The sequence below is a fragment of the Pseudomonas fluorescens genome (genome assembly GCF_002837185.1).
Classification (GTDB): domain Bacteria; phylum Pseudomonadota; class Gammaproteobacteria; order Pseudomonadales; family Pseudomonadaceae; genus Aquipseudomonas; species Aquipseudomonas fluorescens_AM.
Genome location: NZ_KZ477992.1, coordinates 105,536 through 211,013, shown reverse-complemented (window position 1 = coordinate 211,013; position 105,478 = coordinate 105,536). Strand labels below are relative to the sequence as shown.

Annotated in this window: 90 protein-coding genes, 2 tRNA genes and 1 pseudogene (1 of these 93 only partly in view); 43 read left to right on the top strand and 50 right to left on the bottom strand. The window is 61.0% G+C overall.

The genetic code is table 11. The annotated features are described in order from the left end of the window. Positions 1-229: 229 nt before the first annotated feature. Entirely contained in the window at positions 230-1,162 is a 933-nt protein-coding gene (locus tag CIB54_RS10620) for an iron-sulfur-binding ferredoxin reductase (RefSeq protein WP_101219745.1), read from the bottom strand. Between the two features lie 214 nt (positions 1,163-1,376). Here CIB54_RS10620 and CIB54_RS10615 point away from each other — a divergent pair, with 214 nt between their 5' ends. From CIB54_RS10615 to CIB54_RS10595, 5 genes are all read left to right on the top strand, one after another. Then, on the top strand, positions 1,377-2,900 hold the full coding sequence (locus CIB54_RS10615; protein ID WP_065951345.1) for a fumarate hydratase: 1,524 nt from the start codon (positions 1,377-1,379) through the stop codon (positions 2,898-2,900). A gap of 236 nt (positions 2,901-3,136) precedes the next feature. Then, complete coding sequence (locus tag CIB54_RS10610; protein WP_065951344.1) at positions 3,137-4,903, top strand: ATP-binding protein; 1,767 nt, start codon at positions 3,137-3,139, stop codon at positions 4,901-4,903. Beyond that, entirely contained in the window at positions 4,897-6,222 is a 1,326-nt protein-coding gene (locus tag CIB54_RS10605) for a sigma-54-dependent transcriptional regulator (protein WP_065951343.1), read from the top strand. Before CIB54_RS10610 ends, CIB54_RS10605 begins: the two co-directional genes overlap by 7 nt. A 272-nt stretch (positions 6,223-6,494) precedes the next feature. Beyond that, the gene (locus CIB54_RS10600; RefSeq protein ID WP_065951342.1) at positions 6,495-7,814 is read left to right on the top strand and encodes an MFS transporter; all 1,320 of its coding nucleotides are present in this window, start codon (positions 6,495-6,497) and stop codon (positions 7,812-7,814) included. 132 nt (positions 7,815-7,946) lie between these two features. Then, a complete protein-coding gene (locus CIB54_RS10595; RefSeq protein WP_101219744.1) occupies positions 7,947-8,579 on the top strand; it encodes a flavin reductase family protein in 633 nt (210 codons plus the stop codon). A gap of 108 nt (positions 8,580-8,687) precedes the next feature. Here the strand turns inward: CIB54_RS10595 and CIB54_RS10590 are convergent, their stop codons facing one another. Next, complete coding sequence (locus CIB54_RS10590; protein ID WP_065951340.1) at positions 8,688-8,933, bottom strand: hypothetical protein; 246 nt, start codon at positions 8,931-8,933, stop codon at positions 8,688-8,690. Positions 8,934-8,974: 41 nt separating this feature from the next. Beyond that, positions 8,975-9,316, bottom strand: a complete 342-nt coding sequence (locus CIB54_RS10585) for an antibiotic biosynthesis monooxygenase family protein (protein WP_065951339.1) — start codon at positions 9,314-9,316, stop codon at positions 8,975-8,977. Between the two features lie 328 nt (positions 9,317-9,644). Between CIB54_RS10585 and CIB54_RS10580 the strand changes: the two genes are divergently transcribed. After that, positions 9,645-10,574 (top strand): AraC family transcriptional regulator, encoded by a 930-nt coding sequence (locus tag CIB54_RS10580; protein WP_065951338.1) that lies wholly within the window; start codon positions 9,645-9,647, stop codon positions 10,572-10,574. A gap of 121 nt (positions 10,575-10,695) precedes the next feature. Here CIB54_RS10580 and CIB54_RS10575 read toward each other — a convergent pair whose 3' ends face one another. From CIB54_RS10575 to edd, 4 genes are all read right to left on the bottom strand, one after another. Beyond that, positions 10,696-12,165, bottom strand: a complete 1,470-nt coding sequence (locus CIB54_RS10575; RefSeq protein WP_065951337.1) for an ATP-binding protein — start codon at positions 12,163-12,165, stop codon at positions 10,696-10,698. Continuing rightward, a complete protein-coding gene (locus CIB54_RS10570; RefSeq protein ID WP_101219743.1) occupies positions 12,155-12,889 on the bottom strand; it encodes a response regulator in 735 nt (244 codons plus the stop codon). Before CIB54_RS10570 ends, CIB54_RS10575 begins: the two co-directional genes overlap by 11 nt. A 123-nt stretch (positions 12,890-13,012) precedes the next feature. After that, on the bottom strand, positions 13,013-13,969 hold the full coding sequence (locus tag CIB54_RS10565; protein WP_101219742.1) for a glucokinase: 957 nt from the start codon (positions 13,967-13,969) through the stop codon (positions 13,013-13,015). Next, a complete protein-coding gene (gene edd / locus CIB54_RS10560) occupies positions 13,966-15,792 on the bottom strand; it encodes a phosphogluconate dehydratase (protein ID WP_101219741.1) in 1,827 nt (608 codons plus the stop codon). Before edd ends, CIB54_RS10565 begins: the two co-directional genes overlap by 4 nt. A 221-nt stretch (positions 15,793-16,013) precedes the next feature. Here edd and gap point away from each other — a divergent pair, with 221 nt between their 5' ends. From gap to CIB54_RS27945, 8 genes and pseudogenes are all read left to right on the top strand, one after another. Beyond that, entirely contained in the window at positions 16,014-17,015 is a 1,002-nt protein-coding gene (gene gap, locus CIB54_RS10555) for a type I glyceraldehyde-3-phosphate dehydrogenase (RefSeq protein ID WP_057704386.1), read from the top strand. A gap of 192 nt (positions 17,016-17,207) precedes the next feature. Continuing rightward, entirely contained in the window at positions 17,208-17,726 is a 519-nt protein-coding gene (locus CIB54_RS10545) for an RNA polymerase sigma factor (RefSeq protein WP_065951333.1), read from the top strand. A 76-nt stretch (positions 17,727-17,802) separates the two neighbouring features. Then, on the top strand, positions 17,803-18,771 hold the full coding sequence (locus CIB54_RS10540; RefSeq protein WP_065951332.1) for a FecR family protein: 969 nt from the start codon (positions 17,803-17,805) through the stop codon (positions 18,769-18,771). A 117-nt stretch (positions 18,772-18,888) separates the two neighbouring features. Continuing rightward, a complete protein-coding gene (locus tag CIB54_RS10535; protein WP_101219740.1) occupies positions 18,889-21,456 on the top strand; it encodes a TonB-dependent receptor in 2,568 nt (855 codons plus the stop codon). A gap of 135 nt (positions 21,457-21,591) precedes the next feature. Next, the gene (locus CIB54_RS10530; protein WP_101219739.1) at positions 21,592-22,200 is read left to right on the top strand and encodes a biliverdin-producing heme oxygenase; all 609 of its coding nucleotides are present in this window, start codon (positions 21,592-21,594) and stop codon (positions 22,198-22,200) included. Positions 22,201-22,357: 157 nt separating this feature from the next. Continuing rightward, on the top strand, positions 22,358-22,759 hold the full coding sequence (locus CIB54_RS10525) for a YbaN family protein (RefSeq protein WP_101219738.1): 402 nt from the start codon (positions 22,358-22,360) through the stop codon (positions 22,757-22,759). A gap of 75 nt (positions 22,760-22,834) precedes the next feature. After that, positions 22,835-24,178 (top strand): annotated as a pseudogene (locus tag CIB54_RS27950) (HAMP domain-containing protein); the annotation flags it as partial. Between the two features lie 102 nt (positions 24,179-24,280). Further along, positions 24,281-25,036, top strand: a complete 756-nt coding sequence (locus CIB54_RS27945) for a methyl-accepting chemotaxis protein (protein ID WP_371914504.1) — start codon at positions 24,281-24,283, stop codon at positions 25,034-25,036. 124 nt (positions 25,037-25,160) lie between these two features. On the opposite strand, the gene CIB54_RS10515 is transcribed toward CIB54_RS27945, so the two are convergent. Then, a complete protein-coding gene (locus CIB54_RS10515) occupies positions 25,161-25,724 on the bottom strand; it encodes an NAD(P)H nitroreductase (RefSeq protein ID WP_065951327.1) in 564 nt (187 codons plus the stop codon). Between the two features lie 139 nt (positions 25,725-25,863). On the opposite strand from CIB54_RS10515, the gene CIB54_RS10510 reads away from it, so the two are divergent. The 5 genes from CIB54_RS10510 (at position 25,864) to CIB54_RS10490 (ending at position 33,964) form a co-directional block, all read left to right on the top strand. After that, positions 25,864-27,303, top strand: a complete 1,440-nt coding sequence (locus tag CIB54_RS10510; protein ID WP_101219737.1) for a di-heme oxidoreductase family protein — start codon at positions 25,864-25,866, stop codon at positions 27,301-27,303. 31 nt (positions 27,304-27,334) lie between these two features. Beyond that, positions 27,335-28,399: an imelysin family protein gene (locus tag CIB54_RS10505; RefSeq protein ID WP_065951325.1), complete on the top strand. Its 1,065-nt coding sequence runs from the start codon at positions 27,335-27,337 to the stop codon at positions 28,397-28,399. Between the two features lie 2 nt (positions 28,400-28,401). Then, positions 28,402-29,502 carry a DUF1513 domain-containing protein gene (locus tag CIB54_RS10500; RefSeq protein ID WP_101219736.1) on the top strand — a complete coding sequence of 367 codons (1,101 nt, stop codon included), beginning with the start codon at positions 28,402-28,404 and terminating at the stop codon, positions 29,500-29,502. A gap of 260 nt (positions 29,503-29,762) precedes the next feature. Continuing rightward, positions 29,763-30,920 carry an efflux RND transporter periplasmic adaptor subunit gene (locus CIB54_RS10495; RefSeq protein WP_101219750.1) on the top strand — a complete coding sequence of 386 codons (1,158 nt, stop codon included), beginning with the start codon at positions 29,763-29,765 and terminating at the stop codon, positions 30,918-30,920. Next, positions 30,917-33,964: a multidrug efflux RND transporter permease subunit gene (locus CIB54_RS10490; RefSeq protein WP_101219735.1), complete on the top strand. Its 3,048-nt coding sequence runs from the start codon at positions 30,917-30,919 to the stop codon at positions 33,962-33,964. Before CIB54_RS10495 ends, CIB54_RS10490 begins: the two co-directional genes overlap by 4 nt. Positions 33,965-34,016: 52 nt before the next feature. Here CIB54_RS10490 and CIB54_RS10485 read toward each other — a convergent pair whose 3' ends face one another. The 10 genes from CIB54_RS10485 to CIB54_RS10440 all read right to left on the bottom strand — a co-directional run bounded on the left by CIB54_RS10485 (position 34,017) and on the right by CIB54_RS10440 (position 42,806). Then, the gene (locus CIB54_RS10485; protein WP_101219734.1) at positions 34,017-34,244 is read right to left on the bottom strand and encodes a hypothetical protein; all 228 of its coding nucleotides are present in this window, start codon (positions 34,242-34,244) and stop codon (positions 34,017-34,019) included. After that, positions 34,241-34,960 (bottom strand): lipopolysaccharide kinase InaA family protein, encoded by a 720-nt coding sequence (locus tag CIB54_RS10480; RefSeq protein ID WP_065951322.1) that lies wholly within the window; start codon positions 34,958-34,960, stop codon positions 34,241-34,243. The genes CIB54_RS10485 and CIB54_RS10480 overlap by 4 nt, the downstream gene beginning before the upstream one ends. Before the next feature lie 4 nt (positions 34,961-34,964). Continuing rightward, on the bottom strand, positions 34,965-35,645 hold the full coding sequence (locus CIB54_RS10475) for a class I SAM-dependent methyltransferase (RefSeq protein ID WP_065951321.1): 681 nt from the start codon (positions 35,643-35,645) through the stop codon (positions 34,965-34,967). A gap of 188 nt (positions 35,646-35,833) precedes the next feature. Further along, positions 35,834-37,114 (bottom strand): sensor histidine kinase, encoded by a 1,281-nt coding sequence (locus tag CIB54_RS10470; protein ID WP_065951320.1) that lies wholly within the window; start codon positions 37,112-37,114, stop codon positions 35,834-35,836. Continuing rightward, entirely contained in the window at positions 37,104-37,787 is a 684-nt protein-coding gene (colR, locus tag CIB54_RS10465; RefSeq protein ID WP_003208587.1) for a two-component system response regulator ColR, read from the bottom strand. Before colR ends, CIB54_RS10470 begins: the two co-directional genes overlap by 11 nt. Positions 37,788-38,185: 398 nt before the next feature. Further along, the gene (groL, locus tag CIB54_RS10460) at positions 38,186-39,832 is read right to left on the bottom strand and encodes a chaperonin GroEL (RefSeq protein WP_065951319.1); all 1,647 of its coding nucleotides are present in this window, start codon (positions 39,830-39,832) and stop codon (positions 38,186-38,188) included. A gap of 50 nt (positions 39,833-39,882) precedes the next feature. Next, positions 39,883-40,179 carry a co-chaperone GroES gene (locus CIB54_RS10455; protein WP_017846112.1) on the bottom strand — a complete coding sequence of 99 codons (297 nt, stop codon included), beginning with the start codon at positions 40,177-40,179 and terminating at the stop codon, positions 39,883-39,885. A 249-nt stretch (positions 40,180-40,428) separates the two neighbouring features. After that, a complete protein-coding gene (locus CIB54_RS10450; RefSeq protein WP_065951318.1) occupies positions 40,429-40,905 on the bottom strand; it encodes an FxsA family protein in 477 nt (158 codons plus the stop codon). Between the two features lie 66 nt (positions 40,906-40,971). Continuing rightward, positions 40,972-41,703: a HugZ family pyridoxamine 5'-phosphate oxidase gene (locus CIB54_RS10445; RefSeq protein WP_101219733.1), complete on the bottom strand. Its 732-nt coding sequence runs from the start codon at positions 41,701-41,703 to the stop codon at positions 40,972-40,974. Between the two features lie 95 nt (positions 41,704-41,798). Next, a complete protein-coding gene (locus CIB54_RS10440; RefSeq protein WP_065951316.1) occupies positions 41,799-42,806 on the bottom strand; it encodes a DUF481 domain-containing protein in 1,008 nt (335 codons plus the stop codon). Between the two features lie 130 nt (positions 42,807-42,936). On the opposite strand from CIB54_RS10440, the gene CIB54_RS10435 reads away from it, so the two are divergent. The 4 genes from CIB54_RS10435 (at position 42,937) to CIB54_RS10420 (ending at position 47,785) form a co-directional block, all read left to right on the top strand. Beyond that, positions 42,937-43,314 (top strand): MGMT family protein, encoded by a 378-nt coding sequence (locus CIB54_RS10435; protein ID WP_065951315.1) that lies wholly within the window; start codon positions 42,937-42,939, stop codon positions 43,312-43,314. 43 nt (positions 43,315-43,357) lie between these two features. Continuing rightward, positions 43,358-44,890: an AmpG family muropeptide MFS transporter gene (locus tag CIB54_RS10430; protein WP_065951314.1), complete on the top strand. Its 1,533-nt coding sequence runs from the start codon at positions 43,358-43,360 to the stop codon at positions 44,888-44,890. A 205-nt stretch (positions 44,891-45,095) separates the two neighbouring features. Next, the gene (locus CIB54_RS10425; RefSeq protein WP_101219731.1) at positions 45,096-46,811 is read left to right on the top strand and encodes a proline--tRNA ligase; all 1,716 of its coding nucleotides are present in this window, start codon (positions 45,096-45,098) and stop codon (positions 46,809-46,811) included. 20 nt (positions 46,812-46,831) lie between these two features. After that, positions 46,832-47,785, top strand: a complete 954-nt coding sequence (locus CIB54_RS10420; RefSeq protein WP_065951312.1) for a hypothetical protein — start codon at positions 46,832-46,834, stop codon at positions 47,783-47,785. Positions 47,786-47,956: 171 nt separating this feature from the next. Here CIB54_RS10420 and dinB read toward each other — a convergent pair whose 3' ends face one another. Then, complete coding sequence (gene dinB / locus CIB54_RS10415) at positions 47,957-49,015, bottom strand: DNA polymerase IV (protein ID WP_065951311.1); 1,059 nt, start codon at positions 49,013-49,015, stop codon at positions 47,957-47,959. 278 nt (positions 49,016-49,293) lie between these two features. Between dinB and CIB54_RS10410 the strand changes: the two genes are divergently transcribed. From CIB54_RS10410 to CIB54_RS10395, 4 genes are all read left to right on the top strand, one after another. After that, positions 49,294-49,370, top strand: a tRNA-Met gene (locus CIB54_RS10410). A 174-nt stretch (positions 49,371-49,544) separates the two neighbouring features. Beyond that, a tRNA-Met gene (locus CIB54_RS10405) sits at positions 49,545-49,621 on the top strand. Positions 49,622-49,900: 279 nt separating this feature from the next. Next, positions 49,901-52,543: a bifunctional lysylphosphatidylglycerol flippase/synthetase MprF gene (mprF, locus tag CIB54_RS10400; RefSeq protein ID WP_065951310.1), complete on the top strand. Its 2,643-nt coding sequence runs from the start codon at positions 49,901-49,903 to the stop codon at positions 52,541-52,543. Continuing rightward, on the top strand, positions 52,543-53,823 hold the full coding sequence (locus CIB54_RS10395; protein WP_101219730.1) for a virulence factor family protein: 1,281 nt from the start codon (positions 52,543-52,545) through the stop codon (positions 53,821-53,823). Before mprF ends, CIB54_RS10395 begins: the two co-directional genes overlap by 1 nt. A 137-nt stretch (positions 53,824-53,960) precedes the next feature. On the opposite strand, the gene recJ is transcribed toward CIB54_RS10395, so the two are convergent. After that, on the bottom strand, positions 53,961-55,670 hold the full coding sequence (gene recJ / locus CIB54_RS10390; protein ID WP_065951308.1) for a single-stranded-DNA-specific exonuclease RecJ: 1,710 nt from the start codon (positions 55,668-55,670) through the stop codon (positions 53,961-53,963). A 112-nt stretch (positions 55,671-55,782) separates the two neighbouring features. Beyond that, positions 55,783-56,325 carry a YaeQ family protein gene (locus tag CIB54_RS10385; protein WP_065951307.1) on the bottom strand — a complete coding sequence of 181 codons (543 nt, stop codon included), beginning with the start codon at positions 56,323-56,325 and terminating at the stop codon, positions 55,783-55,785. A 136-nt stretch (positions 56,326-56,461) separates the two neighbouring features. Between CIB54_RS10385 and CIB54_RS10380 the strand changes: the two genes are divergently transcribed. Further along, on the top strand, positions 56,462-57,661 hold the full coding sequence (locus tag CIB54_RS10380; RefSeq protein WP_101219729.1) for a CaiB/BaiF CoA transferase family protein: 1,200 nt from the start codon (positions 56,462-56,464) through the stop codon (positions 57,659-57,661). Between the two features lie 183 nt (positions 57,662-57,844). Here the strand turns inward: CIB54_RS10380 and CIB54_RS10375 are convergent, their stop codons facing one another. After that, on the bottom strand, positions 57,845-58,129 hold the full coding sequence (locus CIB54_RS10375; protein ID WP_101219728.1) for a DUF3509 domain-containing protein: 285 nt from the start codon (positions 58,127-58,129) through the stop codon (positions 57,845-57,847). A 310-nt stretch (positions 58,130-58,439) separates the two neighbouring features. Here CIB54_RS10375 and CIB54_RS10370 point away from each other — a divergent pair, with 310 nt between their 5' ends. Further along, positions 58,440-58,661, top strand: coding sequence for a hypothetical protein (locus tag CIB54_RS10370; protein ID WP_065895132.1), 222 nt, complete (start codon positions 58,440-58,442; stop codon positions 58,659-58,661). An 85-nt stretch (positions 58,662-58,746) separates the two neighbouring features. Here CIB54_RS10370 and thrC read toward each other — a convergent pair whose 3' ends face one another. The 4 genes from thrC to xerD all read right to left on the bottom strand — a co-directional run bounded on the left by thrC (position 58,747) and on the right by xerD (position 63,464). After that, the gene (gene thrC / locus CIB54_RS10365) at positions 58,747-60,156 is read right to left on the bottom strand and encodes a threonine synthase (protein ID WP_101219727.1); all 1,410 of its coding nucleotides are present in this window, start codon (positions 60,154-60,156) and stop codon (positions 58,747-58,749) included. Positions 60,157-60,259: 103 nt separating this feature from the next. After that, on the bottom strand, positions 60,260-61,564 hold the full coding sequence (locus CIB54_RS10360) for a homoserine dehydrogenase (protein ID WP_101219726.1): 1,305 nt from the start codon (positions 61,562-61,564) through the stop codon (positions 60,260-60,262). Between the two features lie 129 nt (positions 61,565-61,693). Next, on the bottom strand, positions 61,694-62,425 hold the full coding sequence (locus tag CIB54_RS10355) for a thioredoxin fold domain-containing protein (protein WP_057723916.1): 732 nt from the start codon (positions 62,423-62,425) through the stop codon (positions 61,694-61,696). A gap of 142 nt (positions 62,426-62,567) precedes the next feature. Continuing rightward, complete coding sequence (gene xerD / locus CIB54_RS10350) at positions 62,568-63,464, bottom strand: site-specific tyrosine recombinase XerD (RefSeq protein WP_065951302.1); 897 nt, start codon at positions 63,462-63,464, stop codon at positions 62,568-62,570. Between the two features lie 108 nt (positions 63,465-63,572). On the opposite strand from xerD, the gene CIB54_RS10345 reads away from it, so the two are divergent. Next, positions 63,573-65,372, top strand: coding sequence for a cation:proton antiporter (locus CIB54_RS10345; RefSeq protein ID WP_065951301.1), 1,800 nt, complete (start codon positions 63,573-63,575; stop codon positions 65,370-65,372). Between the two features lie 73 nt (positions 65,373-65,445). Here the strand turns inward: CIB54_RS10345 and rplS are convergent, their stop codons facing one another. From rplS to ffh, 5 genes are all read right to left on the bottom strand, one after another. Next, a complete protein-coding gene (gene rplS / locus CIB54_RS10340) occupies positions 65,446-65,796 on the bottom strand; it encodes a 50S ribosomal protein L19 (protein WP_003175895.1) in 351 nt (116 codons plus the stop codon). A gap of 45 nt (positions 65,797-65,841) precedes the next feature. Further along, entirely contained in the window at positions 65,842-66,615 is a 774-nt protein-coding gene (gene trmD, locus CIB54_RS10335; RefSeq protein WP_198557190.1) for a tRNA (guanosine(37)-N1)-methyltransferase TrmD, read from the bottom strand. Continuing rightward, entirely contained in the window at positions 66,597-67,133 is a 537-nt protein-coding gene (gene rimM, locus CIB54_RS10330; protein WP_056858695.1) for a ribosome maturation factor RimM, read from the bottom strand. The genes trmD and rimM overlap by 19 nt, the downstream gene beginning before the upstream one ends. A 5-nt stretch (positions 67,134-67,138) precedes the next feature. After that, positions 67,139-67,390 (bottom strand): 30S ribosomal protein S16, encoded by a 252-nt coding sequence (rpsP, locus tag CIB54_RS10325; RefSeq protein ID WP_003238923.1) that lies wholly within the window; start codon positions 67,388-67,390, stop codon positions 67,139-67,141. A 251-nt stretch (positions 67,391-67,641) separates the two neighbouring features. After that, complete coding sequence (gene ffh / locus CIB54_RS10320; protein ID WP_003193965.1) at positions 67,642-69,018, bottom strand: signal recognition particle protein; 1,377 nt, start codon at positions 69,016-69,018, stop codon at positions 67,642-67,644. 234 nt (positions 69,019-69,252) lie between these two features. Here ffh and CIB54_RS10315 point away from each other — a divergent pair, with 234 nt between their 5' ends. The 3 genes from CIB54_RS10315 to CIB54_RS10305 all read left to right on the top strand — a co-directional run bounded on the left by CIB54_RS10315 (position 69,253) and on the right by CIB54_RS10305 (position 72,982). Continuing rightward, positions 69,253-70,065, top strand: a complete 813-nt coding sequence (locus tag CIB54_RS10315; RefSeq protein WP_065951299.1) for a cytochrome C assembly family protein — start codon at positions 69,253-69,255, stop codon at positions 70,063-70,065. 12 nt (positions 70,066-70,077) lie between these two features. After that, positions 70,078-71,316, top strand: coding sequence for a transporter associated domain-containing protein (locus CIB54_RS10310; RefSeq protein WP_101219725.1), 1,239 nt, complete (start codon positions 70,078-70,080; stop codon positions 71,314-71,316). A 355-nt stretch (positions 71,317-71,671) separates the two neighbouring features. Continuing rightward, positions 71,672-72,982, top strand: coding sequence for an MFS transporter (locus CIB54_RS10305; RefSeq protein WP_065951297.1), 1,311 nt, complete (start codon positions 71,672-71,674; stop codon positions 72,980-72,982). 85 nt (positions 72,983-73,067) lie between these two features. On the opposite strand, the gene purT is transcribed toward CIB54_RS10305, so the two are convergent. The 5 genes from purT to CIB54_RS10280 form a co-directional block, all read right to left on the bottom strand. Then, positions 73,068-74,249, bottom strand: a complete 1,182-nt coding sequence (gene purT / locus CIB54_RS10300) for a formate-dependent phosphoribosylglycinamide formyltransferase (RefSeq protein WP_065951296.1) — start codon at positions 74,247-74,249, stop codon at positions 73,068-73,070. A gap of 70 nt (positions 74,250-74,319) precedes the next feature. Continuing rightward, positions 74,320-74,787 carry a VUT family protein gene (locus CIB54_RS10295; RefSeq protein ID WP_101219724.1) on the bottom strand — a complete coding sequence of 156 codons (468 nt, stop codon included), beginning with the start codon at positions 74,785-74,787 and terminating at the stop codon, positions 74,320-74,322. A 149-nt stretch (positions 74,788-74,936) separates the two neighbouring features. Continuing rightward, on the bottom strand, positions 74,937-75,152 hold the full coding sequence (locus CIB54_RS10290; protein WP_065951295.1) for a DUF1289 domain-containing protein: 216 nt from the start codon (positions 75,150-75,152) through the stop codon (positions 74,937-74,939). Next, complete coding sequence (locus CIB54_RS10285) at positions 75,149-75,673, bottom strand: gamma carbonic anhydrase family protein (RefSeq protein ID WP_101219723.1); 525 nt, start codon at positions 75,671-75,673, stop codon at positions 75,149-75,151. The genes CIB54_RS10290 and CIB54_RS10285 overlap by 4 nt, the downstream gene beginning before the upstream one ends. Positions 75,674-75,708: 35 nt before the next feature. After that, the gene (locus tag CIB54_RS10280) at positions 75,709-76,311 is read right to left on the bottom strand and encodes a CoA pyrophosphatase (protein ID WP_017736785.1); all 603 of its coding nucleotides are present in this window, start codon (positions 76,309-76,311) and stop codon (positions 75,709-75,711) included. 146 nt (positions 76,312-76,457) lie between these two features. On the opposite strand from CIB54_RS10280, the gene CIB54_RS10275 reads away from it, so the two are divergent. The 7 genes from CIB54_RS10275 (at position 76,458) to nagE (ending at position 84,989) form a co-directional block, all read left to right on the top strand. Continuing rightward, positions 76,458-77,006, top strand: a complete 549-nt coding sequence (locus CIB54_RS10275; RefSeq protein WP_065951293.1) for an NUDIX hydrolase — start codon at positions 76,458-76,460, stop codon at positions 77,004-77,006. A 37-nt stretch (positions 77,007-77,043) separates the two neighbouring features. Then, complete coding sequence (locus CIB54_RS10270; RefSeq protein ID WP_101219722.1) at positions 77,044-77,547, top strand: L,D-transpeptidase family protein; 504 nt, start codon at positions 77,044-77,046, stop codon at positions 77,545-77,547. Between the two features lie 262 nt (positions 77,548-77,809). Next, the gene (locus CIB54_RS10265; protein ID WP_065951291.1) at positions 77,810-78,568 is read left to right on the top strand and encodes a GntR family transcriptional regulator; all 759 of its coding nucleotides are present in this window, start codon (positions 77,810-77,812) and stop codon (positions 78,566-78,568) included. Positions 78,569-78,578: 10 nt separating this feature from the next. After that, complete coding sequence (nagA, locus tag CIB54_RS10260; RefSeq protein WP_101219721.1) at positions 78,579-79,685, top strand: N-acetylglucosamine-6-phosphate deacetylase; 1,107 nt, start codon at positions 78,579-78,581, stop codon at positions 79,683-79,685. Further along, complete coding sequence (locus CIB54_RS10255; protein WP_101219720.1) at positions 79,666-80,688, top strand: SIS domain-containing protein; 1,023 nt, start codon at positions 79,666-79,668, stop codon at positions 80,686-80,688. The genes nagA and CIB54_RS10255 overlap by 20 nt, the downstream gene beginning before the upstream one ends. A 30-nt stretch (positions 80,689-80,718) precedes the next feature. Continuing rightward, entirely contained in the window at positions 80,719-83,256 is a 2,538-nt protein-coding gene (ptsP, locus tag CIB54_RS10250; protein WP_101219719.1) for a phosphoenolpyruvate--protein phosphotransferase, read from the top strand. A 26-nt stretch (positions 83,257-83,282) separates the two neighbouring features. Beyond that, the gene (nagE, locus tag CIB54_RS10245) at positions 83,283-84,989 is read left to right on the top strand and encodes an N-acetylglucosamine-specific PTS transporter subunit IIBC (RefSeq protein WP_101219718.1); all 1,707 of its coding nucleotides are present in this window, start codon (positions 83,283-83,285) and stop codon (positions 84,987-84,989) included. A 195-nt stretch (positions 84,990-85,184) separates the two neighbouring features. On the opposite strand, the gene CIB54_RS27285 is transcribed toward nagE, so the two are convergent. The 7 genes from CIB54_RS27285 to purL all read right to left on the bottom strand — a co-directional run bounded on the left by CIB54_RS27285 (position 85,185) and on the right by purL (position 92,950). After that, complete coding sequence (locus CIB54_RS27285) at positions 85,185-85,706, bottom strand: hypothetical protein (protein ID WP_157829703.1); 522 nt, start codon at positions 85,704-85,706, stop codon at positions 85,185-85,187. A 246-nt stretch (positions 85,707-85,952) separates the two neighbouring features. Next, complete coding sequence (locus CIB54_RS10235; RefSeq protein ID WP_101219716.1) at positions 85,953-86,891, bottom strand: pectate lyase family protein; 939 nt, start codon at positions 86,889-86,891, stop codon at positions 85,953-85,955. A 334-nt stretch (positions 86,892-87,225) separates the two neighbouring features. Next, entirely contained in the window at positions 87,226-87,486 is a 261-nt protein-coding gene (locus CIB54_RS10230; RefSeq protein ID WP_101219715.1) for a DUF6124 family protein, read from the bottom strand. Positions 87,487-87,837: 351 nt separating this feature from the next. Continuing rightward, entirely contained in the window at positions 87,838-88,125 is a 288-nt protein-coding gene (locus tag CIB54_RS10225) for a HigA family addiction module antitoxin (protein ID WP_057013199.1), read from the bottom strand. 14 nt (positions 88,126-88,139) lie between these two features. After that, entirely contained in the window at positions 88,140-88,418 is a 279-nt protein-coding gene (locus CIB54_RS10220) for a type II toxin-antitoxin system RelE/ParE family toxin (RefSeq protein WP_065951283.1), read from the bottom strand. Positions 88,419-88,737: 319 nt separating this feature from the next. Beyond that, positions 88,738-89,049 (bottom strand): YqfO family protein, encoded by a 312-nt coding sequence (locus tag CIB54_RS10215; protein WP_003193986.1) that lies wholly within the window; start codon positions 89,047-89,049, stop codon positions 88,738-88,740. Positions 89,050-89,053: 4 nt separating this feature from the next. Continuing rightward, positions 89,054-92,950: a phosphoribosylformylglycinamidine synthase gene (gene purL, locus CIB54_RS10210; RefSeq protein ID WP_101219714.1), complete on the bottom strand. Its 3,897-nt coding sequence runs from the start codon at positions 92,948-92,950 to the stop codon at positions 89,054-89,056. Between the two features lie 287 nt (positions 92,951-93,237). Here purL and mltF point away from each other — a divergent pair, with 287 nt between their 5' ends. Continuing rightward, positions 93,238-94,698, top strand: a complete 1,461-nt coding sequence (mltF, locus tag CIB54_RS10205; RefSeq protein ID WP_101219713.1) for a membrane-bound lytic murein transglycosylase MltF — start codon at positions 93,238-93,240, stop codon at positions 94,696-94,698. Positions 94,699-94,818: 120 nt separating this feature from the next. Here mltF and CIB54_RS10200 read toward each other — a convergent pair whose 3' ends face one another. The 5 genes from CIB54_RS10200 to treP form a co-directional block, all read right to left on the bottom strand. Beyond that, positions 94,819-95,109, bottom strand: a complete 291-nt coding sequence (locus tag CIB54_RS10200) for a PTS sugar transporter subunit IIB (protein ID WP_101219712.1) — start codon at positions 95,107-95,109, stop codon at positions 94,819-94,821. 2 nt (positions 95,110-95,111) lie between these two features. Further along, complete coding sequence (gene ptsP, locus CIB54_RS10195; protein WP_101219711.1) at positions 95,112-97,643, bottom strand: phosphoenolpyruvate--protein phosphotransferase; 2,532 nt, start codon at positions 97,641-97,643, stop codon at positions 95,112-95,114. 86 nt (positions 97,644-97,729) lie between these two features. Next, positions 97,730-98,950, bottom strand: coding sequence for a maltoporin (locus tag CIB54_RS10190; RefSeq protein ID WP_101219710.1), 1,221 nt, complete (start codon positions 98,948-98,950; stop codon positions 97,730-97,732). A gap of 164 nt (positions 98,951-99,114) precedes the next feature. Further along, positions 99,115-100,761 (bottom strand): alpha,alpha-phosphotrehalase, encoded by a 1,647-nt coding sequence (treC, locus tag CIB54_RS10185; protein WP_101219709.1) that lies wholly within the window; start codon positions 100,759-100,761, stop codon positions 99,115-99,117. A 118-nt stretch (positions 100,762-100,879) separates the two neighbouring features. Then, a complete protein-coding gene (gene treP / locus CIB54_RS10180) occupies positions 100,880-102,322 on the bottom strand; it encodes a PTS system trehalose-specific EIIBC component (RefSeq protein WP_065951276.1) in 1,443 nt (480 codons plus the stop codon). Positions 102,323-102,576: 254 nt separating this feature from the next. Here treP and treR point away from each other — a divergent pair, with 254 nt between their 5' ends. Next, the gene (gene treR / locus CIB54_RS10175; RefSeq protein ID WP_065951275.1) at positions 102,577-103,281 is read left to right on the top strand and encodes a trehalose operon repressor; all 705 of its coding nucleotides are present in this window, start codon (positions 102,577-102,579) and stop codon (positions 103,279-103,281) included. Between the two features lie 16 nt (positions 103,282-103,297). On the opposite strand, the gene CIB54_RS10170 is transcribed toward treR, so the two are convergent. Then, positions 103,298-104,533, bottom strand: coding sequence for a type II toxin-antitoxin system HipA family toxin (locus CIB54_RS10170; RefSeq protein WP_101219708.1), 1,236 nt, complete (start codon positions 104,531-104,533; stop codon positions 103,298-103,300). Then, positions 104,526-104,771, bottom strand: coding sequence for a helix-turn-helix domain-containing protein (locus CIB54_RS10165; protein WP_065951273.1), 246 nt, complete (start codon positions 104,769-104,771; stop codon positions 104,526-104,528). Before CIB54_RS10165 ends, CIB54_RS10170 begins: the two co-directional genes overlap by 8 nt. Before the next feature lie 358 nt (positions 104,772-105,129). On the opposite strand from CIB54_RS10165, the gene CIB54_RS10160 reads away from it, so the two are divergent. Beyond that, positions 105,130-105,478 carry the start of a TerD family protein gene (locus CIB54_RS10160; RefSeq protein ID WP_101219707.1) on the top strand. 1,724 nt of this gene lie beyond the right edge of the window, so the window shows 349 of its 2,073 coding nt (coding positions 1-349); its start codon is at positions 105,130-105,132; its stop codon lies beyond the right edge, outside the window.

The window sequence follows — 105,478 nt, the reverse complement described above, 5'->3', positions numbered from 1 at the left end:
AAACTGTTACCTATGTGCGTGAACTGATTTGTAACCCATGTGGGTGAGTCATACCGGCAAGAGCGTTTTGCTTACTTTTGCGCTTTTCAAAAGTGAGCCGCCGTCAGGGCGGAACCCTAAGTGGCCGTTACCGCAGAAACGGATATGTACTCGGTCCAATCCAACATCCTGGTCGGCCCAGAGGCCGCCATCGGGAGCAAGCCCCCTCCCACAGTCAATCGCGCCCCCCTCAACCACGAGGCACAAACACATCAGCCAGCAGCTGATTACGCGGCAGCCCCGCCAAAAACAAACGCTTGGCGAACACCTCGACGCTGCCAGGGTGCCCGCACAGTAAAGCCAGCGTTTGCCGCGAAACAAGCCGCAGTTGTGCCAATGCCTGGTCCAACTGCGCCGCCGTCCACAGCTCCACCGTCAGGTTGGAATGCTGCGCGGCGAGCTCTGCCAAGGGCCCGGCCAGATAATGCCCGTCAGCATCATGGGCCAGGTGAATCACGCGAATGGCGCCTTGGTGATCCTGGCGCAACGCTTCACGCAATACCCCCCACAACGGCCCCAGCCCAGTGCCGGATGCGAGCAGCCACAGCGGTCGCATCTGCCAGTCCGGATCGTAATGCAGCGCCCCGCCCCGCAACTCGCCCAGGCGCAGACAATCACCCCTGTTCAACTGTCGCGCCGCATCGCTGAATTCGCCGGGTAAACGGCAATCCAGATGAAACTCCAGGTATGGCTCCTCCTGCGGCAAACTCGCCAGGGAATACGGCCGCGCCACCTGCCCCGCCCATAACACCAGGTGCTGCCCCGCCCTGTACCGCAGGCCGCGCTCCGGTTGCAGGCGCAGACGCAACACCGATGCCGTCAGCCAATCGGCCCCCACCACCTGCGCCGCCAAACCGTCGCGCACAGGATCAAAGGCTTCGACCTGCAGATCGCCAACCACCTGGCACTGGCACGCCAGGCGCCAACCGTGCTGGCGTTGCTCCGGGCTCAACGCTTCAGGTTGCTTGTCCTGAACCTCGCCCTGGCAACGTACCAGGCAGGCATGGCAACTGCCGGCGCGGCAACTGTAGGGCACGGCCACACCTGCCTGGTTCAAGGCATCCAGCAGGTTGCTGCCGGTGGCGACCGACCAGTGGCGTTCGCCGACGTGCAGTTCAGGCATATAAAGGCTCTATCAGAAGGGACGTGCACAGGGAATCATGCCTGCGACAGTTTGACCATAGTCGGGTGTATCGGCCACCGCCACGGGTTATACTGCCGCGCCTTTTTAGCGTCGCGCCTGCACCAATGGCGTGCCTGTGGAAGGTGGCTTCAGCCGACCGATGCAACACTGAAGCCACCTTTATTGAATGTTCCCTTATAGAGGAGCGCGACTCATGACCGTGATCAAGCAAGACGACCTGATTCAGAGCGTTGCCGACGCCCTGCAATTCATTTCCTACTACCACCCGGTTGATTTCATCCAGGCGATGCACGAAGCCTACCTGCGCGAAGAATCGCCGGCCGCCCGTGATTCCATCGCCCAGATCCTGATCAACTCGCGCATGTGCGCCACCGGCCATCGCCCGATCTGCCAGGACACCGGTATCGTCACCGTGTTCGTGCGCGTGGGTATGGATGTCCGTTGGGATGGCGCCACCATGGGCCTGGACGACATGATCAACGAAGGCGTGCGTCGCGCCTACAACCTGCCGGAAAACGTACTGCGCGCCTCCATCCTCGCCGATCCGGCAGGCGCGCGCAAAAACACCAAGGACAACACCCCGGCCGTGATCCACTACTCCATCGTGCCGGGTAACACCGTGGAAGTGGACGTCGCCGCCAAGGGCGGTGGTTCCGAAAACAAGTCGAAAATGGCCATGCTCAACCCGTCCGACTCGATCGTCGACTGGGTGCTCAAGACCGTTCCGACCATGGGTGCCGGCTGGTGCCCACCGGGCATGCTGGGTATCGGCATCGGCGGCACCGCCGAGAAGGCCGCGGTGATGGCCAAGGAAGTGTTGATGGAATCCATCGACATCCATGAGCTGAAGAAGCGCGGCCCGCAGAACCGTATCGAAGAGATGCGCCTGGAGCTGTTCGAGAAGGTCAACCAACTGGGCATCGGCGCCCAGGGCCTGGGTGGCCTGACCACCGTACTCGACGTGAAGATCATGGACTACCCGACTCACGCCGCTTCCCTGCCGGTGTGCATGATCCCCAACTGCGCCGCCACCCGCCATGCGCATTTCGTGCTCGACGGTTCGGGCCCGGCATCGCTGGAAGCGCCACCGCTGGACGCCTACCCGGAAATCGTCTGGGAAGCCGGCCCATCGGCCCGTCGCGTCAACCTCGACACCTTGACTCCGCAAGAAGTGCAGAGCTGGAAGCCGGGCGAAACCGTGTTGCTCAACGGCAAGATGCTCACCGGTCGCGACGCCGCGCACAAGCGCATGGTCGAGATGCTGAACAAGGGCGAAACCCTGCCGGTGGACCTCAAGGGTCGCTTCATCTACTACGTCGGCCCGGTTGATCCGGTGCGTGAAGAAGTGGTGGGCCCGGCAGGCCCGACCACCGCGACGCGGATGGACAAGTTCACCCGTCAGATCCTCGAACAAACCGGCCTGTTGGGCATGATCGGCAAATCCGAGCGCGGCCCCACCGCCATCGAAGCGATCAAGGACCACAAGGCCGTGTACCTGATGGCCGTGGGCGGCGCCGCGTACCTGGTGGCGCAAGCCATCAAGCAATCGCGCGTCGTCGCTTTCGCCGAACTGGGCATGGAAGCGATCTACGAGTTCGACGTGAAGGACATGCCGGTCACCGTTGCGGTGGACAGCAACGGCGAGTCGGTACACATCACCGGTCCTGCCATCTGGCAGAAGAAGATCAGTGAGAGCCTCGCGGTGGAAGTGCAGTAAGCACCTCCCTCCAAGGATAAAGGCGACTGCGGCCCCACGGCCCAGTCGCCTTTTTTCATGATGAGCGCAGCCAAATGTGGGAGGGGGCTTGCTCCCGATAGCGGTTAGTCAGTTCCAGATAGGCTGACTGGCATACCTCTATCGAGAGCAAGCCCCCTCCCACACCAGTCCTCTGACTGCACTACCCAATGGCTCATGGTATGGTGCTCGCCCCTTACCGGCCTGTTGATCATCGTATGATCGCGATCCCTCGCTCCCTGCGCCTGACCTTCTATTCGCTGCTGATCATCGCCGGTGCAGTACTGGCTGCCGCCCTGGCTACGCGCCATGCCGAACGCCAGGCTTTGGTGGACGATGCCGCCCGCGCCAACCAGCAGCTCGCGCTGTATGCCAACTCGCTGCACACCCTGATCGAACGCTACCGCGCCCTGCCCGCCGTGCTGGCCCTGGACTCGGAGATGATCAACGCCTTGAAAGGCCCGCTGGATGCCAGCACCCAGGACCTGCTCAACCGCAAGCTGGAACGCATCAACAGCGCCGCGCAGTCGTCCACCCTGGAACTGATGGACCGCACGGGCCTGGCCGTGGCCGCCAGCAACTGGAAGCTGCCCAGCAGTTACGTGGGGCACAACTACGCCTTTCGCCCCTATTTCAGCCAGACCTTGAGCCAGGGCACCGGGCGCTTTTATGCCGTGGGGGTGACCACCGGCATCCCCGGCTACTTCCTTTCCAGCGCGGTGGTCGATGAACACGAGCAGTTCCTCGGCGCCATGGTGGTCAAGCTGGAGTTTCCCGAACTGGAACGCGAATGGGCCCAGGGCAATGACTTGCTGCTGGTCAGCGATGCACGCGGCATTGTGTTCATCGCCAACCAGCCGGGCTGGCGCTATCGCAACCTGCGGCCGCTGTCAGGGAGCGACCTGGCTGAACTCAAGGCCACTCGTCAATACGACAAGAAGCAACTGCAGCCGCTGGAGACCAGCACCCTGCAACGCTTTGACGACAACAGCCACTTGATGCGCGTCAACGGCCCCGACGGCAGTGCCAACTACATCTGGGAGTCGCTGCCGCTCAAAGCCGAAGGCTGGACCCTGCACCTGCTGCGCAAACCCCAGTTCCCGTTTGAAGACCAGCGCAATGCCGGCCTGGCCGCCGCCGGGTCCTGGCTGGCCCTGGTGTTCCTTGTGCTGTTCCTGAGCCAACGCTGGCGCCTGGCGCGCCTGCGTCAACGCAGCCGCGAAGAGCTCGAACAATTGGTGGAGGAGCGCACCCGGGCCCTGCGCACCGCTCAGGATGGCCTGGTGCAGTCGGCCAAACTGGCGGCACTGGGGCAGATGTCCGCCGCCCTTGCCCACGAAATCAACCAACCACTGACCGCGCAACGCATGCAATTGGCGACGCTGCGACTGTTGCTCGACCACGGCCGCGTGGACGATGCCTACAAGGCACTCACACCGCTGGATGACATGCTCACGCGCATGGCGGCGCTGACGGGCCACCTCAAGACCTTCGCCCGAAAAAGCCCCAGCGGCCTGCGCGAACGCCTGGACCTGGCCACCGTGGTCGACCAGTCCCTGCATCTGCTCGATGCGCGCCTGCGCGATGAACACATCGGCGTAGCGCTGGACCTGACCCGCCCTGCCTGGGTACGGGGCGACGCGATTCGCCTCGAACAAGTGTTGATCAACCTGCTGCGTAACGCCCTGGATGCCATGGCCGACAAACCGCGCAAACGCCTGGAGATCCGTTTGCACGCCGACCAGCAGCTCTGGCAGTTAAGCGTCAGCGACAGCGGCGGCGGGATTGCCGAAGAACACTTGAACAACGTATTCGACCCCTTCTTCACCACCAAGCCAGTGGGTGACGGGCTCGGCTTGGGGTTGGCGGTGTCCTACGCTATCGTGCATGAACTGGGCGGACGCCTGATCGCCGGCAACCGGGGCGACGGCGCAGTGTTTACCTTGACCTTACCCGTCGCGCTGGAGACGCCCGACCTATGTTGAACGCGGTGATTGTGGTGGATGACGAAGCCAGCATTCGCACGGCCGTCGAACAATGGTTGAGCCTGTCGGGTTTCGCGGTGCAATTGTTCAGCCGTGCCGAAGAATGCCTGGCGCAGTTGCCCAGGGACTTCCCCGGCGTGATCCTGAGCGACGTGCGCATGCCCGGGCTCAGCGGCCTGGAGTTGCTGGCCGAAGTGCAGCGTCGTGATGCCGACTTGCCAGTGATTTTACTCACCGGCCATGGCGACGTGCCAATGGCCGTCGAAGCCATGCGCGACGGCGCCTACGACTTTCTGGAAAAACCTTTCAGCCCGGATACCCTGCTCAATAGCCTGCGTCGAGCGCTCGACAAACGCGGCCTGGTCCTGGAAAACCGCCGCCTGCATCAGCAGGCCGATCACCGCGCCCAACTGGAATCCAGCCTGCTGGGGGTGTCCCGCAGTTTGCAGCACCTGCGCCGCCAGGTGCTGGACCTGGCAGCGCTGCCGGTCAATGTGTTGATCCGTGGCGAGACCGGCAGCGGCAAGGAACTGGTGGCCCGCTGCCTGCATGATTTCGGCCTGCGGGCGAAGAAACCGTTTGTCGCGCTCAATTGCGCGGCCATTCCCGAACAGCTGTTCGAGGCCGAGTTGTTCGGCCATGAAAGCGGCGCGTTCACCGGCGCCCAGGGCAAGCGTATCGGCAAGCTGGAATATGCCCACGGCGGCACGCTGTTCCTTGATGAAATCGAAAGCATGCCCCTGGCCCAACAGGTGAAATTGTTGCGGGTGCTGCAGGAGCAGAAGCTTGAGCGGTTGGGCTCCAATCAAAGTATCCAGGTGGATTTACGCATCATTGCCGCCACCAAGCCGGACCTGCTGGAAGAGGCCCGTGCCGGGCGTTTTCGCGAAGACCTGGCGTATCGCCTGAACGTCGCGCAACTGCGCTTGCCACCGTTGCGCGAGCGGCGCGAAGACATCCCGTTGCTGTACGAGCATTTTGCGCAAAGCGCCGCCGAGCGTTTGGGCCGCCAGGTCGAACCCTTGAGCGGGCCGCAGTTGGGGCGCCTGCTCAGCCATGACTGGCCGGGCAATGTGCGTGAACTGGCCAACGTCGCTGAACGCCAGGTACTGGGGCTTGGAGAGCCTGAACCTGAGGGTGTCGAGGTCGGGCAATCGTTGGCGGCGCAACAGGAAGCCTTCGAGGCGCATTGCCTGAAAGCTGCGCTGACCCGACATAAAGGCGATATCAAGGCGGTGCTGGCGGAACTGCAACTGCCCCGCCGCACCTTCAATGAAAAGATGCAGCGGCATGGGTTGGCAAGGGAGATGTTTCTTTAGCGGCCTTCCGATCGCTATCGGGGGCAAGCCCCCTCCCACACTTGGATGTGTTCACAAATCAAAATGTGGGAGGGGGCTTGCCCCCGATGACGCCCGCAGCCATAAGCGGATTTCCGCTCATCACCCCAGAACCATCAGCAACTTTCCGCTCAAGAAAACCTTGAAACCCTTCTATCCCGGGCCTTCATCCACCTGGCACAGCTCCTGCTATAGCCCAAGTCAGGCAGTGCTCAAGCACGCTCCATAAAAACAACTAGATGAAGGATCCTTCAATGGATAACTCCAATACCTTGCCTCTGGGGTCGGCAGCTGCGCCGGCGAAAGAACGCACGACCTCCAGCCGGATCAAATCGATCTTCAGCGGCTCCGTCGGCAACATGGTCGAGTGGTATGACTGGTACGTCTATGCCGCATTCTCGCTGTACTTCGCCAAAACCTTCTTCCCCAAAGGCGACACCACCGCCCAATTGCTCAACACCGCCGCGATCTTCGCCGTGGGCTTTTTGATGCGTCCTATCGGCGGCTGGCTGATGGGCCTTTACGCCGACAAAGTCGGGCGTAAAAAAGCCCTGATGGCCTCGGTCTACCTGATGTGCTTCGGCTCACTGTTGATTGCCCTGAGCCCAAGCTATGAACTCATCGGTATCGGTGCACCCATCCTGCTGGTGTTTGCCCGGTTGCTGCAGGGGCTGTCGGTCGGTGGCGAATACGGCACCTCCGCCACGTACCTCAGCGAGATGGCGACCAAGGAACGTCGCGGTTTCTACTCCAGCTTCCAGTACGTGACCCTGATCTCCGGCCAGCTCATCGCGCTGGCAGTGCTGATCGTGCTGCAACAACTGCTGACCACCGAGCAACTGTACGCCTGGGGCTGGCGCATTCCGTTCGCCATCGGCGCCCTGTGCGCAGTGGTTGCGCTCTATCTGCGTCGCGGCATGGAAGAAACCGAGTCGTTCACCAAAAAGGAAAAAGCCAAGGAAAGCGCGATGCGCACCTTGATGCGCCACCCCAAGGAACTGCTCACCGTGGTGGGCCTGACCATGGGCGGCACCCTGGCCTTCTACACCTACACCACTTACATGCAGAAATACCTGGTGAACACCGTCGGCATGAGCATCTCCGACTCCACCACCATCTCGGCGGCGACGCTGTTTCTGTTCATGTGCCTGCAACCCCTGGTGGGCGGCCTGTCGGACAAGATTGGTCGGCGCCCGATCCTGATCGCCTTCGGCGTCCTCGGCACGCTGTTTACCGTGCCGATCCTCACCACCCTGCACACCATCCAGACCTGGTGGGGCGCGTTCTTCCTGATCATGGCCGCGCTGATCATCGTCAGCGGCTATACCTCGATCAATGCGGTGGTCAAAGCCGAGCTGTTCCCGACTGAAATCCGCGCCCTCGGCGTGGGCCTGCCGTATGCCCTGACCGTGTCGATCTTCGGCGGTACCGCTGAATACATTGCCCTGTGGTTCAAGAGCATCGGCATGGAGACCGGTTATTACTGGTACGTGACCGCGTGTATCGCGGTGTCGTTGCTGGTCTATGTGACCATGAAGGACACCCGCAAGCATTCGCGGATTACCACCGACTAAAAGTGTGGGAGGGGCTTGCCCCCGATAGCGGTGTATCCGTCATCTATACAGTGACTGAACCACCGATATCGGGGGCAAGCCCCCTCCCACATTGGATATGATGTGGGCTCCAGAATTGAGAGCAGACAGGCTATGTCCGACGATATCCACTTCTACGAACCCGCCAACGGCCACGGCCTGCCCCATGATCCGTTCAATGCCATCGTCGGCCCGCGCCCGATCGGCTGGATCTCGTCACAAGACCGCGAAGGTCGCCTGAACCTGGCGCCTTACAGTTTCTTCAACGCGTTCAACTACATTCCGCCGATCATTGGGTTTTCCAGCGTCGGGCGCAAAGACAGCCTGAACAATATCGAACAGACCGGCGAGTTCGTGTGGAACCTGGCGACCCGCCCGCTGGCCGAGCAGATGAACCAGAGTTGCGCGGCTGTTTCGCCGGACGTGAATGAATTCGAGTTGGCCGGCCTGACGCCGATGGCTTCGAAAATCGTCGGCGTCCCGCGGGTGGGCGAGAGCCCGGTGTCGTTCGAATGCAAGGTGACGCAGATTATCCAGCTGCAACGCGCCGACCAGCAGTTGGTCCCCAGCTGGCTGGTGCTGGGCGAAGTGGTCGCGGTGCACATCGCCAAATGGCTGCTCAAGGATGGGATCTACGACACGGCAGCCGCCGAGCCGATTCTGCGCGGTGGCGGCCCGGCGGATTATTTCCAGTTAGGCCCTGAAGCGCTGTTCAAGATGTACCGGCCAGGCGCCACAAAACCCTGACTGAAATGCAATCAAACATGTGGGAGGGGGCTTGCCCCCGATGACTGTGTATCAGCTGCAAATTTGCTGGCTGACCCACCGCTATCGGCGGCAAGCCCCCTCACCCATTTAGTCAGCGGCAGGCGCCCAAACCAGTTGGCCGTCTGCATCCACATCAACCAGGCACTCAAGCTGCACAGCCGCCGCATCATCGGCATCGGACGCGGTCTTGAACGTCTGACCGTCCAGGATCTTGTGAAATCGCGGAGCGCCCATGCCATCGAGTGCCTTGACGGCAACGGCGGCGCTGTAGCCACTCTCTCCCGGTACGACGGCGGAAACGGCTTCGTGGTGGGCAAATTGTTTACGTGCCATGTTGCAGGTCCTGGCCAATGAAAAGTCGGCCATTCTAACCCCTAACCGGCCAGTTGCAGGTACTCGCCGTAGGCGTTGACGGCGGATGCGTCGGTGAAGGTCTGGAAGTCCATGCTGCGCACGACCCTGTCGTTCAACAACTCGGTGAAGATCATCAGGGCCGGGGAATTGAAGTAGGCGCTCATCGCCTGCTCGCTGCTCCATACCCCCGTGACCAACCACACATCGGGGTCGACCTGGGAATGCTGCAACGAAAATTGCAGGCAACCCTGAGCCTGTCGGCCCGGTTCGATCAAACTGCTCAAGCGTGCACCCAGCTCGGTGCTGCACCCGGTACGGGCACGGATAAAGGCCATATGGCTCGCGGGAATGGGGGTGGACATGTTCGACTCTCCCGTTGAGAAGTGATGCTCGGCAACCACGGTGAGGGCGTGTTGCCACAGGATCAAAGATAGCGGCGCAGGGTTGGGCGCGGTTAGTCGATTCCTGCAGGCTTCTTGCACAATCCTGCCAGAAGCGTAGGCAGGACGTTCGCGCAGCCGTTTTATTCCACGCCCGAGCGGCGTGTTTCAGGGAGATGACAGCGGCTTTGCTTGCCTGATTCACGACAGGGCGCAGGATCAGGCAAGGATTGTGCAGAATTGACATAACACTGTTTGAAACTCCACCGCTAAGCTGAGCCCCATCAAACCTGCGTGTAGAGGACGCCTCATGTCGTCGCCTGACCTCAAGCCCACTCCCCTCGATGCCGAGATGGAAAAGCAGCGTGCCGAACTGGCCAGCATCGTGCACCGCCATACCTGGGAAGACGGTTCCTACGGTACGGCGATCACTTCGCTGTACCTGAACCGCCACAACACGCCGCGCGACTTCATGCCGGTGCTGGTGGAACCGGCATTGTGCATCCTCGCCAGTGGCAGCAAGGAAGTGCGCCTGGCCGACGAAATCTTCGCCTATGACCCGCTCAACTATTTAGTGTTCTCGGTGGCCATGCCGGTGGCCGGGCGGATTATCGACGCCACCCCGGAAGACCCCAACCTGTCGGTGCGCATCAATATCGACCCGGCCCAACTCACCGCACTGATTGCCGAAGCCGGCCCGATGGGCGTGCCGTCGCGTCCTACGTCCCGTGGCATGTACGTCGACCGCATCGACAATCAACTGCTCGACGCCGTGCTGCGCTTGAGCCGCCTGCTGGACACGCCCAAAGACATCGCGATGCTTGCGCCGCTGATCAACCGCGAAATTCTCTACCGCTTGTTGCGTGGCCCCCAAGGCTATCGCCTGTATGAAATCGCCGTCGCCAACAGCCAGAGTCACCGGGTGAGCCAAGCGATCAAGTGGTTGAACGGAAACTACGAACAGCCGCTGCGCATCGATGACCTGGCCCGGGAAGTGAACCTGAGCGTGTCGACCTTGCATCACCGCTTCAAGGCGATCACCGCCATGAGCCCGCTGCAGTACCAGAAACAACTGCGCCTGCAGGAAGCGCGGCGGCTGATGATTGCCGAAGGGCTGGAGGCCTCGGCGGCGGGGTATCGGGTGGGGTATGAAAGCCCGTCGCAGTTCAGCCGGGAGTACAGCCGGTTGTTTGGCGCGCCGCCTTTACGCGACTTGGCCCGCTTGCGCCAAAGCATCTGACTCAATGAGTTTCAAAATGTGGGAGGGGGCTTGCCCCCGATAGCGGTGGGTCAGTTGCAAATGAGCTGACTGATACACCGCTATCGGGGGCAAGCCCCCTCCCACATTGGTCCGTATCCGGTCAGTCCAATCCGCGCGGCAGCTGCAAGGTAACGCGCAGGCCGCCTTCGCGCAGGTTCTGCAAACTCACTTCGCCCCCATGGCTATGGGCGATATTGCGCGCAATGCCCAATCCCAAACCGTAGCCCTGCTGCTGCCCGGCCAGGCGAAAGTGTGGCTCGAACACCTGCTCCAGGCGCTGTTCCGGCACGCCGGGGCCTTCGTCGTCCACGTGCAGGATGAACTCGGCGCCATCGTCCTCGATGTGCAAATGCGCGTTCTGTCCGTATTTCAACGCATTGTCGATCAGGTTGCCGATGCAGCGCTTGAGCGCCAGCGGCTTGCCCGGATAGGTGGCAAGGGCCTGCCCATGCTGGGTCACTCGTCCGTTGCCGTTGGGCGCAAGGTAGGGTTCCACCAGGCATTCGAGCACGTGGTTGAGGTCCACCGGCTGGATGTTCTCGTGGATATCGGTGTCTTTCACGCACTGCAGCGCGCCCTTGACCAGCAATTCCAGCTCATCCAGGTCACGCCCGAATTTGTTTTGCAGGTTCTCATCGTCGAGCAATTCCACGCGCAGGCGCAGGCGCGTGATGGGCGTGCGCAGGTCGTGGGAGATCGCGCTGAACAGTTGGCTGCGCTCGGTCAGGTAGCGGCTGATGCGCTCACGCATGGCATTGAACGCACGCCCCACTTCCACCACTTCACTGCCGCCGCCTTCGGCAACCGGTTCCACGTCCGCCCCCAGGGACATGTCCCGCGCCGCCCGCGCCAGGCGCTTGAGCGGTCGGCTTTGCCAATGCACCAGCAGGCCGATAAACAGCAGCAGGAAGCCGCTGGTCAACACGATAAACCACACCTGCTGGGCCGGCAGGCCCTGCTCTTCAAGGCTGGTGTAGGGTTCGGGCAACAGCGAGGCGATGTACAGCCATTCACCCGGCGCCAGCTGAATCTGGGTGACCAGTACCGGTGGGTTGACCGGCTCCAGGGTCAACGCGTAGTGGGCCCAGGAGCGCGGCAGTTCGTCGAGCTTGAGGCCGGCGTTGAAGATGCGCAGGTCTTCGGCGCTGACAAACTCCACCGAGATATGCACATCGGCGCCGAGGGTCTGGCGCAACACGTCGTCCACAGCCACCAGCACCGCCTGCTTGCGCGGGGTTTCGGGCAATACCTGCATGTCCAGCGGACGATCATTGAGGGTCACCACAAAACGCGTGCCGCCCATGCTGCGCAACTGGTCGAGCACCAGTGGGCGATAGGCCACCGGCAATGAACGGAAGTAACTCACGCTGGCGGTCATCGAATGCGCCAGGCTACGGGCGCTGGTGACCAGGCCTTCCAACTGCGTGGCGCGCAGCTGCGAGACCCAGATCACGCTGGACAGCGCCTGGGCGAACAACACGGCGAGCAAGGTCAGCAGCAACATGCGCCCCAGCAGCGAGCGTGGCACGGGAAAACGGCGGCGGCGTTCGCTCAGGTGTTCAGTGGGCATTGCCGGCAACCACGCTGGCTGCCAGTTGATAGCCGCTGCCGCGCACGGTGCGGATCAGCCGCGGAGGTTTCTCGGTATCGCGCAGGCGTTGGCGCAGGCGGCTGACGGCCATGTCGACGATGCGGTCCAACGGCATCAGGTCGCGGCCACGGGTGGCATTGCCGATGGTGTCGCGGTCGAGGATCTGTTGCGGGTGGTCGAGAAACAGCTTGAGCAAGGCAAAGTCGGCACCGGAGAGGATCACCTCTTCGCCGTCCACATGAAACAGACGGTGGCTGACCGTATCCAGGCGCCATTCGTCGAACACCAGCACCTCGCCGGCACCGCTGCGCTCCTGGCCGAACTGACAACGACGCAACAGCGCCTTGATCCGCGCCTGCAATTCGCGGGGGCTGAACGGCTTGCCGATATAGTCATCGGCGCCCAGCTCCAGGCCGATCACGCGGTCGGCTTCATCGGAACTGGCGGTGAGCATGATGATCGGCACCTGCGCCTGGCGCGGGTGCTGGCGAACCCAGCGGCAGAGGCTGAAACCGTCTTCGTCCGGCAACATCACATCGAGGATCACCAGGTCGCACGGCGCCTCGCTCATCGCCTGGCGGAACCCCGCGCCATCGGCCACGCCACGCACCTGGAAGCCGGCGCGACTGAGGTAGGTCTGCAGCAATTCGCGGATTTCCTGGTCGTCGTCGACGAGGAGAATGGATTTACTGATTACGCTCACGGGGCCTCCTTGTTGTTGTGGGTGTTCTTGAGGGCCTCATCGGGGGCAAGCCCCCTCCCACATTTGAAGGTATTCACAAATCGATAGGTGGGAGGGGCTTGCCCCCGATGAGGCCATCACAGCCTAAGCAAATGCCTGCTCAAGCGCCACACCCGCCCCGGTCAAGCCGGAATACGGCGCGGTCACCAGCCACACCGGAATCCCTTTGAAATAGTCGCTCATGCAGCCTTTATCGGCAAAGCTCTTGGCAAAACCGCTGTTGATAAAGAAGTCGGCAAACCTCGGTATCACCCCGCCCACGATGTACACGCCACCACGCCCGCCGGTGGTCAGCACATTGTTGCCCGCCACCCGGCCCAGCCAGATGCTGAACTGGTCCAGGACTTCCATCGCCACCGGATCGCCCGCCAGCCCCGCTGCCGTGATGGCCTCGGGCGTGTCCAGCACCGGTGTGTGCCCGTCCACCGCGCAGATCGCCCGGTACAGGCGCGGCAAGCCGCCGCCGCTCAAGGCGGTTTCGGCGCTGACATGGCCGATCTCGCTGTGGATGTGCTGCCACAACTGGGTTTCGCGCGGGCTGCCCAGGGGCAGGTCAACATGGCCACCCTCCCCCGGCAATGCCGCAAAGCGCCCTGCGCCAAGGTCCAGCAGGGTACCGACGCCCAGGCCGGTGCCGGGGCCGATCACCACTGCCGGGCGCAACGGCTCCGGGGTGCCTTCGCAGACTACCCGGAATTCGTCGGGCTGCAGGCGGGTCATGCCCAGGGCCATGGCCGAAAAATCGTTGACCAGCAGCAGTTCGTCCACCTGCAGCGCCTGGCAAAACGCCGTCTTGCTCAGGCGCCAGTGATTATTGGTGAACTTGAATTCATCGCCGCTCACCGGCCCGGCCACCGACAGGCAAACTGCCCCGATATCGCCGATATTCAAGCCTTCTTCCGCCAGATAGAACCTGATCGCGTCTTCAGGGCTGGGGTAGTCCGCCGTGGCATGCACACGAATCGAGTGCAGTGCCTGATCCCGCCACAACGCAAAACGGGCGTTGGTACCCCCGATATCACCGACCAGCGCTAACTTCACTTAAGCGTCTCCAAGGCAGAGGTAAAGGCGCTGGCGCCCTGCTCTGCGGAGCTTGCGGCCAAGCGCATGAATGCAAACAACTCGCGACCAGCGCCCACGTTATTGCCCAACAGGCCAGTGGCAGGCGTGCGCGCTGCAAATACGTCGGCGTCCACCTTAAGCTCCAGGGTGCCGGTCACGCCATCGACGCGAATGATATCGCCATCCTGGACCCGTGCCAGCGGCCCGCCGCTCTGGGCTTCGGGGTTGACGTGGATCGCGGCGGGAATCTTACCCGAGGCGCCGGACATGCGCCCGTCTGTTACCAACGCCACTTTGAAACCACGGTCCTGCAATACGCCGAGAAACGGGGTCATCTTGTGCAATTCGGGCATGCCGTTGGAACGCGGGCCCTGGAAGCGCATCACCGCAACGAAGTCTTTTTCCAGCAGGCCCGCCTTGAAGGCATCGGCCAGGTCCTGTTGATCCTGGAACACCACCGCCGGCGCTTCGACCACCTGATGTTCCGGTGCGACCGCAGACACTTTCATCACGCCACGGCCAAGGTTGCCTTCCATCACACGCAAGCCGCCTTCCGGCGAAAACGCACGGGCCACGGGGCGCAGGATGGTTTCGTCGAGGCTTTCGATGGGGCCGTCGCGCCAGATCAGTTCGCCATCGACCAGGAACGGCTCCTGGGTGTAGCGGCTCAAGCCTTTGCCCGCCACGGTGTTGACGTCTTCGTGGAGCAGGCCGGCTTCGAGCAGTTCACGGATCAGGAACGACATGCCGCCCGCCGCCTGGAAGTGGTTGATGTCAGCCTTGCCGTTCGGATACACGTGAGACAGGGTCGGCACCACCTCGGAGAGGTCGGCCATGTCCTGCCAGGTCAGGATGATACCCGCCGACATGGCGATGGCCGGCATGTGCAGGGTGTGGTTGGTGGACCCGCCCGTGGCGTTGAGGGCGACGATGGAGTTGACGATGGATTTTTCGTCGACGATCTCGCCGATGGGCGTGAAGTTGCCGTTGGCCTTGGTCAGGCGCGTGACCTGGTGCGCGGCCTCGCGGGTCAATGCGTCACGCAGCGGCGTGTACGGGTTGACGAACGAAGCGCCCGGCAGGTGCAGGCCCATGACTTCCATCAACAGTTGGTTGGTGTTGGCGGTGCCGTAGAAGGTGCAGGTGCCGGGGCTGTGATAGGACTTCATCTCCGACTCCAGCAACTCTTCGCGGCTGGCCTTGCCTTCGGCGTAGCGCTGGCGCACATCGGCCTTCTGCTTGTTGGAGATACCCGACGGCATCGGCCCGCCGGGCACGAAGATCATTGGCAGGTGACCATAGCGCAGCGCGCCCATCATCAGGCCGGGAACAATTTTGTCGCAGATGCCCAGCATCAACGCGGCGTCGAACATGTTGTGGGACAGCGCTACCGCCGTGGACATGGCGATGACTTCACGGCTGAGCAGGCTCAGCTCCATGCCCGGCTCGCCCTGGGTGACGCCGTCGCACATGGCGGGCGTGCCGCCGGCGAACTGGCCGACCGAGCCGACTTCGCGCAGGGCTTTCTTGATTTGTTCAGGGAAATGTTCGTACGGCTGATGCGCCGAGAGCATGTCGTTATATGAAGAAACAATTGCCACGTTGGCGGCATTCATCATGCGCAGGCTGTTTTTGTCCTCGGTGCCGCAACCGGCCACGCCATGGGCGAAATTGGCGCATTGCAGCTTGCCGCGCATCGGACCGTCGCTGGCGGCGCCGCGAATGAGCGCAAGGTAGGCCTTGCGGGTGGCGCGGCTGCGGGCGATAAGCCGTTCGGTGACCTCAAGAACGCGGGGATGCATGTATAGAACTCCAGGCTAACGGATGTGGCGACCTGAGAGTCTATGCTGATCAAACGCCCACGGCTCATGGGATGGCAGGGGTCGTTTGAATCATCGGACCAGTTGATTCAGGTCACTCGTTGTAGATTGAACAAAATATTGCCACTAAAAAGGCTTGTTTTCTATTTTTATGCGAATAATCTTGTAATTCTTACAACAAATCGACGACAGGCACTTTTCCAATGACTCTACGTATCGCAATCAATGGTTTTGGCCGTATCGGCCGTAATGTCCTGCGCGCACTGTATACCCAAGGCTATCGCCAGGATCTGCAGATCGTCGCCATCAACGACTTGGGCGACAGTTCGATCAATGCCCACCTGCTCAAATACGACACCGTACATGGCACATTCGACGCAGAGGTCGCCCACGATCAGGAAAGCCTGACCGTCAACGGTGACCGGATTGCCGTGAGTGCCATTCGCAACCCGGCCGACCTGCCGTGGGCCGCGCACAAGATTGACGTGGTGTTCGAATGCACCGGCCTGTTCACCGACCGTGACAAGGCTGCCGCGCATATCAGCGCCGGCGCGCGCAAGGTGATCATCTCCGCACCGGCCAAGGGCGCGGACGCGACCGTGGTCTATGGCGTAAACCATGACATTCTGCGTCAATCGCACCAGATCATCTCCAACGCTTCGTGCACCACCAACTGCCTGGCACCCGTCGCCCAGGTGCTGCACCGGGAGCTGGGCATCGAAAGCGGCCTGATGACCACCATTCACGCCTATACCAACGACCAGAACCTGACCGACGTCTACCACACCGACCCGTACCGCGCGCGTTCGGCCACCCAGAACATGATCCCGAGCAAGACCGGCGCCGCCGAAGCCGTCGGCCTGGTATTGCCGGAGCTGGCGGGCAAGCTGACCGGCATGGCCGTGCGCGTGCCGGTGATCAACGTGTCGCTGGTGGACCTTACCGTACAGCTGAAAAAAGAAGCCACCGCCGACGAAGTCAACGCACTGTTGAAGCAGGCCAGCCAGCACTCGAAAATCCTCGGCTACAACACCCTGCCGCTGGTTTCCAGTGACTTCAACCATAACCCGCTGTCGTCGATCTTCGATGCCAACCACACCAAGGTCAGCGGTAAGCTGCTCAAGGTACTGGCGTGGTATGACAACGAGTGGGGCTTCTCGAACCGGATGCTGGATAACTGCCTGGCGCTGTGTAACGCCGAGTAATCCTCGGACTGTAGGAGCGAGCTTGCTCGCGAAGAACGCATAAACACCGCGTTCATTCAGGCTGCCAGCGTTATCGTTGACGACCTTCGCGAGCGAGCTCGCTCCTACAGGATTAACGCTTAGCAAAGTGCCACTTGCCATTTCAGTTGATGATAAGCATTATCATTAACTGCATGTCGGTCTGGTATCACTGTGAGCCTATCTCGCTTCAACCACGTCTTTCTCGCCCAACGGGTGATCCTGCTGCGCACGCTGCAGCGCATGGTGAATAACCACAGCACCGCCGAGGACCTGTTGCAGGAAACCTACCTGCGGGTGACTCGGGCCTTGAGTGAGCGGCCGATCGACCACCTTGAACCCTTCGTCTACCAGACCGCGCGCAACCTGGCGCTGGACCATTTGCGTTCGCGCAGGATCCAGGCCCGCACCCTGCAGGAAGATGTCCCGCTGGATATCCTGCAAAGCGTCGCCGCCCCCATCAGCACGCCCGAAGACGCCACCCAGGCCGAGCAATTGCTTGAGCACCTGAGCGTCAGCCTGGGCCAGTTGAGCGCGCGCCAGCAACGGATCTTCATCCTCAGCCGCCTGCACGGTTGCAGCTACCAGGAGATTGCCGATCAGTTGCAAGTGTCCTTGAGCACGGTGCAGAAGGAACTGAAATTGATCATGGCCATCTGTGTAGGTGTGGCCGAGCGGTTGGATCAGCCTTAAGCTCCATCAGACAGAGGTTATCGATCCAGCCTGTAGGAAATAATGAATAAAACGTGGCGAAGACCCGAGGAACACCGTGACGGACCCGAATAGACTGCGCCCCCATGAGCTGGCTCATGAGGTGCTGCAAGACACGGCCATGGACCAAGCGCTCGATTGGCTGATCGCCTTGCAGTGCCCGCAACCCGGCCAACAAGCCGCCTTCCAGGCCTGGCTGGCGCAGGACCCGGCGCATGCCCACGCGTTCAGCAAGGCTCAGTCCGCCTGGGGTGGCGCGCCGGTGCACAGCGCCGCCGTGGCGTTGGCCGCGCCGCGCAGACCGAGCGCCTGGCGCCGGGTCAAACCGCATTGGAAACCCCTGGCCACCGCTGCCGTGCTGCTGCTCGGTCTGTTCAGCTTCAGCGACCTGCCGGTACGCCTGCAGGCCGACCACCTCACTGTGGTCGGTGAGCGCCAGCGTCTGCAACTGGATGACGGCTCCCATGTCCTGCTGAACACCCATTCGGCGTTTTCCAGCCGCATCCAAGACCACCAGCGCATCGCCCGCCTCTACCAGGGCGAAGCGTTTTTCGACATCGCCCCCGCCCGTGGCCTGCCGCTGGAAATCGACGCCGGCCCGGTGCGCGCCAGCGTGCGCGACACTGCGTTTGCCGTGCGCTATCTCAACGGCGAAGCCCAGGTGCAAGTGCAACGCGGTGATGTCGACCTGAGCAATACCTTCGACGACGCCCGGGTGCGCCTGAGTGCCGGCGAAAGCATCCGCATCGGCCCCAGGGGCTTCGGCCAGCCGGCCAAGCTGGACGCCGGCAAGGACCTGGCCTGGGTCCAGGGCCGGCTGGTGTTCGAAAACTGCCCGATGAGCGAAGTGCTGGCGGAGTTGCGCCGCTATTATCCGGGCTGGATCGTCAACACCAACGACAAGCTCGCCAGCGTCGCCGTCACCGGTAACTACCGCCTCGACCAACCATTGGACGTGGTGCGTTCCCTGGCCCACATCACCTCGGCCAAGCTGTCGGAATACCCGGCGCTGGTGATTTTGAACTGAATGAGAAATATTTTTACTCGATATTAACCGGCGATACGTCTCGTTATAGCCAATGCAACTGATTCCTATTTGATTTCGGTTCGCAACTATAAGATTCGTATTTCCGGAGCGCTCTCGATGTCCTCTCGTTTCAACCGCCGGTCTTGTTCGCCCGTTCTGTCCTTGCTGACCGCTGCCATACTGATGGCCGGCGTGCCGGCGGCAATGGCCGCAACCGCCGCGGAACCTGCGCCGCGCAGCCACGGCAACTACAACTTCAGCATCGAACAGCAGCCGCTGGTGGCGGCGCTGAACGCGTTCACCGGCGTGACCGGCTGGCAAGTCGGCCTGCCGGCCGAGCTGGGCCAGGGTGTGTCGTCGCCGGGCGTGCGCGGGGCGTTGTCGCCGGAGAAGGCGCTGGAGCGGCTGTTGGTGGGGACCAACCTGAGCTACCGCAAACTGGGCAACAACACCATCGTCCTGGAGAAACGTGCCGCCGGCAGCGCCCTCAACCTGCAGCCAGTGACCATCAGCGCCACCCGCACCGAGCAGGCTGTCGACAGCGTACCGAGCATGGTCAGCGTGCACGACCGCCAGGAACTGGACCGCCAGAACGTCAACAACACCCGTGAGCTGGTGCGTTACGAACCGGGCGTGTCCGTGGGCGGCGCCGGCACCCGCTCGGGCAACGCGGGCTATAACATTCGCGGGATCGACGGCGACCGCATTCTTACCCAGGTCGATGGTGTGGAAGTGCCGGACAACTTCTTCAACGGCCCCTACGCCAAGACCCGGCGCAACTACGTCGACCCGGAAATCGTCAAGCGCGTGGAGATCCTGCGCGGCCCGGCCTCGGCCCTGTACGGCAGCAGCGCCATCGGTGGCGCGGTGAGTTACTTCACCCTCGACCCGGATGACATCATCAAGCCCGGCCAGGACGTTGGCGCACGCCTGAAAACCGGCTACAGCTCCGCCGACGAAAGCTGGCTGACCTCCGCCACCGTCGCCGGCCGCGTGCAGGATGTCGACGGCTTGCTGCACCTGAGCCAGCGCAACGGCCACGAAACCGAATCCTATGATGGCAACAACGCCACTGGCCTAGCCCGCACCGGCGCCAACCCGGAAGACGCCCGCACCACCAACGTGCTGGCCAAACTGGGTTGGAATTACGGGGACGACAACCGTCTGGGCCTGACCTACGAGAAGTACAAGGATGATCGCGACGTCAACCTCAAGAATGCGGTGGGCGGCCCGTTCATCGGTGGCCGTGGTTTCAACCTGTACCGTGACCGTCGCGGCAACGACACCATCACCCGTGAACGCTTCGGCCTGGAAAACAGCTTTGCCCTCGAGTCGCCGATCGCCGACCGCATCAAGACCAGCCTCAATTACCAGATCGCCAAGACCGACCAGACGACCGCCGAAATCTATCAGTCCGGCCGCCGTGTATTGCGCACCCGCGACACGCTGTACGAAGAAAAACAGTGGGTCTTCGATGCACAGCTGGACAAGGCCTTCAGCCTCGGTGCCACCGATCACCAGGTGACCTACGGCACCACCCTCAAGCAGCAGAAAGTCACCGGCTCGCGTGAAGGCGGCGCCACCTGCCTGGCGGTCGGCAGCGGCTGCACCGCCATCGGCGCGCCCAGCCCATCGGCCAGCGACAGCGTGAAGAAATCCAGCGACTTCCCCGACCCGACCATCAACACCTATTCGCTGTTCGCCCAGGACCAGATCACCTGGGACAACTGGACCTTCCTGCCCGCCGTGCGCTACGACTACACCCGGCTCAAGCCCAAGCTGACCGAGGAATTCCTCAGCACCGTGAACCCCACCGGAGAGTATGCGGTCGACGGCAAGGACAAAACCTGGCACCGCGTCACGCCCAAGTTCGGCCTGACCTATGCCCTGACCGATCAATACACCTGGTTCGGCCAGTACGCCGAGGGTTTCCGCACACCGTCCGCCAAAGCGCTGTATGGCCGCTTCGAAAACCTCAACCTGGGCTACACCGTGGAGCCCAACCCCGACCTCAAGCCGGAAACCAGCAAGGGCATCGAAACCGGGCTGCGCGGCAAGTTCGACGAAGGCTCGTTCGAAATCGCCGTGTTCTACAACAAATACCGCGACTTCATCGACGAGGACAACGCAGTGGTCGGTGGCACCGTCGAGCAGTTCCAGGCGGTGAATATCAAACGCGCCACCATCAAGGGCGCCGAGGCCAAGGGCCGGCTGAACCTGGATGCGTTCGGCGCGCCGCAAGGTCTCTATACCCAAGGCGCGGTCTCCTACGCCCATGGCCGTAACGACGACAACGGCGAGCCGCTCAACAGCGTCAACCCGCTCAAGGGCGTATTCGGCCTGGGCTACGACCAGGACAACTACGGGGGCCTGGTGAGCTGGACCCTGGTGAAGAAACAGAACCGCGTCGACAGCAGCACCTTCCACGCCCCCGACGGCGACACCCGCGGCCCGTTCAAGACGCCGGGCTTCGGCATTCTTGATCTGACCGCCTACTACAAGCTCACCCACGACGTGACCGTCAACGGCGGCCTCTACAACCTCACCGACAAAAAGTACTGGAACTGGGATGACGTGCGCAGCTACGACAGCGTTGGCGAAGCCGCAGTGACCGGCCCGGCCAACCTCGATCGACTGACACAGCCGGGGCGCAACTTCGCGATCAACCTGATCTGGGACATCTGACGCGCCCTGCCGCACCTCGCCGCAATGATCGTGCGGCGAGGTGAGGATTTTTTACTGTGCCGCGTCTTCCTGTTCGTCTAGTTGATAACGGCTCTCTTTAGAGCCACAAGGCGCTCCCCCCTCAAGGATTTTCTCATGACCGCTTCTCCTACTGCAGAACGTCCAGGCCTGCGCTCCCAGCGCCTGAACCAGATCACCAACGAGCCGCACACCAAGCTCGACGCACTGGTCAAGGCGCACGCCCCGTTTGAGACCCAGGCCAACTTCGCCCGCTTCGTGGTGGCGCAGTACCTGTTCCAATCGGAGTTGGTCGCGCTGTACAACGATGCCGAACTGAACCGGATCATCCCGGACCTGGCCGAGCGCTGCCGCGCAGAAGCAGCCAGGCTCGATCTGGGCGACCTCGACACCGACGTACCCGCGCCGGTCGCCGGTGCCGTGAGCAACCCGGGCCAGGCCGAAGCCCTGGGCTGGCTGTTCGTCTCGGAAGGCTCCAAACTGGGCGCTGCCTTCCTGATCAAACGGGCCGTGGGCCTGGGCCTGAGCGAGACCTTCGGCGCGCGCCACCTGGCCGAGCCGGTCGGTGGACGCGCCGAAGGCTGGAAGCGCTTCACCCGCATTCTCGACGGCCTGCCGTTCAGCGCCGAAGAAGAAGCCGCGGTAGAAAAAGGCGCAATCGATGCGTTTGTACGCTTCACCGTATTGCTGGAACAGGCGTACGCTACGGCCCCTGAACTGGCCTGACCTACTGATTGAAATGCAATCAAATGTGGGAGGCGGCTTGCCCCCGATGCGGTGTGTCAGCAAAGAATTTATTGACTGATACACCGCCATCGGGGGCAAGCCCCCCCCCCCACAGTTGGAACGCATTTCACATTGTTTTTCTGTGATAACCCTACCTATGACCGGCAAAACCCAATCCACCTCCAGAATCGCGCAGATCCTCTACGGCCTGCTGGCCTACGTCAGCCTGGGGATCGGCCTGGTGGCGATTGTCATACCGGGTTTACCCACCACCGAATTCATCCTGCTGGCCACCTGGGCCGCGACTAAAAGCTCGCCGCGCCTGAGCGCCTGGCTGGAAAACCACCGCCTGTTCGGGCCGATCCTGTTCAACTGGCGCAATGGCAAGATCATCGCGCGTCGGGCCAAAGTCAGCGCCACCGTCAGCATGCTGCTGTGCGCCGTCCTGATGCTGGTGATGCTCGATCACGGCTGGCCGATCTACCTGGCAATCGCCGGCATGGGCCTGGGCAATCTGTGGATCTGGTCTCGCCCCGAGCAGCTTGCACCGCCCGTATAACACTGCGCGTAGGCGTTTTCCTACCGCTCATCGTCTGTCACTCATGAATTGATTTGTTAAGCCGATGTTTCAGACATGGCGCCGAATGGACTTGGCTCTGCTGCGCGCATCTCAACAAGTCCATTCGTGAGTGAACCTATGTTCGACACCCTCTCCATCCGCCTGAAAATCGTGCTGCTGTCCGGCCTCTGCCTGGTAGGGGTCATTGCACTGGTGGTCGGCATCAACATCTACAACACCAACCAGAACGATCAACTGGTCAGTGACTCAAGCTCACGCATGCTGACTGCCGGCGTGGAACAGTTGCTGCAAGCCAAGGCGGCCGAACAGGCCGTGCAGTTGCAGAAAACCTTCAACGAAAACCTGCTGGCGGTCACCGCCCTCGCCGACCAGATCAAAGACCTGCGCAACCTCGGGGCCAAGCGTTCCCTGGAAGCCGGCGCCCTGCGCGAAGAACTCAACCAGAGCGTCAAAACCGCTTTCGACCGTAACACCAAGGTGCTGGGCATCTGGCTGTCGTTCGAACCCAACGCACTGGACGGCAAGGACAGCGAGTTCATCGACGACAAGGCCCGCGTCTCCAACGAAAAAGGCCGTTTTTCCAGTTACTGGAGCCGGGCCGGCGGCGAAGGCCTGAACACGGTCATGGTCGAGGCTGACCTGACCAAGACCACCCTCAACCTCAGCGGTACGCCCTACAACATTTGGTACACCTGCCCACGCGACACGCGCACCACGTGCCTGCTGGACCCGTACGAAGACACCGTGGCCGGCAAGCCCGTGCTGATGACCACCATCTCCCTGCCTTTGATCGTCGATAACAAGGTGATCGGCGTCGTCGGTGTCGATATCGCCCTCAACGCCCTGCAAGCCGACACCGATGCGGCGCAGAAGGGCGTGTTCAACGGCGCCGCACACGTGGAGGTTCTGTCCAGCACCGGGGTGATCGCCGCCTACAGCGGTGAGCCGGCCAAAGTGGGCAAGAACCTGATCGACACGCTTGGCGCCGAGGGCAAAGAGATCGTGCAACTGCTCGCCGATGATCGCCCGATGATCCGCGAACAGGGCGAGACCATTCGTGCCGTATACCCCGTCAAGCCGATTGCCGACGCCAAATCCTGGGGCGTGGTGATCAAGCTGCCCAAATCGGTGATGCTGGCCGATAACGTGAAACTGCAAGCTGTGCTTGACCAAGCCCAGGCGACAGGCACCCTCAAAGCCTTGCTGGTCGCCGCCGCCGCGGCCCTGCTGGGCCTGCTGCTGATCTGGCTGACCGCCACCGGCGTAACGCGTCCGATCAACAGTGTGGCCGCCATGCTCAAGGACATCGCCAGCGGCGACGGCGACCTCACCCAGCGCCTGGCCTATGCCAAAAAAGACGAACTGGGCGAGCTGGTGAACTGGTTCAACCGCTTCCTCGACAAACTGCAACCGACCATCGCGCAGATCAAGCAAAGCATCACCGAGGCGCGCGGCACGGCCGACCAGTCCTCGGCCATCGCGCGCCAGACCAGCGAAGGCATGCAGGTGCAATTTCGCGAGATCGACCAGGTGGCCACCGCGTCCAATGAAATGAGCGCCACCGCCCATGACGTCGCCAACAGCGCCTCCAATGCCGCCAGCGCGGCACGCGGCGCGGATCAGTCGGCGCGCGAAGGCATGTCGATCATCGAGCAAAGCACCCGCGATATCACCTCGCTTGCCCAGGAAGTCAGCAAGGCCGTCGGCGAAGTCGAGGCGTTGGCCGTCAATAGCGAACAGATCGGTTCAGTCCTGGAAGTGATTCGCAGCATTGCCGAACAGACCAACCTGCTGGCGTTGAACGCGGCGATCGAAGCGGCGCGTGCCGGGGAAAGCGGACGCGGTTTTGCGGTGGTGGCCGATGAGGTGCGCAACCTGGCCAAACGCACCCAGGATTCGGTAGAGGAAATTCGTCTGGTGATCGAACGGATCCAGAGCGGCACCCGGGACGTGGTGGCGACCATGCATTCCAGCCAACAACAGGCCCAAAGCAATGCCGGGCAGATCCATCAAGCGGTGCAGGCCCTGGGCAAGATCAGCGACGCCGTGACCGTGATCAGCGACATGAACCTGCAGATCGCCAGCGCCGCCGAAGAGCAGAGCGCGGTGGCCGAAGAGGTCAATCGCAACGTCTCGGCGATCCGCACCGTGACCGAAACCCTCACCGGCCAGGCCACCGAGTCGGCGGCCATCAGCAGCCAGCTCAATGCCCTGGCCAGCCAGCAGATGAAGTTGATGGATCAGTTCAGGGTTTAAGACACACTGCAGGTCCAATATGGGAGGGGGCCTGCCCCCGATGGCAGAGTGTCAGTCACTTATCTGTAGCTGACTTTACCGCTATCGGGGGCAAGCCCCCTCCCACATTTTGACCCTTTTTGTTTTACAGGCCGGTCCAGGCCTGGACGAACGCCGCAACATCTTCCTTGGGCGCCGTACGCGGCGGGTTCTGCGGCGTGCCCAGGTACAGGAAGCCGATCACTTCTTCATCTGCGGTCAGCCCCAGCCCTTTGGCCACATGAGCCGAGTAAGACAACTCGCCCGTGCGCCACACCGCGCCGATCCCTTGCGCATAAGCCGCCAAAAGAATGCCATGGGCCGCACAGGCGGCTGCCAGCAATTGTTCGGACTTCGGCACTTTGAAATGCTCCTGCAGGCGGGCGATCACCACCACCACCAGCGGCGCCCGCAACGGGCCGTTCTGGGCCTTGTCGATAGCGGCTTGCGGGGCATCCGCATCCTGCAAACGCGCCGCTTCGGCCAACAGCGTGCCCATGCGCTCACGGGCCGGGCCTTCCACGGTGAGGAAACGCCACGGGCGTAACTGGCCGTGGTCGGGCGCGCGCATGGCGGCGGCGAACAGCACGTCGCGCTGCTCCTGGGTCGGTGCCGGTTCCAGCAAGCGCGGCACGGAAACACGGTTGAGCAAAGCGTCGAGAGCCTGCATTGGCCACCTCCAGAAAAAAATGTGCGGTCATTCTAGCGGAATGCATCGGGATGCCACCAAACGATAATTGCTCTTATTCAAACTGCCCTGCCCTGTTAGACTTTGCCACCGGATTTTTCGCCTTCGTTCAGGAAACTCGATGTTCCGTTCGCTACTACGCCTGTGCGCAGCATTGATGGCCCTGGGCCTGACTGCCTGCGACGACGCCCCAAGGTTTACCCAGGCTGAGCCGGGGGAAGCGCGGGCCGGCGGCGCGGCGACCGTGAACAAGCGCGACCAGAACGCGTTTTCCCTACCCTCGGCCAACCTGGCGCCTACCCGCCGCCTGGACTTCAGCGTAGGCAACAGTTTCTTTCGCAGCCCCTGGGTGATCGCGCCCTCGACCACCACTGCGCGTGACGGCCTGGGCCCGCTGTTCAATACCAACGCCTGCCAGAACTGTCATATCAAGGACGGCCGGGGCCACCCACCGCTGGCCGATGCGCCCAATGCCGTGTCGATGCTGGTGCGCCTGTCCATCTCCCCCCCAGATGCAGAGCTGGCGCCTTACGCCAAACTCATCGAACAGCTTGGCGTGGTGCCCGAGCCGGTGTACGGCGGCCAACTGCAGGACATGGCCGTGCCGGGCGTGGCACCGGAGGGCAAGGTGCGCGTCGACTACACGCCGATCAACGTCAGGTTCACGGACGGCACGGTGGTCGAGTTGCGCAAGCCCGCGCTGCAGATCACCCAGCTTGGCTATGGCCCGATGCACCCCGACACCCGCTTTTCTGCGCGCGTCGCACCGCCGATGATTGGCCTGGGTTTGCTTGAAGCCATCAGCGACGCCGACATCCTGCGCAACACCGACCCGAAAACCGCCGACAGCGAAGCCATCATCGGCCGGGCGAACCAGGTATGGGATGACGCCGAGCAAAAGACCGTTTTAGGGCGCTTTGGCTGGAAATCCGGGCAACCCAACCTCAATCAACAAAATGTTCACGCATTTTCGGGTGATATGGGCCTCACCACTTCCCTGAGACCCTTCGATGACTGCACCGACGCCCAGGTGGCCTGCAAACAGGCACCCAACGGCAACGGCCCCGAGGGCGAGCCGGAAGTCAGCGACAACATTCTGCGCCTGGTGCTGTTCTATACGCGTAACCTCGCCGTGCCGCTGCGCCGCGACGTCAACGCGCCACAGGTGCTGGCCGGCAAGAACCTGTTTTACCAGGCAGGTTGCCAGGGCTGTCACAAGCCAACGTTCACCACGGCGGCCAACGCCTCCGAACCCGAACTGGCCAATCAGGTGATCCGCCCCTACAGCGACTTGCTGCTGCATGACATGGGCGAAGGCCTCGCCGACAACCGTACTGAATTCAAGGCCGGTGGCCGCGACTGGCGTACCCCGCCGTTGTGGGGCATCGGCCTGACGCAAACCGTGAGTGGTCACACCCAGTTTCTGCATGACGGCCGCGCCCGCAACCTGCTTGAAGCCGTGCTCTGGCATGGCGGGCAAGCGCAAGCGGCGCAGCAGCATGTGTTGTCGTTCAACGCCGAGCAGCGTGCCGCGTTGCTGGCATTCCTGAATTCTCTATAAGCTTTGCCCCAATTACAGAAGGGAGCTCGACATGTTCCGTCCCAAGTTGTTGTTCACCAGCCTGGCCGCCCTTGCCCTCGGTGCCTGCTCGCCCCAGGATCCGCAAGCGGTGACCTCGGCCGCCATCGCCAAGCAAGTCATCCTGCCGACCTACAGCCGGTGGGTCGAGGCCGACCGTCAGTTGGCCGTCAGCGCCCTCGCCTATTGCCAGGATAAAGAAAGCCTGGACACCGCCCGTGCCGACTTCCTCCACGCGCAAAAAGCCTGGGCCGAGTTGCAACCGCTGCTGATCGGCCCGCTGGCCGAAGGCAACCGCGCCTGGCAGATCCAGTTCTGGCCGGACAAGAAAAACCTGGTGGGTCGTCAGGTCGAGCAACTGGTCAGCGCCCAGCCGCAGATCGATGCGGCCGCCCTCGCCAAATCCAGCGTGGTGGTGCAAGGCCTGTCGGCCTACGAATATATCCTCTACGACGCCAAGCCCGACGTTGCCGACGCGGCCCAGAAAGCCCGTTACTGCCCGCTGTTGATGGCCATCGGCGAACGCCAGAAAGCCCTGGCCGAAGAGATCCTGGCGAGCTGGAACAGCACCGACGGCATGCTTGCGCAGATGACCAAGTTCCCGAACCAGCGTTACGCCGACTCCCACGAAGCCATCGCTGATCTGCTGCGCGTGCAAGTGACCGCCCTGGATACCCTGAAGAAAAAACTCGGCACGCCGATGGGTCGCCAGACCAAAGGCATCCCGCAGCCGTTCCAGGCCGATGCATGGCGCAGCCAGTCGTCCCTGCAAAGCCTGGAAGCCAGCCTCGCGGCGGCCCAGACCGTGTGGGTGGGCGTTGACAACAAAGGCCTGCGCGGGCTGTTGCCGGCCGATCAGAAAGCCCTGGCCGACAAGATCGACGCCGCCTATGCCGCGTCACTCAAACTGTTTGCCAGCAACCAGCGTACCCTCAACGAACTGTTGAACGACGACGCCGGGCGCCAGCAGCTCAACGACCTCTACGACAGCCTCAACGTGGTCCATCGCCTGCACGAAGGCGAGCTGGCCAAGGCGCTGGGCATCCAGCTGGGCTTCAACGCCAACGACGGTGACTGATAATGCTCAGGCGACAGGCTTTGGCGGTTGGCAGCGTACTGCTCAGCGCACTCACCTTGGGCGGCTGGACGCTGTTCAAGCACAAGGACAAGAGCCCGCTGCTGCTGTCGGCGCGCGATGACGCAGACGGCAGGCACTACGCCGTCGGTTATCGCCTGGACGGCAAGCAGGTGTTCGCCACCCAGGTCGGCCAGCGCTGCCACGACATCATCAACCACCCGACGCTGCCGATTGCGTTGTTCGTCGCCCGCCGCCCGGGCACCGAGAGCTACCTGATCGACCTGCGTGACGGCGCGCTCCTGCAAACCATCACCTCGAACGCCAATCGCCACTTCTATGGCCACGCGGTGATCCACAAGAGCGGCGACTGGCTGTATGCCACCGAGAACGACACCTCCGACCCCGGCCGTGGCCTGTTGGGTGTGTATAAGTTCGAAGGCGAGCGGCTGGTGCACAGCGGCGAGATCTCCACCCACGGCATCGGCCCGCACCAGGTGTCCTGGATGCCCGATGGCGAAACCCTGGTGGTGGCCAACGGCGGCATCCGCACCGAAGCCGAAAGCCGCGTGGAGATGAACCTCAACGCCATGGAGCCGAGCCTGGTGCTGATGCACCGCGACGGCAGCCTGATCAGCAAGGAAACCCTGGGCCAGCAGATGAACAGCGTGCGCCACATGGGGATCGCCAGCGATGGCACCATCCTCACCGGGCAACAGTTCATGGGACCGTCACAGGAGCGTTCCGAATTGCTCGCCATCAAGCGTCCGGGTCAGCCTTTCGTGGCGTTCCCGGTGGCCGATGAACAATGGCAGGCAATGGGGCACTACACCGCCAGTGTTGCGGTACACAGCGAGCTGCGGCTGGTGGCGCTGACGGCGCCGCGGGGTAATCGCTTCTTTATCTGGGACATGGACAATGGCGAGTTGCGCCTGGACGGCCCGCTGCCCGATTGCGCCGGAGTGGGCGCGGTGGCGGACGGGTTTGTCGTGACCTCGGGCCAGGGGCGCTGCCGCCTCTACGATTGCCGCCAGAAACAGCCAGTAGCGACGCCGCTGACCTTGCCCGCAGGATTGTGGGATAACCACCTGCATCTGATGACGTAACCTCCCGCTTCGATCTCAACGCTCCTGGGCTGACACTCAGGAGCCTACCCGCCGACAGCTGCTTGGCACATTCCCCTACACAATCTGTAGAACTCTCTCTCAATCGCCTTCCAGTATTCTCACAACAACTTGCGAAACGACTACTTATCCCCGTCCTTGTCCTGATCAAGACTGCGGCGCTCCGTGCCGCGCCGCTTGCTCTTGCGTGCTCGCGCGCCGTTCACAATCTGCACACGTCTCACAAGGACCCCACTATGACCATGCCGGCCCGCCGGATGATTATCATGCTCAGCCTCGTTCTTTCAGTCGTCCTGATGCTTGCCGGCTACAAGACGTACTGGATTTATCAGCAGTTGCAGCTTTTGCATGGGCCCAAACCACCGGTCAGCGTGGCGACGTCCAATGCCTTTGAAATACCCTGGCAGCGCCAAATGCCGGCGGCGGGCACGCTCAAGGCATTGCAAGGTATCGACCTGAGCACTGAGGTGCCCGGCGTTGTGACACAGCTGCACTTTGAGTCCGGGCAAATGGTCGAAGCTGGACAGCCCTTGCTGCAGCTTGAGCACCAGACCGAGCAGGCCGAGCTGGACGTGGCAAAGGCCGACCAACGCCTGGCCCGTCAGAACTTCGAGCGCGGCCAGAAACTGGTGGAGATCAGCGCCATCTCCAAAGGCGAATTCGATCGGCTCGGCGCTGAATTCAATCGAAACACTGCCGTCGTTGCACAGCGCACTACAGCGCTGGAAAAGAAGCACATCGTTGCCCCCTTCACCGGCACCATTGGCATCCGCCAGGTCAATGTGGGCGATTACCTGCAAAGTACCCAGGTCATCGCCAGCTTGCAGGACAGACGCCAGCTTTATGTTGACTTTTATGTGCCCGAGCAAGCCGTTCAGCTGATCAGGATCGGGCAGTCGGTTCAGGTTGAAGTCTCGGCACGCCCCGGCAACTTCAGCCTCGCCAAAGTGAGCGCCATCAACCCGATCGTCGATGACAGCACGCGAAACGTGCTGGTACGTGCGACGCTGCCCAACCCTCGCGACGATCTGCTACCGGGAATGTTCGCCAATCTACGGGTGCTGCTGGACGAACCGACGGCACAAACCGTCATCCAGGAAAGTGCGATCGCCTTCAGCCCCTATGGTCAGTACGTTTTCGTAATAACACCTGATAACAACGGTGAGCCGCAAGCCGCCGATGCCAGCGATGCGCCGCCACTGATCGCCGAGCAGCGCCTGATCGAAACGGGTGAGCGTCGCCATGGCCTGGTGGTGGTTTCCAAGGGACTGAACAAGGGCGAACAGGTGGTCACTGCCGGCCAGCTCAAACTGAAACACGGCACCCCTGTGCGCATCAGTATCGACCGAAGCCAGGCGGATGGGCCGCGGCCGATGCCCGATCGGGAGGGCACGCAATGACCTTCACCGACCTGTTCATTCGTCGCCCGGTACTGGCCGTGGTCGTCAGCCTGCTGATCGTGCTGCTTGGATGCCAGGCTTACAAGAAACTGCAACTGCGCCAGTTTCCACAAATGGAAAACGCGCTGATTACGGTCACCACGGTCGCCCCGGGCCTGAGTGCGCAAACCATCCAGAGTTACATCACCCAACCCTTGCAACAAAGCCTGGCCAGCGCGCAAGGCATCGACTATATGACGTCGTCCAGTCGTCAGAATATATCGATCATCTCCATCTATAGTCGGGTCGGCGCCGACAGCAACCGCTTGTTCACCGAACTGCTGGCCAAGTCCAATGAAGTCAGAAACCAGTTGCCCAGCGGCATCGAAGAACCGGTACTGAGCAAGGTTGCAGTGGATAGCACTGCGCTGATGTACCTGAGTTTTTCCAGCAACACCATGAACAATGCGCAGATCACCGACTATCTGCAGCGGGTCGTCCAGCCTCGGCTGGTGACACTGCCGGGCATGGCGCAAGCGCAGATTATCGGCAGTCAGAACTTCGCCATGCGCCTGTGGCTCGACCCGATAAAACTCGCGGGGTTTGGCCTGAGCGCCAGTGACGTAACCCAGGCCATCAGGCGCTACAACGTACAACCTGTCGCGGGGGACCTGACCGGCGAATATGTCGTCACCAGCGCGACCACCAACACCGAACTCCAATCGGCCGAGGGATTCAGTGCGATCCCGGTGAAAACCGACGGCGACAACCAGGTACGTCTGGGAGACGTGGCGCGCGTGGAATTGGGCTCGCGAAATTACGACAGTTTCAGCACGTTCAACGGTATCCCGGCGGTTTATATCAGCATTCAAGCCACGCCCGATGCCAACCCACTGGAGTTGGGCAAGCGCGTCCGCCAATTGATGCCCCAATTGCAGACGCAGGTGCCACCCGACCTGCACACGGATATTGCTTACGATTCGACGCTGTATATCAACGCTTCGATCGACCAGGTGCTGTCCAGCCTGCTCGAAGCCGTACTGATTGTGGTGTTGGTGGTGTTTTTGTTCCTGGGTTCCTTACGCTCAGTGATCATTCCAGTCATCACCATTCCACTGTCGCTGCTAGGCACATTGTTCCTCATGCAACTGCTGGGCTATTCCATCAACGTGCTGACGCTGCTGGCCATGGTCCTGGCTATCGGCCTGGTGGTCGACGACGCCATCGTGATGATGGAAAACATTCACCGGCACATCGAAAAAGGCAAATCCCCGCTTGAAGCCGCGATCAAGGGGGCAAGAGAGGTCTGCGTTCCGGTGGTGTCCATGACCATCACGCTGGCCGCGGTTTTTGCACCCATTGGCTTCATGCAGGGCTTGACCGGGGCGTTGTTCAAGGAGTTTGCCCTGACACTGGCTGGCGCTGTAGTGATTTCCGGGATCGTGGCGTTGACGCTGTCACCGATGATGTGCGCCATTTTGCTGCTGCCTGAAGAACAGCCAAAGGGCCTGTCGCAGGTTCTGGAGCGCTTCTTCAATGCCTTGAAAAAACGCTATCAGCGCCGCCTGCGCCAGATCATGCAAGCGCAGTCGGTGGTATTGGTTTTCGCCACGCTGGTGCTCTGCCTGATCCCGGCCATGCTCACGTTCACCCTCTCGGAATTGGCGCCCGACGAGGACAAAGGCCTGATTTTCATCCTGTCCAATGCCCCCCAGGCAACAAACCTGGCCTACCTGAACCGCTACACCCAGGACTTTATCGAACCGTTCAAAACCCTGCCCGAATACCAGGCATCCTTCCAGATCAATGGGCTGGATGGCGTACACTCAGGCGTCGGCGGCTTCCTGCTCAAAACCTGGGGGGAACGTGAGCGCACACAGATGCAAGTGCTGGAGCCACTGCGCGAAAAACTCGACAACAACCCCGGCCTGCAAGTTTTCGCATTCAACTTGCCCTCCCTGCCGGGTACCGGTGAAGGCCTGCCCTTTGGCTTTGTCATCAGTTCACAGCAGGACCACAGTTCGATGATGAGCGTAGCCGAGCGCATCAAACAACGCGCGATCGACTCGGGAAAGTTTGCCTACGTGGATATCGACCTGGCATTCGACCGCCCTGAAGTCATGGTCGAAATTGACCGGACCAAGGCCGCCCAGATGGGCGTATCCATGGAGGATCTGGACCTGACCCTGACTACCCTCCTGGCTGAAGCGGAAATCAATCGATTCAGTATCGACGGTCATCTCTACAAAGTGATTGCGCAAGTCGAGCGCGACTACCGAGACAACCCCGACTGGCTGAACCAGTACGCGGTAAAAAACGCCAAGGGCCAATTATTACCCTTGTCGACGCTGGTCACCGTGTCCAGCCCTCAGGTTCGGCCGCAGCGGTTGAATCAGTTCCAGCAGCTCAATTCAGTCACGGTATCGGCGTTTCCGATCGTCGGCATGAGCAACGCATTGCAGACCTTGCAAAACATCGCACAGGAGGAAGCGCCAGCGGATTACACCTTCGATTACCGCAACGCTACACGCCAGTTTGTGCAGGAGGGCAATGCGCTATGGGGCACGTTCGGCCTGGCACTTGCCATCATCGCGCTGGTGTTGGCGGCGCAGTTTGAAAGCCTGCGTGACTCCCTGGTGATACTGGTAACGGTGCCGCTGTCGATAGGCGGCGCATTGATCGCGCTGTTCCTGGGGTGGTCCACCCTGAATATCTACACGCAGATCGGCCTGGTCACGTTAATCGGTTTGATCAGCAAACACGGGATCCTGATCGTCGAGTTCGCCAATCAACTGCGCAAGCAACAAGGCCTGTCCGCGCGGGCTGCGGTCGAGCAAGCTGCCGCGATCCGTCTGCGGCCGATTCTGATGACCACGCTGGCCACCGTCATGGGTGTCGTGCCGTTGATTTTCTCCAGCGGCGCGGGCGCGGTCAGTCGGTTCGATATCGGCATGGTGATCGCCACCGGCATGTCGATCGGTACCTTGTTCACCCTATTCGTCCTGCCCACGGTGTACACGACACTGACCAAAGCGGACACCCCAGCCAGGGCACTGACCCGATAGCGCAAAAAAAAGGCCTCGCATCGCGAGGCCTTTTCCGGGGGTTTCAATCGTTTCAACTCTGCGGCCTCATCGCTTGAGACATCCCGAACATGAATAACAGCAACTCATGATCGGGTTTGGCCGCCACACTGACCTTGGCCACACGTGGCAGCAGGCATTGCCCACCGCCTTGGGTCGCACTGAGTACCTGTGTGCGAGGCTGTTCCCAGGCAGCCAGGGCCAGGGCTGTAACCCCTAGCGCCCCGACCAGGAACAAACCTCGTGCTATTTCTAGCTTCATCTGGTTAAACCCTTGATAGCGCTGCCAAACGCCGTCTCGTAAAAGTAGCTGAGTTTTTTCCAGTCGGTATCATTCCACGACGAATGGCGGCGCAATTGCAGCATGTCATGGGAGGCGGCTCGATAAGCGGTCAAACGCTGGCGACATTTTTCAAAGTCCAGCAGTGCCACTTCAACGTTCACCGCATCGCCCTCGCCGGTTACCCGGACGAAGATGTGCTTGATGTACAGGCAACCATGCTGCCAGCGGCCTTTGTGCATACGCGCCAGGGTAGCGGCCAATTCCTCGAGCAAGCGCTCGTGGACCGCCTCGCCATATTGCTCACGGCCACCGGCGGCGTACCAGTTTTCGATTTCATCGAAACCGTCCAGCGAAGCGGTGACCAGCAAGGCTTTCCACTGATGCTCGGGGTCGCGTCGCGCCTCGCAGAACACCAACTCCGGCACCCGTACATCCAGCAAGCGCAGGCCCTTGAGGGCATCACGCTCACGCAACACGGTCGGACGTCCAAACGGATGCAACCAACTGCGGTAGATATGACCCGTCTGGCGTTTGCAATAGAGCAATCGCCCGTTGGGACTGATCACCCGCTGTACGCCACTTTCACCGCCACGCCGACGGTTGGGCTCTTCCACCCACTCACCCTGCTGACGCCAGAAAAAATCAAATCGTTCTTCGGGAGCTATATGACTGCCGACTACGCACTCAACTGCCATCCTGTTACCTCTTACGCAATACATAGACTCGCCACATGGCGTAGAGCGGCATGAAGTCCAGGGATTCCTGAACTCGGAAACCGGCCTGCTCGAATTCTGCCTCGACAGTAGCAGCCGGTAACACAAACCGGTTTTGGTAACCTTCCTGCTCACCTTTCTTACGACGCCGCACCTCGGCGCGCCTGCGCTTCCAGGCCTTGAAATTGCCATCCACCCACAGCGAGATAATCACGCTGTCACGGCTAACCCGCTGAAACTCCCGAAGTATTGTCATCCTGTGCGCCGGGTCACCGATGTGGTGCATCAAGCGCATGCAGAAAATACTGTCGACCGAGTTGTCTGGCAAATCGATATCAAAGGCGGAAGTCTGCAAAGGGCGTACCCGTTTTACCACTTCCGCCGGCTGGGCCGCCGTGGCGACCTTCAGCATCGACGCCGAATTGTCGGCCCCGATGATCACACGATTGGGTTTCTCGGCCAGCAATGGCCAAAAGCGTCCGGCACCACACGGCAAGTCCAACACCAGGCCCGGCTCACCGGCCATGGCCAGCGCACCACGCGCCAGTTGCTCATCGCGCTTGTGGGACAACCGGCGAGCCAGATTGTCCCGATGCTTGAGCAGGTATTGCCGCGCGTGTTGATCGTCGTACTTTTCTGAAAATTCCAACTTGATCGGGGAAGGCATCTTGAGTCTCCGGTAACTGATGCCTACAACCCTAAGCAGCGAACTGTGATCAACAGGTCAACTCGTTGTGAAAAACTTGTCCTGTCCAATCCCATACATTTCAAGACTTTACAGAAACATTCAGTAGCATCGGGCCATCTTCGCCGAAAAGCAGGCGTCGTGCAGCAGCAAATTGACAGACTGAACGGTCAGGTTCTGACTTGACCCAGTTCCACATGAAAACGGCAGCCATTGGGCTCCATGGTACTCAGGGTGACGCTCCAGCCCTGGCTTTCACAGATACGCTGCACCAGTGACAAGCCCAACCCCAGACCCTCGCCGCGCTTCTCGCTGCCACGCACGAACGGCTCGAACATCGCTTCGCGCTTGTCTTCAGGAATGCCCACACCCGTGTCCTCCACCACAAAGCCGCTGGGCTCCAGGGTCAGGCGGATAAACCCTTGCTCGGTGTAATGCAGTGCATTGCGCAACAGATTGCCCATCACCGCATGCAGGAACGTCGTGTTGTAGCGTGTCTCCAGCGGGGTACCTGGGCAGTAGATCAACTCAAGGCCTTTTTGCTCGATGGGCCCGCGCCAGATTCCGAGCAGGTCCTCGGCAACCTGGGTCAGGTTGACCTGGGCCGACATGGCGGCATCGTCATGCTTGGCGCGGGCCAGCATCAGAAAAGTCTGCACCAGTTCGCGCATCTCTTCACAGGCCCGGGCGATGCGCTGGACCTGATTACGCCCGCGCTGATCGATCGCCGGATTCTCCAGCAGCAATTCGCAGGAACTGGCCAACACCATCAAGGGTGTACGCAGTTCATGGCTCACATCGCTGGTAAACAACTGTTCGCGAGACAGCGCCTGGCGCAAGCGACCCAGGGTGGCGTCGAACGCCACCGCCAATTCGCCCACTTCGTCGGCCGCATAATCCGGCGCCAACGGTGGCGCAAGTCCAAGCAACTGGTCGCGATGGCGCACCTGGCGGGCCAGGCGCACCACCGGCGCCATCACCTTGCGCGCCAGCACCCAACCCAGGAACACCGCCAGTGCCAGGCTGAGCACAAAGCCCACCAGCACCACGGCAAACAGCACACGCTCGCGCTCTTCGAAATCGCTTTGGTCCTGCAGCAGCACATAACGCCGGCCATCGATCACTTCGACCATGGCATGGTAGGACAGCGACTCGCGAAACACCTCATGAAAGCCCGGGTCCAGATGCCGCAAATCCTTGGGCAGCTCGAAATCGCCGGGGCCGCCGCTGAAATAGAACAACTGGTCAGGCTCGGGCCGATGTCGCCAGTCTTCCATGCTGTCCATCAACAGCAGACGTTGCAGGTCGCCGCCCAGGCCCGCCGAAATCAACTTCTCTTCCACCAGGTGCACGGTCGCGACAATGCCCATGGCGAAGGCCCCCGCCACCAACGCACTCATCAAGGCAAAGGCGATGATGATCCGCTGGGCAAGGCTTTGCTTAAACTCCATCACGGCCCTCGGCCAGGCGATAACCCACACCGTGTACCGTTTGCAGCAACGGCTTGGCGAAAGGTTTGTCGATCACTTGGCGCAGTTGGTGAACGTGACTGCGCAGGCTGTCGCTGTCCGGGCAATCGTCGCCCCACAAGGCTTCTTCGAGGATTTCCCGACGCAATACGTGCGGGCTTTTCTGCATCAGCACCGCCAGCAACTTCAGGCCGACCGGGTTGAGTTTCAGCAGGCGCCCTTCTCGGGTCACCTCCAGCGTATCCAGGTCATAATTCAGGTCGCCCACTTGCAGGGCACGACGCCCGCCACCTTGGGCACGGCGCAACACCGCTTCGATACGGGCGGCCAGCTCCGACAAGGCGAACGGCTTGAGCAGGTAGTCATCGGCGCCGGACTTGAAGCCCTGCAGCCGGTCGTCCAACTGGTCACGGGCAGTCAGCATGATCACCGGCGTGTCGCGGCGCGCATCTTCGCGCAGGCGTTTGCACAGGGTGTAGCCATCGATGCCAGGCAGCATGATGTCGAGCACGATCAAGTCGTAGTGCTCGGTGGCCGCCAGGTGCAGGCCCGACAGACCGTCCTGCGCACAATCCACTGTGTAGCCTTTGAGCCCCAGGTAATCGGCCAGGTTGGCCAGAATATCGCGGTTGTCTTCAACCAATAAAATTCGCATGGGCAGTGCTCCGTACGCGGTAACAGCCGTGTTGGCTCGCGCAGCTTAAGGCCAAGTGTCGCTCAGGGATAGACCTGCACAGGTCATCGATATAGGTTTTCAACCGATATTTATATTGAACGAGATTTTCACTATAACTTCACAGACTCGCTACGCTAGTGCGTGGAAAATCATCGCCCATTGAAATGAAGATCAACGTGGGAGGGGGCTTTCCCCCGATGAGGATGGGTCAGTTGATAAATGTTTAACTGACCCACCGCGATCGGGGGCAAGCCCCCTCCCACAATGTTTGACCGAGTACACCGGCCCCCTCACCGGTCGGCCAGAAGGCCGAAACAACAAAAAACCCCGCCTGCATCACTGCAGGCGGGGTTTTTCAGTAGCCGGGTGAGGCTGGCTTACATCATGCCGCCCATGCCACCCATGCCGCCCATGTCTGGCATACCGCCGCCGCCTGCGCCTTCAGCCTTTGGCTTCTCAGCGATGGCAGCTTCGGTGGTCAGGATCAGGCCGCCGATGGAAGCAGCTGCCTGCAGTGCGGAACGAGTCACCTTGGTTGGGTCCAGGATGCCCATTTCGATCATGTCGCCGTAGACGCCAGTCGCAGCGTTGTAACCGTAGTTACCTTTGCCGTTCTTGACTTCGTTGACCACAACGCTTGGCTCGTCGCCGGAGTTGGCAGCGATCTGGCGCAGCGGTGCTTCAACGGCACGGCGCAGTACAGCGATACCGACATTCTGGTCAGCGTTGTCGCCGGTCAGATTGGTCAGGGCTTCCAGAGCACGGATCAGCGCAACGCCACCGCCAGGTACCACGCCTTCTTCGACGGCTGCACGGGTAGCGTGCAGGGCGTCTTCAACGCGGGCCTTCTTCTCTTTCATTTCAACTTCGGAACCGGCGCCAACCTTGATCACTGCAACGCCGCCGGACAGTTTGGCCAGACGCTCTTGCAGTTTTTCACGGTCGTAGTCCGAGGAAGTCTCGGCAACCTGGGTACGGATCTGAGCGATACGCGATTCGATGTCACCTTCAACGCCAGCACCGTCAACGATGATGGTGTTTTCCTTGGAGATGGTCACGCGCTTGGCGCTACCCAGGTTTTCCAGGGTGGCGCTTTCCAGGCTCAGGCCGATCTCTTCGGAGATAACGGTACCGCCGGTCAATACGGCGATGTCCTGCAGCATGGCCTTGCGACGGTCGCCGAAGCCTGGAGCCTTGACGGCTGCGACTTTGACGATGCCACGCATGTTGTTCACAACCAGGGTCGCCAGGGCTTCGCCTTCAACGTCTTCGGAAACGATCAGCAGCGGACGGCCGGCTTTGGCAACGGCTTCCAGTACAGGCAGCATTTCGCGGATGTTGGAGATCTTTTTGTCGACCAGCAGGATCAGCGGGCTGTCCAGCTCGGCAACCATGGTGTCCGGCTTGTTGACGAAGTACGGGGACAGGTAGCCACGGTCGAACTGCATGCCTTCTACAACCGACAGTTCGTTTTCCAGGCCCGAGCCTTCTTCAACGGTGATCACGCCTTCCTTGCCGACTTTTTCCATGGCTTGGGCAATGATGTCGCCGATGGAGCTGTCGGAGTTGGCGGAGATGGTGCCTACCTGAGCGATAGCCTTGGTGTCAGCGCATGGCTTGGACAGGTTTTTCAGCTCGGCAACGATCGCGATGGTCGCTTTGTCGATACCGCGCTTGAGGTCCATCGGGTTCATGCCGGCAGCGACGGCTTTGTAGCCTTCGTTGACGATGGCCTGAGCCAGGACGGTAGCGGTGGTGGTGCCGTCGCCGGCGTCATCGTTGGCACGGGAGGCAACGTCTTTGACCAGCTGCGCGCCCATGTTCTCGAAACGGTCTTCCAGTTCGATTTCCTTGGCTACGGAAACGCCATCCTTGGTGATGGTCGGAGCGCCGAAGCTTTTCTCGATGATCACGTTACGGCCTTTCGGGCCCAGGGTCGCTTTTACTGCGTCAGCCAGGACGTTGACACCGGTGAGCATTTTCTTGCGGGCGGAATCGCCGAATTTAACTTCTTTAGCAGCCATGATCGATATTCCTTAAATACTTTGTAGTAACGGGAAAATGAGCGGGAAAATCAGCCTTCCAGTACAGCGAGAATTTCGTTCTCAGCCATTACCAGCAGGTCTTCGCCGTCGACTTTCACAGTGTTGCTGCCGGAGTAAGGGCCGAAAACAACCTTGTCACCCACTTTCACGGCCAGCGCACGTACTTCACCGTTTTCCAGGGTCTTGCCTGGGCCAGCAGCGACGATCACGCCGTGGTTGGCTTTCTCAGCAGCCGAACCTGGCAGGACGATCCCACCGGCGGTTTTCTTTTCTTCTTCGCTGCGACGGATGACGACGCGGTCGTGCAGAGGACGAAGCTTGCTCATTGTCGATCTCTCCTAATTGTGTTTTTCATCGGCCGGTATCAATTCCGGCGGGTTAAATTCCGGCGGTGCCGGTCGCGGCTCGCTGGGCGAACCGCGGAAGTCTGTCTAGTGTCACCACCAGAAACCTTGCGGTGACCGTTACATAAGGGCGCCCAGGCTTATTACAAGGGGCAGCGAACGAATTTTTTTTGTGTGTTGATCAGGAATGAATGCAACACGGCACCCGAAGGTGCCGTGCCGGTGAGGTCTTTATTTGCTGTCGCGGTGTTCGAACTCGCCTTCGATCACATCGCCTTCCCGCCCCAGGGGCTGGCGCGGGGCCGGACCGCCACGGGGTTGCAGGTCTTCGGCAAACGCGCGCTGGCGCATGGCCGCTTCTTCGGCACGCTGGCGCATCTTGCCGGCCAGCAGTTTGCGCGTGACCGGCAGCAGCATCACCAGACCGACCACATCGCTGATAAAGCCCGGCAGGATCAACAGGCCACCGGCCAGGGCCATCATCAGGCCTTCAAGCATGGTCTGGGCGGGCAGCTCACCGCGGTTCAGGCTCTCACGGGCGCGCAGGGCCGTCGCCAGGCCGGCGACGCGCAGCACCAGAACGCCGAGCATCGAGCCGAGAATGATCAGTAACAGTGCCGGGAAAAATCCGATCGCACCGCTGACTTGAACGAATACGAACAGCTCCAGCACCGGGAACAATAGAAAAAGCAACAAAAAAGGGCGCATCAAATGGTTCCTCAACGCAAGAATGCCTTGCTAGTTCACCTTAGATGACGTCGCCTTTTCGTGAATTCAAGCGCGAACGTCTGATTTTTTCGGCCAGGTCTGCGCGTGAGCCAATGAAACCAGGGCTTCGCGTACTTGTGTCGGTGTGTTGCAAGACTCGGCAAACGGCAACCAGTGCAGGGACTGGCCAATGCGCAGGTGCATGCCTTCGCTGTCGATGCCGGCCAGTTGCGCAGTCTCGGTCGCCGGTATACCGGCGAGGTCGACGTAATGGGCGATGGCCTTGGCGTGATCGCTGTTCATGTGTTCGATCATGCTGCGCTCGGCCTTGCCCGCGAACGGATTGGCCAGGGTCAGTTGATCGACCCAGTGGATCGCGCCAAACCCACCGATATAACGGTGGCGCACCGGTTTGAGCACCCAGAAATCGAAATCGTGGGCCTGGTGGTAATTGGCCGAGTCAGGGAAGTAGCGGTAGTAGCGCTCGGCAGCGGCTTCGATGCTGGCGGCGTCTTCCAGCTTTTCGGCTTGCGCCAGGTAGGTCAGGCGCCCGACGGCCTGCACATCGTCGGCTTCGCGCTCACCGACCAGCAACGAACACTTGGGGTCGTTCTGTAAATTGTGCGTGTGCTGGGCGATGCGACTGATCAGGATCAGCGGCTGGCCGTGCGCGTCGAGGCAGTACGGCACGACCGAACCGAAGGGGAAACCGGGCATGGCTTTGGACAGTGTGGCCAAGGCCCCACGGTATTCCTTGAGCAACAGCTCTCGGGCGTTCCTGGCAACGTGCGCGCTCACTGTATGACTCCTGGGTTGTTTCGCCGCCCATGGCATATGGGAATGGATCTCAACACAAGGTAATCAATATCCATGCAGGTTGCCAGCGTGTCGCTTTACCAGGCCACACCAAAACCTGCGGTGTAGCGGGTCTTGCTCAAGCTGCTGTCGGAGTCGCCGCTGATGACATCGCGTTCAGCCTTGAGATTGAGCGACGCCCACTCGGTGACTTTGTAGCGCAGGCCCATCTCGGCATCCAGGGAATAGTCGGCCGGACCGTCCAGCGGCTTGCCCAGCTCGCCGTTGGTGAAGAACTCAACGGTCTTGCCCACCAGGTAGCGGTTGTAGTTCCACTTCATGGCCAGGGAGTAGAAGTTGTCCTTGCCGCCATCGGCGTATTCGTAATCGGTGCGGTTGACCAGCGAGCCGAGGGAGAACGCGCCGAGTTCATCGTCCCAGAACTGATAGCCAGGGCCCGTACCGACGGTGCGTTGACGTGCCAGGTCTTCGACCTTGTCACGCTTGTAGGTCAGACGACCCTGCCAGAACCAGTGCTCGGTGATAAAGCGGTCCAGGTCGTATTCCAACGCCCAGTTGTCGGTGGTGGTGACGTCGTCCTGGAACTCGCGGTTGTATTCGCCCTTACCCGTGTGGCGCCACTGGCCGTGACGGGCTGAAGTCTTGAAGTCGATGTCGTAGTCGTTGGTGTCTTTGTCGGCGCGCTTGTAGTCCAGCGCCAGGTCGATGTTGCCCTTCCATACCAGATCTTCGATCACAGGCTTGGGCTTGAGGATCTGCTGGATGCTGGCCAAGTCCACAGTCTTGGGCGCTTCGCCATTGGCCAGCACGACTTTGCCATCCTCTGCAGGCTTGAGGGACTTGGCCTTTTCGCCGTCGTAGGCGTCCTGCTTGACCAGCAACTCCTGATCGCTCTCCAGGGTTTTCACCTGCTTCCAGTCCACCGGGATCGCCCCGCCGTAGCTGGTCTGGATCAGCAGCTTGCCGCCGTCGAAGACTTTTATCTTGCCGGTCAGGCGGTCACCGTTTTTCAACCAGACGGTATCGGCGAGCAGGGGCGTGGAAGCACTGAGGACAGCGAGGCACAGCAGGGTTCTGGACAACATAAGCGGATACGGGGCTCGGGGTTGGCGAAAAGAAGAGGCTATCGTGTTAGATAGCCTGAACTGACTCAACTATTTATATTGAGTTCCATGCTCGACGCCAAGCTTACAGACGTTTCTCACAAAAACACCGATGTTCTCAACGGACAGCCTCGCAGTGAATGAACCCGCCGACACCCCGCAAAACCCCGCCGAAATGCGCCGCACCGCACTTTACCTGACGTTGTCGCAGGTGCCTGAAGGCTGCGTGGTCAGTTACGGCGAGTTGGCGCACCTGGCAGGCTTGGGGCGCGCCGCGCGCTGGGTCGGACGCACCTTGAGCCAGCTCCCCGCAGATACCCGATTGCCCTGGCACCGTGTGCTGGGTGCCGGTGGTCGGATAAGCCTGCCGCTGGGCAGTGCATCCGGTGACGAGCAACGTGCGCGTTTACGCAGCGAAGGCGTCACTATCCTGAACAATCGTGTTGATATTCAGCGCCATGGCTGGCGTCCGGTAGAGCACAGCGGTTAGAGTGCGCGCTTTGTTTCCGCAAATCTGAGGCAGACTCCAGCCCATGCCCCGTAAAACCTGGCGCGCCGCGCTCGCCGCCTATGCCAGCCCCTCGACGTTAGTGCTGTTGTTGCTCGGTTTCGCTGCCGGCCTGCCTTATATGTTGGTGTTCTCGACGCTTTCCGTGTGGTTGCGCGAAGCAGGCGTTGCCCGCGAGACCATCGGTTATGCAAGCCTGATCGGGCTGGCCTACGCCTTCAAATGGGTCTGGTCGCCGCTGCTCGACCAATGGCGCCTGCCATTGCTCGGAAAACTCGGGCGCCGGCGTTCCTGGCTGGTGCTCTCCCAGTCGCTGGTGATCCTCGGATTGATCGGCATGGGCTTTTGTGACCCGCAAAAACACTTGTCCTGGTTGATCGCTATTGCCGTCGTCGTTGCATTCGCGTCGGCCACCCAGGACATCGCCGTCGATGCCTACCGCCTGGAAATCGCTGACGACAACCGCCAGGCCGCCCTGGCCGCCAGTTATATGTCCGGTTATCGCATCGCCGCCCTGCTGGCCACGGCCGGTGCGCTGTTCTTTGCAGAGGGCTTCGGTTCCACCGGTTTCAACTATAAACATTCGGCCTGGACCGGCACCTATGTGCTGTTCGGCGTGTTGATGGTCCCGGCGCTGCTCACCACCTTGTTCATGCGCGAACCCAACGTGCCGCTGCGCACCCAGTTGCAGGCCGGGCGCTACAGCTTCGCGCATCAGCTGGTGTCGGTGTTCGTGCTGATCGTGCTGCTGGTGTCCGTGCCGGCGATGTTTACCCAGCTGTACAACACTGACTTCGCCAGCGTGCTGTTCGAGGGCGTGAGCCTGTGGGAATTGTTGATGGAAGACCGCGCATTCCTGCGCGCCATCCTCTATATCCTGCTGACTGCGATGTGTCTCTCCGCCATGGGCCGGCGCGGCCTGGCGCCGGTGCTGACGCCGGTCAACGACTTTATCCTGCGCTACCGCTGGCAGGCGTTGCTGCTGCTCGGGTTGATCGCCTCCTATCGCATGTCCGACACCGTCATGGGCGTGATGGCCAACGTGTTCTATATCGACCAGGGTTTCACCAAGGACCAGATTGCCGGGGTCAGCAAGATCTTCGGCCTGATCATGACCCTGATCGGCGCCGGTATGGGTGGCCTGTTGATCGTGCGGTTCGGTATCCTGCCGATCCTGTTCATCGGCGGCGTGGCCTCGGCCGGCACCAATCTGTTGTTCGTGATGCTCGCCGACATGGGCCCCGACCTGCAGATGCTGATTGTCACCATTTCCCTGGATAACTTCAGCTCGGGCCTGGCCACATCGGCGTTTGTCGCCTACCTGTCGAGCCTGACCAACCTCAAGTTCTCCGCCACCCAATACGCCCTGCTCAGCTCGATCATGCTGTTGCTGCCGCGCCTGATCGGCGGGTATTCGGGGGTGATGGTGGAGAAGTTCGGCTATCACAACTTCTTCATGATCACCTGCCTGCTGGGGGTGCCGACGCTGTTCCTGATTGCGCTGCACTGGTTCCAGGAAAACCGGCGCGCCCGGTTGAATCCACCTGCAGAAGACTGAAATGTGGGAGGGGGCTTGCCCCCGATTGCGGTGGGACAGCTGAGTATCTCGTCGCTCAAACACCGCTATCGGGGGCAAGCCCCCTCCCACATTTGGATCTTCTACAGTCAGTCAGATCCCCCGCAATGTCACGCCTGTACTCCAGCAGCAACCGCCCGTACAATCCCAAGTCATTTCAAGTCCAAGCAACCGACAACGGCCTACCATGCGTACCAGTCAATATTTGCTCGCCACACAGAAAGAAACGCCTTCCGACGCGGTTGTGATCAGCCATCAGCTGATGCTGCGCGCCGGCATGATCCGCAAACTGGCCTCGGGCCTGTACACCTGGCTGCCCATGGGCTTGAAGGTGATGCGCAAGGTCGAAGCCATCGTTCGTGAAGAAATGAACGCCGCCGGCTCTCTGGAAGTGTTGATGCCGAGCACCCAACCGGCTGAACTGTGGCAGGAATCCGGACGCTGGGAAGAGTACGGCCCCGAGCTGCTGCGCTTCAAGGACCGTCATGGCCGCGATTTCTGCGCCGGCCCGACCCACGAAGAAGTCATTACCGACCTGATGCGCAATGAGTTGAGCAGCTATAAACAACTGCCGCTGAACCTGTATCAGATCCAGACCAAATTCCGTGATGAGATCCGCCCACGCTTCGGTTTGATGCGCGGCCGTGAATTCATCATGAAGGACGCCTATTCGTTCCACGCCGACCAGGCGTCGTTGCAGGCGACCTACGACCGCATGCACCAGGCCTACTGCAATATCTTCACGCGCCTGGGCCTGAAATTCCGCCCGGTTGAGGCGGACAACGGCTCCATCGGCGGTGCCGGCTCCCACGAGTTCCACGTGCTGGCCGAATCCGGCGAAGACGACATTGCGTTCAGCAATGGTTCGGACTACGCGGCGAACGTCGAAAAAGCCGAAGCCGTACCACGTGAAACCTCGCGCCCGGCGCCGGCTGAAGAGCTGCGCCTGGTCGATACCCCGGACACCAAGACCATCGCGGCCCTGGTGGAAAAATTCAATCTGCCGATTGAAAAGACCATCAAGACCCTGATCGTGCGTGCCGAAGAAGAAGGCAAGCTGATCGCCCTGGTGATCCGTGGCGACCACGAGCTCAACGAAATCAAGGCGGCCCAGCAGCCTGGCGTGGCAAGTCCGCTGGCCATGGCCACCGATGCCGAACTGCGCGACGCCATTGGCGCCGGCGCCGGCTCCCTCGGCCCGCTGAACCTGCCGCTGCCGATCATCATCGACCGTTCCGTCGAGCTGATGAGCGACTTCGGTATCGGCGCCAACATCGACGACAAGCACTACTTCGGCGTGAACTGGGAGCGCGACCTGCCGGTGCCGACCGTGGCCGACCTGCGCAACGTCGTGGCCGGCGACCCGAGCCCGGATGGCAAGGGCACCCTGGAGATCAAGCGCGGCATCGAAGTCGGGCACATCTTCCAGCTGGGCAACAAGTACAGCAAGGCGATGAAGTGCGAAGTACTGGGCGAGAACGGCAAGCCGATCACCCTGGACATGGGCTGCTACGGCATTGGCGTTTCCCGTGTGGTCGCCGCTGCCATCGAGCAGAACAACGACGAGAAAGGCATTATCTGGAGCGACGCGCTGGCGCCGTTCCAGGTTGCGCTGGTGCCGTTGCGCTATGAAACCGAGCAAGTACGCGAAGCCACCGACAAACTGTATGCCGAACTGACGGCCGCCGGTTTTGAAGTGCTGCTCGATGACCGGGACAAGAAAACCAGCCCGGGCATCAAGTTCGCCGACATGGAGCTGATTGGCATCCCGCACCGGATCGTGGTCAGTGACCGCGGCCTGGCCGATGGCAATCTGGAATACAAGAGCCGGACCGAAGCCGAGGCCCAACCGTTGCCGGTGGCTGACGTGCTGTCTTTCCTTCAGGCGCGTATTCGTCGCTGAAAACCAGATCAAGAGAAGTCATGTTCAAGCGAAACACCAGAGCCCTGGGGGGCGCCGCCTTGTGCGGCGCCCTGCTGGTCAGCGGCTGCGCCAACCAGATGTCGCAACGCAGTGAGCACGAGGAGCGGGTCGAGCGCAAGTTGCTCGACCACAGCCTGCAGATCGATGTGGGTGAGCCCAAAGTGCTGGAGCTGCCGCAACGTCGGGTTCGGATTCACGAGCAAAAGACTTTCGAGGTCACCGAATTCGAAGTCACAAGGCGTTACGACCGCTACACGCCCTACCAGCCCTGGCGCAAACTCTATGAGATGCCACTGGGTGCCGTTGCGTTGGTGGCCGGCGCGGGGGCCAATGTGGCGAATATCTTCGCCCTCGGCAACCTGCCTGCCAGCATGACGCACGATTGGCTGAGCTACGGCGTGGACGGCATCAACCCGTTCATGAACGTGCAATCCCACGGTCGTGCGCAGCAGAACCTCGCGGCTATCGATGAAGTGCAGCGTGACAAGCGCCTGGAATATTCGAGCCTGCCCTGGAGCGAACGCCCGGTACAGGTCACCGCCGGCAAACAGACCCATGAACTGACCACTGACCGCGACGGCGTCCTGCGCCTGAACCTGTTGGACAGTCCGTTTGCCGAGCAGGACCTGAACCGCGTCACCACCTTGAAGATCAGCGTGGAAGACGGCCAGGACGATGTGCACACGGATTCGACCCTGGCGATCAGCAACACCCTGCGCGGCAAATTGCTGGAAGCCCATGGCCTGATCTATGACGATTTGGAAGACGACGAAGTCAACCAGTGGGTGCACCGGGTCAAGCGCCTCTCGGAGCTGGGCCTGGAAGAAGAAGCCAGCGAGCTTGAGCAAAGCCTGATTGAACTGACGCGCAACGATCCGGAATTGCAGCAGGAGTTTTTGCAGGCACTGGCCAAGGATGCGGGGCGACTCGTCGCAGATCCTGGCCCACGCTGAGTTTTCAGACCGTTCCAAGATCCAAATGTGGGAGGGGGCTTGCCCCCGATTGCAGTGTGTCAGTCAGTACATCTGACACTGACACCCCGCTATCGGGGGCAAGCCCCCTCCCACATTTGGATCTCTCACATTTTTTAATCCCGGGTTCTACCAGGGGTTCTACCAGGGGTTCTACCAGGACAACTCGAGCTGTTCGTTGCCGCTGCTCAAATCCAGCAACCTCACCCCGATCCCCAACAATCGCACTGGTTTCCCACCACGGTTGAACGCCTGGGTCATCAGCTGTTCATAACTCTGCAGATCCCGACCTGCCCCGGCCTGCTCCAGGGTGGTCTGGGTGAAGTCATGGAACTTGACCTTCACGAACGGCTTGCCTGCCCGGTAGCTGCTGTCGATACGCGCCATGCGCCCAGCCAGGGTTTCCATCAACTCAGGCAGCTTGGCCAGACAGCTGGAAAGATCCGGCAAGTCCACATCGTAGGTATTTTCGACACTGATAGATTGCCGCCGACTGTCGTTCTGCACCACGCGGTCATCGATCCCACGGGCAAGGCTCCAGAGACGCTCCCCGAAACTGCCGAATTCGCGCACCAGCGCCAGCTTGTTCCACTCACGCAATTGCAGGCAATCCTCAATGCCCAGGCGCGCCAGCTTGTCGGCGGTGACCTTGCCCACTCCATGCAATTTACTCACCCGCAACTGCGAGACAAAATCTTCGATCTGGTCCGGGGTAATCACAAACAGGCCGTTGGGTTTCTTCCAATCGCTGGCGATCTTGGCCAGAAACTTGTTGGGCGCCACGCCGGCAGACACGGTGATGTGCAACTGATTGGACACACGCCGGCGAATGTCCTGGGCGATGCGCGTGGCACTGCCGCCAAAATGCGGGCTGTCGGAGACGTCGAGGTAGGCTTCATCCAGCGACAACGGCTCGATCAGGTCGGTGTAGTCGCGAAAGATCGTCTGGATTTCCTTCGACGCTTCTTTATAGGCATCCATACGCGGCTTGACGATCGTCAGGTCCGGGCACAGCTTCAACGCGTGACGCGATGACATCGCCGAGCGCACCCCGTAAGCCCGCGCTTCGTAATTGCACGTAGCGATCACCCCCCGCCGATCTGCCGAGCCACCGACAGCCAAGGGTTTTTGCGCCAGGCTCGGGTCGTCGCGCATCTCGATGGCGGCGTAGAAGCAATCACAGTCGACGTGGATGATTTTGCGCTGCGTCATATAAACGGGATGTGAATCAACGGGTGGCCAGTATCGCATTCACCCCTGTATATAGCACCAGTAGTTTGAATCTTCCGCCTGAGCGGTAGGAAATATCCCAGATGAATTGGTTTTCTCAATCGAATTCGACCTTCCAATAGAGCTGAAAGCCCTGGCCTGACTGGCCCCGCGCCCTCCGCAAGCCTGCCTTGGAGAGCTAACCAATTGAACCGCAAGCGCTTTTGTTCGATTTCAGGGTTGACACACTCGCGTTCCTCTGTAGAATGCCGACACACAGACGCGGGATGGAGCAGTCTGGTAGCTCGTCGGGCTCATAACCCGAAGGTCGTCGGTTCAAATCCGGCTCCCGCAACCAAACATCAAAAAAGGCTACTCGAAAGAGTGGCCTTTTTTGTGCGCGCCTGTTTTTACCCCTCCCCTTACATGGGCGGTGCCAAGGCATTGATTTTGAATAAAACCCACTTATTTGAGCCATTGCAGCATTAACGGTTGACACCTCGGCGCTGGACTGTAGAATGCCGCCCACAGACGCGGGATGGAGCAGTCTGGTAGCTCGTCGGGCTCATAACCCGAAGGTCGTCGGTTCAAATCCGGCTCCCGCAACCAAACATCAAAAAAGGCTACTCGAAAGAGTGGCCTTTTTTGTATCCGGTGAAAAAGTTCTTCTGAAACAATGGCATGGCATCTTTCATGAAACCGTAGACGGTTTGCAGAGTCCATCTCATTGCACGCTATGCTCAATGCTCAAGCACTACCCTCTACGACCAATGGCCGCAGTCGCCGCACTCGGTGATCCGCGTTAATATTTGTAATTATTTTGTCCATAGGGATTGGTAACTTGGCTGGATACCCCCATCCTGTCGCGCACAATCCACGAGGTGATTGATGCGCGCCAACTCGTCTGAACCACAAGACACTGTCACAGCGGAACAACCGATCCCTCCCACCCGATTGCGTTGGTTGGATCTGTTGAGCAAATACCGTCAGCCCATCGGCCTGGCCGTGACCTTGCTGCTGTTTGCCATTGCTCTGATCGCCTGCCGACATCTGTTGTTGGAACTCGATCTCTACGCCCTCCACGACTCGATCCTGGAAGTCCCCAAGCCTGCCTTGCTCGGCGCGTTTGCGGCGGCGGTGGCCGGTTTCATCATTCTGTTGGGCTACGAATTTTCCGGCGCACGTTATGCCGGCGTGAAACTGCCCGCCAAGACCCTGGCACTGGGGGGCTTCACCGCCTTTGCCATCGGCAACGCCATTGGCTTGTCGATGCTCTCGGGCGGCTCGGTGCGCTACCGTCTCTATGCACGCCACGGCATCGGTGCTTCGGAAGTCGCGCACATGACCGTGTTCGCCAGCCTGGCGCTGGGCTGCGCGCTTCCCCCCCTGGCCGCTTTGGCCACACTGAGCAACCTGCCGGCGGCATCGACCTACCTGCATTTATCGCAAAGCCTGCTGGGCGGTGTTGCCGGTGCTGTACTGCTGTTGTCGGCCATGCTGTGCATCGGCATCTATCGCCGTCGCCTGCCGGAACAACCCTACCCGGATAACCTGCTGGTCAAGGCCGGGCGCCGCACCCTGCGCCTGCCTGGCCGGCGCTTGACGTTCCTGCAGTTGATCATCACCGCACTGGATGTCGCTGCCGCCGCCACCGTCCTTTATCTGCTGCTGCCGGAAGCGCCACCCTTCGGCCCGTTCCTGCTGGTGTACCTGCTGGCCCTGGCCGCCGGCGTACTCAGCCACGTACCGGGTGGCGTGGGGGTGTTCGAAGCGATCCTGCTGGCGGCCTTCGCCGACAAACTCGGCGCGGCGCCACTGGCCGCCGCCCTGCTGCTGTACCGGATGATCTACGTGGTATTGCCGCTGCTGATCGCCTGTATCTTCCTGCTGGTCAACGAGGCCCAGCGCCTGTTCCAGACCCAGCAGAGCCTGCGCGTCGCCTCCGGCCTTGCGGCACCGGTGCTGGCCGTACTGGTTTTTTTGTCCGGCGTGGTCCTGCTGTTTTCCGGCGCCACGCCGGAGATCGATTCACGCCTGGAAAACATCGGCTTCCTGATTCCCCACCGCCTGATTGACGCGTCGCACTTCGGTGCCAGCCTGATCGGCGTGCTGTGCCTGCTGCTGGCCCAAGGCTTGCGTCGACGTCTGTCGGCGGCCTGGATGCTGACCATGGTGCTGCTGCTGGTAGGCGCCCTGCTCTCGTTGCTCAAGGGCTTCGACTGGGAAGAAGCCAGCCTGATGACCATGACCGCCGTGCTGCTGGCGATCTTCCGACGCTCGTTCTACCGCGCCAGCCGCTTGACCGAACTGCCCTTCTCACCGCTGTACCTGGTGGCCAGCGTGTGCGTGCTGGGCGCGTCGATCTGGCTGCTGCTGTTCGCCTATCAGGACGTGCCCTACAGTCATCAACTGTGGTGGCAGTTCACCCTCGATGCCAACGCCCCACGCGGCTTGCGTTCGTTGCTGGGTGCCGCCGTCCTGCTGGTGATCGTGTCGCTGACCTGGCTGCTGCGTACCGCACGCCCGGTCATCCATCTGCCGACCCCGGACGAACTCGAGCGCGCCTCCAAAATCCTGATGGCCTCCTCGCAACCCGACGGCGGCCTGGCGCTGACCGGCGACAAGGCGTTGCTGTTCCACCCTAATGATGAAGCCTTCCTGATGTATGCCCGTCGAGGGCGCAGCCTGGTGGCCTTGTATGATCCGATCGGGCCGACCCAGCCGCGCGCCGAGATGATCTGGCAGTTCCGCGACCTGTGCGACATTCACCACGCACGGCCGGTGTTCTATCAAGTGCGCGCCGAGAACCTGCCGTACTACATGGATATCGGACTCACCGCGATCAAGCTGGGCGAAGAGGCCCGCGTCGACCTGAAACGCTTTGACCTGGAAGCCAAGGGCAAGGAAATGAAGGATTTGCGCTACACCTGGAACCGTGGCACCCGCGACGGTCTGTCCCTGGAGATCTGCGAGCCGGGCACGGCGCCGATGGATGAATTAAAAGTTATCTCGGACGCCTGGCTAACCGGTAAGAATGTGCGCGAAAAGGGCTTCTCCCTGGGCCGCTTCAGCGACGACTACCTCAAGCACTTCCGTATCGCGATCATTCGCTTCGAAGGGCGCCCGGTGGCCTTCGCCAACCTGCTCGAGACGTACAACCATGACCTGGCCAGTCTCGACCTGATGCGCGCCCACCCGGACGCACCGAAGCTGACCATGGAGTTCATGATGGTCGGTCTGATTCAACATTATAAGAGTCACGGCTACGCCCGCTTCAGCCTCGGCATGGTGCCGTTGTCGGGCCTGCAACCCCGGCGTGGCGCGCCACTGACCCAACGCTTGGGCTCGATGGTGTTCCGCCGTGGCGAGCAACTGTATAACTTCCAAGGTTTGCGCCGCTTCAAAGACAAGTTCCAGCCTGACTGGGAACCCCGTTACATGGCCGTGCCCGCAGGACTTGATCCGCTGGTGGCACTGGCCGATACCGCCGCCCTGATCGCGGGCGGCTTGACTGGATTGGTGAAACGCTGATGATTCGACGCTCCTGGCGGTATGTATTGGCTGTTGTGGTGCTGCTCGCGCTGATCCTGGGCGGCGGTTACTGGTACTGGAACCGCCCTGCTCCACAGCCGACCCTGGAGCAAATGCCCCAGGCCGATGGCTCGGTGATGACCCGCGTCAGCCCTGCCGGCGCGGTGAAGGCCCGCGTGGCAGTGGCCGTGATGGCCGACGAAACCCTCACCGACAGCCAACTGATCGCCCTCAGCCAGGGTGGCTCGGCGCAGCTCGTTCAGGTGATTCTGCCCAAGGATGACTGCAAGCTGCAGGCGCAAGCGCTGCAGAGCGCCCTGGCCCAGCTTAAAGGCCCGGCGACCCTGGTCAGCGGCATTGGCCCTGGCGCAGCGCTCGCCTGGCGCTGGCTGGCCACACAGAACGACGACAAGGCCAACGCCATTTCCGTCGGCTTTGCCCTGAAACAGGAAGGCTGCAACGACCCGCTGCCGAAAACCGCCGCCCATGGCAACTGGCTGGTGGCCTGGAATGACAACCCTGACGATGAAAGCGCCAGCTTCGTTCGTGACACACCGCGTGCCACCACCAGCATCAGCGACTACGACATTCATTACCCGCAAGTGCTGAACAACGAGCTGCGCAAGCAACTGGTAGGTTCGGACAACGGCGGCCTGGCGATTCCAGTGGTGGAAGTGCCGGCCGGTCAGGCCAAGGACACCGTGACCCTGTTCCTCTCCGGTGACGGCGGCTGGCGTGACCTGGACCGCGACGTGGCCGGCGAAATGGCGAAGATCGGCTACCCGGTGGTCGGCATCGACACCCTGCGCTACTACTGGCAGCACAAAACCCCGGAACAAAGCGCCAAGGACCTTACCGAACTGATGCAGCACTACCGGCAGAAATGGGGCACCAAGCGCTTCGTGCTGACCGGTTACTCGTTCGGCGCCGACGTCCTGCCGGCCATCTACAACCGTATGCCGGCAAACGAACAGCAACGCGTCGACGCGATCATTCTGCTGGCCTTCGCCCGCACCGGCAGTTTTGAGATTGAAGTGGAAGGCTGGCTGGGCAACGCCGGCAAAGAAGCCGCGACCGGCCCGGAAATGGCCAAGCTGCCCCCCGAAAAAGTGGTGTGCATCTATGGCGCGGAAGAAGTCGACGAGAGTGGCTGCACCGACAAGACTGCCGTGGGCGAAGCCATGAAGCTGCCGGGCGGGCATCACTTCGATGAGAACTATCCGGCGCTGGCCAAGCGGTTGGTGGATATCATCGTGAAACACCAGGCCAAAGCCGAGTAATCCCAGGCTATACACAAAACTAAATGTGGGAGGGGGCTTGCCCCCGATAGCATGGTGTCAGTCAATGATGTTGTGACTGATCCACCGCTATCGGGGGCAAGCCCCCTCCCACAGTTGTATTGCATTGTCAGCTGGATCTAGCGCGGCTCGATATGCGCAATCATCAACTGCACCGTCTCATTGCCACGAAACTCATTCACATCCAGCTTGTAGGCCAACTCCACCCAGCGCACGGTCGGGTTCGGCCAGACTTCACGGTCTACCCCAAACGCAATGCCATCAAGCTTCACCGACCCGCATTCGCTCTTGAGCACCACCTTCAAGTGCCGCTCGCCGACCACCCGCTGTTCCACCAACTGGAACACACCGTGAAACAACGGCTCGGGAAAGTGCTGCCCCCACGGGCCGGCATGGCGCAGCGCGCGCGCCAGTTCCAGGTGAAACTCTTCCACCGCCAGGGTGCCATCGGAGAGCAGGCGTCCGGTGAGGTCTTCTTCGCGCAGTTGCCGACGCACTTCGGCATCGAAAGCCTCGGCAAACAAGGGGAAGTTCGCTTCGGGCAGGGTCAGGCCCGCCGCCATCGCGTGACCGCCGTATTTGGCGATCAGGTTGGGGTGCTGGCTGGCAACCACCGCCAGCGCGTCACGGATATGAAAGCCCTGTACTGAACGCCCGGAGCCCTTGAGCAGGCCATCACCGGCATCGGCAAACGCGATGGTGGGACGGAAATAACGTTCTTTCATGCGCGAGGCCAGAATCCCGATCACCCCCTGGTGCCACTCCGGGTCGAACAGGCACAAGCCGTACGGCATTGACTCCACTGGCAAATCCTTGAGTTGAGCCAGGGCTTCGCGCTGCATGCCTTGCTCGATGGATTTGCGGTCCTGGTTCATGCCGTCCAACTGCGCGGCCATTTCCCGCGCCGCGGCAACATCGGTGGTCAGCAGGCATTCGATGCCCAGGCTCATATCGTCCAGGCGCCCGGCCGCGTTGAGCCGTGGGCCGAGAATGAAGCCCAGGTCGGTGGAGGTGATGCGGGCATGGTCACGCTTGGCCACTTCAAGGATCGCCTTGATCCCCGGCCGCGCGCGGCCAGCGCGGATACGCTCCAATCCTTGATGCACCAGGATGCGGTTGTTGGCGTCCAGCGGCACCACATCGGCGACGCTGCCCAGGGCCACCAGGTCGAGCAGTTCACCAATGTTCGGCTGCGGGCTGCTGTCATACCAGCCCAGGCTGCGCAAACGCGCGCGCAGGGCCATCAGTACGTAGAAGATCACGCCCACACCGGCCAGTGCCTTGCTGGGGAACGCACAGCCTGGCTGGTTCGGATTGACGATCGCGTCCGCCGCCGGCAGTTCGTCGCCCGGCAAGTGGTGATCGGTCACCAGCACCTTCAGCCCCGCCGCCTTCGCCGCCGCCACGCCTTCGACGCTGGAGATACCGTTGTCCACCGTGATCAGCAACTGCGGCTCGCGCTGCAGCGCCACCGCAACGATCTCCGGCGTCAGGCCGTAGCCGTATTCAAAACGGTTGGGCACCAGGTAATCGACATGGGCCGCACCGAGCAAACGCAGGCCCAGTGTACCTACGGTGCTGGCGGTGGCGCCGTCGGCATCGAAGTCACCGACGATCAGGATGCGCTGGCGTTGTTCCAGCGCCGTCACCAGCAGGTCGACGGCGGCATCGATGCCCTTGAGCTGCTGATAGGGAATCAACCGCGCCAGGCTCTTGTCCAGCTCGGCTTCCGATTGCACCCCGCGCGCGGCGTAGAGACGGGTCAGCAGCGGGGGCAATTCACCGAGGAATGGCAGGACGGCGGGCAAGGGACGGGGATCGATACGCATGGGACGCTGGGGGGTTCTCTGTAGGGGAATAATAGCTGGCTTCAGGCTTCAGGCTTCAGGCTTCAAGCTTCAAGCTTCAAGCTAAAAGCTTGCCGCTTGTAGCTGCAACTCTTCAATCGCGCTCTCCAACGAGCCATTGCAGTTGCACTTCATGCTGGCCACGGTCATCGGTGACGAAGATCGTGCCTTCGCTGATCATCACGTCCCACTTGATCACGCGCGGCATGTCCTTGGCCAGGACCTCCAGAATTTCCTGCGGCACGGCAGCGATATGCACGTTCTTCAGGTTATTCGCCACCGGCACCACCTTGCCTTCCCACACCCGCAGGCTGCCGTAGGCCAGCAGGCTGGTGCGTTCGGTGCGACGCGAGCACCAGGTCAGGCGGTCTGCATCCGGCTGGCCGACTTCGATCCAGTGCAACACCCGATCATCCAGGCTCTTTTCCCACAGGGCCGGCTCGTCGACATCCGACAAGCCACGGCCGAACGCCAACTGCTCGTTGTACCAGAGGGCGTAGGCCAGCAGGCGCACGGTCATGCGTTCTTCGGTTTCCGAAGGGTGGCGGGCGATGGTCTGTTTGACGCTCTCGTACACCGAACGATCAAGGTCGGTGAGGTTGAGTTCGAATTTGTAGGTCGTGGACGGCTGGGCCATGAACGGGCTCTGGAGACAAGGAAAGGCGGCCAGTCTAACCGATGGCGAGGCCAATCAACGAATACTGCGCTGCATCCAGGCTGCCCGCCTATGTTAAAAAGCAGTACGTCACCGTCCCGCGCGCTCAAGGATCCCCATGTCGCTTAATGCCAAACCACTTGCCGGCCTGAAAGTCATCGAACTCGGCACCCTGATTGCCGGCCCGTTTGCCTCACGTATCTGCGCCGAGTTTGGCGCCGAGGTGATCAAGGTCGAATCCCCGGACGGCGGCGACCCCCTGCGCAAATGGCGCAAATTGTATGAAGGCACCTCGCTGTGGTGGTTCGTGCAGGCGCGTAACAAGCAGTCGCTAACCCTCAACCTCAAGCACCCGGATGGCCTGGCGATCCTCAAGCAATTGCTGGCCGACGCCGACATCCTGATCGAAAACTTCCGCCCCGGCGTGCTGGAAAAACTCGGCCTGGGCTGGGAGACCCTGCACGCACTGAACCCCAGGCTGGTGATGGTGCGCCTTTCCGGCTTCGGCCAGACCGGGCCAATGAAAGACCAACCGGGGTTTGGCGCGGTGGGCGAGTCCATGGGCGGCTTGCGCTACATCACCGGCTTCGAAGACCGCCCGCCCGTGCGCACCGGGATTTCCATCGGTGACTCGATTGCCGCGCTGTGGGCGGTGATCGGTGCGCTGATGGCCCTGCGTCATCGTGAAGTCAACGGTGGCCTCGGCCAGGTGGTGGACGTGGCGCTGTACGAAGCCATCTTCGCCATGATGGAAAGCATGATTCCCGAGTTCGACGTGTTCGGCTTCATTCGCGAACGCACCGGCAATATCATGCCGGGTATTACGCCCTCCTCGATCCACACCAGCGCCGACGGCAAACATGTGCAGATTGGCGCCAATGGCGATGCGATCTTCAAGCGCTTCATGGTCGCCATCGGCCGCGACGATCTGGCGAACGACCCGGCGCTTGCCAGCAATGACGGGCGTGACAGCCGCCGCGATGAGCTGTACGGGGTGATCGATCGCTGGGTCAACGCCCTGCCGCTGGAGCAGGTCATGGCGCAGTTGAATCAGGCCCAGGTGCCCGCCAGCCGCATCTACAGTGCCGAAGACATGCTGGGTGACCCGCAGTTCCTGGCCCGGGAGATGTTCCTCAGCGCGCAACTGCCGGGTGGCAAGGCTTTCAAGATGCCCGGCATCGTGCCCAAGCTGTCGGATACGCCAGGCAGCTGCGAATGGGTAGGACCGCAATTGGGCGAGCACAACACTGTGGTGCTCAACGCTCTGGGCTATGACGCGGCGGCCATCGCCCGCCTGCGTGCCGATGGCGCGATCTGAGCGCGCGCCGTGCCAAATCCCAGGCAAAAAGAAACCCCGAGGAGTGGGGAGACAACTCGGGGTTAAACGTGATCTACAAAGACCAGTACAACAAGCCACAAACACCGGAGCACAATGTTTGCTCTTGCTGTTACAAACTCTGACCGGCCATGCCGTAGGAAGTTTCGAAGGATAAATAATTCTTCATGCGCACACCGGGGTTCGTGTCATGGCGGCGTTTCGCAGGGCTGCGATGACCGAGGGCTCAAGTCGACCTTCGGCGATTTTCAAATCGCGCAGCAGGCAATCCACCACATCCACCAGCGCGCGCTTGTCGGTCAACTGTGCGCGGTTGAATTCGCGCTCGACCATGATGGCGCCACCGGGGTTCTTCACGGTCACCAGGCATTCGCCCTGCACACCAGAGGTGGTCAGCGTAACCAGATAAGGGCTCAGTGCTTCTTCGAGCAACAGGCTGATACTTTCCATCTCGATCACCACTCAATAGTTCGGGAACAATCGTTTCAACGGGTGCTGCATCTCTCCTAGTGACTGGTTGTGACGTAGGAAAGTTCGCTTTTTCGTCTTTCAAGGGTTGTGCGGGGATGACGTCTCCAGCATGCGCTTGCAACATGACAGGCAAAAAACGGCGACACATAACTGCTTACGCAATGGGTTGCGGTTTTGGGCTACGCCGAGCGCGCAGGCCAGGCGTGAATCCTATACTCGGTGAGCGCTGATCACCCTGCCGTGCAGGCAGAGTGCATGTCATAGGCCCTTATTGCGAAGGATGAAAATGATGTTGGAACAAAATGAACAGCAAGCATCGATGGAGAGGATGCATGCCGATGTAAGGCGCATCTATGCCGAAATATCACGCATGCAGGCTGAGCAAGATAAGCTCAAATCGGAATCACTGAAGATAAATTGCGAAACTTTCTGGTACCCCATGGGCGTAGCGATGGCCGTGGTCGCAACGATTGCCTCAATCACTGGAGTGGCTATTAAACTGCTCCTGTAAACAGCACGTTGCCGGGCCTGCCAGAAACAAAAAACGCCGCTGACCCAGGGAAGGGAAAGCGGCGTTGTTGTCTACGCGGTGCGCCTTACAGCGGCTTGCCCCGATTGCCATGCTGGCTGACAAACGCCTGCACAGTCTTCAGGTCGTTAGCCAGCACCGTGCAACGCTCTTCGCGCTCGAACAGATCAGCCAGGTGCTGCGGCAACTCCAGGGCCTTGCCAACACCGGCCTTTTCCACCGCTTCGGGGAATTTGACCGGGTGCGCAGTGCCAAGGATCACCATCGGGACATCCAGGCTGCGACGGCACTCGCGGGCGGCCTTCACACCGATGGCCGTGTGCGGGTCAAGCAACTCGCCGGTCTGGGCGTAGACCTCGGCGATGGTTTCGCAGGTCTGCGCGTCGTCCACCGCCAGGGAGTCGAACAGCTTGCGGGTTTCGGTCCAGCGCTCTTGCTCGACACTGAAACCGCCACCTTGCTTGAAGCTGTTCATCAGCTCGGCCAACGCCGCGCCATTGCGACCGTGCATGTCGAACAGCAGGCGTTCGAAGTTCGACGACACCATGATGTCCATCGACGGCGACAGCGTGGCGTGCAGGGTTTCCTTGACGTACCCGTTGCCGCTCATGAAGCGGTGCAGGATGTCGTTGCGGTTGGTCGCGACGATCAACTGATTGATCGGCAGGCCCATGTTGCGCGCCAGGTAGCCGGCGAAGATGTCGCCGAAGTTGCCGGTCGGCACCGAGAACGACACCGAACGCGCCGGGCCGCCCAACTGCAGGGAGGCGTGGAAGTAGTAGACGATCTGGGCCATGATCCGCGCCCAGTTGATCGAGTTTACCGCCACCAGTCGCGTGCCCTTGAGGAAACTCTGGTCGGCAAAGCTGTTCTTGACCATTTCCTGGCAGTCATCGAAGTTGCCTTCGATGGCGATGTTGTGGATGTTCTCACCGAAAATGGTGGTCATCTGGCGACGCTGCACCTCCGAGACGCGCTTGTGCGGGTGCAGGATGAAGATGTCGACGTTTTCGCAGTGCTTGCACCCTTCGATGGCCGCCGAGCCGGTATCACCGGAAGTGGCGCCGATGATCACTACGCGCTCGCCGCGTTTTTCCAGTACGTAGTCGAGCAGGCGACCCAGCAATTGCAGGGCAAAGTCCTTGAACGCCAGGGTCGGGCCGTGGAACAGCTCAAGCACCCACTCGTTGCCGTTCAACTGGCGCAGGGGCGCAATGGCGCTGTGGGAAAACACGCCGTACGTTTCTTCCAGGATCTTCTTGAAATCCGCATCCGGAATGCTGCCGGTGACGAACGGGCGCATCACTCGGAATGCCAGCTCGTGGTACGGCAGGCCGGCCCAGGAAGCGATTTCTTCCTGGGTGAAGCGTGGCAGGTTCTCCGGCACGTACAGGCCGCCGTCGGTGGCAAGGCCTGCCAGCAGAACATCTTCGAAATTCAGGGCCGGTGCCTGGCCGCGGGTGCTGATATAGCGCATAGGGGCAAACCTTCGGTTTGGGCTTCAAGCTTCAAGTTACAAGCGGCAAGTTAGAGCGAATCGGCTTTTACTTGCAGCTTGTAGCTAACCGCTTGCAGCTGAATTAATTCAAATGCTCGACGCGGATACGGACCACCGGTCCAACCACGCCCTGGAGCGCTTCGAGTGCTCGGATGGCATCGTTGATATGCTGCTCGAGCACGCGGTGGGTCAGCAGGATCATCGGCACCTGGCCGTTCTGCTCCTCGACTTCCTTCTGCATGATCGACTCGATGTTGATCCCGCGCTCCGACAGGATACTCGCCACCTGGGCCAGCACGCCCGGATGATCCTGGGCCTGGATGCGCAGGTAGTAGGCGCTTTCGCAGGCTTCGATCGGCAGGATCGGGTGGGCCGACAGCGAGTCCGGCTGGAAGGCGAGGTGCGGTACGCGGTTTTCCGGGTCGCTGGTCATGGCGCGAACCACATCCACCAGGTCGGCGATTACCGAGGAAGCGGTCGGTTCCATGCCGGCACCGGCGCCGTAGAACAGGGTGGAGCCGGCGGCATCACCGTTGACCATCACCGCGTTCATCACGCCATTGACGTTGGCGATCAGGCGGTCGGCCGGGATCAGTGTCGGGTGCACACGCAATTCGATACCGGCCGGGGTGCTGCGCGCCACACCGAGGTGCTTGATGCGGTAGCCCAGGGCTTCGGCGTAGTTCACGTCGGCGGTGGTCAGTTTGGTGATGCCTTCGGTGTAGGCCTTGTCGAACTGCAGCGGGACACCAAAGGCGATGGACGCCAGGATGGTCAGCTTGTGGGCCGCATCGATGCCTTCCACGTCAAAGGTCGGGTCGGCTTCGGCATAACCCAGGGCCTGGGCTTCAGCCAGCACGTCGTCGAAGGTGCGACCCTTTTCGCGCATTTCGGTAAGGATGAAGTTACCGGTGCCGTTGATGATACCGGCGACCCAATTGATGCGGTTGGCGGACAGGCCTTCACGAATCGCCTTGATCACCGGGATGCCGCCGGCCACGGCGGCTTCGAACGCCACGATCACGCCCTTCTCACGGGCCTTGGCGAAGATTTCGTTACCGTGCACGGCGATCAGCGCCTTGTTGGCGGTGACCACGTGCTTGCCGTTCTCGATGGCCTTGAGCACCAGCTCGCGGGCTACGGTATAGCCGCCTACCAGCTCGATGACTATATCGATGTCAGGGTTGGTGGCCACGGCGAACACATCGTTGGTAATCGCAATACCGGTCGTTTCGAACTGAGGCTTCGGCGAACGCGTGGCAATCTGCGCCACTTCAATCTCACGCCCTGCACGGCGGGAAATTTCTTCAGCGTTACGCTGAAGTACGTTGAAGGTGCCGCCACCGACGGTCCCTAACCCACAGATGCCTACTTTGACCGGTTTCACTGAAGAACTCCCCATGAAACGGCCGACGCGAGGTCGGCCGTGGAACACAGCCGCACAACTGCGGCTCTCAATTAATGACCCGCCGACGGTTCGGCCGATCATGCTCGTCGAAGGCTCGACGATTAATGCTTACTTGGCACCCAGTGCCAGTTTGGCAACTTGTGGTGCCGGCTGGTAGCCCGGAATCACCTGGCCGTCGGCCAAGACGATGGCCGGTGTGCCGTTCACGCCGATGGACTGGCCCAGGGCGAACTGCTTGGAAACCGGATTGGCGCATTTGGCCGCCTTGATTTCCTTGCCATCGACCATCTTGTCCATGGCCGCTTTCTTGTCGGCCGAGCACCAGACCGCCTGCAACTGCTCATCACCCGGCGAACCCAGGCCCTGGCGCGGGAATGCGACATAGCGCACTTCCACACCCAGCTTGTTCAATGCAGGCACTTCGGCGTGCAGCTTGTGGCAATACGGGCAGGTGGTGTCGGTGAACACGGTGATGTGGGTCTTGGTCTCACCGATGGCCGGGTACACCACGGTTTCAGCCACGGGAATACCGTTGATCAGCTTGGACACGCCGAGGCGTTCGGCTTTCTCGGTCAGGTTGACCGGCTTGCCGTCCTTGAGCTGGAACAGGTAGCCCTGAACGATGTACTGGCCATCGGCACTGGCGTACAGCACGCGGCTGCCCTTGAGCTTGACTTCGTACAGACCGGCCATGGGGCTGGCACTGATGCTTTCGATGGGGGTATCGAGTTGCAGGTTGACCAGGCTCTTGCGAATGGCCTGCTCAGCCGCATCGTCGGCGACGGCAAAGGTGGAAACCAACGCAATGGCTGCGGCGGCAATAATCTGGGTCAAGCGCATGGTAACTCCTGAAGGCAGATGCAGGGACGGGTGCAGCTACGCCGATTGGAAACCGGGGGTGTGGACCGTCGCCTTTGCGAACCGGCAAAGCCTACCACAGTTGGGCCGCAGGGCAGCCCGCAGCCGAACAAATTGGGATTTTTCAGCCGCGTGGATGGTGCTTGGCGTGCATCTCCTGCAAGCGCGCCCGTGCCACATGGGTGTAGATCTGGGTGGTGGACAAGTCGCTGTGGCCGAGCAGCATCTGTACCACACGCAGATCCGCGCCATGGTTGAGCAAGTGGGTGGCGAACGCATGACGCAAGGTATGCGGCGACAGGGACTTGCCGATCCCGGCCACTTTGGCCTGGTGCTTGATCCGGTGCCAGAAGGTCTGGCGGGTCATCTGCTCGCCGCGCAGGCTGGGGAACAGCACATCACTGGGACGGCCACCGAGCAGCTCGTGACGCGCATCGCGCAGGTAACGCTCGACCCACACAATCGCCTCCTCCCCCATCGGTACCAGGCGCTCCTTGCTGCCCTTGCCCATCACCCGCAACACGCCCTGGCGCAGGTTGACCTGCTCCAGGGTCAGGCTGATCAGCTCGGTGACCCGCAGCCCGCAAGCGTAGAGCACTTCCAGCATGGCGCGATCACGCTGGCCGATGGCCTCACTGAGATCCGGCGCGGCCAACAGAGCCTCCACGTCAGTTTCCGACAAAGATTTAGGAAGAGGCCTACCTAATTGCGGCATATCGACTTGTAGAGTTGGATCGATTGCGATGAGTTTTTCACGCAACAGATAGCGATAAAAGCCACGCACACCGGAGAGAAATCTCGCGGTGGAACGCGGCTTGTAATGTTGCTCGAGGCGCCAGGCCAAGTGATCGAGGATCAGCTCGCGCCCGGCATTGATCAGCTCCAGGTTTTTCTCCTGCAACCAACCGTTGAACAGGGCCAGGTCGCTGCGGTAAGCCTGGCGAGTGTTGTCCGAGAGGCCTTTTTCCAACCAAAGGGCGTCAAGGAAGCGGTCGATCAGCGGGTGGTCAATGGCGGGCATGGTTACTCAAGCGACGCGGCAAGGGGCTTGGCGCCATTTTATTTAGTGAACTGTGGCAAGGGCCACTAGTCTTTCATAGCCCGCTACTTCTAGGAACAGGAAGCTTTAATGAACGAACAACAGATCTTGTTGGCTTTCGGCGGTATCGGTGTGGCCGCGCTCGGCTGCCAATGGCTGGCCTGGCGCCTGAAATTGCCGGCGATTCTGTTTCTGTTATTGAGCGGAATTCTGGCGGGGCCGGTACTTGGCTGGCTCGACCCGCAGGAAATGTTCGGCCCGTTGCTGATGCCATTGGTGTCGCTGGCCGTCGCATTGATCCTGTTTGAGGGCAGCCTGACGCTGCATCTGTCGGAATGGAAGGAAATCGGCAGCGTGGTGCACCGACTGGTGACCCTTGGTGCGCTGACGACCTGGGCGGTGATCACCCTGGCAACCCACTGGCTGCTGGGTTTCGACTGGATGCTGGCGCTGCTGTTCGGCACCTTGACGCTGGTGACAGGCCCGACCGTCATCGTGCCCATGTTGCGCGTGGTACGCCCCAAGGCGTCCATCGCCAACATCCTGCGCTGGGAAGGCATTGTTATCGACCCTATCGGCGCGCTGCTGGCCGTGGTGGTCTACAGCTTCATCATCGCCAGCGCCTCGGGCGATGGACTGAGTCACAGCCTGCTGACCTTTGGCGGCGTCATCCTGTGCGGCAGTCTGTTCGGGATTGCCGGGGGCTGGGTGCTGGGCCTGGTTATGCGCCGCCAGTGGTTGCCGGAATACCTGCATAACCTGGCCACCCTGGCGGCGGTGCTGGGGGTGTTCATCGCCTCCAATCAGGTGATGCATGAGTCGGGCCTGCTGGCGGTGACGCTGATGGGCATGTGGATGGCCAACATGAAGGGCGTGGACGTGCGTCACATCCTGCACTTCAAGGAGAACCTCAGTGTTCTGTTGATATCCGGCTTGTTTATCCTGCTGGCAGCGCGCCTGGACCTGAACGCACTGATCGCCCTGGGGCCGTTCGTACTGATTCTGCTGCTGATCATTCAGTTCATTGCGCGCCCGCTGAACGTTGCGGTGTCGACCGTCGGCTCGAAACTGAACTGGCGCGAACGCGCACTGCTGGCCTGGATCGCCCCGCGCGGGATTGTGGCCGCGGCGGTGTCGGCCATTTTTGCGATTCGCCTGGATGAGGCCGGCCACGAAGGTGCGTTGTTGCTGGTGCCGCTGACGTTTGCGGTGATCATCGGCACGGTGGTGCTGCAAAGCGCGACTGCGCGTCCTCTGGCGCGCTTGCTGAAAGTAGCCGAGCCCGCGCCAAGCGGCTTTCTGATCGTCGGCGCGAACGGCCCGGCACGCATTCTCGGCAAAGCCCTGCAACAGCTGGGCAGCCGCGTGCTGCTGACCGATTCGAGCTGGGAGAACATTCGCGCCAGCCGTATGGAAGGGCTGCCGACCTACTTCGGCAACCCGGCCTCACAGCATGCCGAGTCCCATCTGGACCTGGTCGGTCTCGGGCATTTGCTCGCGCTGTCACCTTCCGGCGAATTGAACACCCTGGCCACCATGCGCTTTCGTCACGACTTCGGGCATCGCCTGTTCGCCTTGGCCAACAGCCAGGAAAGCCGTCGCACCGACAAGCACCGGGCCAGCGGCGAGCATCGTGGGCACTTGCTGGGCAGCCAGCCGCTGAGCTACACCAAGCTCGCCAGCCTGCTGGGGCAAGGCGCCGAGCTGTATACCACCCACCTGACCGAAGGGTTTGGCTGGAGCGATTATCAGGCACTGCATGGGGAGCGGGCGACACTGCTGTTTGCCCGCGATAACAGCGGCTGGGTGCATGTGGTCACGCCGCAGAGCGATATGAAACCGCTGGCGGGATGGACATTACTGGCAGTCATTCAGCCTGGTCAGGCCTAGGGGCGCACCGCTTAAATCGCAGGCACAAAAAAGCAGCCCGTAGGCTGCTTTTTTCTGCATCGGGAAGCTGGACTTAAGCCAGTTTTTCCTTGATGCGAGCTGCTTTACCGGACAGGTCACGCAGGTAGTACAGCTTGGCTTTGCGTACGTCACCGCGACGTTTCACAGCCATGCTGTCGATTTGCGGGCTGTAGGTCTGGAAAGTACGCTCTACGCCAACACCGTTGGAGATTTTACGAACAGTGAAAGCACTGTTCACACCACGGTTACGCTTGGCGATTACCACGCCTTCGAACGCTTGCAGACGCGAACGGTCGCCTTCCTTCACTTTCACCTGAACGACAATGGTGTCGCCCGGGGCAAAGGTAGGGATCTCTTTGGTCATCTGCTCTGCTTCGAGTGCAAGGATGATTTTGTTAGTCATGCTGTGCTCCTAAGGTAAGTCAATGGACCTACCATCGATACGTTGTTAACTATCGTCCCGCGCGAGGATGTATTCCTCGAGCAGCTTCTTCTCTTCTCCAGAAAGCGAGCGGCTTTCCAGAAGATCGGCGCGTCGTTCATAGGTCCGACCAAGGGACTGCTGTAAACGCCAACGCCGGATGTGTGCGTGATTGCCACTTAGCAATACGTCGGGAACACGCTGATCCGCATACACCTCCGGACGGGTGTAGTGCGGGCAATCCAGCAAACCATCCGTGAAGGAATCTTCCTCCGCAGAGTCCGCATGCCCTAAAGCTCCAGGCAGCAGTCGTGTAACCGCATCTATCAGGACCATCGCCGGCAGCTCGCCGCCAGACAGGACATAGTCCCCAATCGACCACTCTTCATCGACATGAGCGTCAATAAAACGCTCGTCAATGCCTTCATAGCGACCGGCAATCAGGATCAGTGCCTCCTCATTCGCCAGTTCGCCTACCACAGCCTGTTTCAGCTGACGGCCTTGAGGGGACAGGTAAATTACCTTCGCCTTCTCCCCGGCCACTGCCTTGGCCTGGGCCAACGCGTCTTCCAGGGGCTTGATCTTCATCACCATGCCCGGGCCACCGCCAAATGGGCGATCGTCCACAGTGTGATGTCGATCCGTCGTGTAGTCTCGCGGGTTCCAACAGGTAAGCTGCAACAGCCCCTGTTTCACCGCCCGACTGGTGATGCCGTACTCGCTGATGGCGGAGAACATCTCGGGAAACAAACTGATCACTTCAATGCGCAAATTAGCCACGCCTAGAAGTCCGCATCCCATTCCACCTTCATCTCGCCCGCTGCCAGGTCGACGGCCAACACGCACTGCCCGGTATAGGGCAACAGGCGTTCGCGATCATCCAGGCTGCCAGCGCAAGGCTTGACCACCATTACATCGTTGGCGCCGGTTTCCAGAAGATGATCGATTTTCCCGAGCAGTTGCCCGAGTTGATCAATAACCTTCAAACCTTCCAGCTGGTACCAGTAGTACTCGCCGTCGGTCAATTCAGGGAACAGGTTGCGCGGCACGCAGATCTCATAACCAGCCAGAAGCCGAGCTTCTTCACGATCATCAAGACCCTTGAGCTTTGCGACCAGGAACTTGTCGCTCCCGCGTCCACTGACCAGCTCGACCTGTTTCACGCTGCCTTCGCGCTTGAGCGTCCAGGTTTTGTACTGCAACAGGTTTTCAGTCGGATCAGTAAAGGAATACACCTTCACTTCGCCGCGAACGCCATGAACAGAGTAAATCTTGCCGATAACGATCAAATCATCAGCAACAGCTGGCGTCGCGTTCATATTGCTCAGGCTGCGGCCTTAGCCGAGTCTTTCAACAGCTTGGCAACGCGCTCGGATGGCTGTGCACCCACGCTCAGCCAGTAGGCTACGCGCTCTTGGTTCACGGACAGACGAACTTCCTGACCGCGAGCGATCGGGTTGAAGAAACCAACTTGTTCCTTGTGAGAGCCGTCACGTGGGTTGCGGCTGTCAGTTACGGTCAAGTGGTAAAACGGGCGCTTTTTGGAGCCGCCAAGGGCAAGACGGATTGTTAGCATGTGAACATCGTTCCTGTAGTCGGTGCTGCAAATCTAAATGCACAGCGGGCATAGGTGCCCGAAAGGCCGCATATTCTAAGGAATATCCGGACTTTTGCAAATGTCTTTTTCCGGCGCCTACCAGCGTGCCATTCAGATCTGCTATAGAGCCGTCGGTTAAAACGGCAGGTCAGCGCCCGCCAATGGCGGGTTTGCTGGAGATCCCGCATCCCTGCGGGTCGGAGCGCAAGCAGGGCTTGCGCTCGAATTCTTTACATCTTGGGCATGCCGCCGCCGGGCAACATACCGCCCATGCCGCGCATCATCTTGGCCATACCGCCCTTGGCGGAGAACTTCTTCATCATCTTCTGCATCTGCTTGTGCTGCTTGATCAAGCGACCGATGTCCTGCACCTGGGTGCCGGAACCCATGGCGATCCGGCGTTTGCGCGAACCGCTGATCAGCTCAGGGTCGCGGCGCTCGGCCGGGGTCATGGAGTTGATGATGGCTTCCATCTGCTTGAACTGCTTCTCTGCCGCGCCCTGGGCATTGCCCATTTGCGCCAGGTTCACGCCGCCGATGTTCGGCAACTTGTCCATCAGGCCGCCGAGGCCACCCATGTTCTTCATTTGTTGCAACTGATCGCGGAAGTCTTCGAGGTCGAAGCCCTTGCCCTTCTTCAGCTTCTTGGCCAGTTTGTCGGCCTTGTCCTTGTCGAGCGTGGCTTCGGCCTGCTCGATCAGGCTGAGCACGTCGCCCATGCCGAGGATGCGCGAGGCGATACGCTCGGGGTGGAACGGCTCGAGCGCTTCGCTCTTCTCGCCCATGCCGATGAACTTGATCGGCTTGCCGGTGATTGCACGTACCGACAGCGCGGCACCGCCACGGGCGTCGCCGTCGACCTTGGTGAGGATCACACCGGTCAGCGGCAGTGCGTCACCGAAGGCCTTGGCGGTGTTGGCCGCATCCTGGCCGGTCATGGCGTCAACTACGAACAGCGTTTCGACCGGGTTGATCGCGGCATGCAGCGCCTTGATCTCGCCCATCATCTCTTCATCGATGTGCAGGCGACCGGCGGTATCGACGATGACCACGTCGATGAATTTCAGCTTGGCTTCTTTAATGGCCGCGTTGGCAATGTCGACCGGCTTCTGGCTCAGGTCCGACGGGAAGAAGGTCACGCCCACTTCGCCCGCGAGCATTTCCAACTGCTTGATGGCCGCCGGACGATAAACGTCGGCCGACACCACCATCACGGACTTCTTCTTGCGCTCTTTAAGGAAGCGCGCCAGCTTGCCGGCGGTGGTGGTCTTGCCCGCACCTTGCAGGCCGGCCATCAGCACAACGGCCGGAGGCACGGCGCTGAGGTTCAGGTCTTCGTTGGCCGCGCCCATCAGGCTTTCGAGTTCGGCCTGGACGATTTTCACGAACGCCTGGCCCGGCGTCAGGCTGCGCGACACTTCGGTGCCGACCGCGCGTTCCTTGACCGAGTTGACGAAGTCCTTCACCACCGGCAAGGCCACGTCGGCTTCCAGCAACGCCATGCGCACTTCACGCAGGGTGTCTTTAATATTGTCCTCGGTCAGCTTGGCCTTGCCGGTTACATGGCGCAGCGTCTGCGAGAGACGGTCAGTCAGGTTTTCAAACATGCGCGATCCTTTCAGGCCCTATTCAACGAAATGCATTGGTAGACCGAGGTAATGGCGGCCCAGGCTGTGGTAAATCGCTATTAAACATAGCGCTCGGCAAGCCTGCGGCGTGGGCAGGTCGCGGATTATAGCGAAGACTGCGCCCATGCACACCCGCTGTCTGGCGGGGGAGTCTTTCGTGCGGCGCGGGTGTGTGCCAAACTCAGCGCCTTTCGGGCTTGTCTATCAGGATTTATGCTCCCCTTGTCACCCAGTTTGCTACCCAGCCTCGCCGCCGCCATCTTGTATGCCGCTGCGACCCTCTATCAGGGCACTCGTCTGGCCCAAGGCGCCAAAGCGGACAAACGTCTGCTGACCGGCCTTGGCGTCCTCGCCCTGCTGGCTCATGCCGCCAGTCTGTTCACGCACCTGATGACCCCGGTCGGCCTGGGCCTGGATTTTTTCAGCGCCGCCAGCCTGATCGCCGCCGCCGTGATCGCACTGACACTGCTGGCGTGCTATCGGATTCCGGTCGAGAACCTGCTCGCGCTGCTGTTCCCGCTGGGCATGCTCACGGTGCTGCTGGCGCAATTCGCGCCCACCGGCACCGTACAGGTGATCGATGAAGAGCCGGGCATTCTCGCGCATATCCTGTTGTCGATCCTTGCCTACGGCATGTTCACCATTGCGGTGTTCCAATCGCTGCTGGTACTGCTGCAAGACCACCAGCTCAAGCACAAGCACCCGTCCGGGCTGATCAAGAACTTCCCGCCGCTGCAAACCATGGAAAGCCTGCTGTTCGGGTTCCTGTGGGCCGGCTGGACCTTGCTGTCGCTGTCGCTGATTTCCGGCTGGCTGTTCGTCGAGAACCTGTTCGCCCAGCATCTGGTGCACAAGACCTTGCTGGCCTGCCTGGCCTGGATCGTGTTCAGCGTGTTGCTATGGGGCCGCAACCGCCTCGGCTGGCGCGGGCACAAGGCCATCCGCTGGACCCTGGCCGGTTTCTGCCTGCTGATGCTGGCCTATTTCGGCAGCAAGCTGGTTCGCGAATACATCCTGCATATCTGACGAGCGGCGATCATGGACAACTTGCCCCTTGGGCCGATGCTCGCCGTAATTGCCTTGCTGGTTTTATGGGCGGCGCTGTTTACCGCCATCGAGGCCGCACAACAACACCTGCTGGCCCTGCGCCCGGGCACACGCCAGGGTGACAAGGCTGCCGCACGCCTGAGCTTTCCGCGCCACAGCCTGATCCTGTGCAACAGCCTGTGCCGCGCAGCGGTGGTCATTCTCTGCACACTGCTGGCGATCCATGCCTGGGCACAGAACGGGCCATGGCTCGGCGGGCTGATCGCCTGCGCAGTGCTGCTGATCCTCGCCGATTACCTGCCCCGCGCCCTGGCTACCCGCTATCCGCACGCCATACTGGGTTTCGGCAATGCGCTGCTGGGGGTGCCGCTGAAAATCCTTTATCCCGTTGCCTGGCTGCTCAATGCCATCAGCCTGATGTTGCTGCGCCCGTTCTCGCGCAAGACCGGCGTGGTGAGAAACAGCGACGAGCCTTCGTCCGACCCTAACGACGAACCGCAACATGATGCCGATGAAGAGCCTATGCCCGGCATGCCTGGTATCCATGCCCTGGACAACATCACCGTCAATGACATCCTGGTGCCGCGCAGCGAAGTGGACGGCATCAACCTGGATGACGCGATCGAGGACATCATCGAGCAACTGCGCACTTCCCAGCGCACGCGGTTGCCGGTGTTCCACAGCGACATCAACCAGGTTGAAGCGGTGCTCAACACGCGGCAGATCCAGCACCTGCTGGCCGACGCCAGCCTGACCAAGGAAGCGCTGCTGGCCGCCTGCCACGAACCCTACTTCGTGCCGGAAAGCACGCCGTTGCAGCTGCAACTGCTCAATTTCCACAAGCAGCAGCGCCGCCTGGGCATGGTGGTGGACGAGTACGGCGAAGTGCTGGGCATCGTTACCCTGGAAGACATCCTGGAAGAAATCGTCGGCGAATTCGAAAGCGACCAGACTGTGGATAACCCGCACATCGAAGCCCAGCCGGACGGCCGCTATATCATCGACGGCGCGGCTTCGATCCGCGAATTGAACAAAAGCCTGGGCTGGCACCTGCCCAGCGACGGCCCCAAGACCCTCAACGGCTTGGTGACCGAAGCGCTGGAGACTATCCCGGACTGCGCGGTATGCCTGAAAATTGGCCGTTATCGCCTGGAAATCCTCGAGACCGAGGACAACCGGGTAAGCAAGGTATTGATCTGGCATACCAGCCATGTGCCCGTCGCCGCCTGACGTTCTGATAAACCACAATCCAATGTGGGAGGGGGCTTGCCCCCGATAACAGAATGCCAGTCACTGCATCAGGTGGCTGATACACCGCCATCGGGGGCAAGCCCCCTCCCACACTGGATCTGTGTTACTCCAACCACTTGTTGTAATTCCACACCCCTTCCTATAATCCCTGCGGCTTACCCAAGCCCCGCCCGACCGCGTGCTACCCGCACTCAGCGCGTCCAGGCAGCGCTTTACCCTGTCTGACCGGTGTTTGCTCCCATCCCGAGCCGCTCCGAGCACACCCCTGATCCATGGGTGTACGACCAATAATAATCCGCGTCCAAACGCGCAATGACCGTCAGGGATTACCGCCATGAGCACCACCTATAACGAGGCGGCAACCGCTGCCCCGACCAACTCGACGGCTCGCGTGGCGACCGCGAGCATCGTCGGCACCGCCATCGAGTTCTACGACTTTTATATCTACGCCACGGCTGCCGCGCTGGTGATCGGCCCGGTGTTCTTCCCGCAGACGTCCGGCACCGCGCAGATGCTGGCGTCGTTCCTGACCTTCGGCATCGCGTTTATCGCCCGCCCGCTGGGCTCGGCGCTGTTCGGCCACTTTGGCGACCGTATCGGTCGCAAGTCGACGCTGGTGGCCTCGCTGCTGCTGATGGGCGTGTGTACCACCCTGATCGGCTTGCTGCCCGGCTACGACAGCATTGGCGCCTGGGCACCGATCCTGCTGTGTGTATTGCGCTTCGGCCAGGGCTTGGGCCTGGGCGGGGAATGGGGCGGCGCGGCCTTGCTGGCGACCGAGAACGCGCCCAAAGGCAAACGCGCCTGGTTCGGCATGTTCCCGCAACTGGGCCCGTCGATTGGCTTTTTGGCGGCCAATGGTTTGTTCCTGATTTTGGCCATGAGCCTGAACGACGAGCAGTTCCGCAGCTGGGGCTGGCGCATTCCGTTCATCCTCAGTGCGGCGCTGGTGATGGTGGGCCTGTACGCACGGCTCAAGCTGCACGAGACGCCCGTGTTCGCCAATGCCGTGGCCCATGAAAAACCGGTGAAGGTGCCGTTGGTGGAGCTGTTCAGCCAGCATTGGCTGCCGGTATTGCTGGGCGCCGCGTCGATGGTGGTGTGCTATGCGCTGTTCTACATCACCACGGCGTTTTCCCTGAGTTACGGGGTGTCGACCCTCGGCTACAGTCGTGAAACCTTCCTCGGCCTGTTGTGTTTCGCGGTGCTGTTCATGGGCCTGGCGACGCCATTGGCGGCGCTGGCCAGCGACCGCTACGGGCGCAAGCCGGTGCTGATTGTCGGCGCGATCCTGGCGATTCTGTCGGGTTTTACCATGGAGCCGCTGCTGACCCACGGTTCGACCTGGGCCGTGGCGCTGTTCCTGGCGCTGGAGCTGTTCCTGATGGGCGTAACCTTCGCGCCGATGGGTGCGCTGCTGCCGGAACTGTTCCCGACCCGCGTGCGTTATACCGGCGCTTCGGCGGCATATAACCTGGGGGGGATCGTGGGCGCGTCGGCGGCACCGTTTTTCGCGACCAAGCTGGTGGCGATGGGCGGACTGAGTTACGTCGGGGGGTATGTGTCGGCGGCAGCGTTGCTGAGTTTGATTGCGGTGCTGTGTTTGAAAGAGACGCGGGATAATGATTTGAACAAGGTCGCCTGATAGACCGCTATCGGGGGCAAGCCCCCTCCCACATGTTGATGTGTGAACACATTCAAGTGTGGGAGGGGGCTTGCCCCCGATGCTTTTAAAGCTCGACCACAACGGCTTGGGAAGCCCGGGTCGCCTTGGCCCGAGCCGCTGCAATCGACTCATCCCGTGCCAGCGCTACGCCCATGCGACGCTGGCCATTGACTTCAGGCTTGCCAAACAGACGCAACGCCGTATCCGGCTCGCTCAACGCGGCGCCCAGATTGGCGAATGCGGTCTGGGTCGACTGCCCCTCCACCAGAATCACCGCCGAAGCCGAAGGCCCGAACTGGCGGATCAACGGAATCGGCAAGCCGAGGATGGCGCGGGCGTGCAGGGCAAACTGCGACAGGTCCTGGGAAATCAGGGTCACCAGGCCGGTGTCATGGGGGCGCGGCGAGACTTCGCTGAACCACACCTGATCGCCCTTGATGAACAGTTCCACGCCAAACAGACCACGACCGCCCAAGGCTTCGGTCACCGCCTTGGCAACCCGCTCGGACTCGGCCAGGGCAACCGGGCTCATGGCCTGGGGCTGCCAGGATTCCTGGTAGTCGCCCTTCTCCTGACGATGGCCGACCGGCGCGCAGAACGTAGTGCCGCCGATATGGCGCACGGTCAGCAGGGTGATTTCGTAGTCGAAGTCGATAAAGCCTTCGATGATCACCCGGCCCTTGCCGGCCCGCCCGCCTTCCTGCGCGTAGTCCCAGGCTTTCTGCACATCGTCAGCGCTGCGCAACAGGCTCTGGCCCTTGCCCGACGAACTCATCACCGGCTTGACCACACACGGGAAACCCAGGTCCTGCACGGCCTTGCTGTAGTCTTCGAAGGTATCGGCGAAGTGGTACGGCGAGGTCGGCAGGTCCAGCTCTTCGGCGGCCAGGCGACGGATGCCTTCACGGTTCATGGTCAGCGAGGTGGCGCGCGCGGTCGGGATCACGGTGAATCCCTCGGCTTCCAGCTCGACCAGGGTCGCCGTGGCGATCGCTTCGATTTCCGGCACGATGAAGTGCGGCTTCTCCGCCTCGATGACGGCGCGCAGGGCGGCGCCGTCGAGCATGTTGATCACGTGGCTGCGGTGCGCCACCTGCATGGCGGGCGCGTTGGCGTAGCGATCCACGGCAATCACTTCAACGCCCAGGCGCTGCAGCTCGATTACCACTTCCTTGCCCAGCTCACCGCAGCCACACAGCAAAACGCGGGTCGCGGTTGGCGACAATGGAGTTCCGATTCGGGTCATCTCAGGTCCTCAGGGGAGCGGATCATGGGGGAGAAAGGCCGGCATTTTACATGAACTGTAAAAATTGGCCTCAGTTGGCGACGGCGCGCCGGCGGATGCGCCAGACCATTACCAGCCACACCACGGTGACCCCGGCGAATTTCGACACCAGCGCCGTGCCCGCCACCGCCGGCGTCAGCGCACCGATCAGGCCGAAGAAGATAAAGGTATCCAGGGGAATGCTCAGCGCCGAACTGATCCACAGGCGATCGTGCAGCGGGCGCCGGGTGATGCTGAACACCAGCCAGTCGATGCATTCGGACACCGCGAACGCCGTGGCGCTGGCCAGGGCGATGGACGGATCGGAAGTGATATACGACAGCACCAGCGCCGCCAGCATGGCGATGATCGCACCGTGGCCGAAGCGGGTTTGCACCATGTCGCGCAGGATGAAGACCAGGCCACCCCAGGCGGACCAGATCACGTCCAGGTGCGGGGCGGTGGAGAAGGCGAAGTTGATCAGCACGACGCTGCTGATATAGGCGATCAGGAAGAGCATGGGGATGGACCTGTGGGTGATGCCGCACAGAGTACACAATTACAGGGAGGCCGTCTGGAAGGGCCTCATCGGGGGCAAGCCCCCTCCCACACTTGACTGTGTTCACAGATCAAAAAGGTGGGAGGGGGCTTGCCCCCGATGGCGGTCTATCAGGCGCCGGATTTGCCAGAAGCCATAAACACTAAACCACTGGCCACCGCCCGCTCATGACACAACCCCAACACCACCCGGCGTTCGGCGTTGTCCAGGCGGCTCCAACGCGTAATCTCGTCAACCGTACGCTGGCAACCGGTGCAGATATCGTCCTCGTCCAACGCGCAAATGCTCACGCAAGGCGAGGCCACAGGCCGTTCAACCGCACTCATTGCTCCTGCTCAACCAGATCACGCGCATACCGCTGCGAATTATGCACATAGTGCGCGGCGCTGGCTTCGAGCATGCGTTTCTGCGCCTCGGTCAGCTCACGTACCACCTTGCCCGGCGACCCCATCACCAGCGAGCCATCGGGAATTTCCTTGCCTTCGCCGATCAGCGAATTAGCGCCGATGATGCAGTGCTTGCCAATTTTGGCGCCATTGAGAACCACCGCGTTGATGCCGATCAGGCTGTAGTCGTCGACAGTGCAGCCGTGCAGCATGGCGTTATGGCCGATGGTCACGCCGGTGCCGAGGGTCAGCGGGTAGCCCATGTCGGTGTGCATCACGCTGCCGTCCTGCACATTGCTGTTCCTGCCGATCAGGATCAGTTCGTTGTCGCCACGCAATACCGCGTTGAACCAGACGTTGGCGCCCTCCTCCAGCTTGACCTTGCCCACCAGCGTGGCATTGGGTGCTACCCAGCTTTGTGGATGAGTCTCGACGCGGGCATCGCCCAGGCGGTATTTCATGGTTGTCCCTCACGGCTTGCCATTCAAAGGCTGGCTTAGATATTGATGAAGCTCTTGGGTGGCTGGTGCAGGCTGATCTTGGCGTCGTCATAGAGCAGGTTGATCAGCTCGACGATCATGATTGCCGTCAGGCCCCAGATCTTGTATTCGCCGAACCTGTAGCTTGGCACATACCAACTACGGCCCTGATAGTCGATGCGGTGGGTGTGCTCGCGGGGGTCCTGGCGAAAGAACTCCAGGGGGACGCTGAAGACAGCTGCAATTTCGGCGTCGTTGGCCAGGTACTCGACATAGTCGGGGATCACGCCCACGTAGGGCGTTACACGGATGCCGTGCAGGGAGATCAGCGGGCTCAAGGGGCCAATGACCTCGACCAGCCCCGGCGGCAGGCCGATTTCTTCTTCGGCTTCGCGCAGGGCGGTAAAGATCAGGTCCGGGTCTTCGGGGTCACGGCGCCCGCCGGGAAAGGCCACTTCGCCGCCATGGGTCGACAGGCCACTGGCGCGCAGGGTCAGGATCAGCTCGGGTTCGTCGCTGCGGGTAATCGGTACCAGCACCGCGGCCTCGGGGAAACGCCCGTCAGTCTCCAGGGTGTGGGGGGTGTGATTGCTTACCCGGCGAAGTAGCTCGTCCAGCATGAGTCATCTCGATCTGTTGGCTACCTTGCATCATGCACCAAAGCGCACGGGCGCCCAACCCCAAAACCGCCGGTGTGTCGCTAAACGACAACTTGCAGGGCCCTGCCTGCCAAGCCAAGATAGGCCCACTCTCCAGGAACCCCAGCATGAACTTCTGCAGCCAGTGCGGTAAAACGGTCACCCAACGCATTCCCGAAGGCGACGCACGCCTGCGCTATGTGTGCGACCACTGCTCGACCATTCACTATCAGAACCCCAATATCGTCGCCGGTACCGTGCCGGTCTGGGAAGACAAAGTGCTGCTGTGCCGCCGCGCCATCGAGCCACGCCTGGGGTACTGGACCCTGCCCGCCGGTTTTATGGAAAACGGCGAAACCGTGGAACAGGCCGCCATGCGCGAAACCCTGGAAGAAGCCTGCGCCCGCGTGCGCAACCTGAGCCTCTATACCCTGATCAATGTGCCGCACATCAACCAGGTGCATATTTTCTATCGCGCCGAGCTGGCCGACCTGGACTTCGCCGCAGGCCAGGAAAGCCTGGAAGTGAAGCTGTTCGCACACGCCGATATCCCTTGGTCCGAGCTGGCTTTCCGCACGGTCGGGCGTACCTTAGAATGCTTCTTCGCTGACCGTGCGCAACAGCTGTTCCCGGTGCGCAGCGAGTCCGTGCCTCCCCTGTCCAAGCCCGCCCAATAACAAGCCGGCCAATCGTCGCCAAAGGGAAATCGTTTCAATGCGTTGGTTGCTTGCTCTGATCTGTGTGTTGTTCGCTGCCCTGTCCTCGGCCTCCACGGTGGAAACCCTCGGCGGCAAACCTGTCGAAAAAGTTTTGGTGCTCAAATCCGCCCATCAGTTGCAACTGATCAACGACGGCAAGCCCCTCAAGACCTATCGCATATCCCTGGGTAAAAACCCGAAAGGCCACAAACTGATCGAGGGCGACCGTCGCACGCCTGAAGGCTTCTACTGGATCGACTGGCGCAAGACCAGCGAGCGCTTCAACCTGGCCATGCACATCTCCTACCCCAATATCAGCGACGCCGCCCGCGCGCGTCGCGAAGGGGTTAAACCGGGCAGCATGATCATGATCCACGGCACGCCCGACACCGAAGACTACCCGGAGCAGTGGTTCCACACCCTGGACTGGACCGACGGCTGCATCGGCATGCGCAATGTGGACATGCGCGAAGTCTGGAGCCTGGTCAAGGACGGCACCCTGATCGAGATTCGGCCCTGATCGGCGACCGCTCGTAAAATAATTCGAAAATATTTCCTGCCCTCAAGCAGCGCCTGCCGGTGAATACCAGTTCACCGCGCAGGCTGTGCGTTTGTGCGCGCAATAAAGACCTCTCTAATACCACTTGATACCAGGCACCGTTAAGGAGCCCTGAAACCGGGGCGCGCACCGTTTTGGTAGCATTGACATGGTATTTAAGTGGTATTAATTTCCGGCCATTACCGGGCGACAACATTCCAATAACGCATCGGAAACCTGACAGATGAACCCCATCCTGGCCTTGCGCCCCGACGACAAGCAATCCACGCCGCTGTACCTGCAACTGGCCCGCAGCCTTGAAGCGGCGATCCATGCCGGCCAGTGGAAATCCGAGCAGGCCCTGCCCTCGGAACGCGCCCTCAGCGAGCAGTTGAGCATCTCGCGGGTGACCGCCCGCAAAGCGCTGGAGGTGTTGCTTGCACAGGGCCTGATCCGCCGCAGCCAGGGCTCCGGCACCTTCATCACGCCGCGCCTGGAACAACCGTTGTCGCGCCTGTCGGGGTTCAGCGAAATGTTGCGGCTCAAAGGCTTTGTACCCACTTCCCAATGGCTGGAACGCGATATCACCCCGCCAACCCACGAAGAGCTGATCCGCCTGTGCCTGTCGCCTACCGACAAAGTGGCGCGCCTCAAGCGTCTGCGCAAAGCCGATGACACGGTGATGGCGATTGAAATGACCGCCATGCCCGCCTCGGTACTGCCACAGCCGCAAGCCATCGGCAATTCGCTGTACGAATACCTGGAAGGCATCGGCAAGCCCATCGTGCGCGCCCTGCAGCATATCCAGGCGATCAATGCCTCGGACGAGTTCGCCAAGCTGGTGGGCATCGCCCCCGGCACCGCCATGCTGCTGATGACCCGCGTGGGCTACACCGCCGACAACACGCCGATTGAAATCACCGACACCTACTGCCGCAACGACTACTACGACTTTGTCGCAGAGCTGCGCCGTCATGACTATTCCGCCGAATTGCGAATCTAGAGAACTGCCCATGTCAGAAGACAATATCCTCACGCCCAGCGGCTGGATGCGCGGCCGCCTGGTGCACGAGCACGGCAAGGTGGTCGCCATTGAAGGCACGCCGTGCGACCCGGCCGACAACGACCTGCCCTACCTGCTGCCGGGCTTTATCGACCTGCATGTGCACGGCGGCGGCGGTGCGGACATCATGGAAGGTGCGCACGCTTTCGAGACCATTACCCGTACCCACGTGCGGTTTGGGACCACCTCGCTACTGGCCACCACCATGACGGCGCCGGTGGAAGAAATCACCAGCGTCCTCGGTGAACTCGGCAGGTTTTGCGAACAACGTCCGACGGGCAGCGCCCGGGTATTGGGCGTGCACCTGGAAGGCCCTTACATCAATCCGGGCAAACTCGGCGCCCAACCCAACTTCGCCCACACCGCGTTGATGGCGGAAGTCGAAGCCTACCTGCGCCTGGCGCCGATCCGGGTGATTACCATCGCCCCGGAAATCGCCGGCCACGATGCATTGATCCGCGCCCTCAGCGAACGCGGCGTGCGCATGCAGATCGGCCATACCCTGGGCAGCTATGAAGAAGGCGTCGCCGCCCTCGCCGCCGGCGCCACCAGCTTCACGCATTTGTACAACGCCATGAGCCCGCTGCATCACCGCGAGCCGGGCATCGTCGGCGCCGCGCTGGCCCATGCCCAATACGCCGAGTTGATCCCGGACTTGCTTCACGTGCATCCCGGTGCCATGCGCGTGGCACTGCGCTCGATCCCGTGCCTGTATTGCGTCACCGACTCCACCGCCGCCGCCGGCATGCCCGATGGCGAATACAAGCTGGGCAGCCACACCGTGACCAAATGCCTGGGCGGCGTACGCCTGGCCGACGGCACCCTGGCCGGCAGCACCCTGACCATGGACCAGGCGCTGCGCAACCTGGTGAAAATCGGCCTGCCTATCAGCGAAGCCTCACAACGCTTGTCGCAATTTCCCGCGGACTACCTGGGCCTGGAAGCGCGCGGCCGCCTGCAACCCGGCAGCTTCGCCGACTGCGTGCGCCTGGACCGCTCCCTGACACTCACCGACGTAATGGTCGAAGGAGAAACCATTGACTTCAAAAATGCTTGAAGAGGCCCTGGCCTCCTGCGACGCCGTCGCCGCACAACTGCAACGCCTGGACCCGCTGCTGACGGAAGTCGCCGGTCGCCTGCGCCGCCAGCCGCCGCAAGTGGCGATGACCATCGCCCGCGGCAGCTCGGACCATGCCGCCAGCTACTTCGCCTACCTGACCATGCAGCATGTGGGCATTCCGGTGGCGTCGTTGCCGATGTCGGTGGTGACCCTGTTGCAGGCGCCAATGAAAGTCAGCGGCCAGGTGGCGTTCGGGTTCTCCCAGTCGGGGCAGAGCCCGGACTTGGTCAACAGCCTGCGCCTGTTGCGCAAACGCGGGGCCTTGAGCATTTCGTTGGTGAATGCCGAAGACTCGCCGCTGGAAGCCGCGTGTGAATTCCATGTGCCGCTGTGCGCCGGGCCGGAACTCAGCGTGGCCGCGACCAAGAGTTTTATCGCCACCCTCAGCGCCAGCGCGCAGTTGATCGGCCACTGGAACCAGGAAACCGACCTGCTGCAAGCCTGCCAGGCCCTGCCCGATGGCCTGCGCGACGCCGCCAGACAGGATTGGCGCCTGGCCGTCGACGCCCTCAAAGGCAGCCAGCGCTTGATGGTGATCGGCCGTGGCGCCGGTTTCGCCGTCGCCCAGGAAGCCGCGCTCAAGCTCAAGGAAACCTCGGCGATCCAGGCCGAAGCTTTCAGCAGCGCCGAGGTGCGCCATGGGCCGATGGCGCTGATCGACGAGAACTACCCCCTGCTGGTGTTCGCCCCACGGGGCGCCGAGCAGGCCGGGCTGTTGAGCCTGGCCGCCGATATGCGTCAACGCGGTGCCCGGGTGCTGCTGGCCGCGCCGGACGATATCGCCGAACGCGACCTGACCCTGAGCCGCGCCGAACACCCGAGCCTGGACCCGATCCTGGCGATCCAGAGTTTCTACGTGATGGCCGCCGGCCTGGCTGAGGCCCGGGGCATGGACCCGGACCAGCCGCGCCACCTGAGCAAAGTCACCCGCACCCACTGAAGCGGCGTTTTCCTGATGAGTACCGTGCCCATGTCCAACAACAATAATCGACTGACCCTCAGCGCCCCCTTGAGTGGGCCGGTGCTGGCCCTGAACAGCGTCCCCGACGAAGTGTTCGCCAGCGGCGCCATGGGCGACGGTATCGCTATCGACCCATTGAACGACTGTCTGCAGGCACCCTGTGACGGCGTGATCATCCATGTCGCCCGCACCGGGCACGCCCTGACCCTGCGCGCCGACAACGGTGCCGAGGTGCTGATGCATGTGGGCATCGACACCGTGCAACTCAATGGCGAAGGCTTTGCCTTGCTGGTCAAGGAAGGCGCACGGGTGAGCCAGGGCCAGACGCTGGTGCAATTTGACCTGGACCGCATTGCGCGTCAGTGCAAGAGCCTGGTGAGCCTGATCATCCTGACCAACAGTGATCGCTTTGAACTGACGCCTTTGGCGCTGAAAACGGTCAAGGTCGGAGAGCCATTGCTGCAGATTGCCGCGCGCGCGACCAGCACCGTTCAAGCAGCTGTGGATAACTACAACTCAAAAGCCGACTCAAAAGCCGACTCAGAAGCCAGCGCCAGCGTGCGCATCACCCACCGTGGCGGTTTGCATGCCCGCCCCGCCGCCTTGATTCGCAAGACGGCCCAGGGTTTCAGCAGCCAGTCGCACCTGCACTTCGCTGACAAGTCGGCATCGTGCGACAGCCTGATTGGCTTGATGGGCCTGGGCATTGGCGAAGGCGACGAAGTGCGCGTGAGTTGCCGTGGCAAGGACGCCGAGGCCGCGTTGCAAGGGTTGATCGCGGCATTGTCCGTGGCAGTCAGCGAAGTCCATCACGCGCCGGTGGCCGCTGCTGCGCCCCGTCGTACCAGTGTGGAAGCCGATGTGTTGCAAGGCGTTTGTGCAGCGCCCGGCCTGGTGTGCGGGCCGCTGTTTCGCCTGACCGGCATCGAGCTGCCGGAAGACACCGGCAACCATTCGGCCGACGAACAACAACAGCGCCTCGACACGGCTCTGCAGCAGGTGCGCGATGAAATCCGCAGCACCCTCGACCATGCCCGCCAACGCAAGAACGTCGAGGAGGAAGACATCTTCGCCGCCCACCTCGCGCTGCTCGAAGACCCGGCGCTGCTGGAAGCGGCCACCGCCGCCATCACACACGGCAGCGCTGCCACCCACGCCTGGCGTGATGCGATCCAGGCCCAGTGCGCGGTGCTGCTGGCACTGGGCAAGCCGTTGTTTGCCGAGCGCGCCAACGATCTGCGCGACCTGCAACAACGCGTACTGCGCGCCTTGCTGGGCGAGGCCTGGCACTTTGAACTGCCTGCCGGGTCGATCGTCAGTGCCCATGAACTGACGCCGTCAGATCTGCTGCAGTTGAGTGAGCAGCAGGCTGTGGGTATCTGCATGGCCGAAGGCGGCGCCACGTCACACGTCGCCATTCTTGCGCGGGGTAAAGGCTTGCCCTGCGTGGTCGCGCTGGGTGCCGAGGTGCTGGATGTGCCTCAGGGCCAGCGTGTGGTGCTGGACGCCGTCAATGGCCGGCTGGAACTGGCCCCCAGTGACGCGCGTCATGCTGAAGTCCACCAGATTCGCGACGCGCAGAAGCTCCGTCGCCAGCAGCAACACGCCCAGGCGCAACAACCGGCACGCACCACCGATGGCGTGAGCATTGAAGTCGCCGCCAACGTCGCCTCCAGCAGCGAGGCCCGGCACGCATTTGAAAATGGCGCCGATGGCGTCGGTTTGCTGCGCACCGAATTTCTGTTCGTCGACCGCCGCACCGCACCGGATGAACAGGAACAGCGCCAGGCTTATCAGGCCGTGCTGGATGCGATGGGCGACAAGTCCGTGATCATTCGCACCATCGACGTGGGCGGTGACAAGCAGCTCGACTACCTGCCGCTGCCTGTCGAAGCCAACCCGGTATTGGGCCTGCGCGGCATTCGCATGGCCCAGGTGCGCCCGGAACTGCTCGACCAGCAACTGCGCGCCCTGTTGCAAGTCTCGCCGCTGGCGCGTTGCCGCATCCTGTTGCCGATGGTCAGCGAGGTGGACGAACTGCTGCAGATCCGCCAACGCCTGGATCAACTGTGCGTGGAACTGAACCTGACGCAGCGCCCCGAACTGGGTGTGATGATCGAAGTGCCCGCCGCCGCGCTGATGGCTGAGCAGTTGGCCGAACACGCGGACTTTTTGTCCATCGGCACCAATGACCTGTCCCAGTACACCCTGGCCATGGATCGCGACCACGCAGGCTTGGCTGCCCGCGTCGACGCGCTGCATCCAGCCTTGCTGCGGCTGATCGCCCAGACCTGCGCCGGTGCGGCAAAACACGGGCGTTGGGTCGGCGTGTGCGGCGCCCTGGCCTCCGACCCGCTGGCCACGCCGGTACTGGTCGGCCTGGGTGTCAGCGAACTGTCGGTAAGCCCGCCGCAGATCGGCGAAATCAAGGACCGCGTCCGTCACCTGGACGCGGCGCAATGCCGGCAACTGAGCCAGACGCTGCTTGAGCTGAGCAGCGCCAAGGCCGTTCGCCACGCCTGTCAACACCACTGGCCGCTGAGCTGACAACAACAAGAATAGGGAGACACGCCATGTACCAACATTTCATCGAAGGCCTGCAACGCCTGGGCCGCGCCCTGATGCTGCCGATTGCGATCCTGCCGATCGCCGGCCTGTTGCTGCGCCTGGGCGACACCGATTTGCTCAACATCGCGGTGATGCACGATGCCGGGCAGGCGATCTTCGCCAACCTGGCGCTGATCTTCGCCATCGGCATCGCCGTGGGCTTTGCCCGCGACAACAACGGCACGGCCGGCCTGGCGGGGGCGATTGGCTACCTGGTGATGATCTCCACACTCAAGGTGATGGACACCTCGATCAACATGGGCATGCTCGCCGGTATCGCCAGTGGCCTGATGGCGGGCGCGCTGTATAACCGCTTCAAGGACATCAAGCTGCCGGAGTACCTGGCGTTCTTTGGCGGGCGACGGTTTGTGCCGATTGTCACCGGCTTTTCGGCGGTGGGCTTGGGCGTGATCTTTGGTTTGATCTGGCCGCCGATCCAGCACGGCATCAACAGCTTCGGCGTGTTGCTGATGGAAAGCGGCAGCCTGGGCGCCTTCGTGTTTGGCGTGTTCAACCGTTTACTGATCGTCACCGGCCTGCACCACATCCTCAACAATATGGCGTGGTTCGTGTTTGGCACCTTCACCGACCCGGCAACCGGCGCGGTGGTGACCGGCGACCTGACCCGCTACTTCGCCGGCGACCCGAAAGGCGGCCAATTCATGACCGGCATGTTCCCGGTGATGCTGTTCGGCCTGCCCGCCGCGTGTCTGGCGATGTACCGCAATGCGTTGCCGGAGCGCCGTAAAGTGATGGGCGGGATTTTCCTGTCGATGGCACTGACCTCATTCCTGACCGGCGTGACGGAACCGATTGAATTTGCGTTCATGTTCCTGGCGCCGTTCCTGTACCTGATCCACGCACTGCTGACTGGCCTGTCGATGGCGCTCACCAACCTGTTGAATATCCATCTCGGCTTTACCTTCTCCGGTGGGTTTATCGACATGGTGCTCGGTTGGGGCAAATCCACCAATGGCTGGCTGGTGTTCCCGGTTGGCTTGGCTTACGCGCTGATCTACTACTCGGTGTTCACCTACTGCATCCGCCGCTTCAACCTCAAGACGCCGGGTCGTGAAGATATCCAGGTGGTGCAGGCCGAGGCCATGAGCGACAACCAGCGTGCGACGGCCTACATCCAGGCGTTGGGCGGTGCTGAGAACTTGCTGAGTGTGGGTGCTTGCACCACGCGGCTGCGCTTGGACATGGTGGATCGCAACAAGGCAGTGGATGCTGAACTCAAAGCGCTGGGCGCCATGGCTGTCGTACGGCCAGGTAATGGCGGCAGCTTGCAGGTGGTCGTCGGGCCCATGGCCGATAGCATTGCTGATGAAATTCGCTTGGCCATGCCGGGGTTTGTTGCGGCAGCGCCTGCAGCGGTTGCGCCTGTGGATAAGCCAGTGACGGTGCATGTGCAGGAGGCCGAGAAATGGCTGAGCGCGCTGGGTGGTCGAGAGAATGTGCGCCAGCTGGATGCAGTGGCGATGACCCGGTTGCGGGTGGAGTTGGGGGATGATTCGCGGTTGTCTGAGGCTCAGCTCACTGCGCTGGGCTGCCAAGGGGTAAGTCAGCTCGACAGCGGTGTTTGGCATCTGTTGATGGGCGACAGGGCATCCGGGTTGGGTGAGGCGTTGGAGCGGTTGGTCAGTGGCCGTGAGGTCGGCGCCAGGGTTTAGAGATGTCGTGGTTGTTCTGGCCTCATCGGGGGCAAGCCCCCTCCCACACTTGACCGCATTGCCAAGTCCGGCACCGATCAAAATGTGGGAGGGGGCTTGCCCCCGATGAGGCCAGAACCGCCAACAAAAAAAACGCTGGCCAAACTGGGCTAGCGGGTTTCGACAATCTCCGACCCATCAACAATTTCGGTAGCCTCAGTATTGCCCCCCAAGACTGACAGCCACCGCGTAGTGATAGGGCAGATTGGCCATGGCTTGGGTAATCGCTGAAAAACAAAGCAACTGGGCTTTACCGGTGGAGCGAACTGAGTGCTCTCTTTGAGCGACGGTATCCGGCGCAAAAGAGAAGGCTTGGTATTTTTTCCTGACCTTGAGCCAGGTCGAGAACTCGAAGGATTGGTCACCACTTTTATAGGTAAAGCGGTGTGTGGCCTGGGTAGACACTCGTCCTCGGGCAAAGACAGGTATTTGTGCTCGCAGAACGAATGTCAGATAGCTCCAAGGATGGAGGAGGTATGCCTCTGGCGCAGCACCGATGTCCCAGCTGGCAGCAGTGAGTTCAAATGTGCGTGCAGTGCCGTTCAAAAGACAGAGTGCGACATGGCTGTGGGAACTGACTTGTTGGACTTTATTCCAGATGACGGTTTCGTCCTGCCTGGCGTCTTTGAGGGCTTCTTGAAAGTCGCTTTCGCGATTGAGGTGTTCGGTATCGTCCATGAAGTGTGGCTCAGCTTAAATGAGTCGATCAAACTAATGGGGCTGATTCCGAGCGGCAACCGCTGGGTATTGTCAGAAAGATCGGGGGCGCCTGTCACGACGCCGATGAGGCCCTGACAGCCAACAAAAAACCCGCTGACCAAACTGGCCCAGCGGGTTTCTTGTTTATGCAGCGCACAGATTAGAAATCCGCCAACTGCCACACGTCACGCCGGTATCTCACCGGGGTGGCTGAGCTTCCAGGCTTTAGCCACCGAATACCAGGCTTACCGACTGGGCCCCCGCATTCTTGACGGTGAAATCCTTTGCCTGCGCGGCGGTCCTCAAGGTGTAGGTGTAATTGGACGAGGCGGTCCACTGCGCTTTGGGCGACTTCTGATTCGTGATAGCAGGCACGCTGCCAATATCGGTAAACGTACCGTTGCCTTTATCATCCAACATGCCGTTGCTTGCGCTGCCTTCGCCAAAGTTGTTGCTCTCGGAAAGAATGTTGGCGTTTTGCGCCAGCGTAAAGCCGAGATGAAACTTGTTGATGTAGTTGTTATAGACATGGAAGTAGCCATAACGCATCAACCCCGGTGCGCGCACTTCCATATTCTCGAAGCGATTATGGCAAATAGTCAGCCGTGGGAAACCATTGAAGGCTGTGTTGTTGTCATCGCTCGGGTGGCCCAGGATCAGGCCATACTTGTGGTTGCCGAAAAAACAGTTGCTGATGGTCGCGTAGTCGGCCTTGTCGCCGATGTATAACAGCTTGTCGAGGCTGCCATCGTTGGCGGACCAGTCATGGCCGACAAAGGAGCAGTGATCGATCCAGTACTTGCTGCCGTAGTTGAGGTACAGCTGGATATCATCATTGGCCTTGATACCCCCCGAGTGCTGGAAAACGATGTTCTGAAAAATGATGTTTTGCGACTCAGGTGTCGCACGCAAGTGAATGTTGTTGAGCGTGCGGTTCTGGAACGAACCGACCAGGGTTTTATTTGAACCCATGGAGACCTTGGTCAAACTGGACGCCGAGATATTGCTATTGATCACCAGCACGCGGGGTGTGGAACCGGCAATATTGGTTTTGAGCTGATCCAGGTTAGTGATGCTGACAACCGGACCGGACCAGCCGCCAGTGACCTTAGCGGCTTTGGCGAAGCCGGTCATGCCGGTGAGTTTGCTTTCTGGATAAGACATAGGAGTTCCCTCTCTTTCAACATGGGACCCGATGATCGGGTCAAGAATGAAACATGACCGTCCTGGTCATGTGCACAGTGGGATGATTGGCGGCGCAACCGACTGAACGTCACGTATTGCCGAAACCCCACATGCTGTACATTTATACAGTGCCATGTGAAAGAAATGGCGTCAAGCGTGGATGGATATACACATGTCCATGCGCTCAAACATGAGAGCCGGGCTTGCTCGCGACAAGGTCGTTACAGCCAACAAAAAACCCGCTGGCCAAACTGGCCCAGCGGGTTTCTTGTCAACGCAGTATTGATCGTCGCCATGCTCCGCGCGGGAATGATCAGTTGGCGGTGGCTGCTGACACTTCGCGAAGATCCAGCACCCGTTCCGCCATCAACTGAATGCCCTCCACCATTCGATGAATACCCAGCACGGCATCACGCTGGGGACCGTCGACATCAAATGCCAGATTACTCGCCAGTGCCTGTACCGATGCCAGGTCTTGAGAGGCGTTGGCGAGCAGGGTTTCGCTGTTCAGGTGGGTCAGGACGGTGAAGATTTGGTCGGTGGGCGGGGAATCAGATGGGGGGTTTGGGCTCATGGTAAAACTCCTGAAAAATAGGAGCTGTCAGCATCACTTGCAGATGATGGGTGGCAGCTGTGCGCGGGTCTGCAAGACCGAGTCAGGAGCACCTCGGCAGACCCAAAGGTCTCCCGCGCACAGCCACCAGAAAACGATGACCATGAAAAGCGCCACGATTATAGCGGCGCTTCCGAGCTCCTAACATTATTTCGGCGGGCTTGCAGTCCCGGTCGCTGAATTGGCAGCGACTGGCGAAGGTTAGTTGTGCGAGTTCCGACGGACAACCTGAAAGGCTTGTCGGAAATCTCCGAGAGATGTAGATCCAGCACGCAACAAAAACCCGGTCTAAGCCGGGCTCTTTGACCTCATTTACTCAACCCGAGCAAACCGCTCAATAACAGGCTGTTCTCGATGTTCTGCCTGCCACAGGTCATAGCTGCTCTGCATTGAGAGCCACATCTGAGCTTTACTGATGCCAGCGCGCTCCAGCCGTACCGCCAGATCAGGACTGACCGGCGCGTGTCCGTGAAGAATTCTGGAAAAGGTCTCCCTGGCGAAACCCAGGCGCCTTGCCACTTCAGTGATGGTCATTCCGAGCCCCGGAATAACATCCTCAAGCAGTATTTCTCCTGGGTGAGGAGGATTGTGCATACCCATAAACAGACCCCTTCTCAGTGGTAATCGAGATAGTCGACCAGCTCGACCTGATCGTCGAACATACGAAATATGATTCGCCAGTTGCCAGTGATGCTCACCGACCAATAGTCGACAAGGTCTCCCTTCAAGCGATGGAAGCGCCAACCTGGCAGTTCCAGATCGCTCCAGTGACTCGCACTGTCTAAAATCAGCAAGACACGGCGCAAGCGATTTGCATGGTTCGCATTGATCCCTTTGGTTGAGCCAGTTTCATAAAAAACACGAAGGCCTTTATGTTTCCAACTAACGATCATGGTGCGATTGTGATGTGATACATCACACTCTGCAATAACCGCATATCGGTCTTGATCGTCAGACTCATATCACTGCACCGCCTAGAAAATTCAAACCGATAGGCTAGGAAGACAGGTTCCGAGGGACAACCTGAAAGGCTTGTCGGAAAGGTCTGAGGCGCCTGGGCGGACGCCATCGGGGGCAAGCCCCCTCCCACACCTGAAGGTATTCGCAATTCAAAATGTGGGAGGGGGCTTGCCCCCGAGAGGCCTTGAAAGGCAACAAAAAACCCGCTGACCAAACTGGCCCAGCGGGTTGCTTGTTTATACAGCCAGCCGATTAAAAATCCGCCAACTGCCACACCTCGTACGCCGGTGTCTCATACGGATGGCTCAGCTTCAAAGCAGCCACTACAGCCACAATCAACTCATCCGCCACCACCAGCTCAACCTTCCATTCCTCAACCACTTCAACCTGGCCCACCTGCCCGATAAACGGCTGGCTGCCGTCCAGCGCGCGGAATTGGCCCTGGCCCAGCACTTGCCAGGCGCAGCTGTCGTAGTCGCCGATGCGCCCGCCGCCGGCGGCGAAGACGGCGGTTTTCACCGTCTCCACGTGGCTGTCGGGTACGAAGAAGGCGAGCTTGTACACGGCCTTAGTTCACCCACACACGGGCGTTGCGGAACATGCGCATCCAGGCGCCGTCTTCGTTCCACTCTTCCGGGCGCCACGAGTTCTGCACGGCGCGGAATACGCGCTCCGGGTGCGGCATCATGATGGTGACGCGACCGTCGCGGCTGGTGAGGCCGGTGATCCCGCGCGGCGAGCCGTTCGGGTTGGCCGGGTAGCTTTCGGTGACTTTGCCGTGGTTATCGACAAAGCGCAGGGCCACGGTGCCGGACAGGTCAGCTTCGAGCAGCGCTTCTTCGCTGGCGAACTCGGCATGGCCTTCGCCGTGGGCGATGGCGATTGGCATGCGCGAACCGGCCATGCCCTGCAGGAAGATCGAGTTGGATTCCTGCACCTGCACCATGGCGACACGGGCTTCGAACTGCTCGGAACGGTTACGCACAAAGTGCGGCCAGAACTCGCTGCCCGGGATCAGTTCGCTGAGGTTGGACATCATCTGGCAACCGTTGCACACGCCCAGGGTGAAGCTGTCGTTGCGCTCGAAGAAACCCTGGAACGCGTCGCGGGCGCGGCTGTTGAACAGGGCCGACTTGGCCCAGCCTTCGCCGGCACCCAGTACGTCGCCGTAGGAGAAACCACCGCAGGCCACCAGGCCTTTGAACTCGTTGAGGTCGACGCGACCGGCGAGGATGTCGCTCATGTGCACGTCGATCGCATTGAACCCGGCACGGTCGAACGCCGCCGCCATTTCCACCTGGCCGTTGACGCCCTGCTCACGCAGCACGGCAACCTGTGGGCGGATGCCTTTCTTGATGTAGGGCGCGGCGATGTCCTGGTTGACGTCGAAGCTGAGCATGGTGCTCAGGCCCGGATTGTCTTCTTCCAGGATCGCGTCGAATTCCTGCTCGGCGCAGTCGACGTTGTCGCGCAGGCGCTGGACCTGATAACTGGTCTCTGCCCACTGGCGTTGCAGCAGACGGCGCTGGCCGGCAAATACGGTGTCGCCATTGAAGGAGATATTGACTTCACCGTTGTTGATTGGCTGGCCAATCACCGCCACGCAGTCGTCCAGGCCGGCGGCGCTGAACTGTGCGAGCACATCCGGGGTAGCGTCCTGGCGCACCTGGATCACCGCCCCCAACTCTTCGTTGAACAGGATGCCGTTGATCTCGGCGGCATCCTCGGCAACGCTGTCGAGCACGATGTTCAGGCCGCAATGACCGGCGAAGGCCATTTCCACGACGCTGGTCAGCAAACCACCGTCGGAACGGTCGTGGTATGCCAACACGTGACCGTCGGCATTCAAGCCCTGGATCACGGCAAAGAACGCTTTGAGGTCTTCGGCGTCGTCGACATCCGGCGCGTGTCTGCCGAGCTTGCCGTGAGTCTGCGCCAGGATCGAGGCGCCCATGCGGTTCTGGCCACGGCCCAGGTCGATCAGGATCAGATCGGTGGTGCCCTTGTCCATGCGCAATTGCGGGGTCAGGGTCTGGCGGATGTCAGTGACCGGCGCGAAACCGGTGACGATCAACGACAGCGGCGAGGTGACGCTCTTGTCGGTGCCGCCCTCGTTCCAACGGGTGGCCATGGACATGGAGTCCTTGCCCACCGGAATGGTGATACCCAGCTCAGGGCACAGCTCCATGCCGACGGCTTTGACCGTGTCGTAGAGGCGTGCATCTTCACCCGGGTGACCGGCAGCGGACATCCAGTTGGCCGACAGTTTGATGTCGGACAGCTTGCCGATGCGCGAGGCCGCGATGTTGGTCAGGGTTTCACCGATGGCCATGCGGCCCGACGCCGGAGCGTCCAGCAGGGCCAGCGGCGTACGCTCGCCCATGGCCATGGCTTCACCGGTGTAGACGTCGAAGCTGGTGGCGGTGACGGCAACGTCGGCTACCGGCACCTGCCACGGACCGACCATTTGGTCACGGGCAACCAGGCCGGTGATGGTGCGGTCGCCGATGGTGATCAGGAAGCTTTTGCTCGCCACGGCCGGGTGGTGCAGCACGCGCTCGATGCTGTCGGACAAGTCCAGCGTGCTTGGGTCGAAATCATCGCCCAGCTCGCTTTCACGTACCGCCGAACGGTGCATGCGCGGGGCTTTGCCCAGCAGCACTTCGAGCGGCATGTCCACCGGGCTGTTGCCGAAGTGGCTATCTGTAACAGTAAGCTGCGGCTCGGCAGTGGCTTCGCCGACCACGGCAAACGGGCAGCGCTCGCGTTCGCAGATGGCCTGGAAGCGCGCAAAGTCTTCAGGGCCAACGGCCAGTACGTAGCGTTCCTGGGATTCGTTGCTCCAGATTTCGTGCGGGGCCATGCCCGGCTCGTCGTTTGGAATGTTGCGCAGCTCGAAACGGCCACCACGGTCGCCATCGTTGACCAGTTCCGGGAAGGCGTTGGACAAACCACCGGCGCCGACGTCGTGGATGAAGCTGATCGGGTTCTTGTCACCCAACTGCCAGCAACGGTCGATGACTTCCTGGCAGCGGCGTTCCATCTCGGGGTTTTCGCGCTGTACGGAAGCGAAGTCGAGGTCGGCCGAACTGGTGCCGGTGGCCATGGAAGAGGCAGCGCCGCCACCCAGGCCGATCAACATCGCCGGGCCGCCGAGCACGATCAGCTTGGAACCGACCAGGATCTCGCCTTTCTTGACGTGTTCTTCACGGATGTTGCCCATGCCGCCGGCCAACATGATCGGCTTGTGGTAGCCGCGCACTTCATCCCCACGAGGGGTGGTGATGGATTGTTCGAAGGTACGGAAGTAACCGGTCAGCGCCGGGCGCCCGAATTCGTTGTTGAACGCGGCGCCGCCCAGCGGGCCTTCGATCATGATGTCCAGCGCGGTGACGATGCGCTCGGGCTTGCCGTACGGCACTTCCCATGGCTGTTCGAAGCCTGGGATCTGCAGGTTGGACACGGTGAACCCGGTAAGGCCCGCCTTGGGCTTGGCGCCCCGGCCGGTGGCACCTTCGTCACGGATTTCGCCGCCCGAACCGGTAGCTGCGCCAGGGAATGGGGCAATCGCAGTCGGGTGGTTGTGGGTTTCAACCTTCATCAGGATGTGCACCGGCTCCTGCACCGCGCCGTACTGGCGGGTTTCCGGGTCCGGGAAGAAGCGGCCGGCGACGGAGCCGACGATCACCGAGGCGTTGTCCTTATAAGCCGACAGAACGCCTTCGCTGTGCATCACGTAGGTGTTCTTGATCATGCCGAACAGGCTTTTTTCCTGGCTCTGGCCGTCGATGTCCCAACTGGCGTTGAAGATCTTGTGACGGCAATGCTCGGAGTTGGCCTGGGCGAACATCATCAGTTCGATGTCGTGGGGGTTGCGCTTCAAGCCGGTAAAGGCGTTGACCAGGTAGTCGATCTCGTCTTCGGCCAGGGCCAGGCCCAGTTCGGTATTGGCCTTCTCGAGGGCGGCGCGGCCACCGCCGAGCAGGTCGATCGCCGTCAGTGGCCTGGCTTCGGCGTGGCTGAACAGCCCGGCAGCCTGCTCCAACTGGCTGACGATGATCTGGGTCATGCGATCGTGCAGGCTGCTGGCGATCAGCTCGGCGTCGGCATCGCTGAACTGGCCGGCCACGTAGAACGCGATACCACGCTCCAGGCGCTGGATTTTGTCCAGGCCGCAGTTGCGGGCGATGTCACTGGCCTTGCTCGACCACGGCGAGATGGTGCCGAACCGCGGCAGCACCAGGAACAAGCGGCCGGTCGGCTCTTGAACGGGAACGCTGGGGCCGTACTTCAGAAGGCGTGCGAGCACTTGCTGTTCGTCGGCGGTCAAGACGCCGGTTACGTCGGCGAAGTGAGCAAATTCAGCATACAGGCCTGTAACAGCTGGAACCTTCTGGCTCAGTTGCTCAAGGAGTTTGCTGTGGCGAAAGGCAGAAAGGGCAGGAGCGCCGCGCAGGATCAACATCTTCGGGACAGCCTCGGGAAGGGGGTGTGCTTTGAGGCCGTGCATTCTAGCGTAAACCTTCGCCCACGGCACCCGAAACGCTACCGGTGGCCGCTGCCGAACGTCAGTTGGCACGGTTTGCGCGGTGTCGAGGGGCATTCCATGGCATCGGGCGCAGATATTTTAACCGTCACAATCACGCGTCAGGCCGCGTTTCTGCGGGATGCAGCACAGTTTCGCAGCGACTAGCAGACAAGTGTGCCGCTGTCGAGATATGGCGCCGTGGGCCGTTTGCGTATACTGCGCAGATGTTCTCCCCAACTGCTTTGCGCCCGCGATGCGCCAAATGGCTCATCGTCACCGGACTCTTCCTGATGCTCAGCGCCTGTGTTGATAAACCCAGCACGCTCGAGCGAATCAAGGAGGATGGCGTATTGCGGGTGGTTACCCGGAACAGCCCGGCTACCTATTTCCAGGACCGCAACGGGGAAACCGGTTTCGAATACGAACTGGTCAAGCGTTTTGCCGATGACCTGGGCGTCAAGCTGGAAATCGAAACCGCCGACAACCTCGATGACCTGTTCGGCCAGTTGGGCAAGCCCAACGGTCCGGTGCTCGCCGCCGCCGGCCTGGTCAGCAGCGAGCAGCGCCAGCAGCAGGTGCGCTTTTCCCACCCGTACCTCGAAGTGACGCCGCAGATCATCTACCGCAACGGCCAGTCACGGCCGACCAATGCGGCGGACCTGGTCGGCAAGAAGATCATGGTGCTCAAGGGCAGCACCCACGCCGAGCAGTTGGCGACGCTTAAAAAACAGAACCCTGCCATCGAATACGAAGAATCCGATGCCGTTGAGGTGGTCGATCTGCTGCGCATGGTCGACGAAGGGCAAATCGACCTGACCCTGGTGGACTCCAACGAAGTCGCCATGAACCAGGTGTACTTCCCCAACGTGCGGGTCGCGTTCGATCTGGGCAATGCCAGCAACCAGAGCTGGGCCGTGGCCGCAGGCGTTGACAACAGCCTGCTCAACGAGATCAACAGTTACCTGGACAAGGTCGAGAAGAACGGCACCCTCCAGCGTCTGAAAGATCGCTATTACGGGCACGTCGATGTACTGGGGTATGTCGGCGCCTATACCTTCGCCCAGCATTTGCAACAGCGCCTGCCCAAATACGAGAAGCACTTTCGCGCCTACGCCAAGGAAGAAAAGGTCGACTGGCGACTGTTGGCGGCCATCGGCTACCAGGAATCGCTGTGGCAGCCGGCGGTTACATCCAAGACCGGCGTGCGCGGCTTGATGATGCTGACCCAGAACACCGCCCAGGCAATGGGTGTGTCCAATCGCCTGGATGCCAGGCAAAGCATCATGGGCGGCGCCAAGTACCTGGCCAAGATCAAGGACGAGCTGGACGACAAGATCGCCGAGCCCGACCGTACCTGGTTTGCCCTCGCGGCCTACAACGTCGGCACCGGGCACCTGGACGACGCGCGCCTTCTGGCCAAGAAGGAAGGCCTTAACCCGAACAAATGGCTGGATGTGAAGAAAATGCTGCCGCGCCTGTCGCAGAAGCAGTGGTACAGCAAGACGCGCTACGGTTATGCCCGGGGCGGCGAGCCGGTGCATTTTGTGGCGAACATCCGACGCTACTACGACATTCTGACCTGGGTGACCCAACCGCAGCTGGAAGGTAACCAGGTGGTGGAAGGCAACCTGCATGTGCCGGGTGTGGACAAGACCAAGCCGCCGGAAGAAACCCCGCAGCTGTAAACCCAATGCTCCATAGAGCAATGTGGGAGGGGGCTTGCCCCCGATGAGGGAGTGTCAGTCACTGGATGGATTGACTGACAGACCGCCATCGGGGGCAAGCCCCCACCCACATTTTGACCTCTACTTGGCTTGGAGACCGGTGAGCAGATGGACCACGCCCCCCGCCAACACCATGACGCCCGGCACGCCCGCCGCTTTCAGCGCTGACTCATCCAACCGCCCCGCCTCTTTCAACTGCACCCGCACCCGCGTCAGCGCTACGCGTTGTTGCGACCTGAGGTTGGCCTCGCCGCCCAATGCGCTCAGCACATCGACCGGTAACAGGCTCTCCCCCGCCGGCGCTGCGACCGTTTCCGCAATCAGATCCGGCGTCAGGGCTTTCCAGAACGCCTGCTGCAATTTCTCGAACATGCTCAGTGCTCCACGACAGATGAGGTTTCAACGGTGGCGGCGTGGTACAGGCGCAAAGCCTCACGCACCTGGCCGGCTTCTTCCAGGCCCAGCACCTGCCGGGCGATGATCTGGCAGTCGACCAGGTCCAGTTCACGCACCGTGGCCTTGATGCTCGGGATCAACTGCACGCTGACCGACAGTTCATCCACGCCCAGTCCGATCAACACCGGCACCGCCAGGGTTTCGGAGGCCAGCGCACCGCATACGCCCACCCACTTGCCATGGGCATGGGCAGCCTTGACCGTAGTAGCGATCAGGCGCAGCACCGCCGGGTGAAAACTGTCGGCCTGGCTGGCCAGGCGTGGGTGGTCGCGATCCATGGCCAGGGTGTACTGGGTCAGGTCATTGGTACCGATGGAAAAGAAATCCACATGGGGCGCGAACACATCGGCCATCAACGCGGCGGATGGCACTTCAATCATGATGCCCAACTTTGGCAACTCGCTGAGCCCGAGTGCCCGCGCTTCCTCCTCGAGCACCTTGCGCGCCAGATGCAGCTCCGAAAGCAGGCTGACCATCGGCAACATGATGTGCAGCCGCGCCAGCCCGGCACAGGCGAGGATTGCGCGAAACTGTTCGCGCAACAGCTCCGGCCGCTCCAGGCACAGGCGAATACCGCGCAAGCCCAGGAACGGGTTGGTTTCGGCTTCCATCGGTACATAGGCCAGCGGTTTGTCGCCGCCGACATCCAGGGTGCGCACCACCAGATTGCGCTCGGTGCCCAGGGCACGGGCAATGGCGCGATAGGTGCCGGCCTGCTCGGCGGGGCTGGGCGCGCGGTTGCGGTCCAGGTAGAGAAATTCCGAACGCAACAGGCCGACACCTTCGCCGCCCAGGGCCAGGGACTGCTCCACGTCCTGCAACGAGGCGACGTTGGCCGTGACGTCGACGTGATGGCCGTCACGGGTGACGGCAGCCTGGGCGGCCTCGGCCACTTCGCGTTGACGTCGCACCCCCTGTCGCGCACGGGCCGCCTGGGAGTGGTCGATGTCGACCTGGTCCGGCTCCAGGTGCAGTTCGCCCTGATCGGCGTCAAGAAGCACGTGCGTACCCTCGGCCAACGCCAATACGTCAGCGGGCGCACCACAGAGGGCGGGAATGCCCAGCGCGCGAGCGAGGATTGCGACGTGACTGGTAGCGCCGCCGCCGACCGTGACAAACCCCAACACCTTGCGGGTATCGAGATTCGCGGTTTGCGAGGGGGTCAGTTGCTCGGCGATCAGGATCGCCCGCTCCGGCAGGGTCCAGGCGCGGTCCTCAACACCCAGAATCAGTTTGAGCACGCGCCGGCCGACGTCGGACAGGTCTGCCGCACGCTCGGCGAGCAACGCATTGCCCAGGCCCTGGAACAATTTAGCCGTGGCGGCGGTGGCGCTGTTCCAGGCAAATGCTGCGCTCTTGCCCTTGGCCAGCAACAGGTGGGCCTGCTCGAGCAGTGTCGGGTCTTCAAGCAGCTCCTGATGGGCGCGGAAGATGTCGGCCCGGGCACTGCCGGCGGCGCCGGCTTGCAAGCGTTGCAAGGCCTCGTTGGCCGCCAGCAGGCCGCGCACCAGTGCATCGCGCTCGGTGGCTTCGCCGGCGCCGGCTTCAGTAATAGTCAGCGCAGGCTCGGCCACCTGGACCACCTGGCCGAACGCCGAGCCCGGTGACGCACATACCCCGCGCAGCAGCGCAGCCGACGACACCGGCGCGGCAGGCTCAAGCCGTTCAGCCGCAGCCACCACCGTTTCGCCACAGCCCTCGGCCAACAATGCCGCCAGCGCCCGGATCGCGGCCTCGGCGTCTTCACCCGCCGCGCTCACCTGCAAGGTGTCGCCCTGCACGGTTTGCAGCGCCATGATCGCCACCAACGACTTGGCGTTGACACTCTGGGTCTGCTTGTGCAGGTAGATGCTTGAACTGAAGCCTTTCGCCGCCTGGGCCAGCACCGCCGCAGGGCGAGCGTGCAAGCCGTGGGCATTGAGCAAGGTCAGCGGTTTGGAGAACAGCGCCGAGCCCTGCTGCTCATTCGCGTCTGCCGCTGCCGCGCCGGGCGAGAGTCGCAGCACCGGCCGGCCCTCTTCAATCAGGTCGCCCTGCGCCGCCAGCACCACGAACGGCTCGCCACTGACTACCAGCATCAAGGTCAACACACTGCGCGCATTGAGCGCGACATAGTCGGCGTCGAACTCGATCAACGGCTGGCCGGCCGTCACCCGCTGGCCCTCTTCGACCAGGCGGGTAAAGCCCTTGCCTGCCAGGCTCACGGTATCCAGGCCGATATGCATCAGCACCTGTACGCCGTTGTCGTCGGTGACGCTGACCGCATGGCCGCTGTCCTGAATATTGCTGATCACTCCGGCCAGCGGTGCACAGAGGGTCTGCGAGGTGGGATCGATGCACACACCATCACCGATCATGCGGCTGGAAAATACCGGGTCCGGCACCTGATCCAGCGCCAGCAGCATTCCGGACAGGGGTGCCAGCAGTTCCAGGGGTTGAGAGGGGTTCATGGCTTCACCTGTTGTTGTTCTTTAAATTCATGGGAAACGAAGATCAAATGTGGGAGGAGGCTTGGCCCCTCCCCCATCAGTACGAGTCATTTCCACCAGTATTCAACCTGCACGCCCATGTTCGACCCATGCCGCGCCGTGCCGTAGGCACCGGTGTCGGACAACGCCGAACCTGCCGCCAGCTCATTCGCCGCGCGCTTGGCCGCCTGGTTCCAAGTGGCATAGGTGTAGTACAAGCGCACTTCCGGCCGTGCCCAGAATTCCGGGCCCTTGGGCGACCAGGTCGGCGCGAAGGTGAATTTGCTCAGCTTGCGCGTACCGCCCGTGGCCTCGACCTGATCGTGCCCCAGTTCGGTGACCAGTTTGAATTGCTCACTGATGGCATACGCCGGGCGCACGCCGAGCGACAGCCAGTTCAGGTCCTGGCGCCCGGGACGCACATCCCTCTGGTACACCGCCTGCACCTGCCCACCAAACCGCGGAGTCAATTGCCAGTCGAAAAACTCCACGGCACGGTAGCTTTTGCTGCTCTTGTCCAACCGCGTATTGCCGGTGTAGCCCAGGCCGGTGCCCGGACCTTCGCCATACTGCAAAGCGAACTTGTTCTTGCCGCCCAGGAACGCGCTTTGCACATGCTGCGCGGTCAACGCCCAACCGCTGTTGGTGTCACGCCCGCCGGCCTTTTGGATGTAGCTCAAGCCAAGCTCCAGTTCGCCGCCCGGGTTGGTGTTGAAACCGGCCACATTGAAGTCATGCCGGGTGGCGTATTCCTTCTGGTACAGGTTGTCTTTGCGTGACAGCGCGTAGCTGTATTTCAAGCCGCCGATCAACACATCCTCGATACCGCCACCGGTGGCGCTCTGGTTCCAGTAGTAGAAGTCGGAGATATGGATGTCGTTACGCTTGTAGTAACGCCGCCCGGCCCACAGCGAACCGCCATTGAGACCGGACAGGTTGGACCATTGCGCGTACATCTGCGGCATACGCGCAGAGCCGTTGTTCTCGCCCTGGAATTTCAGGGCGCGGTCGTACTTGTTATAGAGGGACGCCATGGCATCGACGCTGAGCACCGAGCCATCGTCGAAGGTCAGCAGGTCCTGGCGCAATTCCAGTTCGCCGTACTGCTCGCATTCGTTGCCCAGGCGATATTTGGTTTGCGCGCCCGGCAATTGGAAGCACTGCTGCTTGCCGCTGCCGGTAGAGGTGCCGGCGCCGCTGCGCAGGTAACCGCCAAACTCCAGGGCTTGAGCGCCAAAGGGCAGGCTCAGGCAGGATGCAACGAGGCCCAGCTTTATTGTTGTTTTCATAAAGCACTCCGATATTTTTATTGTTTTTCTTACTGTCTTGCGTGACGCGATCGCCTGTAGGAGCGAGCTTGCTCGCGAAGAACTTCCAGGCTCCACGCTGCACCTGGAAGGGCGCGTTATCGTTGACGATCTTCGCGAGCAAGCTCGCTCCTACAGGCGGCATTTCACCCAGTCAGGTGCAGCACGAAGGATTCATAAGGGCGCAACACCACCTTGCTGGTACGCACCGGGCAGTCGGGGTAATTGCTGATCAACAGGCGCTGTTCGTTCGCCGCGTTGACGACCTGCGCGGGCAACTGGATTTCACACGGCGCTCCGTAGAAGTTGCTGACCACCAGCAAGCGTTCGCCTCGGCCTTCGCGCAGGTACGCCCAGACCTGGGGATGGCCTTGCAGCAGTTCGCGGTAAATGCCTTCCTGGATCAGGGGTTCACGGCGACGCAAGGCGATCAGCGCGCGGTAGTGATGCAACACCGAATCAGGATCATCCCGTTGGCGCTCGACGTTGATCTGCGCCGCATTGGCCGGGATGTCGATCCACGGCTCGCCGCTGCTGAAACCGGCGTTGGGTTGACTGTTCCACTGCATCGGTGTGCGGCCGTTGTCGCGAGACTTCTGCATGATCGCCGCCATACTCGACGCCTCGGACTCACCGGCATTGCGCTTGAGGCGAAAGATGTTCAGGGTCTCCACATCACGGTATTGGTCGATCCTGTCGAAGCCCGGATTGGTCATGCCCAGCTCTTCACCCTGGTACACATAAGGCGTGCCCTGGAGCAAGTGCAGTGCGGTGGCGAGCATCTTGGCCGACACCACGCGATGGTCGCCGTCATCCCCAAACCGCGAGACCACCCGTGGCTGGTCGTGGTTACACCAGAACAGCGCATTCCAGCCGCCACCGGCCTGCATGCCCGACTGCCAGTCGGAGAAGATCTGCTTGAGTTGCAGGAAATCGAACTCGGCCTTCACCCACTTCTGCAGGTTCGGGTAATCGACTTTCAGGTGATGAAAGTTGAAGGTCATCGACAGCTCTTTCGACGCCGGATTGGAGTAGCGAATGCAGTGCTCCAGGCTGGTGGAGGACATTTCGCCGACATTGATCAGGTCATGGCCCTCGAAGACTTCGCGGTGCATTTCGTGCAGGTAGTCGTGCACATTCGGGCCGTCGGTGTAGAAGCGCCGGCCATCGGTGTGGTCGTCGGGGAAATCCGCGGGCTTGGAGATCAGGTTGATCACGTCCAGGCGAAAGCCGCCAACGCCCTTGTCACGCCAGAAGCGCATCATTTTGAAAACTTCGGCGCGCACCTTGGGGTTGTCCCAGTTGAGGTCGGCCTGGGTGTGGTCGAACAGGTGGAGGTAGTACTGGCCGGTTTGCGCCTCATATTCCCAAGCCGAGCCGCCGAACTTGGATTCCCAGTTGTTCGGCTGGTCGCGCCAGATATAGAAGTCGCGGTAGGGATTGTCGAGGCTGCTGCGCGCCTGCTGAAACCACTCATGCTCGACAGAGGTGTGGTTGACCACGATATCGAGCATCAGCCTGATGCCGCGCTTGGCCGCTTCGCTGATCAACAGGTCGCAATCGGCCATGGTCCCGTAGCTCGGGTCGATGGCGTAGTAGTCGCTGATGTCGTAGCCGTTGTCGCGTTGCGGCGAGCGCAGGAACGGGGTGATCCACAGGCAATCGATGCCCAGCCATTGCAGGTAGTCGAGCTTGTCGACGATGCCCAGCAGGTCACCGGTAGCGTTACCCGCGTGGCTGTGGAAGCTTTTGGGGTAGATTTGGTAGATCACCGAGTGTTGCCAGGTCTGCATGGTGGGTTCCTTCAGTAGAATTGGGTGCTGGCCGTGCGGGCCTCATCGGGGGCAAGCCCCCTCCCACATTTGAAATACATTCCCCTGTGGGAGGGGGCTTGCCCCCGATAGCGATGGATCAGGCGACCCTGTATCCAGGCCGAACAATCTTCATGCTCAACACACAGGTCACAACAAAGGGCACGACAATCGCCACGACCATGCCGATCACAAACATCGGAATGGCGCTTGGCACAATCGAGATAAATCCAGGCAGGCCACCGACGCCGATGGCCGACGCCTGCACCTTGTTCAGCGACAGGAAAATGCTGCCCAGCGCCGAGCCCAGCAGCGCGGCATAGAATGGAAACTTGAAGCGCAGGTTCACGCCGAACATCGCCGGCTCTGTGATACCGAAGTAGGCGGAAATCGCCGACGTCGACGCCATGCTCTTATCCCGCGCATTGCGGCTCATGTAGAACACACCCAGCGCGGCGCTGCCCTGGGCCAGGTTGGACATGACGATCATCGGCCAGATAAAGGTGCCGCCCTGGGTCGAGATCAACTGCAGGTCCACGGCGAGGAACATGTGGTGCATGCCGGTAATGACCAGTGGGGCATAGAGCAGGCCGAATATTGCGCCGCCGACCATCGGCGCCAGGTCGAACAACGTCACCACACCCTCGGTAATCAGGATGCCCAGGTGCCGGGTGACCGGGCCAATAATGGCCAGGGCCAGCACGCCGGTCACAACGATGGTGGTGATAGGCACCACGAGCAACTGGATTGCGTTGGGCACCCGTGCCCGCAGCCACTTCTCGATCACGCTCATGACGTAGGCCGCCATCAGGATGGGCAGGATCTGCCCCTGGTAGCCCACTTTCTCGACCTGAAACCAGCCGAGAATATCGAAGTACGGCAGGCTCTGACCGTCGAGACCGGCGACCGCCTTGCCATAGTTCCAGGCGTTGAGCAGGTCCGGGTGAACCAGCATCAGGCCCAGCACGATGCCGAGAATTTCACTGCCGCCAAAACGCTTGGCCGCCGACCAGCCCACCAGTGCCGGCAGGAATACAAACGAGGTGTTGGCCATCAGGTTGATCAGGCTCCACAGGCCATCCAGGTTCGGATACGCCTCCAGCAGCGTCTGGCCCTCGATGAACATGCCCTTGGCGCCCATCAGGTTGTTGATGCCCATGAGCAGGCCGGCAATGATCAGCGCCGGCAGGATCGGCATGAACACGTCGGAGAACACCCGCACCAGGCGCTGCATCGGGTTGGTCTTGTCGGCGCCCTTGCGCTTCACATCAGCAATGGTCGATGCCGCCAGGCCCGTGACTTCACGCAAGGCGGCGTAGACCTTCTCCACTTCTCCGGGGCCGATCACCACCTGGAACAAACCGCCGGTAAAGAACGATCCCTTGACCAGATCGACCTGGTTCAACGCACTGCTGTTGACCAGGCTGGGGTCCTTGAGTGCCAGGCGCAGGCGCGTCACGCAGTGGGCAGCTTGCTCTAGGTTGTCGCGCCCCCCGAGGTTCTCGAGAATCTCGCGGGCAATCATCGAATAGTCGTGGCTCATGCTCGTTTTCCACTGTGATTGTTTTTATGGGTGGCAGTCATTGGCAGCACGCCGAGAGGGAAAAGTACTCGTCTGTACGAGTTAAATCAACAACTCGTCTATACGAGTTACAATTTGTTTAATTTTTGTAAATCGTCCGTCAGACATTTCCACCCACTGCGCCAGTGGCGAATGGACAAACCCCACCGGTGCCACTAAGGTTCCTGCCTTGAAAGCGCCGTTCACCTTCATAGAGCCGGGCATCGAGCCATCCCATGAGCAAATACAACCAGATCTATACCGATCTGCTTGCCAGCATCACCACTGAACGCCTGCAGCGCGGTACGCGCCTTCCCTCCGAAACCGAACTGATGGACAGCTACCAGGCCAGCCGGGGCACGGTGCGCCGAGCGATCGAGCAACTGCAGGAACGCGGTTTCGCGCAGAAGATCCACGGCAAAGGCACCTTTGTGTTGTCGCCCAACCCGATCGAGTTTCAACTGGGTGGCATCGTGAGCTTCCATGAAACCCATGCCGACCTGGGCGATGACATACACACTGAAGTGGTCGAGTTCACCCAAGTGCCGCTGGAAGGCTCATTGCAACAGCACATCGAGGCCGAACCCGGCACGCTGATCACCCGGATCAAGCGGGTACGGCGCATTGGCGGCAAACGGGTGATCCTCGACATCAACCACTTCGTCGCCGAACTGATCCCCGGCCTGGACCGCTCGATTGCCGAGCAGTCGATCTACGCGTTTATCGAACAGACGTTGCAGCTGCAGATCAGCTACGCGCAACGCACCATCGAAGCCTTGCCGCGCAGCAAGGACGATCAGGCGCACCTGGACCTTGACGGGCAAAGCCATGTGATCGTGGTGAGTAACCAGACGTTTTTGCAGGACGGGCGGCAGTTCGAGTACACCGAGTCGCGGCATACGTTGGACAAGTTTTACTTTTCGGATATTGCGCGGCGCTGAGCCTGAGCCGGGAAGATCACTGCACTGCGATACTCTTCGCCAGTCCTGCTGCCCAGGCAGCCGTCATCTTCTCCCCGACTGCCTCGAACTCCGGGTGAGCGCTTCGGTATTGCGAAAGCTCCGCCATCGCACGGGTCATGCCATCGCGCACCCTGACCAGCAGTTCGTTGCAACGGGCTTGTGTCAAACCACACGCACTGCGTCCGAACTTGACCAGCATCTCGCGCTTTGGCCAGGCTTTCGAATTGCCGAGCAGCAAACCCATGATGTCGTTGCTGCTGTATACCGTGGTGGTCACCAGATCGTAAGCAGGGGCGAGCCAGACGTCCGCGTCCTCTGCGCAATGCTCATACAGCAGGCCGAAGTTTTTCAGGTGCGCGTCACCGTTCTGGATCCCGGCAGAAAGCGCCACCATCAGGAAGAAGTCTTCCAGTGCCCTGGTGACACGATTGGGCGTGACAAATGACCTGATCAGCTTCGCGCATCCCTGATAGCTGCCGTCGTACTTCCTGGCGGTCCCCCATCCGGATAGAACACACATGTCCTCGAATCCGAGGTAGGCGCTTGCACCGATGTCGAACCGCTTCACCACCAAAAATTTGCCGCGCTGACTAAGCTGAAACTCAGGCACTTCCAGGCCGCAATGGAATGCGGCCCGCATGCAGAAAAACTCATTGGCGGCCAATTGTGAAAAGTCAGCTTCGTTGAACGCCTTCACCAGATGCGTAGCGCCCCTGTGTGTGAGACGCTCAATGCCGGAGGCCGTATCGTCAAGGTCGCGCACCAGTACCTTGGGTTGAACACCCGACACCCCGGAATAGGCCGCGTAGGTTTTCAGAAGATCTTCGAACAGGTGCTTCGCCCCGTCATAGACCAACAGTTCCGAGAGCTTGAGCTCAGGCAGTGGCTCGCCACCCGCATCGTGGGCAATGCTGATACGACCTAGCTGGTGCGGGCCTACGATACCCAGCAGGGTGAAGTCGTCAAAGCCGCGTACCGACTTGCTGAACCGTCGCACAAGTTCGTCCTTGAGATACCCCTCAGGGATATGCATCTCGAACAACGGGTGGACTCCATACTTCCAGTTGTAGCTCTCCAGGCGCACAGGCATGGTCAGGGAAACGGCATGCTCTGGAGCAACCTTTTCGTTATACGAGAATACCGAATCACGCCGATCGTCCTCACCGCGCCCGAGCGTTCCAGCAGACACACCACCCGCGCCGATATACAACCGGTCACGTTGGCTAGTCATGGATACCTCCTGATTTCAACTCATCGAGCGTCTTGCGGCGATGCCTGGGTATGGCGGTCAACTCATACCCCAATCCCTCAAGAATCGCCGCGACCTTACGGATCCCCACTTCCGGGATGGTGTTGTTCTCGATCCCCGAGATAGTGGCACGGCTCATGCCGTGCCGCTGCGCAAGTTGGGTTTGTGAAAGGCCGGCGGCCTTGCGCAGACTTTTGATCAGAGTGCCTAGATCGCTCATATACAAAATGCATCCTATACAATGCATAAATAGCCATTTGCGAATTAATGCACTCTATACGATGCATAAAATCTTGAACAGTGTTTTCTGCGGATACGTTCTTGACTGAAAGCTCACATCCGAAGAAATCAGCCTAATCATCTGGCGACGCAGATTGTTACCGTTGAGATACCCCAGCGGCCTGACAACAAAATACAACGTTCGTAGAATGCCTTCGTGGCTATGGAACTCCTTCCTTCTAACCTCCTATGACCTAGGGGTTTCGCTCTCCACACCGCGCCTGCTTGTTGCAGGCGTTTTTATATCCGCTGTAGAACCACGCAGCTCATCCATGGCGGCGCAAGGGAGAAACTCAAGCATGAATCAAGATATGTTCCTGCGCCGTCGTAGCAAAGTCCACGTCCCGGTGGGCACTGGTGGTGCCACGCACGCTCAGGTCGCGTCGGCTGTCCGCGAAGTCGCGGCGTTCCGATGCGTATTTTCAGAGCCTCTGATTGAACAAATCGGCACTTTGTCGCCGACAGAACTGAAGTACTGGCTACGCGAAATTGTCGGCGTCCTTCGCCGGGAAAATGGCGCTCATATACACCACAGGCCATTTTATCCTGACTTTCCGGAGCAGGTTCTGTCGGCCTCAGAGGCGCAGTTGTACCTGAATGCCGTCCTGCATTACCTCACGCTTCAGCGCCTAACGCCGACTGAAAACT

Bases quoted from the DNA above. Each gene is read 5' to 3' on its own strand.
- CIB54_RS10485 (WP_101219734.1), bottom strand. From the start codon at position 34,244: ATGAAGCTAGAAATAGCACGAGGTTTGTTCCTGGTCGGGGCGCTAGGG.
- CIB54_RS10510 (WP_101219737.1), top strand. From the start codon at position 25,864: ATGTTCCGTTCGCTACTACGCCTGTGCGCAGCATTGATGGCCCTGGGC.
- nagE (WP_101219718.1), top strand. From the start codon at position 83,283: ATGTACCAACATTTCATCGAAGGCCTGCAACGCCTGGGCCGCGCCCTG.
- CIB54_RS10375 (WP_101219728.1), bottom strand. From the start codon at position 58,129: ATGGAAAGTATCAGCCTGTTGCTCGAAGAAGCACTGAGCCCTTATCTG.
- CIB54_RS10220 (WP_065951283.1), bottom strand. From the start codon at position 88,418: ATGATCGTTAGTTGGAAACATAAAGGCCTTCGTGTTTTTTATGAAACT.
- CIB54_RS10585 (WP_065951339.1), bottom strand. From the start codon at position 9,316: ATGTCCACCCCCATTCCCGCGAGCCATATGGCCTTTATCCGTGCCCGT.
- CIB54_RS10235 (WP_101219716.1), bottom strand. From the start codon at position 86,891: ATGTCTTATCCAGAAAGCAAACTCACCGGCATGACCGGCTTCGCCAAA.
- CIB54_RS10440 (WP_065951316.1), bottom strand. From the start codon at position 42,806: ATGTTGTCCAGAACCCTGCTGTGCCTCGCTGTCCTCAGTGCTTCCACG.
- CIB54_RS10230 (WP_101219715.1), bottom strand. From the start codon at position 87,486: ATGAGCCCAAACCCCCCATCTGATTCCCCGCCCACCGACCAAATCTTC.
- treR (WP_065951275.1), top strand. From the start codon at position 102,577: ATGAGCAAATACAACCAGATCTATACCGATCTGCTTGCCAGCATCACC.
- CIB54_RS10590 (WP_065951340.1), bottom strand. From the start codon at position 8,933: ATGGCACGTAAACAATTTGCCCACCACGAAGCCGTTTCCGCCGTCGTA.
- CIB54_RS27285 (WP_157829703.1), bottom strand. From the start codon at position 85,706: ATGGACGATACCGAACACCTCAATCGCGAAAGCGACTTTCAAGAAGCC.
- CIB54_RS10470 (WP_065951320.1), bottom strand. From the start codon at position 37,114: ATGGAGTTTAAGCAAAGCCTTGCCCAGCGGATCATCATCGCCTTTGCC.
- CIB54_RS10620 (WP_101219745.1), bottom strand. From the start codon at position 1,162: ATGCCTGAACTGCACGTCGGCGAACGCCACTGGTCGGTCGCCACCGGC.
- CIB54_RS10430 (WP_065951314.1), top strand. From the start codon at position 43,358: ATGCCCCGTAAAACCTGGCGCGCCGCGCTCGCCGCCTATGCCAGCCCC.
- treC (WP_101219709.1), bottom strand. From the start codon at position 100,761: ATGCAGACCTGGCAACACTCGGTGATCTACCAAATCTACCCCAAAAGC.
- CIB54_RS10605 (WP_065951343.1), top strand. From the start codon at position 4,897: ATGTTGAACGCGGTGATTGTGGTGGATGACGAAGCCAGCATTCGCACG.
- ptsP (WP_101219711.1), bottom strand. From the start codon at position 97,643: ATGAACCCCTCTCAACCCCTGGAACTGCTGGCACCCCTGTCCGGAATG.
- CIB54_RS10265 (WP_065951291.1), top strand. From the start codon at position 77,810: ATGAACCCCATCCTGGCCTTGCGCCCCGACGACAAGCAATCCACGCCG.
- CIB54_RS10600 (WP_065951342.1), top strand. From the start codon at position 6,495: ATGGATAACTCCAATACCTTGCCTCTGGGGTCGGCAGCTGCGCCGGCG.
- CIB54_RS10310 (WP_101219725.1), top strand. From the start codon at position 70,078: ATGGACAACTTGCCCCTTGGGCCGATGCTCGCCGTAATTGCCTTGCTG.
- rimM (WP_056858695.1), bottom strand. From the start codon at position 67,133: ATGAACGCGACGCCAGCTGTTGCTGATGATTTGATCGTTATCGGCAAG.
- ptsP (WP_101219719.1), top strand. From the start codon at position 80,719: ATGTCCAACAACAATAATCGACTGACCCTCAGCGCCCCCTTGAGTGGG.
- xerD (WP_065951302.1), bottom strand. From the start codon at position 63,464: ATGCCCGCCATTGACCACCCGCTGATCGACCGCTTCCTTGACGCCCTT.
- CIB54_RS10505 (WP_065951325.1), top strand. From the start codon at position 27,335: ATGTTCCGTCCCAAGTTGTTGTTCACCAGCCTGGCCGCCCTTGCCCTC.
- colR (WP_003208587.1), bottom strand. From the start codon at position 37,787: ATGCGAATTTTATTGGTTGAAGACAACCGCGATATTCTGGCCAACCTG.
- CIB54_RS10475 (WP_065951321.1), bottom strand. From the start codon at position 35,645: ATGCCTTCCCCGATCAAGTTGGAATTTTCAGAAAAGTACGACGATCAA.
- edd (WP_101219741.1), bottom strand. From the start codon at position 15,792: ATGCATCCCCGCGTTCTTGAGGTCACCGAACGGCTTATCGCCCGCAGC.
- thrC (WP_101219727.1), bottom strand. From the start codon at position 60,156: ATGCGCTATATCAGCACCCGCGGCCAGGCACCGGCCCTGAATTTCGAA.
- CIB54_RS10490 (WP_101219735.1), top strand. From the start codon at position 30,917: ATGACCTTCACCGACCTGTTCATTCGTCGCCCGGTACTGGCCGTGGTC.
- CIB54_RS10170 (WP_101219708.1), bottom strand. From the start codon at position 104,533: ATGACTAGCCAACGTGACCGGTTGTATATCGGCGCGGGTGGTGTGTCT.
- CIB54_RS10225 (WP_057013199.1), bottom strand. From the start codon at position 88,125: ATGGGTATGCACAATCCTCCTCACCCAGGAGAAATACTGCTTGAGGAT.
- CIB54_RS10425 (WP_101219731.1), top strand. From the start codon at position 45,096: ATGCGTACCAGTCAATATTTGCTCGCCACACAGAAAGAAACGCCTTCC.
- CIB54_RS10165 (WP_065951273.1), bottom strand. From the start codon at position 104,771: ATGAGCGATCTAGGCACTCTGATCAAAAGTCTGCGCAAGGCCGCCGGC.
- treP (WP_065951276.1), bottom strand. From the start codon at position 102,322: ATGAGCCACGACTATTCGATGATTGCCCGCGAGATTCTCGAGAACCTC.
- dinB (WP_065951311.1), bottom strand. From the start codon at position 49,015: ATGACGCAGCGCAAAATCATCCACGTCGACTGTGATTGCTTCTACGCC.
- CIB54_RS10530 (WP_101219739.1), top strand. From the start codon at position 21,592: ATGACCGCTTCTCCTACTGCAGAACGTCCAGGCCTGCGCTCCCAGCGC.
- CIB54_RS10575 (WP_065951337.1), bottom strand. From the start codon at position 12,165: ATGCCCACTGAACACCTGAGCGAACGCCGCCGCCGTTTTCCCGTGCCA.
- CIB54_RS10420 (WP_065951312.1), top strand. From the start codon at position 46,832: ATGTTCAAGCGAAACACCAGAGCCCTGGGGGGCGCCGCCTTGTGCGGC.
- CIB54_RS10480 (WP_065951322.1), bottom strand. From the start codon at position 34,960: ATGGCAGTTGAGTGCGTAGTCGGCAGTCATATAGCTCCCGAAGAACGA.
- CIB54_RS10295 (WP_101219724.1), bottom strand. From the start codon at position 74,787: ATGCTCTTCCTGATCGCCTATATCAGCAGCGTCGTGCTGATCAACTTC.
- purT (WP_065951296.1), bottom strand. From the start codon at position 74,249: ATGACCCGAATCGGAACTCCATTGTCGCCAACCGCGACCCGCGTTTTG.
- CIB54_RS10305 (WP_065951297.1), top strand. From the start codon at position 71,672: ATGAGCACCACCTATAACGAGGCGGCAACCGCTGCCCCGACCAACTCG.
- CIB54_RS10615 (WP_065951345.1), top strand. From the start codon at position 1,377: ATGACCGTGATCAAGCAAGACGACCTGATTCAGAGCGTTGCCGACGCC.
- CIB54_RS10385 (WP_065951307.1), bottom strand. From the start codon at position 56,325: ATGGCCCAGCCGTCCACGACCTACAAATTCGAACTCAACCTCACCGAC.
- ffh (WP_003193965.1), bottom strand. From the start codon at position 69,018: ATGTTTGAAAACCTGACTGACCGTCTCTCGCAGACGCTGCGCCATGTA.
- CIB54_RS10450 (WP_065951318.1), bottom strand. From the start codon at position 40,905: ATGCGCCCTTTTTTGTTGCTTTTTCTATTGTTCCCGGTGCTGGAGCTG.
- mprF (WP_065951310.1), top strand. From the start codon at position 49,901: ATGCGCGCCAACTCGTCTGAACCACAAGACACTGTCACAGCGGAACAA.
- CIB54_RS10290 (WP_065951295.1), bottom strand. From the start codon at position 75,152: ATGAGTGCGGTTGAACGGCCTGTGGCCTCGCCTTGCGTGAGCATTTGC.
- purL (WP_101219714.1), bottom strand. From the start codon at position 92,950: ATGTTGATCCTGCGCGGCGCTCCTGCCCTTTCTGCCTTTCGCCACAGC.
- CIB54_RS10515 (WP_065951327.1), bottom strand. From the start codon at position 25,724: ATGCAGGCTCTCGACGCTTTGCTCAACCGTGTTTCCGTGCCGCGCTTG.
- CIB54_RS10500 (WP_101219736.1), top strand. From the start codon at position 28,402: ATGCTCAGGCGACAGGCTTTGGCGGTTGGCAGCGTACTGCTCAGCGCA.
- CIB54_RS10270 (WP_101219722.1), top strand. From the start codon at position 77,044: ATGCGTTGGTTGCTTGCTCTGATCTGTGTGTTGTTCGCTGCCCTGTCC.
- mltF (WP_101219713.1), top strand. From the start codon at position 93,238: ATGTTCTCCCCAACTGCTTTGCGCCCGCGATGCGCCAAATGGCTCATC.
- CIB54_RS10275 (WP_065951293.1), top strand. From the start codon at position 76,458: ATGAACTTCTGCAGCCAGTGCGGTAAAACGGTCACCCAACGCATTCCC.
- CIB54_RS10455 (WP_017846112.1), bottom strand. From the start codon at position 40,179: ATGAGCAAGCTTCGTCCTCTGCACGACCGCGTCGTCATCCGTCGCAGC.
- CIB54_RS10525 (WP_101219738.1), top strand. From the start codon at position 22,358: ATGACCGGCAAAACCCAATCCACCTCCAGAATCGCGCAGATCCTCTAC.
- CIB54_RS10535 (WP_101219740.1), top strand. From the start codon at position 18,889: ATGTCCTCTCGTTTCAACCGCCGGTCTTGTTCGCCCGTTCTGTCCTTG.
- nagA (WP_101219721.1), top strand. From the start codon at position 78,579: ATGTCAGAAGACAATATCCTCACGCCCAGCGGCTGGATGCGCGGCCGC.
- CIB54_RS10280 (WP_017736785.1), bottom strand. From the start codon at position 76,311: ATGCTGGACGAGCTACTTCGCCGGGTAAGCAATCACACCCCCCACACC.
- rplS (WP_003175895.1), bottom strand. From the start codon at position 65,796: ATGACTAACAAAATCATCCTTGCACTCGAAGCAGAGCAGATGACCAAA.
- groL (WP_065951319.1), bottom strand. From the start codon at position 39,832: ATGGCTGCTAAAGAAGTTAAATTCGGCGATTCCGCCCGCAAGAAAATG.
- CIB54_RS10435 (WP_065951315.1), top strand. From the start codon at position 42,937: ATGTTCTCAACGGACAGCCTCGCAGTGAATGAACCCGCCGACACCCCG.
- CIB54_RS10345 (WP_065951301.1), top strand. From the start codon at position 63,573: ATGAACGAACAACAGATCTTGTTGGCTTTCGGCGGTATCGGTGTGGCC.
- CIB54_RS10380 (WP_101219729.1), top strand. From the start codon at position 56,462: ATGTCGCTTAATGCCAAACCACTTGCCGGCCTGAAAGTCATCGAACTC.
- CIB54_RS10285 (WP_101219723.1), bottom strand. From the start codon at position 75,673: ATGAAATACCGCCTGGGCGATGCCCGCGTCGAGACTCATCCACAAAGC.
- CIB54_RS10395 (WP_101219730.1), top strand. From the start codon at position 52,543: ATGATTCGACGCTCCTGGCGGTATGTATTGGCTGTTGTGGTGCTGCTC.
- recJ (WP_065951308.1), bottom strand. From the start codon at position 55,670: ATGCGTATCGATCCCCGTCCCTTGCCCGCCGTCCTGCCATTCCTCGGT.
- CIB54_RS10610 (WP_065951344.1), top strand. From the start codon at position 3,137: ATGATCGCGATCCCTCGCTCCCTGCGCCTGACCTTCTATTCGCTGCTG.
- rpsP (WP_003238923.1), bottom strand. From the start codon at position 67,390: ATGCTAACAATCCGTCTTGCCCTTGGCGGCTCCAAAAAGCGCCCGTTT.
- CIB54_RS10315 (WP_065951299.1), top strand. From the start codon at position 69,253: ATGCTCCCCTTGTCACCCAGTTTGCTACCCAGCCTCGCCGCCGCCATC.
- CIB54_RS10355 (WP_057723916.1), bottom strand. From the start codon at position 62,425: ATGCGCTTGACCCAGATTATTGCCGCCGCAGCCATTGCGTTGGTTTCC.
- trmD (WP_198557190.1), bottom strand. From the start codon at position 66,615: ATGGGATGCGGACTTCTAGGCGTGGCTAATTTGCGCATTGAAGTGATC.
- CIB54_RS27945 (WP_371914504.1), top strand. From the start codon at position 24,281: ATGCAGGTGCAATTTCGCGAGATCGACCAGGTGGCCACCGCGTCCAAT.
- CIB54_RS10580 (WP_065951338.1), top strand. From the start codon at position 9,645: ATGTCGTCGCCTGACCTCAAGCCCACTCCCCTCGATGCCGAGATGGAA.
- CIB54_RS10200 (WP_101219712.1), bottom strand. From the start codon at position 95,109: ATGTTCGAGAAATTGCAGCAGGCGTTCTGGAAAGCCCTGACGCCGGAT.
- CIB54_RS10495 (WP_101219750.1), top strand. From the start codon at position 29,763: ATGCCGGCCCGCCGGATGATTATCATGCTCAGCCTCGTTCTTTCAGTC.
- CIB54_RS10595 (WP_101219744.1), top strand. From the start codon at position 7,947: ATGTCCGACGATATCCACTTCTACGAACCCGCCAACGGCCACGGCCTG.
- gap (WP_057704386.1), top strand. From the start codon at position 16,014: ATGACTCTACGTATCGCAATCAATGGTTTTGGCCGTATCGGCCGTAAT.
- CIB54_RS10370 (WP_065895132.1), top strand. From the start codon at position 58,440: ATGTTGGAACAAAATGAACAGCAAGCATCGATGGAGAGGATGCATGCC.
- CIB54_RS10190 (WP_101219710.1), bottom strand. From the start codon at position 98,950: ATGAAAACAACAATAAAGCTGGGCCTCGTTGCATCCTGCCTGAGCCTG.